Origin of the sequence: Nocardiopsis sp. NPDC058789 (assembly GCF_042745575.1) — a bacterium.
Lineage (GTDB): Bacteria > Actinomycetota > Actinomycetes > Streptosporangiales > Streptosporangiaceae > Nocardiopsis > Nocardiopsis eucommiae.
Genome location: NZ_JBHYOW010000006.1, coordinates 171439 through 284370, shown reverse-complemented (window position 1 = coordinate 284370; position 112932 = coordinate 171439). Strand labels below are relative to the sequence as shown.

Here is a 112932-nt window from a genome sequence, read left to right as displayed (position 1 = left end):
CCCGGTCGACTCCAGCTCCGAGGCGGTCACCGGCATGATCCCGGTGATCCGCCCCGAGTAGGACACGAGCAGGACCGGAGCGGGCACGAGCGGACCCGGTCCCCGGACCTGCGGGCCCCTCCCCGGCGGGAGGGGCCCTTTCGCTGTCCGGGGCCACCGGCGGCACCCGCCGGTGGCCCCGGGACGGCCGTCCGCGACTCAGGGGAACGTGTAGCGGGTCTGGCTGAACACCGGCGCCTTGCCGAAGGCGAGGGCCTTCACCGGGGCGACCCGGACGGTCAGGACCACGCCCCCGCGCACCGCGTCGGGGAGCCCGAACCAGGTGCCGCCCTCGGTGGTGACGGCAGTGCCGTACTTGTCCTCGTAGGCGCGGGCGACCCGGTCCAACCCGGCCGGGTCGTCCACCGGGACACCGGTGCCCTCGACGACCACGTCCGGGCCGCCCTCCAGCGCGTTGTCGCCCGTACTCAGGGCGCAGTGCGGGTTCGCGGCGAGGTTGCGGGCCTTGCGCTCCTCGCGCCCGGTGCAGAAGTACGGGGCTCCGTCCAGCCACACGCCCAGCAGGGGGGTCGCGTGGGGGCGGCCGTCGGGGCGCACGGTCGTCACCCAGTACAGGGGCGCGTCGGCCAGGACGGCGCGGGTCCGCTCCCAGGGGACCGCCGGTGAGCCGGGGCTGCCGAACTCCGGGCAGACCTCGGTCAGGGGTGTTCGTTCGTTCACGGAGACCACCTTCTTCCTTGCACCGGAACAGACTCCCGGAGGTGCGAGGACTCATCGGTGCGCCTCACCGTTGCGGGAAGGGCGGCCCGCCCGCCCGTGGAGGAGGGCCTGGGGAAAACGGTCCCGGGGTCGGTGGGGGCTCCTATTCTGGAGGAAGACATTCCATGTGCTCCGGGGGGCAAGCTTGACGGTCTTCGACGACCTCGTCGGCCAGGAGGCGGCGAGCGCACAGCTGGGCCGTGCCGTGGCGGGCGCGGCCGACCTCCTGGCCGGAGGACGCGGCGCCGGGATGACCCACGCCTGGCTGTTCACCGGTCCGCCCGGGTCCGGCAGGGAGGAGGCGGCGCGGGCCTTCGCCGCCGCCCTCCAGTGCCGGGACGGCGGGTGCGGGCACTGCGACTCCTGCCACCAGGTGCTCACCGGGACCCACCCCGACGTGCTGTACGTGCGGCCCAGCGGGTTGAGCTTCGGTGTGGCCGCCACCCGCGACCTCGTGCTCCGTGCCGGGTCCAAGCCCTCCGGCGGGAACTTCCGGATCGTGCTCTTCGAGGACGCCGACCGTGCCACGGAGGCCGCCTCCAACGCGCTCCTCAAGGCCGTGGAGGAGCCCTCCCCGCGCACGGTGTGGCTGCTGTGCACGCCCACCCCGGACGATCTCCTCATCACCATCCGCTCCCGGTGCCGCCTGGTCACGCTGGCCACCCCCGGCACCCGGCAGATCGTGGACGCCCTCGTCCAGCGCGACGGGGTGGACCGGGCCGCCGCCGAGGCCGCCGCCCGGGCCGCGGCGGGCCGGGTCGACCGGGCCCGGCAGCTGGCCACCGACCCGGAGGCGCGGCGCAGGCGGGAGGAGGTCCTGTCCATCCCGGCCGGGCTCGACGGGCTCGGGTCCTGTGTCACCGCCGCCGCCCGCCTGTTCGAGATCGCCGAGGAGGAGTCCAAGGCGCTCACCACGTCCCTCAACGAGAAGGAGAAGGACGAGCTCAAGGCGGCCTTCGGTGAGGGTTCCACGGGCAAGGGCGTGGCCAAGGCGGTCCGTGGCGCGGCGGGGGCGCTCAAGGACCTCGACGAGCGGCAGAAGCGCAGAGCCACCCGGATCAAGCGGGACTCCTACGACAGGGCCCTGCTCGACCTGGCCGCCTTCTACCGGGACGTGCTCACCCTCCAGTTGGGCGCGGCGGTGGAGCGGTCCACGGCCGAGCGTTCGGGGGACCTGGAGCGGATCGCCCGTTCCGGCACCCCCGAGTCCACCCTGCGGAGGATCGACGCGATCATGGCCTGCCGTGAGCGGATCGCGGCCAACGTGCACCCGCAGATCGCCATGGAGGCCATGACCTCCGCGCTCCTGGCCGGATAGGGCCGGGGGCCGGTGCCGCCACGGCGACCGGGAGAATGGTCCGGTCACGCGTCGGCACGAGCGTGCGCGGCGACGGCGCCGTCCGAGGGCGCGCGTGGCCACGGGACTTCGAGTGAAGGCGGTTACGGGTGGGCACGAGGTATCGGGGTCCGTTGGCGGCGCTGCTCGCCGGGACGGTGCTGGTCTCCGGTTGCACGAGTGACGGTGGCGGTGACGCGTCCGGTGACGGGGACGACACCCGGGTGGAGGTCACCGAGCAGGAACTGGCCTGGGACGAGTGCGAGAGCGGCCTGCCCGACAGCGAGTGCGCCGTCTTCGAGGTGCCGCTGGACTACGACGAGCCCGACGGCGAACGGATCGAGATCGCCGTCAAGCGCCTGCCCGCCACCGGTGACGACGTCACCGGCTCGCTGCTGGTCAACCCCGGTGGCCCCGGCGGCTCCGGACACGACTTCGTGGACCACGCGCCCTACACCGTCAGCGAGTCGGTGCGCGCGAGCTTCGACGTGGTCGGCTTCGACCCGCGCGGCGTCGGCCGCAGCACCCCGCTGACCTGTCTGGACGCCGAGGGGATCGACGACTTCCTGGGCACGGACTACGGCGACGGCGAGGGGGCGGACGACCTCGCGGACCTCGGCCCCGAGGGGCTGGCCGAGATCGAGGCCAACAGCCGGGCGTTCGTCGAGGCCTGCGAGGAGAACGACCCCGACCTGATGCGCAACATCGGCACCGCCGACGTGGCCCGCGACATGGACGTGCTCCGCGGCCTGCTCGGGGACGAGCGGCTCACCTACCTCGGCGCCTCCTACGGCACCCACATCGGCGCGCAGTACGCCGAGCAGTTCCCCGAGCGCGTGCGGGCCCTGGTGCTCGACGGCGCCGTCGACCCGAGCCAGGACCAGCTCAGCGTGAGCGTGCAGCAGGCCACCGGCTTCGAGACGGCACTGCGCTCCTTCGTCGAGGACTGCCTCACCCTGCCCGACTGCCCGCTCGGCGCCCGGGGCAGCACCGTGGACGAGGGCGTCGCCGCGCTGGACGCCTTTCTGGACGACGCCGCCGACGCCCCCCTGGCCAACGGCACCGGCGACGGCCGGGAGGTCAACCGGGCCCGCGCCGAACTGGGCGTGCTCGCCGCCCTGTACACGGAGAACTGGTGGCCGCGCGTGCGCGAGGCGCTCACCGACGCGATGGAGGACGGCGACGGCACCGGCCTGCTGCTGCTCGGCGACGACCTGTACGGGCGCGGGGACCTGGCCGAGTACGAGAACTCCACGGCCGCGCTCACCGCGGTGAACTGCTCGGACTCGGTCGCGCCCCGTGAGGTGGAGGCCTACGCCGAGGCGGCGGCCGAGGCCGCCGAGGAGTCCCCGATGTTCGGACCGATGCTGGCCTGGGGTGCGCTGACCTGCGCGTTCTGGCCGGAGGAGGCGGTGGCTCCGCTCGGGGAGCTCAACGCAGTCGGCGCCGACCCGATCATGGTGGTGGGCACCACGCGTGACTCCGCCACCCCCTACGCCTGGGCGGAGGCGCTCGCGGGCCAGTTGGACTCCGGCTTCCTGGTGACCCGCGACGGCGACGGCCACACCGGCTACCGGATGGGCGACACCTGCGTGGACACGGTCGTCGACGAGTACCTGTTGGACCTGGCCGTGCCCGAGGACGGGATGGCCTGCGCCAGCCATCTCGCGGACGACGCCGGATAGCGGCGGCCGGTTCGCGCCACTCGCCGGAGGCGCTAGACTGGTTTCTGCTTCGCCACGCGCACCGCGTGGCGGTGTGCCGCCTTAGCTCAGTCGGCAGAGCGATTCACTCGTAATGAATAGGTCATCGGTTCGATTCCGATAGGCGGCTCCAGCGAAAACGCCACCCCAGACCGGGGTGGCGTTTCGCGTTGGCGGGGTCCGACGGTGCGGGGCGTTACGGTACGTGTCAGCCACCCACCCCCCCACACCGGGAGCCCTCGGATGTACACCGCCCGGATCTCACCGTCCGACCCGCGTGCCTTCGCCTCGTTGCGGGCGGTCCTGCACGACCCCCGCCACGCCGGTACGGACCTCTACCTGCACCTGGAGCCCGGCCTCTACACGGAGCCCCACTGCCTGGAGATCACCACCAGGGTCATGGTCGTCCCGGTCGCCGGTCCCGGCAGCGTGGAGATCGCCGTCCAGGGGGACGACAGCGTGTTCGCCGTGGCCGGGGAGCGGGCCTCACTGGAGCTCTACGGCGTCCATGTCCGAGGCGCGGCGGGACATCCCGGGGTCCGGACCGCCCCCGGGACCCGGTTCAGGGCGATCGACACCGTGTTCTCGTCGGGTTCCCTGAAGATCCACGGGGACGGCACGGAGATCGTCAACTGCCGGTTCGAGGACGGGGGGCTCCACTGGCTGGGCGGGGCGGGCGGTGTCCTGCGGGACACGCACTTCCACAACGCGTTCCTCGCCTTCAAGGACGCCGTCGGCCCGACCGTCGCCTCCGTCGAGTTCAGCAACCTCGTCATGGGAGCCTTCGCCGTCGTCAGGTCCACGGTCACGGTCACCGACTGCGCCATGACCAACGGCGGGGTGGACGCGGACTTCTCCCTGGGGATCACGCAGGGGTCCGACGTCCGCGTCAGCGGCCTCTCGATCAGCGGGGGCGGCAGCGGCGGGGTCATGGTCACGGGCGAGGGCACCCGGGCCGTCCTCACCGACCTCCGCGTGAGCGACTGGGGGGAGGAGCGCTACGGGATCGCCGTCGGAACGGGAGCCGAGGCGCACCTCTCCTCGGGCCGGATCTCCGACGCCACGTCCACGGCCATGGCGGTGAAGGGCACGGCCACCGCCGACGGACTGAGCTTCGAGAACGTCCGGACCACCAACGTCCTCGTCGAGCGCGGACACCTCAGGGGCCGGAGGCTCCGTTTCCGGGGAATGGGGCAGTCAGCGATCCTCGCCTTCGACAGCCGGGTCGAGCTGTCCGACGTCGCGTTCGAGGACGCCCACCCGGACTCCTACCTGCCCCCCGCCGAGTCCGACCTGTACGGACGCGGGGTGAACGTGCGGGGAGGCCGACTGGAGGCGGACGGGCTCAGGGGCACGGACCTGGCAGGGCCGGTGGCCCTCGTGACCGGTTCCGAGGCGGCCCTGACCTCGGTGACCTCCGAACGCACGAGGGGCGCGGTCCTCGCTGAGGAGGGCAGCACGGTCACGGTGCGCGGGCTGGAGGCCACCGGGGACCACGGTGCCGCGGTCCGGGCGCGGACGGGCGCGACCGTGGAGGTCGTCGACGCCCGTGTCTCCGATGTCTCCGCCGTGGCATTGGCCGCGCACGAGGCGTCGCTCTCCCTGACCTCGGTGGAGGTGAGCGGCGCCAAGGGAGTAGGGGTGCTGGCCGACGAGGGCGGCACGGTCACGCTGGAGGACGTGGTGATCAGGGACGGCCGTCACGCCGGGGTGGGCGCCGCCGACGGCACGAGCCGGGTGGAGGCGGTGCGTTGCCGGATCGCCGGTAACGCGCGCGCGGGGGTGCGCGCCCATCCGCACGCCGTGGTCGAGACGCGGGACGTCACCTTCCGGGACAACGGCGGCGGGGACCGGGAGGACGTCCCCGGCCCCAAGGGGTGAACCCCGGGTGCGATGCGGTCGGGGAGGCCTCCGCCGACCTGCGGTCCGCGGGTTTCTGACCGACCCTGGCCACAGGTGTGTGCGTCGTCCCGGGTTCCCGGCGTCCCAGGTGGATACGGTACCTATCGCAGACCCTCCGGCGCGGCGCCGGGGCCGAAACCCCCATGGGAGTCGATGGATGATCACGGTCCGCGTCTCGAAGACAGATCCCGCCGCCACTTCCTCGCTCGGGAAGGCGGTCCGGGAACACCGGCACGCCGGGGAGGACCTGCACCTGCGCGTCGCACCGGGTGACTACGTGGAACCCCTGGTCATCGGGGTTCGGGGGCGGGTGGTCGTGACGCCCGACGAGGGCGCCGGGACGGTGACCGTGGCCGCGACCGGTGAGACCAACGTGTTCAACGTGCACGAGGGCGGGAGCCTGGAGCTGCACGGGATCTCCGTGCGGAGCGCCTCGGAGGAGTACCCGCCGCTGTACGTCCAGAAGGACGCCCGGCTCCGGGCCGTGGACTGCGTCTTCACCGCGCCCCGCAGGGTCAACGTGGTGGGCGCCCGCGCGGAGATCGTCGGCTGCCGCTTCGAGGAGAGCGGGCTGCTGTGGGACGCCAGCGAGGGCAGCGTGAGCGAGTGCTACTTCGCGGGGGCGGTGATCGCGGTCCAGGGCCGGTGCAGCCCGAAGATCAGCGGGACGGTCTTCACCGGGGCCCACGAGGACTGGCACACGCTGTACGTGGCCAACGCGTCCCCGGAGTTCACCGACTGCGCGCTGGTCGACGGCGGCGGGGTGTACGTGCGGGACCGGGCGCGGGCGGAGTTCACGGACCTGAGGGTCACCGGCTCCTACGACTGGCCCGTGCGGGTCTACGAGCGCTCCAAGGCCACCTTCACCCGCATGGTGGTCGAGGGCGCGCGCAAGGAGGACACCGACGCGTTCTTCGTGCACGGCGACTCCGAGGGAACGCTGAACGACTGCGAGATCACCGACGCCACCCGGACCGGCGTGGCGATCGAGGGCGGCAGGCTCACCGTCCGGGGGCTGACGGTGACCGGCACCGCTACGGACGCCGTGCTGGTCGACGGCGGCCAGGCCGACGTCACCGACCTGCGGTGCACGCGGATCGGCAAGGCCGCGCTGCTCATCGCGGACGGGGCCCGGGTCACCGTCGCGGGGATGTCCGTGGCCGAGAGCGGCGTGGAGGAGCGCGGCGCCATCGCCTCCGTACGCTCCCGGTTCGAGGTGAGTGACCTCAGGGTGAGCCGCTGGCACGGGCCGATGGCGATCGTGGTGGGCGGCCGGGGGTACTTCGAGGACATCGTCGGGCACGACGTGGGCTCGGGTATCCACAGCCGTGAGGACGCCACGCTCAAGGTGCGCGGCATGGTGCTGCGCGACGCCCGTGAGGACGGGCTCAACATCCTCGACGGCACCGAGGTCCAGCTCCACCAGGCCGACCTGTCCGACTGCGGCGAGGACGCCGTCTACGTCCAGGGCGGGCACGTCACGGTGCGCTCCTCGACCCTGTCCGGGAGCGGGGAACGCGGGATCAGGGTGGGGGAGGGCGGCGTGGCCGCCCTGGAGGACACCTCGATCCGGGACGGGCGCGGGGACGGGGTCATGGTGGAGGAGGGCGGCCGGGTGCGGTTGGTGCGGTGCACCGTGACCGGCAACGACGAGGAGGGTCTGTGGGCCGCCGACAGCGCCTCCGTGTACCTGGAGGAGAGCACCATCAGCGGCAACCGGGGCGGCGACCCGGACCAGGGCGGTAACGGCGACCGGGCCGCTGCGCGGGTGGCGGGGACGGGGGCGGCCCGGCCCGACGAGGGCGCGGCGGCGGCCCAGGAGTCCGGTGACGCGACCGTGCGGGACCGGGCGCGTCCGCTGGAGACCCTGCTCGCCGAACTGGAGGGCCTGGTGGGCCTGGAGCGGGTGAAGAAGGAGGTCCGTGCCCTCGTCAACATCCAGAGGGTGAGCGCCAAACGCCTGGAGGCGGGGTTCCCGCCGCTCAACGTGAGCCGCCACCTGGTGCTCTCGGGGCCCTCCGGGGCAGGTAAGGCGACCGTGGCCCGGTTGTACGGGGAGATCCTGCGAGCGCTGGGCCTGCTCAGCCAGGGACAGTTCGTGACGGTCGGACGCGACGACCTGGTGGGCGACGGCGCCCGGAGGACGGCGGAGCTGGTGGAGCGCGCCCGGGGCGGTGTGCTGTTCGTGGCCGGGGCGCACGCGCTGGGCCGGGGGCAGGAGGCGGTCGACACCCTGTCCGACCTCATGAAGGAGCTCCGCGACGAGGTGGTGGTGGTCCTCTCCGGCCCCACCGGCGCGATGCGCGCGCTGCTGGACACGAATCCGGCGCTGCGCTCGCGGGTGGCGCGCACGGTGGAGTTCGAGGGCTACTCCCCGGAGCAGCTGGGCGGGATCTTCGAGGGTATGGCCGGGACCCGCGGCTACACCCTGGGGGAGGGCACGCGTGACCTCCTGCTCCAGCACTTCCGGGGACGGCTCGCGGAGGGTTCCTTCGGCCACGGTCGGGAGGCGCGGGCGGTGTTCGAGGAGGCGCTGCGGGTCCAGGCCGAACGCGTCACGGGGGGCGGCTACCAGACCGTCGAGGACCTCACCCAGATCCGGACCGACGACCTGGAGAGCCTGGTGGCCGAGGGCCTCACGAGCGTGGACGGGCCGGTCGACGGCGTGCGGGTGAACGCCCTGCTGGCCGGGCTGGACGGCATGGTGGGGCTCGACGAGGCCAAACGCCAGGTGAGGGGGCTGACCGAGCTCCTGCGCCGGGCCCGTACGGAGGGGGGCCGGCCCCCCTCCGCGCGGCACCTGGTGTTCCTGGGGGACCCGGGAACCGGGAAGAGCACAGTGGCCCGGCTCTACGGCGAACTGCTGGCCGCTCTGGGGGTGCTGCCCCGGGGGCACGTGGTGGAGGCCTCGCCGGGGAGCCTGGTGGGCCCGCCGGGGCAGCGGGGGCCCGGGAGGGTCGCGCGGCGGACGCGCGCGCTGTTCGAGCGGGCGCGCGGCGGCCTGCTGTTCCTGTCCGACGCGGATGTGCTGAACAGGGATTTCTCCGGTGGGCGCGGGGTCGGTCAGGACGTGGTCGACACCCTGCTGAGGCTCATGGAGGAGCATCGGGACGAGGTCGTGGTGGTCGTGTCCGGCCGTGCGCGGGAGACGACCGGCTTCCTCGCGGACCACCCGGGACTGGCCGCCCGGCTCTCCCGGACGGTGGAGTTCCCCTCCCACGATCGGGAGGAGCTGGCCGCCGTCTTCGTGGGGATGGCCGAGCGGGCCGACCTCCTGGTGCCGGAGGCGACCCGGTGGGCGCTCGCGGAGGTGTTGGGGACCGTCGAGGGCAACGGGCACGGGGTGCGCGCGCTGTTCGAGGCGAGCCTCACCAGGCAGGCGGGACGGATCGAGGCGTCGGCGCTGGCGGGGGACAACCCCGACGTGTCCGAGCTCCGGACCCTGCTGCCCGAGGACCTTCCGGACGGGGACCGCGGCTTGGCGGAATGATTACTCCGCGTGAAGGGGTGTTGTGCCTGCTGTGTCCGAAGTATGGGTAGGTGGGCGTTATGAGTCTGATGTTCATGCTGTTCGCACTGTTGGGCGCCGTGGTCGTTCTCGGCGGTGGCTCCTACGCCCTGCGCAGCGTTCTCGCCCACATGGAGGCGCGCGTGGCGCTCGCGGAGCCCGAGCCGCCCCCGAGGCCCGAGCCCGACCCGCACGTGGGCGGGTACGTCCCGGTCCAGGGCGACCCCGGCGCACTGCCCGCCGAACTCCGCGACCGGGTGCGCAACCTGATCGCGCTGGGCCGCACCGAGGACGCGGTCCGCGTGGTGCGCGCCCGCCTCGGCGGTGACGAGGCGGGCGCGCTCAGGGTCGTGCGGCGTCTGGGCGGCGAGGAGCGGCCCGCGCTGGAGTCCTGAACCCTCAGATCCTCTGGCGGTTCTGGAACCAGCCCCACACGGCGGTCGCGACGAACAGCAGACCGCCGATCACGGCCAACCAGAACAGCCCCTTGATCACGACGCCGAGGATGGCGAGGATCAGCCAGACGGCGAGCAGGACGAGGACGAGGTAGATCATGGGACCCCCAGGTGGTCGGCGTTTTCGGTGACGACCTACCCCGACGTCCCGCCTCCGAAGCGGTTCCGCCCCCTCGGGGTCGAGTGCCGTCGACCACGGTCCGTCGGGCCCCTCCCGGCCCGGCGGCCCCTGCCGCCCGCGGGTGTTCCGGGGGCCACTCCACCCGGCACCGCCGCTGTTCGAGGCACAGGGGTGACGGGGCCCATGGGGCGAGTGTGTGCAGAAGGCCGATTCTGGGGAAGGGAAGGAGCATGAGTCTGGAAGAGGCGTCACGTCAGCTGGAAGCCACCATCCACGACGCGCGAGTCGCGTTCGACTGCATCCTGCTGGAGGAACTGGACCGGGCACACACCAACGCGATCACCGCCAGGGCCGCCGTGGACGCGGCCGAACAGGCCATCCGGGTGGAACTGGAGAAGCGCACGGCCGAGAAGGAAGAAGCCGACACCCCCGACTGATCGGAGGGCTCCGCGATCTCGGAGCCGTGGACATCGAACATACTTTCGAACAGCGGGTATGCTGTGTGGTATGCCCGATCAGTCCCTGACATCGGACTGGCCCGCGAGTGTGCACCCACCCGGGTCGGACTCCTTCGAGCAGACGGCCCTGGAGTGGCTGTTCGACCACGTGCCCGCCGACTACCGGCTGCACGGGGTTCTGCGACGTCATCCCGTGGCCCTCTCCCGCCTGGCCCGCCAGTACGTCTCCGCGACGCTGGACGCGGCCCGGGAGGGGTACCGCACGGCCCGCGTGGACCTACGCGGCCAGCTCCCGCCGCACGCGCTGGACCAGGTGATGAACGCCTACCTCGCGGAGGGGCGGCGCACCGCCGAGGTCCTGCGCGCGGTCGAGGCCGTGGACGGTGCCCTGCGCGCGGCGGCCCCGGATCGGGGCCGCGATGAGTGAGCCCTCGGGACACGGCCCCGTACCAGAGCCGTCCGGGCCGTCCCGGGACGATCCGCCGGTTCCGCGCCGGGCACGGTCGCACCGCCCCGCTCGCTCGGGGCCGGGGTGCTCAGGCGCTCACGCGGACCAGGACGGCGACCTCGTCACCGGTGTTCACCAGGTGGTGGTGGCCCCGGACGGAGCCGTCGGCGCCGCCGACCACGCGGGTCCGGCCGGGAGCCAGCTCCGCCGCCGAACGCATCTGGCCGTCGGGGCCGGAGGTGATCAGGTGGGCCCGCCCACTGACCAGGTGCAGGACCTCCATCCCGTGCGGACGGTCGGAGCGCTGGGCCGGGCCCGGGACGAAACTGTTCGGTTCGAGGGCCACCGTGGTCACCCGGAGGCGACCGCCCGCGTGACGGCGGGCGCTGCGCGGGGCGGGCTGCCAGTGGCCCCTGCGGGTCGGCCACAGGGTCGGTCGGCCCAGTGCGGCGGCGGCGCCGCGGGCCGCGGTGACCAGCTGGCCGACGGTGGGCAGACGGCGTTCCACCAGGTGGGCGTAGCCGGAGGTCCGTCCGGCGTCCACCACGTCACCGATCCCGTCGAGGGAGACGGACGCGGTGCGCGGGCGGGGAGTGTGCTCGGTCGTGGCCAGGACCTGCTGGGGCATCGTGGGAAGATCCTTCACGTGTACGCGACCGGGTCCGGTGACCGGGGCCGCGAGGGTGTCGTCAATGGGCCCCGGACGGCGCGGGGCGGCAGGGGCGCCCACACCGAACGCACGTTCGGAGAGGACAATCACCCTGGTGGAGTTCGTTCGCGGACCGGTCACGCCGGAAGGCGGAGGCCGCTCACGGACTGGTCGGGCGGGGTCGGTCGACTCGGACCCCTCGGCTTCGACTCAGCGACGACAACACGGACACGCCGCACGGGCCAGGTGGCAGGAGACCCAGGGGGTCGTACGAGCCGTGGCGTCGGTGCGGGTGCGCGGATACATGGACGTAAGGAGACCAGCAAAGACGGTGGCGCGTCAAGCGAACGCCGTGAATCGTGCGTGTCGGACCACGTACCGGTCCGCCCGGAACGTGTTGCGGGCGGCGTCCCGTGGTGGTGACATGTGGAACCCGAGAACACGGCGCGTCCGTCGAACCGGAGTCCATCCCCCAGTACAGCCGTAGTGACAGGAGTGGCCGTGCAGCCGTCCGTCCCCAGAGGGCAGCCTTGACCCCCGAGGCTCAGGGACTGTGGGCGCGTGTCCTGGTGCGTGCCCTCGTGGTGGTCGCCGCCGGTGTGATGGCGCTCGGTTTCCTGGGCCCCGGTGCGGCGCTGCTGGTCGCCTTCCTGACCGCGCTCACCCACGTGCTGCTGTGGGCACGATCCCGCTACGCGGGCTTCCTGTTCGTCGACCCGGGGGACGATCCCCCCGAGGACCGCGACGACCCGCGGGACGCCTCGGACTGAGGTCACACTCGCCCCGACGAAACACCTTCCGGGCAGGTCGGAGCTGTTCCGGGGCCGCGAGAGGGCGGCGGTCGTCCGGCGAGCCGTGGGACGGTGGGCCGGGCGCGGCGTAGATTCTAGGTCTATGACGGACCGGGACCTCCTGCACGCCCTGCGCTTCGACCGGGCCGACACCGCGGACGCCTACGCGAGGCTCCTCGACGCGTACGGAGACGAGCTGTACCGGCGCTGCATCCTGGTCCTGCGTGACCGGGACGCCGCGCACGTCGTCCTCAGGGACACCCTCATCGTCGCCCGCGCACACGCCGGGCGCCTGGCCGACACCGAGCGCCTGGGGGAGTGGCTGCACGCCCTGACGGAGGCCGAGTGCGCCCGCTACCTGGAGAGCAACCGCGCGCACCGGGCCTGGGACGCCCACCCCCTGGCCCTGCCCGCGAGGACCGACCTCGTCCCGGCACGGGTCCTGAACGGCATCGGCAGACCCGAGCTGGCCGGGTACCGCAGCCACGTCGCGGCCCGGGCGGACCGCCTCGGCCGCGACGGCTTCCCGCTGCCTCCGGGTTCCGGACCCCTCGCAGACGGCCCGCTGCCCCGGCTGTCCTTCGTCATCGCCCTGCTGTGCGCGCTGCTGGTGCTCGTCCTGGCCGGGTACGCGCTGACCCGCGACCCCGGCCGTGAACTGGGCACGGACGCGCCGCAGATCGCCAAGGCCACCTGACCCCTCCCGACCCCGGGCACGACGAAGGCCCGGCGGGAAACCCCGGCCGGGCCTGGCAGACACCGGAACTCCGGTTACGGGGCCTCGTTGGTGATGTGCGAGGAGTCGCCGTGCACACCGGCCTCCTCCGCGCGCTTCACCGACGCGATGATCTCCTGCTCGGCCTCGTGGCGGCCGACCCAGCTGGCGCCCTCGACGGACTTGCCGGGCTCCAGGTCCTTGTACACGGTGAAGAAGTGCTCGATCTCGAGGCGCTCGAACTCGTTCACGTGGTGAATGTCACGCAGGTGCTCCTGGCGCGGGTCCGTCGCCGGGACGCACAGCAGCTTGTCGTCGCCGCCGGCCTCGTCACGCATCCGGAACATGCCGATGGCGCGCGCCCGGATCAGGCAGCCCGGGAACGTCGGGGCCTTGAGCAGGACAAGCGCGTCCAGGGGGTCGCCGTCCTCACCGAGCGTCCCCTCGACGAAGCCGTAGTCGGCGGGGTAGGTGGTGGAGGTGAACAGCATGCGGTCGAGACGGATACGACCGGTCTCGTGGTCCACCTCGTACTTGTTGCGCTCCCCCTTGGGGATCTCGATCGTAACGTCGAATTCCATGCTGATCTCGGCTCCCAATGCGACTAATGTCGCCGTATAACTACAACGTCAGGCCGCGACACCGACGGAAGGCAGGTCCCCGGGTGCGACGGGTACGAGGCGAGGCGTTCCTCGCGCTGGCCCTGCTCAACATATTCGTGCTGATCACCGGGTTGGTCGCCCTGGACGTGATCGAGGCGCGACCGCTTGCGGCGGTGCCCAACCCCGTCACGCGCGCCGACGGCGTGGCGGCGGTTGCACCCACGACCCCGACCCCGGCGGACCCGGCTCGGATCGCGGACATTCTTGATGATCCCATGTCATCGTCCGGGCTCGATGAGGGCCTCTCCGGTTACGTCGTGGACGGCGTGACCGGAGAGACGCTCTTCGAACGCGACGCGGACACCCCCGTGACCCCGGCGTCGACGACGAAGATCGCCACGGCCGTCGCCGTCCTGGACACCGTCGGCCCCGACCACGTGCTGCGGACCGAGGCCTACCTCGACGCCGAGGAGAACCGTGTGGTGCTGCGTGGTGGGGGAGACGTGACACTGACCACGACCGCCGACTCCGCAGACTACCCGCAGGTAGCCACTCTGGAGGATCTGGCCGGGGACACCGCCGCCGCCCTCGACGACCTGGGCCTGGACACCGTGACCGTCGGCTACGACGACTCGTTCTTCACCGGCCCGGACACTGCCCCCGGGTGGAAGCCCAACTACGTCACCGAGGGCAGCACGGCCACCATCCACGCCCTGATGATCGACGGAGGCCGGGTGGACCCCGACACGTCCACCCGTTCCCCGAACCCGCCGCTGGCCGCCGCCGAGGCGTTCGCGGAGCAGCTGGAGGAGGCCGGACTGACCGTCGAGGGCACGCCAGCCGAGACCGGCGTCTCCGGAGACCCCGTCGCCTCCGTGGACTCCGTGCCGATGAGCGCCCTGGTCGAGTTCATGATGCTCGCCAGCGACAACAACATGGCCGAGTCGCTGGGACGGATCACCGCCCTGGAACTGGGCGAGGAGCCCGACCACGCAGGGGCCGCCGCCGCCACCCACCGGGTCATGGACAGCCTGGGCATCGAGGGGGTCCGCCTCTCCGACAACAGCGGCCTGAGCACCGAGAACCGCATCACGCCGCGAGCCCTGGTCCAGCTGGTCAAGACCGCCGCCGACGATCCGCGCCTCAACGCCACCATCACCGGGCTGCCCACCTCCCACTCCACCGGGACCCTCGCCGGGCGCTACTCCGAGCACAGCAGCTCCCACGCGGCGGCGGGCCTCGTCCGGGGCAAGACCGGAACCCTGGACGGCGTCAGCACCCTGGCCGGGACCATCCACGACCAGGAGGGCAACGTCTTCGTGTTCGCCCTGATGGCCAACAGCCCCGGCGCGACCGGCCCCCAGATGGACACGCTGGCCGCGGCACTCAGCCAGTGCGGGTGCGGTTAGAGGAAGTGTGCTTGGCGGGCTGAGCAGTGTTGTTTGGGGCCTCCGCTTCGCTTCGGCCCGTGTTCGGGCGCCCTGAAAGGCAGGAACCTTCGGCGCCCCCGGTGTGATGGCTCGTTCCTCGCGATCCCACCTGCGGCACCTCCAGAACCCTGCCGGCGCCCGAACGAAAGCACCCCCCGTGGCCTTGGGCCCTGAGCGGGTCACACGCTCGTGGCTGAACTGGGCGGTCGGCTCCTCGACCGTGGCTGAGGATCTCTGCAAAGGCGCCGAACCCGGGCCGAAGCGAAGCGGAGGCCCAAAACAAAATGGGTAGGCTGGCGGTGTGACTGTTATCGACTGGGACGTAGCCGTCAACACCGGTGTCCGCCTCGTGCGCCCTGGGCCGCAGGTGGACCTGTCCGACGCGCGGCAGGCCGTGGTGCAGTTGCGCGAGCTGTCCACCGTGGCGGCCGGGCACGTGCGTGACTTCACCGGAATGAACCCCCTCGAACCCTCAGGGCCCGCGGTCATCGTCGACCGTCCGGGATGGATTCGAGCCAACGTCGACGGGTTTCGGGTCGTACTCGAACCCGTACTCGAACAGATGGGCGCCGACCGGCTGAACAACAGCCCGGCCGGGAACCTGACCAGCGCGGTCGGTTCGCGGATCACCGGGGTGCAGCTCGGGGCGGTCCTGTCCTACCTGGCCGGGCGGGTCCTCGGCCAGTACGAACTCTTCCTGCCACCGGACCCCGACGGCCACGCGCCGACCGGGCGCCTGACCCTGGTGGCGCCCAACATCGTCAACACCGAGCGGGAGCTGGGTGTCGACCCGCGCGACTTCCGCCTGTGGGTCTGCCTGCACGAGGAGACGCACCGGATGCAGTTCACGGCCACGCCGTGGCTGCGCGGGCACGTCCAGGACCTCATGCGGGAACTCCTGCTGTCCACGGAGATGGACGCCTCGGACCTCATCGACCGGCTGCGCCAGGCGGGCGAGGCCGTGGCGGACGCCGTGCGGGGCGGCGAGAGCAACCTCCTCACCGCGTTCCAGACCCCGGAGCAGAGCGCTCTGATGGACCGCGTCACCGCCGTCATGAGCCTGGCCGAGGGCCACGGCGACTACGTGATGGACGCCGTGGGGCCGGACGTCGTCCCCTCGGTGGAGACCATCCGCACCCGCTTCCAGAAGCGGCGGGAGACCCTCAACCCCCTCGACCGGATCATGCGCCAGCTGCTGGGCATGGACCTCAAGATGAAGCAGTACGAGGAGGGGGCCGCCTTCGTCAGGCAGGTCGTCGCGCAGGTCGGGATGGCCGACTTCAACCGGGTGTGGACCTCGCCCGAGACGCTGCCCACCCTGGAGGAGATCCGCGCCCCCTCGCAGTGGATCGAACGGGTCGTGCGCCCCGCCGCCATCACCGAGTGAGCGGACCGCCCCCCGCCGTGGCCGCCGTCCGCTCGGCGGTCCGGCGGGCGCTGTCCGAGCTGCCCGAGGGGACGACCGCCCTGGTCGCGTGCAGCGGCGGCGCCGACTCCCTCGCCCTGGCCGGTGCGCTGGCCTTCGAGGCGCCCCGGATGGGGGTGCGCGCGGGCGGCGTCACCGTCGACCACGGGCTCCAGGAGGGTTCGGACGAACGGGCCGGGGCCGTGGCCGGGATCATGTCCCGGCTCGGGATGGACCCGGTGCGGGCGGTCACCGTGCGGGTCGACGGGGCGGGGGGACCCGAGGCGGCGGCTCGTCGGGCCCGCTACGACGCCCTGGACGGGGTGGTCGACGCATTCCGTCCGGCCGTGGTCCTGCTCGGCCACACCCTGGACGACCAGGCGGAGACGGTCCTGCTCGGGCTGGCCCGGGGGTCGGGGGCCCGGTCCCTCGCCGGGATGGCCCGGCGGACCGGCGCCTACCTGCGTCCCCTGCTGGACCTGGACCGCGCCACCGTCCGCGAGGCGTGCGCCCTGACGGGGCTGAGCCCGTGGGAGGACCCGCACAACCACGACCCGCGCTTCGCCCGCTCCCGGGTGCGCCACGAGGCCCTGCCCGCACTGGAGGCGGCCCTGGGGCCGGGGATCGCGGCCGCGCTGGCCAGGACCGCCACCCTGCTGCGCGCGGACGCCGACACCCTGGACGCGCTCGCGGACGCCCTGCACGAGCGCGCCCGGGAGGGCACGGGACTGGCCGTCGCACCCCTGGAGGGGGCCGAACCCTCGCTGCGCTCCCGTGTGCTCCGTCGTGCCGCCCTCGAATCGGGGTGCCCGGCCAGCGCACTGAACGCACGTCACGTACGTGAGCTGGATCGCCTCGTCACCGAATGGCGCGGACAGGCCCACATCGACCTCCCCGGCGGGGTTCGGGGACGTCGGAGCGCTGGTCGGATCGTCTTCGGGCGCTGAACCGGACACCGTGCCCCGGGTCCGGGGCGACCCTCCGGGCACCGTGACCTCGTTCGGCACGTTTATCCTGGTTGCCGCAAACGGGGAACCCAGCAGCGAGGACGTGAGCGTGGACGCTAAGGACATGGGCGAGGACCTGGAGAAGGTCCTGGTCACCGAGGAAGAGATCAGGGCGCGCCTGGCCGAGCTGGGGGCGCGGATCGACGCCGACTACGAGGGCCGGGACCTGCTGATCGTCGGCGTGCTCAAGGGCGCCGTCATGGTCATGGCCGACCTGGCGCGGGCGCTGCACAACCCCGTCTCCATGGACTGGATGGCGGTGTCCTCCTACGGGGCCGGGACCACCTCCTCGGGTGTCGTGCGCATCCTCAAGGACCTGGAGACCGACATCAAGGACCGCGACGTCCTGATCGTCGAGGACGTCATCGACTCCGGGCTGACCCTCTCCTGGCTGGTGGGCAACCTGAAGTCGCGCGGTCCCCGGTCCGTGGAGATCTGCACCATGGTCCGCAAGCCCCTGGCCTTCGACGTCGACCTCGACGTCAAGTACATCGGCTTCGACCTGCCCAACGAGTTCATCATCGGCTACGGGCTCGACTACGCGGAGAAGTACCGGAACCTGCCGTTCATCGGCACCCTCGCCCCGCACGTCTACGAGAAGTAGCGTTCGGCGCCGCCGCGCGGGCTCCGCGCGGCGGCGGTCGCGGGAACAACGGAGCGGGTCACCGTCGTTGCGTTCATGACGGACCCGTCACCGGCCCGAGCGGTGTGCCCGCTCCGCACGGCGAGGTGTACCGTCGAATATCCCGGCGTCATCGCAGGGAGCACGTGTCCGATAGGTCCTGCTTCGGAATCTCCTCTGGGGCGGGCGGCCTGGTCAGGAGGGACGGACCCGACAGGGTTCCGCTCACATGAATCTGAAGCGTTTTTTCCGCGGCCCGTGGATCTGGATCCTGGCTGTCGCCCTCATGCTCGTCATCGGCTTCCGCGTGTTCGACGTGGGCGCCGGTCCCCAGCCCGAGGAAGCGGACATCTCGACGGTCTACCAGCTCATCGAGCAGGACAAGGTGGACAACGCCGAGATCGTCGACCGCGACCAGCGCATCCGACTGACCACGGTCGACGAGGACATCCTCGAGGCGTACTGGGTCGAGGGGCAGGGCCTCCAGCTGGCCGACATGCTCCAGGAGTCCAGTGAGAACCCCGACGGGAACCTGAAGGCCTACGAGGTCTCGGTGGCGACCACACCGATCTGGACCACGGCCCTGTTCAGCCTCCTGCCGCTGATCATCATCATCGTCATCTTCTGGTTCATCTTCAGCCAGATGCAGGGCGGCGGCTCCCGGGTCATGCAGTTCGGCAAGTCCAAGGCCAAGCTCATCACCAAGGACACCCCGAAGAACACCTTCGAGGACGTGGCCGGTGCGGACGAGGCCATCGAGGAGCTCCACGAGATCAAGGAGTTCCTCCAGAGCCCGGAGAAGTTCCAGTCGATGGGGGCGAAGATCCCCAAGGGCGTCCTGCTCATGGGCCCGCCCGGAACCGGCAAGACCCTCCTGGCCCGCGCGGTCGCCGGTGAGGCCGGGGTGCCGTTCTACTCCATCTCCGGTTCGGACTTCGTCGAGATGTTCGTCGGTGTGGGCGCCTCGCGTGTGCGCGACCTCTTCGAGCAGGCCAAGGCCAACGCCCCCGCGATCATCTTCATCGACGAGATCGACGCCGTCGGCCGCCACCGCGGCGCCGGTATGGGCGGCGGGCACGACGAGCGCGAGCAGACCCTCAACCAGATGCTGGTCGAGATGGACGGCTTCGACGTCAAGGGCGGCGTCATCCTGATCGCCGCCACCAACCGCCCCGACATCCTCGACCCCGCGCTGCTGCGCCCGGGCCGCTTCGACCGCCAGGTCGTCGTGGACCGCCCGGACATGGACGGTCGCAAGGACATCCTCGCCGTGCACGCCAAGGGCAAGCCGATGAGCGAGGACGTCGACTTCACCGTCATCGCCCGCCAGACCTCCGGGATGACCGGCGCCGACCTGGCCAACGTCATCAACGAGGGCGCGCTGCTGTCGGCGCGCGCGGACAGCAAGGTCATCACCCACGCGGTCCTCGAGGAGGCCATCGAGCGCGTGATGGCCGGTCCGGAGCGCAAGACCCGCGTGATGTCGGACCGCGAGAAGAAGGTCATCGCCTACCACGAGGGCGGCCACGCCCTGGTGGGCCACGCGCTGCCCAACGCCGACCCGGTCCACAAGATCACGATCCTGCCGCGCGGCCGTGCCCTCGGCTACACGATGTCGGTGCCGACCGAGGACAAGTTCCTCACCTCCCGCTCGCAGATGATGGACCAGCTGGCCATGATGCTCGGCGGCCGTGCCGCCGAGGAACTGGTCTTCCACGAGCCCACCACGGGTGCCGGGAACGACATCGACAAGGCCACCAGCCTGGCCCGCAACATGGTCACCGAGTACGGCATGAGCGAGCGCCTGGGCGCCCGCAAGTTCGGCTCCGGTAACACCGAGCCGTTCCTGGGCCGCGAGATGTCCCACGCCCGCGAGTACTCCGAGGAGATCGCCTCCCTCATCGACGAGGAGGTGCGCCGCCTCATCGAGTCCGCGCACGACGAGGCCTACGAGGTCCTCGTCGAGTACCGCGACGTGCTCGACGAGCTGGTCGTGCAGCTCCTCGAGAAGGAGACGCTCACCAAGAGCCAGGTGCTGGAGGTCTTCGAGCCGGTCGTCAAGCGGCCCGCCCGCGGTTCCTACACGGGCTACGGCAAGCGCCAGCCCTCCAGCCGCCCCCCGGTCCGCTCCAAGAAGGAGCTGGCCGCGCTGAACGGCGCCGACGTCCAGAGTCCGTCCAGCAACGGTCAGCACCCGGGGCCGACCACCACAGAAGGAGACCAGGAGTGAGCTCGGACCTGCCCGCCAGACCCGTGGACCGCGAGCGCATCGAGCACGCGGTTCGGGAGATCCTCATCGCCATCGGGGAGGACCCCGACCGCGACGGCCTCGCCAAGACCCCCGAGCGGGTCGCCCGGGCCTACGAGGAGCAGTTCTCCGGTCTGGGTCAGAAGCCCGGTGACGTCCTCACCACGGTCTTCGAGGCCGACCACGAGGAAATGGTCCTGGTCAAGGACATCGAGCTGTACTCGACCTGCGAACACCACCTGGTGCCGTTCTTCGGCGTGGCGCACGTGGGCTACATCCCGGGCCCGCACGGCCGGATCACCGGGCTGAGCAAGTTCGCCCGCCTCGTGGACGTCTACGCCCGGCGCCCGCAGGTGCAGGAGCGCCTCACCGGGCAGGTCGCGGACGCCATCATGGAGCACCTCGACCCGCGCGGGGTGATAGTGGTGGTCGAGGCCGAACACCTGTGCATGACCATGCGCGGGGTGCGCAAGCCCGGCGCGAAGACGGTCACCTCCGCCGTGCGGGGCATCTTCCGCAGCAGCGACCGCACCCGTTCCGAGGTCATGAGCCTCATTCTCGACCAGCGCTGACGCCGTCCGCGGGCGGCGCCCGGTCCGGACCCCGACACCACCGGCCGAGGGGCCGGGGGCCGTGTGCCCCCGGCCCCTCGGCGTACGCGTAGGGTGATGCGCATGGCGCCGAAACACACACTTCCAGGGCTGCCCGACCGCGGGCGGTGCCTGGTCATGGGGGTCGTGAACGTCACCCCCGACTCCTTCTCCGACGGCGGGTCCTGGTTCGACCCCGAGCGCGCGATCGAACACGGTCTGCACCTCGTGGAGGAGGGCGCGGACATCGTCGACGTGGGCGGTGAGTCCACCCGCCCCGGAGCCCAACGGGTCTCGGCCCCCGAGGAGCTGCGCCGTGTGGAACCGGTGGTGCGCGAACTCGCCTCGCGCGGGATCGCGGTCAGTGTGGACACGATGCGGGCCGAGGTCGCCGCGAGCGCGGTCGACGCCGGTGCGGTACTGGTCAACGACGTCAGCGGCGGTCTCGCGGACCCCGAGATGGCGCGACTCGTCGCTTCTTCCGGTGTCGCCTACGTGTTGATGCACTGGCGTGGGCATAGTCATGACATGCAGAGCCGTGCCGTGTACACGGATGTCGTCCAGGAGGTCCTCGATGAGCTCCGCGACCGTATGGAGGCCATGATCAGTGCAGGTGTCGACCCCGGCCAGATCGTTCTGGACCCGGGTCTGGGATTCTCCAAGCGTCCCGAACAGGCGCACAACTGGGCGCTGCTCCAGAACCTCGACCGGTTCCACGAACTGGGCCGGCCCGTCCTCGTGGCGGGTTCACGCAAACGCTTCCTCAGCCGCCTGCTCGGAGACGCCAAGGGCGAGGACCGCCCCTTCGTCGGGTGCGACGCGGCCACCGCGGCCGTGACCACCCTGTCCGCCGACCGCGGCGCCTGGGCGGTCCGGGTGCACGACGTCCGTCCGAACGCCGACGCCGTGCGCGTGGCGGCGGCCTGGGCCGACGGCGGGGCCAGCCTCGCCGAGGGCCGGGACCGGACCGTGGACCGGGGTGACGCGTGAAGTCCCGCCAGGAGGTCATGGAGCGCGTGGGCGAGGCCAACGCGCAGTTCTACAGCGCCATCGAGAACGGCGACATCGACCTGATGCGCACCGTGTGGGCGGAGGAGCACGAGGCCCCCGACCTGGTGTGCGTCAACCCCGGGTGGCCGCTCCTGCGCGGCCGTACCGAGATCATGCGCGCGTGGTCACTGATCATGGCCAACGTCACCTACATCCAGTACGTGCTCACCGAGACGCACATCGGGGTGGGCGGGGACATCGCCATGGTGACGTGCGAGGAGAACGTGCTGACGGCGGAGGACGGCAGCCCCGGGTTCGTCGCGGGCGGTCAGGTGGTCACCACCAACCTGTTCGTGGACACCGAACAGGGGTGGCGGCTGTGGTCGCACCACGCCTCCCCGGTGCTGATGGAGGACGACGACGAGGCGGAGGCCGAGGACTGATGCGGGACCGCGTCGAGCTCCGCGGCCTGCGGGCCCGGGGCCACCACGGGGTGTTCGACTTCGAGCGTCGCGACGGGCAGGACTTCGTCGTGGACGCCGTGCTGTACCTGGACACCTCCCCCGCCGCGGCCAGCGACGACGTCCGCGACACGGTGCACTACGGCGAGCTGGCCGACCGGCTGGTCGCGGTGGTCACCGGCGAGCCGGTGAACCTGATCGAGACCCTGGCCGAGCGCCTGGCCGGGGTGTGCCTGGCCGAGTCCCTGGTGGAGGGGGTGGAACTGACGGTGCACAAGCCGTCGGCGCCCATCGAGCACGAGTTCGCGGACGTGGCGGTCACCGTCACCCGGGGGCGGAGGGGCCCGTGGTGAGCCCGGCGACGCGGGCCGTGCTCTCCCTGGGGTCCAACCTCGGGGACCGCAGGGCCACCCTCCAGGGCGCGGTGGACCTGCTCTCGGCGGGGGAGGGCGTCACCCCGGTGACGGTCTCCCCGGTCTACGAGACCGCTCCGGTGGGCGGGCCCGACCAGGGCGCGTTCCTCAACGCGGTCCTGGTCGTGGACGCCACCGTCGGCCCCAAGGACCTGCTGGAGCTGGCCCGTTCCGCCGAGCGCGCCTTCGAGCGGGTCCGCGAGGTCCGGTGGGGGCCACGCACCCTGGACGTGGACGTGATCGCCTTCGGGGACGTGACCGACGACGACCCGGAGCTGACCCTCCCGCATCCGCGCGCGCACCTGCGCGCGTTCGTGCTGCGGCCCTGGCTGGACACGGACCCCGGCGCGGTCCTGCCCGGCCGGGCCCCGGTCGCCACCCTGCTGGCCGGGGTGGAGGAGGCCGACACCGAGGGGGAACAGGAGCTGACCGTCCGGGAGGACCTGCGGCTCCGGCTGCCCGGGGAGGCCGGACGTGTCGGGTGAGGGCGGGGGCACGCTCGCCCCGACCGGGTGGCGCGTCCCCACCCTGCTGGCGCTCCTCGGGGCGCTGGCGGGGTTGCTCGTCGCCAACTCGGTGAGCGGTCTGCCCCTGATGCCGTGGTCGGCGATCCCGACCCTGGTGCTGCTCGCCCTTGCGGAGGGGTTCACCGCCGGGCGGACCGCGCGCCGGGTCCGCCGGGCGCCCGGGACCGAGCCGATGGAGCCGCTGAGCGCGGCCCGTCTGCTGGCACTGGCCAAGGCCAGCGCGCTGTTCGCCTCGCTGGCCGCCGGGTACTTCGCCGGGACGGCGCTGTCCGTCACGGGGCGGCTGGAGCTGCCCAGCCACCGCGAGGTGTTCCTGATCGCCCTGGGCACGGCGTTCGCCGCCGGTCTGCTGCTCGCCGCCGCGCTCTACCTGGAGCACGCCTGCCGGGTGCCCGAGGACGAGGACGAGGACCGGAACGACCCACCGGGGCTCGCCTAGGACGTGCCGTCCCGCCCGGAACGGGGTGGAACGCGGTCGACTCCGGGTTACGGCCGAGCCGTTTCGGGCGGGCACGGCCCGCTGATGATTGACTGAGCCCGTGGACACCAGTGAACCGACACCGCCGACGCCGGAGGGGGCCGCACCGCCCCCTCGCCCCGTGGACGACGCCTTCGCGGCGCCCGGGGGCAACGACTGGTCCCGGGTTCCGGTCGCGCTGGCCTGGTACCGCCGCCTGGTGACGGCCGCGGGCTGTCTGGCCGTAGGCGCGGTCGGGTCCCTGCTCCTGTTCCTGTGGCGTGGACCGTGGGCGGCCGTGGTCTGGGCGGCGCTGGTCCTGGTGGCCGCCGTCGTGCTGTGGCTGCTGGCCGGGCGCTTCCAGCGCTCCTGGGGCTACGTCGAGGGGTCCGCCGAGCTGTACCTCACCTACGGAGTGCTGGTCCGTCAGCTGGTGGTCGTCCCCTACGGCCGGATGCAGGTCGTGGACGTCACGACGGACCTGCTCGAACAGGCGCTGGGGATCGCGACCGTGCGGGTGCGCACCGCCGCGAGCACGGCGGACACACGGGTGGTGGGGCTTCCGCTGGCCGACGCAGTCCAGATGCGCGACCGCCTCGCGGCGCGCAGCGAGACCTTCTCCACGGGGTTGTAAGTGCACGGACGACCGCAGCCGGGCCCGTGGTCGCGGGGGCCGCACCGACCCGGACCGCCCCCGCCGCCCTCCTGGGGCCCGGCGGTGCTGCCGCCGCGCCCGGCCTGGGGTCCCCCGGCACCGCCCCGGCGGCGTGATCCGGCCGACGACGTCACCAGGGGGGTGTTCCGGTCACACTGGCTGATCATCCCGCTCCAGGTCATCGGGGTCACCCTGGTCTTCGTGGCGCTGGTCGGCCCGATCCTCAGCCAGTTCGGGCTCGCGTGGGTGTTCATGCTGACCGTGGCCGTGGTGTTCGGCTCCCTCGCCTACGCGCTGCCCGCGTGGTGGTACGGCTCCTTCGGACTGAGGGAGGACCATCTGGTGGTACACAGCGGGCTGCTCCTGCGCAGCTCGCGGGAGATCCCGCTGAGCCGCCTCCAGGCGGTGGACGTGGTGCGACCGCTGCTGATGCAGGTGTTCGGCCTCGCGGAGCTCAGGGTCGAGCTGGCCGGCGGTGACGGGAGCGCCATCCGGTTGCGCTGCCTGCCGTGGAAGGTGGCCGAGCGGATGCGCGTGGCGGTGCTGGCGCACGCCGCCGGACTCTCGGGCCGTGCCCCCGAGGCGCCCGAGTGGCCCTTCTACCGGCTCCCCTTCCTCCTGCTCCTGGGCGCGTTGACGTTCCGCGTGCCGGTGCTGCTCTCGTTCGTCCTGCTGCTCCTGCTGCTCACCGCGTTCGTGGTCTTCCTCGAACCCGGAGCGCTGGCCGGGGCCGTCCCGCTCGTCCTCGGGCTGCTGCGCTACTACTGGGGCCCGCTGGCGCGGTACACGGACTTCTACGCTTCGTCGTCCTCGGACGGGCTGAGGCTGCGTTACGGGATGTTCCAGCGGCGCATGCAGACGGTCCCGCCCGGCCGGGTGCAGGCCGTGCGCGTGGTGGAGCCGCTGCTGTGGCGGGCGCTCGGGGTGGCCCGGGTCGAGGCGACGGTGGCGGGCTACGCGGGCGCGCGCCAGGCAGACTCGACGGCACTGCTTCCGGTGGCGCCCCGGGGGAGGGCGTTCGCTCTGGTGAACGAGGTGTTCCCGGAGAGCGAGGCGGCGCTGGTGCCGTTGGTGGACAACCGTGTCCTGTTGCCGCAGGCGGTGGGGGTGGACGAGCGGTTGTTCGTGAGTGTGCGCGGGCTCCTGTGCCGGGTGACCGAGATCGTGCCGGTGGAGCGGATGCAGGCGCTGCGGCTCTCGGCCGGTCCGGTCGCGCAGCTGAGGGGCCGGGTCACCGTGGACGTGGACACGCCTCCGGGGCCGGTCACGGCGCGGGCCGCCGACCGCGAGGCGGGGGAGGGGCGCCGCTTCCTGGACGTCCTGGTGGAGAACGGAAGGCGCGCGAGAGTGCCCTCGGCGGGAACGGAACGGTGGGCCACCCGGGCGACCATGCACGGAGACTCGACCAACAGCGGGGACGAGGGTGAGAAATCGGCGGGTTCGGGCGGTGACACCCCCGGGGCGCCAGAGTGACGTGTGTCACATTCTGGGGCCGCAGAGGCTGTGGTTCGGGGTTGCATGTCCGACATGTCTTCTCACTCATGGTGATACTTCCAGGTCAGGACCGGAAAACTCTTTCGTGTTCTGGCCACGGAGCGCGACGGAGTATGGCTAAATAGTGGTGAACACGTTGAGTGTTCACTGTCATACACATCGTCAACGTTATCGACCGGTTGGCGCCCCCGCTCGCCGGTCTGACGGGAGAAAACACATGCTGAAGAAGGCTCTCGCCGCCACGGCCATCGCCGCTGCCGCTGGCAGCGTCCTGTTCGCCGGCACTCCTGCCATGGCCAACAGCAACGTCTTCACCTCCGGCAACGGCGGCATCCTGAGCGGCAACCAGCTCGTGGCGGATGTCGACGCGCCGATCAACGTCTGCGGCAACGCGATCTCCATCCTGGGCGTCTCCGGTGCCAACTGCACCGGCTCCGGCGCGGTCGTCAAGAACTAAGTGCCGGACTGACCTCCCGGCCCGTCCGGGCGGGGGTGTCCGGTCGGCGACGTCCCGACCGATCCGACCCGGCCCAGGGCCAGCGAGCTTTCCGCGCAGGGGCGCCACTCCGTGACGACGGAGTGGCGCCCTTTCGTGTGCCCGGAGTCCGCGCGGGGCCGTGGTGCGCGCCCGGAACCGGGGTTGGTGTCTGACTGCAACCCCGAACCCCCGTCACGCTGCGCGCACGCCGTGGAGGCCGAAGTCCCCTCCTTTGTCCCGATCGACGCCGGGACGTCCCGTCACCCAGTGTCAACGCCAGCCGATCCCCTGTGATCAATGCAGCTCAGGCCATGTTCACGAGAGCCGTGCGTCGATAACTTCTTTCTCGACGCCCCCGGGCGCCACCGAAGGGTCACTGCGAGTCCGGACGGCCCCCCGTCCGGACATTGAAGGAGACAAGAAGTGCTGAAGAAGACGCTCGCCACCGGTGCCGTGCTCCTCGCCTCCGCCGGAGTCCTCCTCTCCGCCGCCCCCGCCGCGGCGCACGGACCCTGGACCCCGCACCACTCCAACGCCAGCGGCAACATCTCCTACATCAAGGACCTGGAGGCCGAGAACGAGGGCTGCGGCAACTCCAACGCCGTCCTCGGCCAGTCCCTGGGCTCCTGCTTCAACTCCGGAGTCATCATCCAGAACTGATCCCGTGGGGCGGGTGCCCTCACCCGCCCCCTCTCCCCGCCGCTCCTCCGCCCCGTCCCCACCCCGGGGGCGGGGCGGCTGGTCAGCGGTCCCGGAGGGCTATCGTGTGCTCAGAGCACGGTGCGGATGAAGCGGACGCACCGGACCACGAGGGGACACGATTGATGGAGACGACCGAGGGGCGCCCCGCCCGCCTGCGCGTCGGCGTGATCGGGGCGGGCCGGGTCGGCTCCGTCCTGGGCGTCGCCCTGGCCCGGGCCGGGCACAGGGTCGTGGCCGCGTCGGCGGTCTCCGACGCCTCACGGACCCGCGTCGAGGAACGGCTGCCCGGCGCGCGCGTCCTCGAACCGGCCCGGGTGGCCGAGGCCAGCGACCTCGTCCTGCTCACCGTTCCCGACGACGCGCTCCCCGACCTCGTCGAGGGCCTGGCCGCGACCGGGACCGACCTGCGCGGCAAGATCCTCGTCCACGCGAGCGGCGCCCACGGCTACGGGATCCTCGCGCCCGCCACCGTCGTCGGCGCCCTCCCGCTCGCCCTGCACCCGGCCATGACCTTCACCGGTCGCGACGAGGACGTCGAACGGCTCGCCAACTGCGCCTTCGGCGTGACCGCGCCGGAACAGCTCCGGCCCATCGCGGAGGCCCTCGTGGTCGAGATGGGCGCCGAACCGGTGTGGATCGCGGAGGACAGGCGCACCCTCTACCACGCGGCCCTCGCGGGCGGGGCGAACCACCTGGTCACGCTGGTCGCTGACAGCGCCTCGCTGCTCTCCGCAGCCGGGGTGCCCGAACCCGCCCGGATGCTCGCCCCCATGCTCAGCGCGGCCCTGGACAACGCCCTGCGCCTGGGGATCCACGGCCTGAGCGGGCCGGTCCTGCGCGGCGACGCCGGGACCGTGGCCGGACACGTCGAGCAGCTGCGCGAGCACGCCCCCGAGAGCGTGGCCAGCTACGTCGAACTGGCCCGCCTCACCGCCGACCGCGCCATCAACGCCGGGATGCTCAAGCCCGAGGACGCCGCCCGACTGCTGGACGTCCTCCGGCGCTGACCGTCCCGGCGGCGGCCGTCAACCGGGCCCCGGATCCCGAGGCGCGGCCCTCCGGCCACGAGGGTTCCCCGCGCACATTGACGCGCCACCGCTTCCACGACGTCCACCGGCACACGCACGGACACCGGCACCGCCCCGGACCCGACGCGGCCCCGGCAGACCACGAAGGAGAACCATGACCGATCCCGTCCGGCGCGACCGCGCCACCGGTCCACTCGTCGTCCGTACCCCGGAGGAACTGCGCCGCGCCCTGACCGACGCGGGCCGGGTCGGATTGGTCCCCACCATGGGCGCCCTCCACGGGGGCCACCGCAGCCTCATGCGGCTGGCCCGCGAAAGCGCCGACACCGTCGTCGTCAGCATCTTCGTCAACCCGCTCCAGTTCGGCCCGAACGAGGACCTGGACCAGTACCCGCGTGACCTGCCCGGAGACACCCGGCTGTGCGCCGAGGAGGGTGTGGACGTGGTCTTCGCACCCGAGACCGCCACCATGTACCCGCGTCCGCAGATGGTCACCGTCGACGCCGGGACCATGGGGGAACGCCTGGAGGGCGCCTCCCGCCCCGGCCACTTCACCGGTGTCCTCACGGTGGTCACCAAGCTGTTCCAGCTGGTCCGCCCGGACCTGGCGGTCTTCGGGGCCAAGGACGCGCAGCAGATCGCCCTGGTCCGCCGCATGGTCGCGGACCTCGACCTCCCCGTGGAGATCGTCGGCGCCCCGACCCTCCGCGAGTCCGACGGCCTGGCCTCCTCCAGCCGCAACGTCTACCTCACCGAGCGGGACCGCGCCAGCGCCCTCCACCTCTCCCGCGCCCTCCGCGCGGGCGCCGACGCCGCGCCCGGGGGAGCCGACGCCGTCCGCGCGGCCGCCCGCGCCGTGCTGGACGAGGCGGCCCGGGCCGCCCCGCCGGTCGAACTCGACTACCTCGCCCTGGTCGACCCGGCGACCTTCGCTGACGCCGCCGACGACCACCGGGGCGACGCCGTCCTGGCCGTCGCCGCCTGGGTGGGCCGGACCCGGCTCATCGACAACGTGACGGTGGGCCTCCCGTCGTGACCGTCCCGCCGCACTGCTCCACCGCCCCAGGAGAGACCCCCAGATGACACCTGCCAGACAGACCCGTGTCGAGGCCCCCGAACCGGGGTGGACCGTCCACGCCGACGTCGCCGTGGTGGGCTCGGGCATCGCCGGTCTGAGCACCGCGCTGCGCTACGTCCGCCGAACCGACACGGGCCGGGTCGTCCTGGTCACCAAGGACCGGCTCTCCACCGGATCCACGGCCTACGCCCAGGGCGGCATCGCGGCGGCGATGGCCCCCGAGGACGGTCCGGTCGCCCACATGGTCGACACCCTCCTGGCCGGTGCCGGGATGTGCGACCCCCAGGCGGTGCACGTCCTGGCCACCGAGGGGCCCGACGCGCTGCGCTGGCTCATCTCCCTCGGCGCCGAGTTCGACCGGGACGACGACGGGAGCCTCTCCCTGACCCGTGAGGGCGGGCACCGCGCCGACCGGGTGGCCCACGCGGGCGGCGACGCCACCGGAGCCGAGATCCAGCGCGCCCTGGTCCATGCGGTCCTGTCCGAGGAACGGATCGAGGTCGTAGAACACGCCGTGGCCCTCGACGCCCTGCGCGATCCGGAGAACGGAGCGGTGCTCGGCGCCACCCTGCACGTCATGGGTGAGGGGGAACGCGACGGCGTCGGCGCCGTCCTGGCGCCCGCGTTGGTACTGGCCACCGGGGGGATGGGCCAGGTCTTCGCGGCCACCACCAACCCGACCGTGTCCACGGGCGACGGCCTCGCGCTGGCCGCCCGTGCCGGGGCCCGCCTGCGCGACCTGGAGTTCATCCAGTTCCACCCGACCGTGCTCTGGCTCGGACCGGACGCGCGCGGACGCCAGCCCCTGGTCTCCGAGGCCCTGCGCGGCGAGGGCGCCTACCTCGTGGACGCCGAGGGCCACCGCATCATGGAGGGGGTGCACGAGCTCGGTGACCTGGCCCCCCGCGACGTCGTGGCCCGCACCATCGCCCGGACCATGGCCGAACAGGACACCGACCACGTCTACCTGGAGACCCGCCACTTCGGCCGGGCCACCTGGGAGCGCCGCTTCCCGACCATCCTGGCCTCCTGCCGCTCCCACGGGATCGACCCGCTCACCCAGGTCGTCCCGGTGGCCCCGGCCGCGCACTACGCCTCGGGCGGGGTCGAGGTCGACATCGACGGCCGCACCGGAGTCCCCGGCCTGTGGGCGGTGGGGGAGGTCGCCCGCACCGGCGTGCACGGGGCCAACCGTCTGGCCTCCAACTCCCTCCTGGAGGGCCTGGTCTACGCCGATCGGATCGCCACCCGTCTGGCCCGGGAGGAGAGGCGGAGCACGGAGTCCGCGCGGACCACCGGAGCGACCGCGCCGCTGGCCGACCCGTCCACCGTCGCCACGGTCCGTGCCCTGATGTCCCGCGACGCCGGTGTCCTGCGCACCGGCGAGGGCCTGGCCGCACTGGTCGACCGGCTCGACGCCCTGGCCGCCCCCACCTCGCGTGTCGCCCCCGGCGTCGCCGCGTGGGAGGCCACCAACCTGCTCACCGTGGCGCGCCTCGTGGCCGCCGCCGCGCTGCACCGCACCGAGAGCCGGGGCGCGCACCAGCGCGCCGACACACCCGAACCCCGACCCGAGCTGCGCGTGCGGCCCGTGGTCGTCCGACTGGAAGGGGACACGATCGTGACCACCGACGAGATCCGGGAGCCCGAGCTGCCACCCGCCCTCGTGAGCGAGCTCGACGCCATCGCGTTCCCCCTGGCCCAGCCCGACCCCTCACCGGAGGCGCGCGCGGAGTTCACCCTCCCGTGGACCGCCCCGCACCAGTCCCACGTGGACACCGTCCGCCGCGCCCTGGCGGAGGACCTCACCGCCGGTCCCCGGATCGACGTCACCACCGTGGCGACCATCCCCGCCGACCAGGTCCGCACCGCCCACGTGGTGGCGCGAGCCCACGGCACGGTGAGCGGGCTCCCCCTTGCGGAGCTCGTCTTCTGGATGGTGGCCGAGGGCGCGGTGGACGTCACGCGGGTGGCGCGGGACGGCGACTCCGTCAAACGCGGCGACGTGCTCATGACCGTCACCGCCCGCACCCGCGACCTGCTCACCGCCGAGCGCACCGCGCTGAACCTGCTCACCCACATGTCCGGCGTCGCCACCGCCACCCGCACCTGGGTCGACGCCGTGGCCGGTACCGGGGCGCGGATCCGGGACAGTAGGAAGACCACGCCGGGGCTGCGCGCCCTCGACAAGTACGCGGTCCGCTGCGGCGGCGGGGTCAACCACCGCTACTGCCTCAGTGACGCCGGGCTGGTCAAGGACAACCACGTGGTCGCCGCCGGGGGAGTGGCCGAGGCGGTCCGCGCGATCCGCGCGCGCTTCCCGGACCTGCCCCTGGAGGTCGAGGTGGACCGGATCGACCAGATCGAGGACGCCCTGACCGCCGGGGCCGAGGAGATCCTGCTGGACAACTTCCCCGTGGAGCGGCTCACCGAGGCCGTGGCCCTCGTGGACGGTCGCGCCCGCCTGGAGTCCAGTGGCGGACTCACCCTGGACGTGGCCGCCGACGTCGCCCGCACCGGGGTCGACTACCTGGCGGTCGGGGCGCTCACCCACTCCAGCCCGGCTCTGGATATCGCGCTCGACCTGTTGTGAGGGGCCCTCTTGGTGGAGGATTCCTTGGGTACACACCAATTCGACCAGTGAGGCCCCCAGAATGCTGCTCTCGATCGACGTCGGCAACTCCGAGACGGTCTTCGGTCTCTTCGACTCCGACGACCTTCTCGAACACTGGAGAGTGGGAACCGACACCAGACGCACCGCCGACGAATGGGCGGTGGTCCTGCGCGGGCTCATCGACGGCAGCTCCCTGAACGACCCGAGCGAGGTCGACGGCATCGCCATGTGCTGCTCGGTCCCCTCCGTCCAGCACGAGATGCGGGACATGTTCCGCCGCCACTTCGGGGACCTGCCCGCGGTGATCGTCGAACCGGGGGTGAAGACGGGCGTGCCGATCCGGATGGACAACCCCAAGGAGGTGGGCAGCGACCGGATCATCAACGCGCTGGCCGCCAGCCACCTCTACGGGGGGCCCAGCGTGGTGGTGGACTTCGGGACCGCGACCACCTTCGACGCCGTCAGCTCCAAGGGCGAGTACGTGGGCGGTGCCATCGCCCCGGGCATCGACATCTCGGTGGACGCCCTGTCCCGGCGGGGGGCCCAACTGCACATGGTCGAGATCGTCAGGCCGCGCTCGGCCATCGCCAAGAACACCACGGAGGCGCTGCGCTCGGGGATCGTTTTCGGCTTCGCCGGGCAGGTCGACGGCATCGTGGACCGCATGGTCGCGGAACTGACCGACAACCCGGACGACGTGACGGTGGTCGCCACAGGAGGCCTGGCGGGCACGGTGGTCAGCGAGTGCGAGACCGTCGACGTCCACGAGCCCTGGCTCACCCTCACCGGGCTGCGCCTGGTCTTCGAACGCAACGCGGGCTGATCCCCCGGGTGGGCGGCCCCCGCGCCCACCCGCCGCCGGTACCGCGGCCCCCTCGCGCGGTGCACCCGGGGGCGCCGACGCCGGTAGGATCGGGCCCGTGAATGACACGCACGACGACTATGACGACCTGCCCGAACAGATGCGGGTCCGGCGGCAGAAGCTGGACCGTCTCCGGGAGGAGGGCACCGACCCCTTCCCCGTGAACTACCCGCGGACGACGTCGATCGGTCCCGTGCGTGAGAAACACCAGGGCCTGGAGCCCGACACCCACACCGGGGCGCGGGTCGCCATCGCCGGTCGCGTGATGCTCTACCGCTCCGGCGGCAAGCTGTGCTTCGCGACCCTGCGCGACGAGACCGGGGACGTGCAGATCATGCTGTCCCTGGACCAGGTCGGCAAGGAGGGCCTGGACGCCTGGAAGGCCGACGTGGACCTCGGTGACCACGTGGGTGTGGAGGGCGAGGTCATCACCTCCCGCCGTGGCGAGCTCTCCATCATGGTGAGCGACTGGACGCTGACGGCCAAGTGCCTGCGCCCGCTCCCGGAGAAGCACAAGGGTCTGACCGACCCCGAGGCCCGGGTGCGGCAGCGCTACGTGGACCTCATCGTCAACCCCGAGTCGCAGCAGATGGTGCGCAGCCGCTCGGCCGCCATCCGGGCGATCCGCGAGGGGCTGAGCTCCCGCGACTACATCGAGGTCGAGACCCCGATGCTGATGCGCGTGCACGGTGGCGCCACCGCGCGCCCGTTCGTCACGCACATCAACGCCTACGACATGGACCTGTACCTGCGCATCGCCCCCGAGCTGTCGCTGAAGCGGCTGGTCGTGGGCGGCCTGGAGAAGGTCTTCGAGGTGAACCGGAACTTCCGGAACGAGGGCGCGGACTCCACGCACAACCCCGAGTTCACGATGCTGGAGTTCTACCAGGCCTACGCCGACTACGACGACGTGGCGGAGGTGACCCGAGAGCTCATCCAGGAGGCGGCCCGCGCGGTCTTCGGCTCCACCACGATCGAGCGTGACGGCGAGACCTTCGACCTGGGCGGGGAGTGGCCGCGCGTCACGCTGTACGGCTCGGTCTCCGAGGCCCTGGGGGCCGAGGTCACGCCGAGGACACCGGTGGAGGAGGTCCGTCGCCTGGCCGAGGCCAAGGGCGTCGAGTTCAGCCACGAGTGGGGGCCGGGCAAGCTGGTGGAGCACGTCTTCGAGGAGCTGGTGGAGCACACGCTGATCCAGCCCACGTTCGTGTGCGACTTCCCGCTGGAGACCAGCCCGCTCACCCGTCAGCACCGCGAGGACCCGCTGCTCACCGAGAAGTGGGACCTGATCGGGTTCGGAATGGAGCTCGGCACGGGCTTCTCCGAACTGGTCGACCCGGTCGAGCAGCGCCGTCGCCTCACGGAGCAGTCGCTGATGGCCGCCGACGGCGACCCCGAGGCGATGCAGCTGGACGAGGACTTCCTGCGCGCCCTGGAGTACGGCATGCCGCCCACCGGAGGTGTGGGGATCGGTATCGACCGCCTGCTCATGGCCTTCACCGGCAGGAACATCCGGGAGACGGTGCTCTTCCCGATCGTGAAGCCCTCCGGGGACTGACGGCCGGGCCTCGTCGGGGCCGGACCGGAGCGGACTCTCTCGGGGCCGTCGCACCTCAGGTGCGGCGGCCCCGAGTCGTGGGCCCCGAGCCGGAGTGTGGCCGAGACCACGGGACCCGTCTCACCCGTGGGCCAGAAGGGGCGAACCCCCCGGCAGGGCGGGATGTCCCGGAGGGAAGAACCCGGTTTTTCCCTTGAAAGTTGAGTAATCGGAGCTCCGACAATGGCGGAGATTGTTTGCGCAGGTCAGTATGGGAAGGGCAATTCCCGACCCCTGATCATGTGACCCAGGGATTCCACGTCGTCACGCATGGTGATTTATCGGGCCTTGACGGTATCATCCGCTCCGCCTAGCGTGCTGAGGGCGGACTTCGGTCCGCGTGTTTGCCGAAGTGATCGAGAACAACGGTGAGCCGGGGCACGGGTCGAGACGCGATCCGTGGAACCCGCCGCACACGTACCCACGATGTGGTCTGTCCGTCCCAGACCCCAGCGTTCGGGGTCCGTGTGTCTCGTGCTCCCCTCCTACTCCCGCCCCTGTGCCAGAGGGGCTCCGGGAGCGGTCGGGGTGGTTCGGGGCTCACCCGCGCCGACAGCCAGTCGACGCGCTTGACTCCTCGGTGACGAGTTGATGTTCCGCACTCACATGGATGAGGGAGGACGGAGTGGAACAGGCCACACTCGTACGACGTACCGTTGAGGACCAGAACCCCCTCGCGCCGCGGGAGCACAGGGAGAACGTGGTTCCCCTGCAGGCCCGCTCGCGGGAGAACACGCTCAACGGCCCCTACGCGCCGGTCGAGCTGAGTCACGAGGAGCTCGAACTGCTCGCCGAGATCGCCACCGGTGTCACCACCGAGGTGGCCGCCCGGCACCTCGAACTCAGCGCCCGGACCCTGCGACGTCGCATCCGCAACATCTGCGACGTGCTGGGCGTGAACACACCCATCGAGGCGGTCGTGTGGGCCGCGAGGCGTCAGCTCATCTGATCTGACGCCACCCGGCGGACGCCGGGAGACACCGCGGGCATACCGGTTCAGCAGACCGAGTCACCCCCCACCGCATGAGGAGCGTTTCGGTGGGAGGTCGCTTGGGCGTAGTCTGGTCCGGCTATGCCCGTTCGTCATGTCCGGGTCCGTCGCGCCAGGACGCGCGACGTCACCCACATCCGCCGCCTCGTCGACACCTACTCCGTCGACCGCCGCGTGCTCTCCAAGAGCACGGTCAACCTCTACGAGGACATCCAGGAGTTCTGGGTGGCCGAGGCGGAGAGTGTTCCCGACCCGGCGACGGGCGAGGACGACGTGCCGGAGGGTGAACTCCGGGTGGTCGGCTGCGGGGCCCTCCACGTCCTCTGGGAGGACCTGGCGGAGGTGCGCACCGTCGCGGTGGACCCCTCCCTGCGCGGTTTCGGCGTCGGACACCGAATCGTGACCGAACTGCTGGACACGGCGCGTGAGTTGGGCGTGCGCCGTGTGTTCTGTCTGACATTCGAGACCGGTTTCTTCGCCAAACACGGCTTTGCCCCGATCCAGGGCACCCCGGTCCCGTTCCGTGTCTACGAGGAACTCCTGCGTTCCTATGACGAGGGCGTGGCGGAATTCCTTGACCTGGAGCGGGTCAAACCCAACACCCTGGGGAACACCCGGATGCTTGTGCACCTGGACGGCAGTCCGGCAAGGGTGTCCGGCTAAAGGTTTTGGGCCCCCGATAGGGCGGGCTTCCCCTTCGGAACGGTTCGCCGGATCCCCCGATGGACGTAGGTCCTTAACCGCACCGGGTGGTATGGGTGTGGAACAAGGCAGGTAATGTGTACCTGCGTCCGTCAGGATCGCCGGTTCCCCGGTTGAAGTGACGACGGGACGTTCGGCATCCCGGATTTGTGGGACACCGTCCGCGATCGCCCGTCGCCGTGGCCGAGGTCTTCCGCGTGACGGTGGAACAGACCACCGGACATTGGCCACCATCAGGCTTTGAAGGGCCATCTTCGGTACGTCCGGTGTCAAGTCGGGGGCAAACGATGTCTATGATGTCTGGTATGCGTTTGCCCGGCGGTGCCGGAGCGCCATCCCCCAGCGCGGACCCGACACTGAGTCGGGTATTTGCTGCAATAAGTAACAACCAGGAAGGGTAGGCCGCTTCGATGGGTGACTTTTTGTCATCGGTGCTCCCCCCTGGACTGATCGACGTATTGTCCGCGCTCATCCCGCCCGTGGTTGTCGCGACCGTGTTCTGTGCCTTCGTCATCAAGCTGCTGCGCAAGGAGATGGCGCCGCGCAGGATGGACGGGAGCCTGGTCAGCGACGAGGCGAAGGATGAGGAGGCCGCCGTCGACAACGGCGCGGCCGGGGTCGAGGAGACCCGGGCGACGAACGAGACGCCGATTGCCCAGGATGGGGAACGTACCGAATCCGAGGCTCGTTAGATACGGTGCCTGGCTGAACCGGTCCCCGGCGCGCCGAGCGCGTTGGGGGTCAGCGTGTGCGGGCCAACTCGCCAGCCCCGCGCTGCTCCGGCGACCCCGAATCCCGCCGATGCGGGTCCAGGTGATTTCTGGCACGCCGGGAATTGTCTTTCGCGTTCTCGCGAGATAGCTTTATATTCAGGTGTGGAGACACCGCTCTGCTGAAAGGTTTGATTCCATGGCACAGAAGGTCCAGGTTTTCCTGGTCGACGACCTCGACGGCGGCGAGGCCGAGGAGACGGTGACGTTCGGTCTCGATGGATCGACGTACGAAATCGACCTCAGCGCGGGTAATGCCGCCAAGCTCCGTGAGGCTCTTACTCCGTTCATTGAGGCCTCCCGCAAGGCTCCCGCGAAGCAGGCCCGCGGTACCGCTCGTCGCGGCACCCGGAATGCTCCCAGCCGTGAGCGCAGCGCCGAGATTCGCGCGTGGGCGAAGGCCGCCGGGAAGCCCGTCAATGAGCGCGGCCGCATCCCCGCTGCCATCGTCGCCGAATACGAGGCCGTCAAGGGTTAGGTTTGCCGCCGCCCAGGGCGGCGGAAATAGGGGTGGTCTGGTCGACATTTCGCCCCACGCTTCGGGGGGCCGAGCCCCGGACCCGTTCGTCGCGGAGCCTCGTTGGACAGGACCCGTGACACCGGGACGCGAGGCCTGAGCCCCCGACGGAGCTGCCCCCGGCCCGAGGCCGGGGAGGTGTCGGAACGGCGACCGCGGTCCCGTCGTCATCGACGGCGGAGGGCGCGCGGGCGGCAGACACGCGCGGGACCCCCGCCCACGAGGCGGCGCGGTTCGGCGGCGTGCGCGCGCGGCTCGGTTCCGCGCCACGGAGTGAGGAGCCCGCGAGCGCGAGGAGTTCGGCCCCGGCCCGCCGCCGGGGTGGGACGCACGCGGGTCGACCCAGGGTCACCGGGGTCACTCCGGGAGATGGTTCGGACCATTTCCGCTTGAAGAACAACACGGCTTCCGCTTGTTCGCTAAGAGCCGATAATCCGGCTTACGCACGTGCGGCCCGGGCACTCTCGTGATGGATGGGAGTCCCGGGCCGTTCGCCTTCGGCGTACAGGGAAATCTGACGCGCCAATTGGTAGTTGGATGTTGGGTGAACGCCCTATCGTCGGGGAAAGTCTCTGGCACGGACGGCTGCGGTCGGCCGTACGGAGACGTCCACCCTGTCGGCAGCAGCCGGAAGGGTGGGCGGGTGCGACAGTGCTCCCCGGGGCGGTTAATCCCTGTGGGGCCTATATGCGGAAGAGTCGGGTCGGTCATCGCCGTCCCTGCCTGACCGCTCTGTAGAGGAGCGACGAGACATGTTCGAGAGGTTTACCGACCGCGCGCGGCGAGTGGTGGTTCTGGCTCAGGAAGAAGCCAGGATGCTCAACCACAACTACATCGGTACGGAGCACATCCTGCTCGGCCTCATCCACGAGGGTGAGGGCGTCGCCGCCAAGGCTCTGGAAAGCCTTGGTATCAGCCTCGAAGCGGTTCGGCAGCAGGTCGAGGAGATCATCGGTCAGGGCCAGCAGGCGCCGTCGGGACACATTCCCTTCACCCCGCGCGCCAAGAAGGTCCTCGAGCTGTCGCTGCGCGAGGCGCTTCAGCTCGGCCACAACTACATCGGTACCGAGCACATACTGCTGGGCCTGATCCGCGAGGGCGAGGGCGTCGCCGCCCAGGTGCTCGTGAAGCTCGGCGCGGACCTCAACCGGGTCCGCCAGCAGGTCATCCAGCTGCTGCACGGGTACCAGGGCAAGGAGCCGCAGGCCACGGGCGCCTCCTCCGAGTCCACCCCCTCCACCTCGCTGGTGCTGGACCAGTTCGGTCGCAACCTGACGCAGGCCGCGCGCGAGTCCAAGCTCGACCCGGTCATCGGTCGGGACAAGGAGATCGAGCGGGTCATGCAGGTGCTCTCACGGCGCACCAAGAACAACCCGGTGCTCATCGGTGAGCCCGGTGTCGGCAAGACCGCCGTGGTCGAGGGCCTGGCCCAGAAGATCGTCAAGGGTGAGATCCCCGAGACGCTCAAGGACAAGCAGCTGTACACGCTGGACCTGGGCGCCCTGGTCGCGGGCAGCCGCTACCGAGGTGACTTCGAGGAGCGCCTCAAGAAGGTGCTGAAGGAGATCCGCACCCGCGGCGACATCATCCTCTTCATCGACGAGCTGCACACGCTGGTCGGAGCGGGCGCGGCGGAGGGTGCCATAGACGCCGCCTCCATCCTGAAGCCCATGCTGGCCCGGGGTGAGCTCCAGACCATCGGTGCGACCACGCTCGACGAGTACCGCAAGTACCTGGAGAAGGACGCCGCGCTGGAGCGCCGCTTCCAGCCGATCCAGGTGGACGAGCCGACGATCACGCACGCCATCGAGATCCTCAAGGGTCTGCGTGACCGCTACGAGGCCCACCACCGGGTCTCCATCACGGACAGCGCCCTCGTGGCCGCCGCGCAGCTGGCCGACCGCTACATCAGCGACCGCTTCCTGCCGGACAAGGCGATCGACCTCATCGACGAGGCCGGTTCGCGGATGCGCATCCGCCGGATGACCGCGCCGCCGGACCTGCGCGAGTTCGACGAGAAGATCGCCGGGGTGCGCCGCGACAAGGAGTCGGCCATCGACGAGCAGGACTTCGAGAAGGCCGCGTCCCTGCGCGACGACGAGAAGCAGCTGCTCAACAAGAAGGCGCAGCGGGAGAAGGAGTGGAAGGCCGGCGACATGGACGTCGTGGCCGAGGTCGACGAGGAGCTCATCGCCGAGGTCCTGGCCGCCTCCACCGGCATCCCGGTCTTCAAGCTGACCGAGGAGGAGAGCTCGCGCCTGCTGCGTATGGAGGACGAGCTGCACCGCCGGGTCATCGGCCAGGAGGACGCCATCAAGGCGCTCTCCCAGGCGATCCGCCGTACCCGCGCCGGTCTGAAGGACCCCAAGCGTCCCGGTGGTTCGTTCATCTTCGCCGGTCCGTCCGGTGTGGGTAAGACCGAGCTGTCCAAGACCCTGGCCGAGTTCCTGTTCGGGGACGAGGACTCGCTGATCCAGCTGGACATGTCCGAGTTCATGGAGAAGCACACGGTCTCGCGGCTGTTCGGTTCGCCCCCCGGCTACGTCGGGTACGAGGAGGGCGGCCAGCTCACCGAGAAGGTGCGCCGCAAGCCGTTCTCCGTGGTCCTGTTCGACGAGATCGAGAAGGCCCACAACGACATCTTCAACTCTCTGCTCCAGGTGCTGGAGGAGGGTCGTCTCACCGACGCCCAGGGTCGCAACGTCGACTTCAAGAACACGGTCATCATCATGACGACCAACCTGGGTACGCGGGACATCTCCAAGGGCCAGGCCATGGGCTTCGCCAAGGAGGACGACGCCAACACCAACTACGAGCGGATGAAGGCGAAGGTCAGCGAGGAGCTCAAGACCAACTTCCGGCCGGAGTTCCTCAACCGTGTGGACGACGTCATCGTCTTCCACCAGCTGACCGAGAAGGAGATCTTCCAGATCGTCGACCTGATGATCACGAGCCTGGACAACCGGCTCAAGGAGAAGGACATGGGCATCGAGCTCCGCCCCAAGGCGAAGCAGATCCTGTCCGAGCGCGGGTTCGACCCGGTCCTGGGCGCGCGGCCGCTGCGTCGCACGATCCAGCGGGAGATCGAGGACCAGCTCTCCGAGAAGATCCTCTTCGGCGACCTCAAGGCGGGTCAGATCGTCGTGATCGACGCCGAGGGCGAGGGCACGGACGCCAAGTTCACCTTCAAGGGTGTGCCGAAGCCCGACGCGGTGCCGGACACCCCCGAGGTGGAGTCCGCCGCCAAGGGCGAGTAGTGAGGCCCGCCGGTCCCGAACCGGCGGTGGTCTGAGGACGGGGGCGTCCCTTCGGGGGCGCCCCCGTCGTCGTCTTCGGGAGCGGGGGCGGGTGGCCGGACGCTAGGGTGCCGTCCGTGGCCAATCCAAACGAACCCCGTCCGGACGGCTCCCAGCCGCCGCAGTCGGCGCCCCTCGGTTCCCCCTTCCCGCAAGGCCCCTCGGGGCCGCACGACGCCTCCCAGGGGCCTCCGGCGGGTCAGGGCCCGCCCGGTCCCGTGCCGCAGGGGCCGCCGCCCCCGTACGCCCCGCAGGACCCGTACCAGCGGGGCCAGCACCCGCAGGGCCCGTACCAGCAGGGCCCCCACCAGCCCGGGCAGCCGCCGCAGGGCCCGCCGCCCGGCCCGCCGCCCGGCCCGTATCCGCCCCAGTACCAGGGGCCGCCCCCCGCGTACACGCCCTCCGGGCAGCCGCCGCAGGGCCCGCCGCCCGGCCAACCGCCGTACGGGTATCCGGGGGCGTCCGCGCCCCAGCCGGGCCGCCGGTCGGCGGCTCCGTGGCTCATCGTCGGCGGTGTCGCCCTGGCGTTGGTCCTGCTGGGCGGCGCGGCCCTCGGCGGCTTCTGGCTGTACGGCGGCGCCGGGGCGTCGGGCGGGGCGAGTGGCCCGGACGGCTCCGGAGGGGGCGGCGCCGCGCGCCCCGACGGGGTCGAGACCTTCGAGGGGTTGTCCAAGAACCACGTGGACACCGGCGAGACCGTCGACTACGCCCAGTTCCCGCCGGTGGGCGGGGAGCACTACAACTTCTGGCAGAACTGCGGGGTGTACGACGAGCCGGTCCTGACCGAGGCGGCCGTCCACTCCCTGGAGCACGGGGCGGTGTGGATCACCCACGACCCCGGCCTGTCCGACGACGCGCTGGCGACGCTGACCGCGCACCACACCCCGGGTTCCTACGTCCTGGTCAGCCCGATGGAGGGCCTCCCGTCACCGGTGGTGGCCTCGGCCTGGGGCGCTCAGCTCACGCTCGACGACCCCGCCGACCCGCGCCTGACGGACTTCCTGCTGGAGTACGAGCAGAGCCCGGACGCTCCCGAGCCGGGGGCGCCCTGCAGCGGCGCCTTCGACGGCACGCAGGCGGAGTTCGACGCGGAGGGGGCCGGGGCGGTCGACGCCCGGATGGACTGAGGACCCGCACCCGGCGGGCCCCGGAGACCGGGGCCCGCTCCGGTCAGCCGGGCAGGGCGTAGCGGCCGTCGTCCAGGGGATCGACCAGACCGTCGGAGACCAGGGCGTCCAGGGCCCTCTCACGCTGGACACCGTCGTCCCAGACCGCGTCCAGGGCGTCCTTGACCACCGGTTCGGGCGAGGCGCGCAGCACCGCGAGGAGCTTGCCGCGGACCTGGCGGTCGGTGCCCGCGTAGGTCTGCCCGCGCCGGGGAGGTCCGTCGTACGCGGGCTTCCCCGCGAGCTTCCAGGCGCACTGCCCGGCGATGGGGCAGTCCGCGCAGCGCGGCGAGCGGGCCGTGCAGACCAGGGCACCCAGCTCCATCACGGCCACGCCCCAGCGCGCCGCGACGGAGGCCGTCGGAGGCAGGAGCGCCTCGGCCAGAGCGGTCTCCGCCTTGGTCTGGGTTTTCGGCGGGTACTCGATCCCGGTTTCGGTCCTGGCCAGGACACGCCGCACGTTGGTGTCCAGAATGGCGTGCCGCTGCCCGTGGGCGAAGCTCGCGACCGCCGCCGCCGTGTACGCGCCGATCCCCGGAAGCGACAGCAGGGTCGCGTGGTCGTCGGGGACCTCGCCGTCGTGCTCCTCCGTGATGGCCACGGCGCAGGCGTGCAGGCGCAGGGCCCGGCGCGGATAGCCGAGCCGGTTCCACATGCGGACCGCCTCGCCGGAGGGCTCCTTGGCCAGGTGGGCGGGGGTGGGCCAGCGCTCCATCCAGGCCTCCCACGCGGGGAGCACCCGCACGACGGGGGTCTGTTGGAGCATGATCTCGCTGACCAGGATGGACCAGGCGGAGGCCTCGGGGCGGCGCCAGGGCAGGTCCCTGGCGTTGGTCTCGTACCACGCCAGAACGGCGGTGCTGTAAGGGTTATCGCTCATCTTTAACGGGAAATCGGCGGGTTGAGTAGGTGGGTGGCACGCAAAACCGCAATACTACGGCCCATGGCGTCAAGTACCGGACAACCAGCACCCGTCAGCCGTGAGACCTACTGGAAGCGACGCGCCTTCGTCCTGGCTGGCGTGATGCTGGTGTTCGCTCTGGTCGCCCTCGCGTTCCGGAACACCTCCGACGAGGGCGAGCCGACGGGCTCCCAGGCGGCGATCGAGGAGCCCGAGGCCTCCTCCAGTGTCCCAGCCGAGGAGCCCTCCGACGCCGAAACCGACGAAGAGGACGCGGATCCGTCCGCCTCACCCTCCCCGTCGCCCTCCGCCTCCCCGTCCGCGTCCCCGTCCGAGGGCGAGGAGGGGTCCGGGGGCGGTTCCGACGACGAGTCGGCCGAGGCCGCGGCCCCGGAGCGCCCCGAGGACCACTGCCGTCCGCAGGACGTGGTGGTCACCTTCGACTTCGCGGAGAAGGAGCGGGAGGTGTTCGGCGGCGGCGCCAAGCCCGAGTTCAAGGTGACCGTGGTCAACGTGGCCGAGCAGACCTGCACCGTGGACGTGGGGCCCGAGGCGATCGAGCTCCGGCTGGACTCCGGCGACGACCGGATCTACTCCTCCGCCGACTGCGTCGAGGGCAACAGCAAGGAGGAGCGCCAGCTCACCCAGGGCCGCCCGCACGAGTACACCCTCAGCTGGGACCTGGAGCGCTCCTTCACCGACTGCCGTGACGGCGGCGCCAAGGCGCAGCCCGGGTGGTACAAGGCCAACCTGCGCGGAGACCTCGTCGGCAGCGTCGACCAGCTCGTCTTCCAGCTCAAAGCCTGATTCCGCTCCCGGGTCGGGACGGGTTCACACAAAACACACAACTTATCGTCACCGTGTGGCTACTATTCGTGTCGAACCTAGTTCTCGTCCCGGGAGTTCCCAGTGAATCGCATCGCCACCGCCCTGACCTGTGCCGCCGCCGCTGTCGCCTTCGCCGTGACGGCGACGGCGCCCGCCCTCGCGGACGAGCGCGGCACCGTGTACACGCTGGAGGTCTTCGGCGCCGTCGAGAAGAGCGGCGACACCGCTACGAGCTGGGCCCGCCAGGCCAGCCTGGAGTGCGACCCGGCCGGTGGCGAGCACCCCCGCGCCGCCGAGGCCTGCGACCTCATCGCGGAGCACGGTGACATCGCCAGCGTGCGGGCCACGTCCGAGGGCGTCTGCACCATGGAGTACCGCCCGGTCACCGTGCGCGTCAGCGGCGCCGAGGACTACGAGGAGACCTTCGGCAACGCGTGCGCGCTGTCCAGTGCCAAGGGCGTGATCTTCGACTTCTAGGCTCCGGGCTGGCTAGTCCTCGGCGGAGCCACGGGGGGCGCCCCGGCGTCGGCCCCGCCGCTCCACCCAGGACAGGGCCTCGCTCAGCTCCTCCACCTCGTGCACGCGGATGCCCTGGACCGGGTCGCCGAAGTGCTTGGGCACCACCGCCTGTGTGAAGCCCAGGCGCTGTGCCTCGGCGACCCGGCGCCGCACGCCGTTCACGCTGCGCACGTCACCGGCCAGACCCACCTCGCCGATCGCGATGAAACCGCCCGGCAGGGCGACGTCGTTGTTCGAGCTCGCGGCGGCCAGGGCCAGGGCCAGGTCCACGGAGGGCTCGCCCAGCTTCACCCCGCCCACGGTCGAGGCGTACACGTCCATGTTGGCCAGCTTCATGCCGGTGCGCTTCTCCAGCACCGCGAGGATCATGTTCACCCTTGAGGTGTCCAGGCCCGAGGTCGCGCGCCTGGGCGCGGGCAGGGGGGTCGGCGCCACCAGCGCCTGCACCTCCGTGATGAGGGGGCGCCGCCCCTCCAGGGTGACGGTGACGCAGGTGCCCGGCACCGGGTCCGTCCGCTCGGTGAGGAAGAGCCCGCTGGGGTCGGGCAGGCCGTGGATGCCCTTCTCGGTGAGCTCGAAGACGCCGATCTCGTCGGTGGGCCCGTAGCGGTTCTTGACTGCGCGGAGCAGACGCAGCTGGGAGTGGCGCTCGCCCTCGAAGTGGAGGACGACGTCCACCAGGTGCTCCAGCAGACGGGGACCGGCGATCGAGCCGTCCTTGGTGACGTGGCCGACCAGCACGGTGGCGATGCCGCGCTCCTTGGCGATCTGGATGAGCGCGCCGGTGACCTGCCGGATCTGGGTCACGCCGCCGGGGACTCCGGCGGCCTCGGGAGAGACCATGGTCTGCACCGAGTCGACGATCAGCAGCTGCGGCGCCACCGCGTCGACGTGGCTGGCCAGGGTGGCCACGGAGGTCTCGGCGGCGAGGAAGAGCTGGTCGGACAGGGCCCCGAGGCGCTCGGCCCGGAGCCGGACCTGTCCGGCCGACTCCTCGCCGGTCACGTAGAGGACGGGGGCCTTGGCGGCGCGCATGGCCGCGACCTCCAGGAGGAGGGTCGACTTGCCCACGCCGGGCTCGCCCGCGAGCAGCACGACGCCGCCGGGAACCGCGCCGCCGCCCAGGACCCGGTCGAGCTCGTCCACCCCGGTGGGCACCGCCTCGGCGCTCTCCACACTGATCTCGGTGATGGGGCGGGCCCGGGAGGTCACCGGGGCGGACGCGACCGCCATGGGAGCGGGGGCTCCGGCCTCCTCGACGGTGCCCCAGGCCTGGCACTCGCCGCAGCGTCCCACCCACTTGAGGGTGGTCCATCCGCACTCGGCGCACCGGAACGTCGTCTTCGCTGCTTTTGCCATGGTCGCCACGCTAACGGCTGTGGGGGACAGGCCCGGGGGGAACCGGGGTCCGCGGACAACACAAGAAAGTTACCTACCGGTTAGGTCAAGGTTTTGGTAGGTCATGTTAGAGAATGTGTGGGGAGAGTCACCCTCGCCCCATGGCAGAACACTCCTGTGCCCCCGCTCCTTGGAGAGAGGAAACCCCTCGTGTTCCGTACGAACCGAACCCCCGCGATCCCCCGTTCCCCCGGAGGCGGTGGCCGCCCCGGCGGGCTGCGCCGCCTCGCCCGCCTCGCGGCCCCGCTGGCCATCGCGGCCATGGGGATCTCGCTGGCCACCGCCCCCGTCGCCGCGGAGGAGGCCGAGTCGGCCGCCTTCGGGCACTACGTGGCCATCGGTGACTCCTTCGTCGCCGGTCCCCTCGTCCAGGCCCAGGCCAACATGCCGCTCCTCGGCTGCATGCAGTCCTCGGTCAACTACCCCAAGCGCCTCGCGGAGGAGCTGGGCATCTCCGAGCTCACCGACGTCAGCTGCTCCGGCGCGGTCATGAGCCACCTCTACGAGGCCCAGTTCGACGACACCCCGCCGCAGCTGGACGCGCTGCGGCCCGAGACCGACCTCGTCACGGTGGGGATCGCGGGCAACGACTTCGGCTTCTCCCAGGTCCTCATGGAGTGCGCGAAGCGCAGTCTGACCAACCCTCTGGGCAGCCCGTGCGCCGACTACTACGGCGACGAGCTCGACCAGCGGATCGAGGGGCTGCGGGGCGAGGTCTCGGGGGTGTACGCGGACATCGCGGAGCGCAGCCCGAACGCCACGGTCCTCAGCGTCGGCTACCTCCAGATCCTTCCGGAGAGCGGAGGCTGCTGGCCGAGCACGCCGATCTCCCGGGGTGACGTCCCGTTCCTGGACGCCGCGCAGACCAAGCTCAACGCGATGCTCCAGGAGGAGGCCACGGCCCAGGGGGCGGTCTTCGTCGACACCTTCGAGCGCGGTCACGACGTCTGTCAGGGTTCGAGCACCCGCTGGGTCGAGGGCCTGATCCCCGAGGACGGCGCGCCGATCCACCCGAACAACCTCGGCATGGCGGCGACGACCGACTTCGTGCGGTCCGCCCTGAACGTCCCGCAGCCCTAGCGGACGGTGGCTGACCTCGGTGGGCGGGCGGTCGTTTGATGGTTCGATGACCGCTTTGCCTGCCGAGGTCACGTGGTCTTTACCGTTTTTGGATGCGGATTGGACCACGGAGCCTGATTTTCCCCGGTGTCTGTGTGACGAATGGTGGTGAGTTGGCGGCAGGGAGACCCGCGTCACAGTGGTGCGGGCTGCCCCGACGGAGCAGGAGCACCACGTCATGCGAGAACCTCGGCACCACGAGCCAACGCGGGCCTGTCGTTCCCTCACGAACACGGAGCGGCAGGCCGCTTCCGCCCGGACGTGCCGCCGATCTCGGCGCGCACTCCTCGTCGCCGCCCTCGCGGCCGCGACCCTCGCCGCCGGGGGAGCCCCGGCGCACTCCCAGACCCAGACCGCCCAGCCGGGAGACGACGCCACGACGGCCCCGTCACGGGGCCCCGCGAACTCCCAGGACCGTGAGCGCGTCCACCAGTCCCTGGCCTCCACCGACGTGGAGGAGGTCATCAGCGCCGCCGAGTCCCAGAAGGGCAAGCCCTACGCCTGGGGCGGGACCGGCCCGAACTCCTTCGACTGCTCCGGACTGGTGCAGCACTCCTTCGAACAGGCCGGTGTGAGCCTGCCCCGCGTGGCCCAGGACCAGGTCGGTTCCGGGACCCGGGTGAGCTACTCCGACGCGCGCCGCGGCGACGTCCTGTACTGGACCGACAGCGGCGGATACGCCTACCACGTCGCGATCTACCTCGGCGGCGGCCGCATGATCGACGCCCCGAGCTCCGGCGGGAAGATCGCCGAGCGGGACGTGACCCAGTACGACCTCGCCGGTGCCGTGCGGCTCTGACCCGCCGCCCGCGAGACCGCGCCACGTGCGCACCGATGATCTCCGACGGCCGTTCCCCGAGCACCGGGGGACGGCCGTTCCCTCCGGCCCCGCCCCCTCACGGCCGCCCGGCGGGGTCCCCGCCACGCCGTGTTCACGCGCCCGCCCGCCCCGGACCGCCGTGGAGCGCATACTCTGGAACGCGTGAGCCCTATCCAGGTCCCAGACGCGCCCGTGGTCCTCTCGTCGGCGTCGGTCTACCCGGAGAAGACCCCGGCCGCGTTCGAGATCGCCGCGAAGCTGGGGTACGACGGCGTGGAGGTCCTCGTGTCCTCCGATCCGGCGAGCCAGGACATCGAACTCCTCCGGCGCCTCTCGGACTACCACCAGATGCCCGTGACGGCGGTCCACTCCCCCTGCCTCGTGCTGACCCAGCGCGTGTGGGGGCGTGAGCCCTGGGGCAAGCTCGTGCGCTCCAAGGAGATGGCGGAGGCGCTGGGCGCCTCCACGATCGTGGTGCACCCGGCCTTCCGCTGGCAGCGCGAGTACGCCCGCGACTTCGAGAACGGCGTCGCCCGCATGCAGGAGGAGACCGACGTGGTCTTCGCCGTCGAGAACATGTACCCGGTCCGGGTGCGCGAGCGCGAGGTCGTCCCCTACGCGCCGAGCTGGAACCCGCTCGACCGGGACTACCCGGACGTCACCCTCGATCTCTCCCACACCGCCATGTCCGGGTCCGACGCGATGGACATGGCCAGGCGCCTGGGCGACCGGCTCTCCCACGTCCACGTGGCGGACGGTTTCGGCGGCCAGAACCTGGACGAGCACCTGATCCCCGGGCGCGGCAGCCAGCCCGTCGCGGAGCTGCTCGAACACCTCGCGGGCACGGGCTACGAGGGGCAGCTGGTCCTGGAGGTGAGCACCCGCAAGGCGGTGGACCGTGAGGCGCGCCTGCGTGAGCTGGCCGAGGCGCTGGCCTTCACCCGGCTGCACTTCGCGCAGGGCCCGCCCGAGCCGGAGCCCACACTGGGCCGTCGCGAGCGCATCGCGCTGCTGCGCGGACGCCCCCAGTCCCCGCCCCGGCGCTTCTCGGTCGACCCCGGGGGAGCGGTCGACGACGAGGGCACACCCGACCAGGGCTGACCGGCGGGGTCGGGCCCCGCGTCCACTCCGTGGGACGGGAGGTCCACGCGGGAGCCCCCGGGCCGCTAGCGTGGAGGGAACGCGCAGAGAGGACCCCTAATGATCGCGATCATCGGCGCAGGAAAGATGGGCGAGGCGCTGCTCGCCGGGCTGCTGGCCCAGGGCCACGCCCCGGAGGACGTGCTCGTCACGGAGCCGCGCGAGGAGCACGCGGCGGAGCTGCGCGCCCGCCACGGGGTCGAGACGGTGCCGGCGGCGGACGCCGCCAAGCGAGCGGACACCCTGCTGCTCGCCCTCAAGCCCCAGGACATGCTGGCCCTGCTGGACGACCTCGCCCCACACCTGTCGGGCGAGCAGCTGGTCATCTCGGTGGCGGCGGGGCTGACCACCGCCGTGATGGAGAGCCACCTGCACCCGGGCGTGCCGGTGGTCCGCGCGATGCCCAACACCCCCGCGCTCATGGGCCGGGGCATGACGGCCGTCGCCGGAGGGGCCCACGCGGGGGCCGGGCACCTGGACCGCGCCGAGGAGCTGTTGGGCGCGGTCGGCGAGGTGCTGCGCGTGGGTGAACAGCACATGGACACGGTCACCGCCATCTCCGGCAGCGGACCGGCCTACTTCTACTTCATCGCGGAGACCATGATCGAGGCCGGTGTGGCCATGGGTATGCCCCGGGTCACGGCGGAGCGCCTCGTGGGGCAGACCATCACCGGCGCCGCGGCCATGCTCGACGGTTCGGGGGAGCACCCCGTGGTCCTGCGGGAGGCCGTCACGTCACCCGGAGGGACCACGGCGGCAGCTCTCCGTGAGCTGGAGCGACACGGAGTGCGCACGGCCTTCACGGACGCGATCGAGGCGGCGCGGGACCGCAGCAGGGCGCTGTCGGAGAGCTAGTCGTTCTGTATGTGACCCAAATCACAGGTGGATTTCCTGGTCGCTCTGGTCGCCGGGCGTCGGACATTGCGTCCTACCTGACGAATAAAGTCGGGATAAGAGGGCTCGTCCCCTCTTCCCTCTTCGACTGCGTACGTCTTCCCCTCACTGATTCCGGGGCCCCATGACACACCCTCAACCCCCTTCGGACCCGTCCAACCTCCCGGGCCAGCCCGGATCCGCGACGCCTCCCCCCGCTCCGAGCGGCCCGCAGACCCCCGTCGGCGGTCCCGCCCCGGGAAGCGGCCCCGGCGCCCCGACCCCGTCCGGGGGTCAGCCCCCGCCCGTGGGGCCGCCACCCGGTGGCCCACCGCCCGGAGGCCCCCCGCCCATGGGTCAGGCGCCGAGTGGACCGCCCCCCGGTGGTCCCCACGGTCCCGGTGGCCCGCCGCCCGGGGGTCCCGGCGCCCCCGGTGGCCCCAACGGTCCGGGCGCCCCCTCTGGTCCCGGTGCTCCGCACGGCCCCGGCCGTCCGGGTGGCCCGCCGCCCGGCCAGTTCGGCGGCCCGCCGCCGGCCGGCGCCCCCTCCGGTGGCAACCCGCCCTTCGGCCCGCCGCCGGGAGGTCCGCCCCCCGGCGGCATGCCCCCGGGTGGGATACCGCCCGGCGGTATGCCTCCCGGCGGTATGCCCCCCAGCCCGCCCGCGGGTCACTTCGGCGGCCCGCCGCCGCCCCTGCCCCCGCTCGGCCTCCTCAAGTCCCGGACGGGCCTGCGCGTCGCGCTGCTCAACCTGTCCGGTGTCGGCGCGGGCTACTTCCACCTGCGCAGCTGGGTGTTCTTCGGGATCAACCTGGCCGTCACCGTGGGCCTGCTGGTCACGGCCGCCCTCATGGGCGCCGCTGACGACCTGCTCGTCTGGGTCCCGGTCCTCCTGGGCTGGATCCTGGTCACCGTCGTGCACGGTCTTTTCGCGGGACGCAGGCACGACCGCCGTCTCATGGCCCGGGGAGAGGAGCCCACGGCCACGGGCAAGCCGGTCGTCCTGGCCGCCTGCCTCGTCGTGGTCATGGCGCTCTCGCTGGTCGGTGTCTGGCAGACCGGTGAGTGGCGCCTCCGCGTCGCGGACGCCGAACACGCGAAGGGTGACTGCGACACCGCGATCGACACCTACGAACAGGTGGAGGGCGGCTTCCAGCTCTCCATGTCGCCGTCCCTGATGAACCGGGCCCGCGCGGGCGCCGAGGCCTGCGAGATCCTGAGCCGGGCGCAGTCCGACGTCGCCAACGAGGCCTACGACCACGCGCTGGAGTCCTACACCGACTACTTCGCGCACGCCGGAGCCCGTTGGGAGGACACCGACGGCAGCATCGCGGAGATCCACTTCGACTACGCGGCCCAGCTCGCCGCCGACGCGGACGAGTCCTACAGCGGAACCGTGACCGACGAGGTCAGCGAGGCCTTCCGGAAGGCGCAGGAGACCTACGCCTTCATCGCGGACGACTTCGCCGACACCCCGTCCGCCGCCCAGGTGCCCGACGCCCTGGTCGAGCTGTACGACCTGGCCACCGGCGACTACCAGGCGGAGAACTGGTGTTCGGCCTTCGACCAGATCGGGATGTTCGACGACCTCGCCTGGGACGCCGCTCCCGACATCGCGGAACGCATCGAGGAGGAGCGTCCCGACGCCGCCCTCAACTGCGGCTGGGCCCAGGTGGACTCCGGTGACCTCGACGACGCGGACGCGACCGTCGAGTTCCTGGAGGCCAGCTACCCCGACTACGAGGCCGACGACGTCGAGAAGCTCACCAAGCACATCGGTGCCGGGCGCATCGAGCAGCAGATGGACCTCAAGACCATCTTCGGCGAGTCCTCGATCGAGGACATGAGCCCCTACAGCACCGGCAACGGCGACAAGGTCGTCATCGAGTTCACCAACAACTCGCCGGAGGAGATGCACTTCATGTTCGTGGGCCCGGACGCGGTCCACGGCGAGGAGTTCACCGAGGCCTGCGAGGGCTGCGAGGTCTACTCCTCGCCCCCCACCGGCAACTCCTGCTTCGACGAGGGCGAGGTCATGAAGGTCGAGCTCGACCCGGGCGAGTACCGCCTCATGATCACCTCCACCGAGTCCGGCTTCGGCAAGCCCCTCCACGGCACCAAGAAGCTCAAGGCGGGCGAGACCTACAAGTCCTGCTACTACAAGATGGAGAACAGCTAGGCACGCGCGGCGGCGGGACCGCCGTCATGGGCCCCGCGGCCCCGGAGGGACCTCCCTCCGGGGCCGTTCCCGTCTCCCGTGGCGCGCTCCCCGCCCGGCACGCCCCGGAAACCGAACCGGACCCGGGGTTCTGCCCGGACCCGGCCTTGCGTACTGTGTGCTTCGGAGCACGCACACCTGAAACGGGGGTCACCACATGGGAGGGCGCACGTCCTGCTCGCTTCGGGTGGCATGGGACGACGGACTCACCACCTACGACTTCGGGCCACAGCACCCGATGGCGCCGATCCGGGTCGAGCTGACCATGGCGCTCAGCCGCGAGTTCGGCGTCTTCGACGGCGCCGGGGTCGACCTCCTGGACGTCGAACCGGCCTCCGACGAACTCCTCTCCCTGGTCCACGACCCCGCCTACATCGAGGCGGTCAAGCGGGCCGGGCGGACCCTGGAGCCCGACGACACCCACATGCTCGGCACCACCGACAACCCCGTGTTCCCGCACATGCACGAGGCCTCCGCTCTGATCGCGGGCGCCTCGGTGGCCGCGGCCAGGGCCGTGTGGACCGGTGAGAGCGCGCACGCCGCCAACATCGCGGGCGGACTCCACCACGCCATGCACGGCAACGCGTGGGGGTTCTGCGTCTACAACGACCCCGCGCTGGCCATCGCCTGGCTCCTGGAGCAGGGCGCCAAGCGCATCGCCTACGTCGACGTGGACGTCCACCACGGGGACGGCGTCCAGAACGCCTTCTACGACGACCCCCGGGTCCTCACGATCAGCCTCCACGAGTCGCCGGCGACCCTGTTCCCGGGCACCGGGCATGCCTCGGAGGCCGGCGGCCCGAACGCGGAGGGCTACGCCGTCAACGTGCCCCTGCCCGCCGGGACCGGCGACACCGGCTGGCACCGCGCCTTCGACGCCGTGGTGCCGCCCCTGCTGCACGAGTTCCAGCCCGAGATCCTGGTGACCCAGCAGGGCTGCGACACCCACGCGCTCGACCCCCTCGCCAACCTCACGCTCAGCGTGGACGGGCAGCGTCGGGCCTACGAGGAGCTCCACAAGCTGGCGCGCAAGACGGCGGGTGGCCGCTGGCTGCTGTTCGGGGGTGGCGGCTACGGCCTCGTGCACGTCGTGCCCCGGGCCTGGACCCACCTGCTGGCCGAGGCGGCGGGCGCACCCATCGACCCGGACAGCGAGACCCCGCAGGGGTGGCGCGACTTCGTGCGCCAGCGCACCGGCGAGCTGGCCCCGCTCTACATGACCGACGGCAGAGGGGTCTCCTTCACCCCCTTCGAGCACGGCTACGACCCGGGGGACCCCGTCGACCGGGCCATCCACGCCACCCGAACCGCCGTCTTCCCCAGCCACGGGATCGACCCCACCCTCTGAGCGGTTCCCTCCTCCCGCCCCCGCCGCCGGATCACACCCCGGTGAAATCTCCGCGATGGCGGCGTGGCGCGCGTTCAGCGGGTAGGAAGGGGATGAATACCGGGCGAACAGGAGCCGAAGCCGTGGTGGTCGCGCGGCGTGTCACCGGCTCGCCGCGCAGACGAGGAAGGGGAACGCAGGTGACGCCGCCGACACGCGCCGAACTCATCACCTATCTGGTTCGCACGGGGATCGCGGGGCACGTCGACACCCCACGGCAGAACAACCTGCGCCACTACCGGCGGCTCGTGCAGAAGGACCCGTACCACCAGTTCGGGCTGACCTTCTCCCACGACTGGACGTACGCCGAGGTCCTCGCCCTGATGAACAAGCGCTGCGGAGTGGTGGGCGACGCCGAGTACGTGTGGGGGATCGACACCATCGACCCCGACCTCACCATCGACGCGCTGGAGGCCCTGGCCGACCGGTTGGCGCTGGCGGCCACCCGCCAGGAGAGCGTCATGTTCGCCACCGGGCACCCGCGCAACCTGCGGGAGACCTACCAGGCGTGGAAGGACGCGCTCACCGCGCGCGGGTGCAAGGTTCTCACCGCGGCGGGCGGCTACTCCTACGAGGTGACCACCGAACGGCCTCCGAACCGCCGGATCGTGGTCTGGCGGGAGGACGTGGCGCTCGTGACGGACGGGAACCTGCCCCGGCACAGTCACCACCCCTTCGCGATGCGGGCGATCCTGGCGGAGCTGACGGACCGGGGGGAGCCATGGCCGCAGTTGGTCATCGCGGATCACGGATTCGCGGGTGCGGCGGGGGAGGCGGGGGTGCCCACGGTGGGCTTCGCGGACTGCAACGACCCCGCCCTGTTCCTCGCGGAGCACGAGGGGAAACTCCTGGTCACCGTGCCTCTGGACGACGGATACCTGCCCGAGGACTACGCTCCGCTGCGCGACTACGTGCTCGCCAGAGCGGGCCTTCTTTGAGCAGGGTCGGCCATTTATACCCACCGTTAAACCTCATCTGACCCGTGGTCACCGCGCAACCACGAAGACCGCACGAACGACCTTCCGTAGAGGGGAACTCGGCTCTACTCTGAAAACGGACGTGTCAGTAGTGACAGCATGACACGCTGGCGTGTCGGTGGGGCGGGGACTGTTTCGCCGGAGTCCCCCGAGCACCGTGAGGCACGCCAGGGCTGAACGGTAGACAAATGCTCACGTCCGGGAATGAGGGCGTCGGAAGATGAACGGGAGCAAACCGCCTCTCGAAGAGGTCAGGTTCCTGACCGTGGCGGAGGTCGCCACGATCATGCGTGTGTCCAAGATGACCGTTTACCGAATGGTGCACTCGGGAGTTCTCCCCGCGATTCGTGTGGGGCGTTCCTACCGGGTCCCCGAACGAGCCGTGCACGACTACCTCCGCGAGGCTTTCGTCGAGGCTGGCTGACGAACCAGGCCGGACCCGGGAGCGGGGCCCTCTGACCCAGCGCCCGATCCGCCGCCACTCAGGGGCGATGTTCCCCAGCATCGCCCCTGACGTGTGCCGTACCCCCCCAACCGGTGCCGCCTCCCGGCACCCGCGCCGTACCTCCCACCGGGCGCCCGAGCGGGCCGGACCAGGAGGACGCTCCCTTGTGTCGGGTCGGCCGAGCGGGCCCCAGGGTATCTACTACACTTTGTCGTTGTTGTAGTCCGCCCTGATCACACCCGGTTCGCGAGGTCCCCTCGATGCCCAGTACCAGCACAGGTACGCGACGCCGTCGTGCCGTGCCGTTCCTTTCGGCCGCCGCGGTGACGGCTGTCCTCGTCCTGTCCGGCTGCGCCGGTGGCACGGAGATCGAGACGGGGGGTGAGGAGGACCGGTTCATCTCGGGAGACGGCAGCGCGACGGAGTTCGAGCCCGGTGAGCGCGCCGCGGCCCCGGAGGTGACGGGGACGACGTTCGAGGGCGACGAGCTGTCGCTGTCGGAGTACGAGGGCCGGATCCTGGTCGTCAACGTGTGGGCGAGCTGGTGCGGGCCCTGCCGCGCCGAGCAGCCGGTCCTGGACGAGGTGCACGCCGAGTACGGGGACCTGGGCGTGGACTTCCTGGGTGTGAACATCAAGGACGACGAGACGGCCGCGGCGGCCTACACCGCGAACAAGGGTGTGGAGTACCCGAGCCTGTACGACCAGCCGGGGGAGATCCCGCAGGCCTTCCGTGAGACCGTGCCGCCCCGGGCGATCCCCAGCACCCTGGTGATCGACCCCGACGGGAACATCGCGGCGCGGGTGATCGGTCCGACCACCTACGGGCAGCTGACGGGGCTGCTGGATCCGGTCGTGGTGGAGTTCGACCTCGGTGACCCCGAGGAACGCGTCCGGATCTCGGAGCTGGAGGGCTACGGCGAGGGCGCCGAGAGCACCGACGACGCCGAGCCCGGCGACGAGGCGGAGGCCTCCGAGGAAGCGGCCGACGAGGACGCTCCGGGCGGGGACGGCGACTGATGGACGCGATCGGCACCACCGTCATGACCGGCTCCCTCCTCCTGGCCGCACCGCTGGCCCTGCTCGCCGGCCTCGTCTCCTTCCTCTCCCCGTGCGTGCTCCCCCTGGTTCCCGGCTACCTGTCGTACGTCTCCGGGATGAGCGGCTCCCACGTGCGGGAACGCCAGGCGACCACCTCCGACGCCGCGGGCGGTGACGGAGCGACCGCCACCAGCACGATCGCCGACGTGGACGCCGAGCTGGCTCAGCGCCGCTGGACGATGGTCACCGGAAGCGTGCTGTTCATCGCCGGGTTCAGCCTGGTGTTCGTCGCCGTGGGCGGGTTCATCGGCTGGCTCGGTGACCTCCTCATGGACTACACCGATCCGATCACCCGCGTGCTCGGCGCGCTCACGATCCTCCTCGGCCTGGCCTTCATGGGCGTGCTGCCCGGGCTGGGCCGCGAGTTCCGCTTCCACCGCCTGCCCCGCGCCGGGCTCGCGGGGGCGCCGCTGCTCGGCGTCCTGTTCGGCCTGGGCTGGACCCCCTGCATCGGCCCGACCCTGGCTGCCGTCCAGACGCTGGCCTTCATCGAGGGCGGCGCCGGTCGCGGCATGCTCCTCTCCCTGATCTACTGCGTCGGTCTGGGGCTCCCCTTCATCGTGGCGTCGCTGCTCTACCGACGTGCGCTGAACGCCTTCGGCTGGCTCAAGCGCCACACCCGCACGGTCACCGTGGTCGGCGGTGTCATGCTCGTCCTGGTCGGCCTGGCGATGGTGACGGGTCTGTGGACCCAGATGACCATCGCCATGCAGGGCTGGGCCGCCAACTTCCAGACGGTGATCTGACGTGAGTACGCGTACGACCGAGAACGCAGACGGCGCCGAACAGGCGAGGACGCCCGATCCGGCGGCCGGTCCGGGCCCGAAGGGTCTGGGCCCGGCCGGGTGGGGCCGGTGGGTGTGGCGCACGCTCACCTCGATGCGCACGGCCCTGATCCTGCTGTTCATGCTGGCGCTGGGGGCGATCCCGGGGTCGATCCTGCCGCAGAACGTGGTGAGCGTGGACGAGGTCGCCACCTACGTGCGGGAGAACCCCGAGCTGTCGGTGTGGCTGGACCGCTTCCACCTCTTCGACGTGTTCTCCTCACCCTGGTACGCGGCGATCTACCTGCTGCTGTTCGTGTCCCTGGCGGGGTGTGTGATCCCGCGTGCGCTGGTGCATGCCCGGGCGGTGCGGGCCCGGCCGGTGGCCACCCCGCGCAACCTGGGCCGGATGCCCTACGTGGCGCGGTTCGGCACCGGGGCCTCACCCGAGACGGTGCTGGAGCGGTCCCGCTCGGTTCTGAAGGGGTACCGGGTCGAGCGGTACGGCGACTCGGTCTCGGCAGAGACGGGGTACCTGCGGGAGGTGGGCAACGTCCTGTTCCACTTCTCCCTGCTGGCGCTGCTGCTGGCCCTGGCGGCGGGATCGTTCTTCGGTTACCGGGGCAACATGCTGCTGGTGGAGGGGGACGGGTTCGCGAACACGCTGCCCTCCTACGACGCCATCTACCCCGGGCACTGGACCGACACCGACGCCTTCGAGCCGTTCACGATCCACCTGGACAGCTTCGAGGCGTCCTTCATCGACGACGGGGACCTGCGTGGCCAGGCCGAGTCCTACGTGGCGGAGCTGAGCTACAAGGAGTCGCCCGAGTCGGAGGAGGAGCAGCACACCCTGGAGGTCAACCACCCGTTGAGCGTGGACGGGGTGCAGGTGTACCTGCTGGGCCACGGGTACGCGCCGCAGTTCGAGGTGCGCAACGCCGACGGCGACCTGGTCTTCGACCAGGCGGTGCCGTTCCTGCACCGCGAGACCATGACCTACACCTCGGACGGTGTGGTGAAGGTGCCCGACACCGGTGGCGAGGAGCTGGGCTTCGTCGGGGTGTTCCTGCCCACGGCGGCCGAGGACTCCGAGGGCGAGCTGGTCTCGACCTTCCCCGGGGCGGAGAACCCGATGGTGACCCTGGAGGCCTACCAGGGCGACATGGGGATGGTCGACCCGCAGTCGGTCTACCAGCTCCGGACCGAGGGGATGGAGTCGCTGGGTGAGTCACCCGTCATGGCGGTGGGCGACACCTGGGAGCTGCCCGACGAGGCCGGTTCGATCACCTTCACCGGCTACAAGGAGTACGCCACGCTCCAGAGCAACCGGGACGGTGCCCGCCTCCCGGCCCTGGGCGCGGCCACGGCGGCCGTGGCGGGCCTGCTGCTGACCCTGTTCGTGCGTCCCCGCCGAGTGTGGGTGCGCGCGACCAGGGGCGAGGACGGCACCACCCGCGTGGAGCTGGCCGGGCTCGGCAAGACCGAGGTCGCCGGTGACAACGCCGAGTTCCACGAGATCACCAAACGACTTGCCGGACGACTCAGGAGCGAGTCCGACGACAACCCCCACACGACATCCGACCCGCGAGAGTCGACGACAAGAGGGAGTGACCGGTGACGTACACACTCGCCGGACCGGTGGACGAGACGATGGCGTCGGCCAGTGACACGTTGATCATCGCGATGATCGTGACGTACGCGGCCGCGCTGTTCCTCTTCGCCATCGAGGCCGCCTACGGACGACGCACCAGGCTCAGGGCGGGACGCCTCATGCCCGTGGGCGCGGGCTCCGTCGAGGGCGCCGACGACGACATCGAGGTCAGCGTCCGCACGGACGAGGGCGAGGCGCAGGCCTCGCAGAGCGTGCTCGGCCGGATCGCGCTGGGCGTGACGGCGCTGGGCTTCGTGTTCGGCCTCGCCCAGATCATCACCCGGGGGCTGGCGGCGGGACGCTGGCCCTGGGGCAACATGTTCGAGTTCGTCGTGGCGATGTGCCTGGTGGCCGTCGGCGCGCTGCTCTACGCCTCCTGGCGGTACCAGGCCCGCTTCCTCGGCGCGTTCGTGCTGGTCCCCGTCCTGCTCCTGCTGGGCATCGGGGTGCGGTGGCTCTATGTGGACCCGGGCCCGCTCATCCCGGCACTCCAGTCCTACTGGGTGCCGATCCACGTCTCCGCCGTGATCATCGCGGGTGGCGCGTTCATGGTGTCCGGCGCCGCGGGCATCACCTACCTGGTCGCGCACCGGGCCGAGGCCAGGCGGGCCCTGGGGGAGAAGGTGGTCGGGATCGCCGGGCGCCTGCCCAGCCCGGAGCTGCTCGACCGTATCTCGCACCGGTTCATCCTCTTCGCGTTCCCGCTGTGGACGTTCGGTGTCATCGCCGGCTCGGTCTGGGCCGACGAGGCCTGGGGCCGGTTCTGGGGATGGGACCCCAAGGAGGTGTGGTCCTTCATCTCCTGGGTGATCTACGCGGCCTACCTGCACGCCCGGGCGACCGGTGGCTGGCGCGGACCCAAGGCGACCTGGATCAACGTGATCGGCTTCCTCACCGTCATGTTCAACTTCTTCGCCGTGAACTACATGTTCAGCGGGCTCCACTCCTACGCCTGACCCGGTCCGGGCGAGCCCCGGACGCGGACGAAGGCACGGAGACGACGGTGGGGCCGTACCCGTTCGGGTACGGCCCCTTCACGTGTTCCGGGTGTCGCGGCCGCCGCGCGCGGTGAAGCGTGTGCCAGCGCCTGCGGAGACTCAGTCCTCCGGGTCGATCCGACGGTTGAGGTCCCTGAGGAACTCCGGATCGTCGTCCGGGCCGAGTGGGTGCGGGCTGTCCGAGGGCTTGGCGAAGTCTGACGGGTCAAGGTCGTCCACGGACCTGGCGGCCTCCTTGGGGGAGGGCGCGTCGCCCAGGACGGAGACGGGCTTGGGCGGACGACCGAGGAAGAGCCACAGGATGGATCCCACGGGCATGAACAGCGCGATGACGACCAGCCACAGGACCTTCGGGAGGTTCCGGACCTCCTGCGCAGGGGTGGTCAACGCGTCGAAGAACGCGTACACCCATAGAACGATCGACACGAGCGTGATCAGGCCACCGAGCCACACCATGCTTCCAGCCTACTCATGCTGTCGACCCCTCCCGGCCGGGGACACCGGCCCGGGTTGGGGGAAGACCGCTCGGGTCGTCGGGTCCGGGACCGTCGGGGGCGTGCCGGACTTCTTCAGGTGGTGCTCTCGCTCGGTTCGCCGAGCAGGAGGGCGCGTACCTCTGACTCCCGGAAACGGCGGTGGCCGCCGGGGGTCCGAATGCTGCTGATGCGCCCGGAGGCGGCCCAGCGAGTCACGGTCTTGGGATCAACCCGGAAGAGTGAGGCCACTTCCCCGGGGGTCAACAGGCGTTCGCTTGCTCGTTCCACCTTCACATTCCCCCAATCGTGCCCGCCTGGACTGAGGGGGCGGCGGGCGTTTGATCCCCTAGTGTGCACGAGTTGGTCCGTTTCCTCCCTAGTTTTCGGAGAAATTGCGGCGTTCGGGGGAGAAGCGGGGGATATGTGATCGGAACGTGATGTTCAGACCCGGCTGTCGGGATTGGAAACATCCCATGACTATCTGAATCCGGCGCTGACCACCGCCCGGCCTGCGACGGGACACACCCCGCCCTGGTGCGCACCGGCGAAGGCACCCCCTTAACCTGGAGGTGAGGCTGCCTGATCCGGGACACCGCCCCTTCGACCACGGTCGCATGACTCGGCCGTCCACGCACGTGATCCGCGTGGATGGATGCGCTGCCCAATCTAGTCCAGGTAAACGTCTGTTGTGAGGCTTTTTGATGCGTAGCTGGCTGACCTATACCGCCGCCCGTCTGGCGCTGTTCGCGGGCGCCTTCGGCGTCGTCTACCTGTTCGGCGCGCGTTCCTGGATCGCGCTGGTTCTCGCGTGGGTGATCAGCGGTCTCGCCTCGTACGTCCTCCTTTCCAAGTGGCGCGACCAGATGTCCGCGTCGGTCGACCAGTGGTCGAGGAAGCGCCAGGAGCAGGACAAGGCCGTGGGGGACCGCCTCCAGGGCGGCGCGGCCCGGGAGGACGAGATCCAGGACGAGATCCTGCGCGCCCAGGAGGCCCAGGAGGCGGAGAACACCCCGAAGTGACCGACGGGGCGGTGCTCCGAACACTCGGACACCACCCCGTCGGTGCTTCTCGTCGGGCGCTCACCCGACGTCGGACCCTCACACGGTCGGGAACATCCCCAGCCGCGCGTGGTACTCGTCCGCGAGCCGGTCGGTGTCGCTGCCGACGTAGAGGCCGTCGGACGTCGCGTGCAGGGCCTCCACGCCGTAGCCCCGGGAGCGGCCCGGGTTCCAGGACAGCGCCCGGCCCGTCGTGGGGCTCACCGCGGCGATGCCCTCGCGGGCGACCGAACCCGGCCCCGGGTTCTGGGCGCCCTTCTCGTTGTCCATCCAGCGCTGGTGGCCGCCCACGTAGACGGCGGACGAGGTGACCTCGACCGAGTACAGGGTGTCCCCGCCGGTCATGTTGGACCAGGTGGCCTCGGAGCCCGCCGTGTCCGTGTTCTCGAACCGTGCCACGGTCTTGCACAGGCCGGGCTTCACCTCGGGGCCGCCGCCCGTCACCACGGCGAAGTAGGAGCCGTCCGGCGCGAAGTCCATCTGCCGCATGTAGGTGTGGAGGCCCTCGTAGTCGCACTCCGCCTCGTATTCCGAGGTCGACCAGGTGGTGGGTGAGCCGGTCGCGGTGTCGATCATGGCGATCTGGTACCGGTCCAGGCCGTCGACCTTGGTGAACGTCCCGTTCACCGCGAGCCTGCGGCCGTCCGGGCTCAGGGCCAGCTCCTGCACGCGCAGGACGCCCCGCCGCTGCTCGGAGATGGTCGGGGTGAAGTCCGCGTCCACCTCGCCGGTCGCGGCGTCGAGCCGCGCGAGCCCGGTGCGCTTCTCCCCGCTCACCCCGGTGAAGTTGCCGCCGACGTAGAGGTCGCGACCGTCCCCGGCGAGCCGGTACACGCTCCCGTCGTCCAGCGACGCGCGGAACCCGGAGACGTTGCGGCCGGTCGTGGCGTCGACGCGGGCGATCCCCCGGCTGGCCGAGCCGTTGACGCTCTGGAACTGGCCGCCGATGACCAGCGAACCGCCCGGGCCCTCGGTCACCGAGTTGACGGTGCCGTCCACCCGCGGCGCGAAGGCGGGCAGGAGCTCACCGGTGCCGTGCCGGAAGGCGAAGAGGTTGCGCCGGTTGTACGTCCTGCCCCCGTCGGCGTCGGACACGCGCTCGAACTGTCCGGCCACCACGACGGTGTCGCCGATCCGGAGGATGTCCTTGACCTTCCCGTCCAGGACGTGCGGCGTCCACTGGACGGGCTGTTCGCTGACCACGCCCTCATGGGGCGCGGCCAGGGCGGGCGCGGCGGTCGCGGCCCCGAGAGGGAACAGGAGCAGGGAACTCATCGTCAGGGCGACGAACGATCGGGCCGGATTCACGGGACTCCTCGGGCGCGCGAAGGATGGTTTCGGTCCCCACATCATTGCACAAAGTGGGGGTCTGATTACGGCAAGTAACTGGACCTTCGCCTGGTCAGGGCCGTGGGAGGCGCCCGCCCCACCCCGTCCGCTCCGCTGTCCGGCCACCCTTAGGCTGGTGCCATGACCCGCGCGAAGCTCGACAAGAAGCCCCAGGACGTCGCCGCGATGTTCGACGGCATCGCAGAGAACTACGACCTCGTCAACGACGTCATCTCGCTCGGCCAGGACCGCGTCTGGCGACGCGCCGTGGTCGACGCGGTCGACGCCCACAGCGGCGAACTGGTGCTGGACCTCGCCGCGGGCACCGGCACCTCCTCGGAATCCTTCATCAAGAAGGGCGCGCGCGTGATCGCCTGCGACTTCTCGCTGGGGATGCTCCAGAACGGTGCCCGGCGCAGGGGCGGGGCCTCGCGCGGCGGGGTGACCTTCGTGGCCGGCGACGCGCTCTCGCTGCCCTTCGCCGACGAGACCTTCGACGCGGTGACGATCTCCTTCGGCCTGCGCAACGTCGCGGACGTGGACCAGGCGCTGCGGGAGCTGCGCCGGGTGACCAGGGTCGGCGGGCGGCTGGTCATCTGCGAGTTCAGCCACATCCCGGTCGAGTTCGCGGACAAGCTGTACTCGACCTACCTGATGGCGGCGCTGCCGAGGATCGCCGGGGCGTTCTCCGGGCGCAGTGAGGCCTACGACTACCTCTCGGAGTCGATCATGGCCTGGCCGGACCAGGCCGAGCTCTCGACGTACCTCCAGGGCGCCGGGTGGTCGCGGGTCGCGTGGCGCAACCTGACGTTGGGCACGGTGGCCCTGCACCGTGGCTTCCGGGAGAAGTAAAAACAGACATAGCGCCCATGAGGCGAAAGTCTTCTCTTCTAACTAAAAAGCACGCAAACCCCAAGGAAAGTTCTGTGCCTTGGGGTTTTTTCTGTGACTCGTGGGTCACTTGTTGTTGATCGGGTATCACTAGCTGCGCATTTGACTGTTTGTGACTGCTTTGGTGGGTGTGTGGAGGCTTGTGGGTTCTATATCCGATTTTCTGAACAATGCCCCCCGGGGGTCGCCTCCTGGCGCGTGAGGGTCTAGACTGCGGAAAAGTGGCTTGTGAAGTGCTTCACAAGGCCACGAGGCTTATGACACAAGACCCATGTCGGACATGTCGGAAGTCCCCCAACGTCCCCAAGCACCCCCCGTGAGCGGGTCGAACCCGCACTGACCCGCCACGGTGTACCGCGCGAGTAGTCGAGGACACATCCGTGAGCGAGACAGCCACCTCCTCTCCCAGAGGCCGGGAACGGATCGAGTACGACGCCGACGTCATCGTCGTCGGCGCTGGCCCTTCTGGCTCCACCACCGCCTACTACCTGGCCCAGGCCGGGCTAGACGTCCTGCTCCTGGAGAAGACCGCCTTCCCCAGGGAGAAGGTCTGCGGCGACGGACTCACCCCGAGGGCGGTGAAACAGCTCACCGCCATGGGGATCACCTTCGAGGACGAGGGGTGGATCAGGAACCACGGCCTGCGCATCGTCGGCGCGGGCGTGCGCCTGGAACTGCCCTGGCCCGACCTCGCCGCGTACCCGGGTTTCGGCCTCGTGCGCACACGCTTCGACTTCGACCAGATCCTGGTCAACCGGGCGGTCTCCGCCGGGGCCAAGCTCCTGGAGCGCACGAACGTCACCGGCCCGCTGATGGACGAGCGCAGCAACCGCATCGTCGGAGTGCACGCGAAGAACGCCGACCGCGAACCCGTGACCTTCCGGGCACCGCTGGTCGTGGCCGCCGACGGCAACTCCTCCCGGCTCTCCGTCGCCATGGGCATCCGCAAGCGCGACGACCGGCCCCTGGGCGTGGCCGTGCGCACCTACTTCGAGAGCCCCCGCCACGAGGACGACTACCTGGAGTCGTGGCTGGAGCTGTGGGACCGCAGCGGCGACAAGGACGTCCTCCTGCCCGGCTACGGGTGGGTGTTCGGTGTCGGTGACGGCACCAGCAACGTGGGCCTCGGCATCCTCAACTCCACCACCGCCTTCCAGGACGTGGACTACCGCAAGCTCCTGCGCCGGTGGACCGAGTCCATGCCGGAGGAGTGGGGCTTCACCGAGGAGAACCAGAAGGGCAAGATCCTCGGCGCGGCGCTGCCGATGGGCTTCAACCGGGTCCCGCACTACGCGCGCGGCCTGCTGCTGGTCGGTGACGCGGGCGGCATGGTCAACCCGTTCAACGGCGAGGGCATCGCCTACGCCATGGAGGCCGGGCAGATCGCCGCCGACGTGATCGTGCAGGCGCACGGCCGTCCCACCCAGCAGACGCGCGAACGGGCCCTGCTGCGGTACCCGGAGGTCCTCGCGGACACCTACGGCGGCTACTACACGCTGGGCCGCTACTTCGTGAAGGTCATCGGCCAGCCCGAGTTCATGAAGTACGCGACCAAGTACGGACTGCGTCAGCGCACGCTCATGAAGTTCGTGCTGAAGATGCTCGCCAACCTCACCGAACCGAGCAAGGGCGACGCCATGGACCGGGTCATCAACGGCCTGTCCAAGATGGCGCCCGCCGCCTAGAGGGCGACGGCGCGATCGTACGGCCGGGCCGTCGGTGATCCGCGGTCCGGCCCCACCACCCAGACATTTCGGGAAGAGCCGAGAGAAGCACGTGAAAACGTTCACAAGTCAGCCGGTCGCGCGCTCCGACCAGCCATTCAGCGGAGGAGGGTGAGCCGTGGAGCTGTACACACCGATATTCGTGCTCGGTGGGATCGGCGCCGCGTTCGTCGTCCTGTCGATGGTCGCCGGTGCGGTCATGGGACCCAAGCGGTACAACCGGGCCAAGATGCAGGCGTACGAGTGCGGGATCGAACCCACCCCGCAGCCCGCGGGCGGTGGCCGTTTCACCGTCAAGTACTACATGACGGCGATGATGTTCATCGTCTTCGACATCGAGATCATCTTCCTCATCCCGTGGGCCGTGCACTTCGACGCCCTCGGCTGGTTCGGCGTCATCGCGATCATCCTCTTCCTGGTGAACGTCTCCATCGCCTACGCCTACGAGTGGCGTCGCGGAGGCCTCGAATGGGACTGATCCCCCTGATTCCACAGACCCCCGACCAGACCCAGCCGCCCACCCCCGAGGAGGTCCGCAGCTGATGGGTATCGAAGAGAAACTGCCGGCCGGAGTCGCGCTCACCACGGTCGAACAGGTCGTCGGCCTGGCCCGCAAGTCGTCCATGTGGCCCGCCACGTTCGGTCTGGCCTGTTGCGCCATCGAGATGATGGCGGTCGGCGGGCCCCACTACGACCTCGCCCGGTTCGGCATGGAGAAGTTCGGCGCCACCCCGCGTCAGGCCGACCTCATGGTCGTGGCCGGACGGGTCAGCCAGAAGATGGCCCCGGTCCTGCGCCAGATCTACGACCAGATGCCCGAACCCAAGTGGGTCATCGCGATGGGCGTCTGCGCCTCCAGTGGCGGCATGTTCAACAACTACGCGATCGTCCAGGGCGTGGACCACATCGTTCCCGTCGACATCTACCTGCCGGGCTGCCCGCCCAGGCCGGAGATGTTCCTGGACGCCGTGCTCAAGCTCCACGACAAGGTGCAGAACACCAAGCTCGGTGCCCACCGCGAGCAGGAGATCACCGAGACCGAGGAGCGCCTGCTCCGCCGTTCGCTGCCCCTGGTGACCAAGGACTGACATGAGCAACGAGAACGAGCGCGACGAGGCGGCGGAGAACCTCCCCGACCAGCTCGGGCGCGAGCGCTTGGCCGCACCGGTCAGGCGCACCGGCATGTTCGGCGCCCGGACCTCCGGTGACACCTCCGGCTTCGGCGGCCTCCTGGTGCGGGGGAGCGCTCCCGTCCGGAGCGAGCGTCCCTTCACCGACCCCGACGACCCGCGCACCGCGGACTTCGACCGGGTCGCGGACGACCTGGAGACGGCCCTCACGGCGATCGGCCGCGAGGCCGAGGTCGAGCGCGTGGAGGTCGACCGGGGCGAGATCACCTTCCACGTGCGCCGCGAGGCCCTGCTGGAACTGGTCCGCGTCCTGCGCGACGACCCCGCGCTCCGCTACGAGCTGTGCACGGGCGTGGTCGGGGTCCACTACCTGGAGGACATCGGCCGCGAACTGCACGCCGTCTACCACTTCAGGTCGATCACGCACAACAGCGAGATCCGCGTCGAGACCACCTGCCCCGACGCCGACCCCCGCATCCCCTCGATCGTGTCGGCCTACCCGACCAACGACTGGCACGAGCGCGAGGCCTGGGACTTCTTCGGGATCGTCTTCGACGGGCACCCGGCGCTGACCCGCATCCAGATGCCCGACGACTGGCACGGCCACCCCCAGCGCAAGGACTACCCGCTGGGCGGCATCCCGGTCGAGTACCGGGGCGCCACGGTGCCCCCGCCGGACGAGCGGCGGTCCTACACGTGATCCGCGCGGCCACCACACCAGCCACACGAAGGCCCCTCCGGAAGGGAGGCACGGCATGACCGTCACCGAGGACTACATCGACGCCTCCGGTGGGGACTGGGACGACGTCATCGAGAAGGCCCAGGGCACCAGCGCCGAACGCCTGGTCGTCAACATGGGACCCCAGCACCCGTCCACCCACGGCGTGCTCCGGCTGATCCTCACTCTCGACGGCGAGACCTGTACCGAGGCCCGCGTGGCCATCGGCTACCTGCACACCGGCATCGAGAAGAACATGGAGTACCGGACGTGGACGCAGGGCACCACGTTCGTGACCCGCATGGACTACCTCACGCCGCTCTTCAACGAGACGGCGTACTGCCTGGCGGTCGAGAAGCTGCTCGACATCACTGACCGGGTGCCCGAGCGCGCCAGCGTCATCCGCGTTCTGCTCATGGAGCTCAACCGGATGGCCTCGCACTTCGTGGCCATGGCGACGTTCGGCATGGAGCTGGGCGCCACCACGGTGATGACCAACGGCTTCCGCGAGCGCGAGATGATCCTGGACATCTTCGAGCTCGTCACGGGCCTGAGGATGAACCACGCCTACGTCCGGCCCGGCGGGGTGGCGCAGGACCTGCCGCCCGGCGCCGTGGGCAAGGTCCGGGAGCTGCTCAAGGAGATGCCCAAGCGCATCCAGACCATGCGCAAGCTCCTGGACGAGAACCCCGTCTACCTGGCCCGGACCAAGGACGTCGCGTACCTGAACCTGCCCGGGTGCATGGCGCTCGGCGTCACCGGCCCGCTGGTGCGCGCCTCGGGCCTGGCCTGGGACCTGCGCAAGGCCAAGCCGTACTGCGGCTACGAGGACTACGAGTTCGACGTCCCGGTCTCCGACGGCGGCGACGTGTACGCCCGCTACCGGGTGCGCATCGCCGAGATGGAGGAGAGCCTCAGGATTATCGAGCAGTGCCTGGACAAGCTCCAGCCCGGCCCGGTGATGATCGAGGACGCCAAGATCGGCTGGCCCGCCAAGCTGGCGCTCGGCCCGGACGGCATGGGCAACTCCCCGGACCACATCGCGCACATCATGAGCGGCTCGATGGAGGCGCTGATCCACCACTTCAAGCTGGTCACCGAGGGCTTCCGGGTCCCCGCGGGCCAGGCCTACGCGGCGGTGGAGAGCGCCAAGGGCGAGCTCGGCTGCTACGCGGTCAGCGACGGGGGCACCCGCCCCTACCGCGTGCACTTCCGCGACCCCTCGTTCACCCACCTCCAGGCCGTCGCCGCCATGTGCGAGGGCGGGACGGTGGCGGACGTCATCGCGGCCGTGGCCAGTATCGACCCGGTGATGGGAGGCGTGGACCGGTGAGCGAGTCCAACGAGAACAACCCCGTGGAGATCCCCGAGGTCTTCACCGACGAGGTCGTGGCGCGCCTGGAACAGGACGCCAAGGAGATCGTCAGCCGTTACCCGAAGCCGCGTTCGGCGCTGCTCCCTCTGCTGCACCTGGTGCAGTCGGAGGAGGGGCACGTCAGCGCGGAGGGCATGCGGTTCTGCGCCGACCAGCTCGGCATCACGCTGGCCGAGGTCAAGGCGGTCGCCACGTTCTACACGATGTACCGCCGCGACCCCGGCGGCGACTACCAGGTGGGCGTGTGCACCAACACCCTGTGCGCGGTGATGGGCGGAGACGAGATCTTCTCCGCCCTCAAGGAGCACCTGGACCTCGCCAACGGGGAGACCACCGGCGACGGGAAGGTCACGCTGGAGCACGTCGAGTGCAACGCGGCCTGTGACTTCGCGCCGGTCGTGATGGTCAACTGGGAGTTCTTCGACAACCAGACCCCGGCCACCGCCAAGCAGCTGGTGGACGACCTGCGTCTGGGCGCGGACGTCGCGCCCACGCGCGGCCCCGCCAGCCTGTGCACCTGGAAGCAGGCCTCGCGCGTGCTGGCCGGGTTCGACGACGGTCGCGCGGGCGAGGGCGTCCAGGCGGCCGGTCCCTCGCTGGCCGGGCTCCGGATCGCGGACCGCAACGGCTGGACCGCGCCGGACCCGAACAACCTCCCGACCCGTCCCGACCAGGGTGAGGAGGGCGCCAAGTGACCACCCTGACCCCGATCCTGTCCAGGAACTGGGACCGTCCCGACTCCTTCACGATCGACGGCTACCGGGCCACCGGCGGCTACGAGGCGCTGCGCAGGGCGCTGACCATGGACCCCGACTCCATCGTGGACCTGGTCAAGCAGTCCGGCCTGCGCGGCCGTGGCGGCGCGGGCTTCCCCACCGGGATGAAGTGGGGGTTCCTGCCCAAGGACAACCCCAACCCGCGCTACCTCGTCGTCAACGCCGACGAGTCCGAGCCGGGCACCTGCAAGGACATCCCGCTCATGCTCGCCAACCCCCACGTGCTGGTGGAGGGTGTGGCGATCGCCGCGTACGCGATCAGGTCCCAGCAGGCCTTCATCTACGTGCGCGGCGAGGTCGTCCACGTCGTCCGCCGCCTCCGCCAGGCGGTGGCCGACGCCTACGAGGCCGGGCTGCTCGGCAAGGACGTCCTCGGCAGCGGCTTCGACCTCGACGTCGTCGTGCACTCCGGGGCGGGCGCCTACATCTGCGGCGAGGAGACCGCCCTCCTGGACTCCCTGGAGGGCTACCGGGGCCAGCCCCGGCTCAAGCCGCCGTTCCCCGCCGTGGCCGGGCTCTACGCCTCGCCCACCGTGGTGAACAACGTCGAGTCCATCGCCAGCGTCCCCGGGATCGTCGCCAACGGCGCCGAGTGGTTCACGTCCATGGGCACCGAGAAGTCCGCCGGGTTCGGCTTCTTCTCCCTGTCCGGGCACGTCACCAACCCCGGCCAGTACGAGGCGCCGCTCGGGATCACCCTGCGCGAGCTCCTGGACATGGCGGGCGGGATCCGCGAGGGGCACCGGCTCAAGTTCTGGACCCCGGGCGGCTCCTCCACGCCCATCTTCACCGAGGAGCACCTGGACACCCCGCTCGACTTCGAGTCGGTGGGCGCCGCCGGGTCCATGCTCGGCACCCGCGCCCTCCAGATCTTCGACGAGACCACCTGCGTGGTCCGCGCCGTCGGCCGGTGGATCGCCTTCTACGCCCACGAGTCCTGCGGCAAGTGCACGCCCTGCCGCGAGGGCAACTTCTGGATGGTCCAGGTCCTGGACCGTCTGGAGCGCGGCGAGGGCACCGAGGCCGACATCGACAAGCTCCTCCAGATCTGCGACAACCTGCTCGGCCGCTCCTTCTGCGCGCTGGGCGACGGTGCCACCAGCCCCGTCATGTCGTCGATCAAGCACTTCCGCCAGGAGTACGTCGACCACTTCGAGAAGGGCGGCTGCCCCTTCGACCACTCCAGGTCCACCCTCTGGGCGGACCGGCCGACCACGGAAGAGGGAGGGAACCGGTGACCGTCACCTCCAACACCTCGGGCGGGTCCTCGCCCGCCCCGCCCCCGGAGGACCTGATCACCGTCACCATCGACGGTTTCCAGATCCGCGTCCCCAAGGGCACCCTGCTGATCCGGGCCGCCGAGCTGCTCGGCATCCAGATCCCCCGGTTCTGCGACCACCCGCTGCTCGACCCGGTGGGGGCCTGCCGCCAGTGCCTGGTGGAGATCCCCGACATGGGCAACGGGCGCGGGATGCCCAAGCCGCAGGCCTCCTGCACCATCACCGTCATGGAGGGGATGGTGGTCAACACCCACCTCACCTCCGAGGTGGCGGAGCGGGCGCAGCGCGGGATCATGGAGTTCCTCCTGATCAACCACCCGCTGGACTGCCCGGTCTGCGACAAGGGCGGCGAGTGCCCCCTCCAGAACCAGGCCATGTCCACGGGTCAGGGGGAGACCGAGTTCGTCGACGTCAAGCGGACCTTCCCCAAGCCGATCGCGCTCTCCACCGGGGTGCTGCTGGACCGTGAACGCTGTATCCAGTGCGCCCGCTGCACCCGCTTCGCGGCGCAGATCGCGGGCGACCCGCTCATCGAGCTGATGGAGCGGGGTGCCCAGGAGCAGGTCGGCGTCGCCGAGGGGGAGGCTTTCGACTCCTACTTCTCCGGCAACACCGTGCAGATCTGCCCGGTGGGCGCGCTCACCGGATCGGCCTACCGGTTCCGGTCGCGCCCCTTCGACCTGGTCTCCACCCCGAGCGTGTGCGAGCACTGCGCGGGCGGCTGCGCCCAGCGCACCGACCACCGCCGGGGCAAGGTCACCCGCCGTCTGGCCGGGGACGACCCGCAGGTCAACGAGGAGTGGAACTGCGACAAGGGCCGGTGGGCGTTCACCTACGCCACCCGGTCCGACCGCCTCTCCCGCCCCCTGGTCCGCGACGAGGAGTCCCGGGCCCTGGAGTTCGCCTCCTGGCCCGAGGCGATCAGCCTCGCCGCCCAGGGTCTGGGCGCGGCTCGGGGCAGGGTGGGCGTGCTGGTCGGCGGACGCCTGACCTACGAGGACGCCTACGCCTACGCCAAGTTCGCCCGCGTGGCACTGGGCACCAACGACGTGGACGCCCGCGCCCGCGAGCACTCCGCCGAGGAGGCCGACTTCCTGGCGGCCCACGTGGCGGGGACCCCGGTGGACGTCGACTTCACCGCGCTGGAGAAGGCGCCCGCCGTCCTGCTGGCCGGGTTCGAGCCCGAGGACGAGTCGCCCTCCACGTTCCTGCGTCTGCGCAAGGGATCGCGCAAGCGGGGCCTGAAGGTCTACTCGATCGCCTCGCACGCCAGCCTGGGCCTCACCAAGACCTCGGGCACCCTGGTCCGGACCGTCCCCGGCGACGAGGCCCGCGCCCTCAACGCCCTGGACTCCGAACACCCCGAGGTGGTCGAGGCGATCGGCCAGGAGGGCGCCGTCATCCTGGTCGGGGAACGGCTCGCCGCCGTCCCCGGAGCCCTCACCGCCGCCGCCGCGCTGGCCAGGCGCACGGGGGCCCGGCTTGCCTGGGTGCCGCGCCGTGCCGGTGAGCGGGGCGCGATCGACGCCGGGGCGCTGCCGGGTCTGCTGCCCGGCGGACGCCCGGTCTCCGACGACTCGGCCCGCGCCGAGGTGGCCCGCGCCTGGAACGTCGGGTCGCTGCCGGAGACCCCCGGCCGCGACACCGACGCGATCATCGCGGCGGCCGCCGCAGGTGAGCTGGACGCCCTGGTCGTCGCCGGGGTCGAGCTGGACGACCTGCCCGACCCGGACGCCGCACGCGAGGCCCTGGCGAGGGTGCCGTTCGTGCTCAGCCTCGAACTGCGCGCCAGCGACGTCACGGACCGCGCCGACGTGGTGCTGCCCGTGGCCGCCGTCGCGGAGAAGTCCGGCACCTTCGTCAACTGGGAGGGCCGCCACCGGCCCTTCGGTGACGCGCTCAAGGTGCCCGGGGCCCTCTCCGACCTGCGGGTGCTGTCCGCGATCGCCAACGCGATGGACGTCCACCTGGGTCTGCCGGACGCCGCCGGCGCCTACGACGAGCTCCTGGAGCTGGGCGTGTGGGTGGGGGACCGGCCCGCCGGACCCTCCGTCCGACCGGCCGAGCCCGTCTCACCCGCCCCGGGGCAGGCCCTGCTGTCCACGTGGCGGCAGCTCCTGGGGACCGGCCGGATGGAGGACGGCGAGCCCTACCTCGCCGGTACCGCCCGCCAGCCGCGCGCCTACCTGTCCAAGGCCACGGCCGACGAGGTCGGGGTCCCCGACGGCGGATCCCTCCGCGTCACGGGGGAGCGGGGTTCGGTGACCGTCCCCGTGGTCGTCACCGACATCGCGGACCGGGTCGTCTGGCTTCCGGCCAACGCCCACGGCTGCGACATCCGCCGTGACCTGGGCGGCACCGCCGGGCAGACGGTCATCCTGGCCGCGCCCACCACCAACGGGAGGCAGCAGTGACCCCCGCCGCTCTCGATCCGCGCGCGGCCGTACTGGCCTCGGAGAGCACCCTGAGCGCCTTCGGGAACGACCCGTGGTGGATCACCACCATCAAGGCGCTCGCGATCTTCGTCTTCCTGATGATCTGCGTGCTCATGATGATCATGGCCGACCGCAAGGTCATGGGCCGGATGCAGCAGCGCCACGGACCCAACCGGATGGGCCCCTTCGGCCTCCTCCAGTCCCTGTTCGACGGCATCAAGCTCTCCCTCAAGGAGGACCTGATCCCGCGAGGGGTGGACCGGTTCGTGTACATCGCGGCGCCGATGATCGCCGCGATCCCCGCGTTCCTCGCCTTCTCGGTCATCCCGATCGGGCCCGAGGTGAACCTGTTCGGGGTCATGACCCCGCTCCAGCTCACCGACCTGCCGATCGCCGCGCTGCTGGTCCTGGCCACCGCCGCGCTCGGCGTCTACGGGTTCGTGCTCGGCGGCTGGGCCTCCCAGTCGCCGTACGCCCTGCTCGGCGGCCTGCGCGCCTCCGCGCAGGTGATCAGCTACGAGATCGCGATGGGCCTGTCGTTCGTCGCGGTCTTCATCATGGCGGGCACGCTCACCACCTCCGGCATCGTCGCGGCCCAGGAGAACCTGTGGTTCGCGGTGCTGCTCCTGCCCTCCTTCCTCATCTACATCGTCACCATGGTCGGTGAGACCAACCGTCTCCCGTTCGACCTGGCGGAGGGCGAGGGCGAGATCGTCGGCGGCTTCATGACCGAGTACGGGTCCATGAAGTTCACGATGTTCTTCCTCGCGGAGTACGTGAACATGTGCACCGTCGCGGCCGTGTCCGTGACGCTCTTCCTCGGCGGCTGGTACGCCCCGCCCGGGGTCACCGCGATCCTGCCCGGCGCCAACGAGGGCTGGTGGCCCGCCCTGTGGTGGCTGCTCAAGTTCGTCGCCGTCATGTTCCTGTTCATCTGGGCCCGCGGCAGCCTCCCGCGCGTCCGGTACGACCAGCTCATGAAGCTCGGCTGGAAGGTCCTCATCCCGATCCAGCTCGTGTGGATCACCGGCGTGGCCGTCGTCCGCATGCTCGTCATCGACGACGCGCACCCGCTGGTGATCGCCGCCGTGGTCGCGGGCTTCACCGTCGCCACCGTCGCGGCCATCGCCGCCTGGGTCCGCTTCGTGCGCCGCGAGCGCGCGGAGGAGGCCCGCCAGCGCGCCGAGAACGCGCGCCGCGCCCACAAGGAACCCTCCTTCGGCGGGTTCCCGGTGCCCCCGAGCACCGCCGCCCACTACGGCAGCAGCGTGCTCGCCGAACCGTCGCGGACGGCCACGGCCGCCACCGCCGAACGCAACCAGAAGAAGGGGGAGGTTACCGGTGCTTGAGTGGCTCAACCCCGTCAAGGGTTTCGGTGTCACCTTCCACACGATGTTCAAGAAGGTGCCCACCGTCGAGTACCCGGAGGTCAAGCGCCCCACGGCGCCGCGCTTCCACGGACGGCACCAGCTGAACCGGTGGGCCGACGGCCTGGAGAAGTGCATCGGGTGCGAACTGTGCGCCTGGGCCTGCCCGGCCGACGCCATCTACGTGGAGGCGGGAGACAACACCGAGGACGACCGGTACTCGCCCGGTGAGCGGTACGGGCGCGTCTACCAGATCAACTACCTGCGGTGCATCCTGTGCGGTCTGTGCGTGGAGGCCTGCCCGACACGGGCCCTCACCATGACCAACGAGTACGAGCTGGCCGACGACAACAGGCAGAGCCTGATCTGGACCAAGGAGCAGCTGCTGGCCCCGCTGCGCGAGGGCATGGAGCAGCCGCCCCACCCGATGCGCCTCGGTGACACCGACCACGACTACTACGCCACCGGGCGCGGTGAGCACGGGACCCAGGACCGGCCGGAGAACACGGGGGCGGTCCGTTGAACCCGCTCACCCCCGACACCCCCGCGCAGCACCTCGCCGCGTCGGCGCCCATCGGCTCCGGTGAGGCCACGGTCTTCTGGGTCCTGGGCACGATCGTCGTGCTCGGGGCACTCGGCGTGGTCTTCTCCCGCAAGGCCGTGCACTCGGCCATGTCGATGGCGCTGGCCATGGTCGGCCTGGCGATCTTCTACGGCATCAACGAGGCCCCGTTCCTCATGGTCGTGCAGATCGTCGTCTACACCGGCGCCGTGCTGATGCTGTTCCTGTTCGTCCTGATGCTCGTGGGCGTCAGCTCCGCCGACTCCCTCGTGGAGACCCTGCGCGGACAGCGGCTCATGACCGCGATCGTGGCGATCTGCTTCGTCGGCGCCCTGACCACCGGGATCACCCGGATCGTCGTGGGCGACCCGGCCGGGATCGCGGCCGCCGCCACCCCGGTCGGCGGCACCATCCCGTGGATCGCCAGCGAACTCCTGCTGCGCTACGTGGTGGCCTTCGAGGCCACCGCCGCGCTGCTCGTCACCTCGGTGCTCGGCGCCATGGTGCTCGCGCACACCGCCCGCACGGGCAGGCGCCGCACCCAGCGGGAGATCTCCGAGGACCGCATCAGGGGCGACCACCCCACCCCGCTGCCCGGACCCGGCACCTACGCCCGGCACAACGCGATCGACATGCCCGCGCTGCTGCCCGACGGCACGGTCTCGAAGCTCTCGCTCAACCCGGTCCTGGCCGCGCGTGACCCCGAGTACCAGTCGGGTGTCCCGATGGACGTCCGGTCCGGGCGGGACGCGCTCCCCGGCGGGGGGTCCGACTCGGCCGACTCCAAGGAGGGCGGGATCACCGCCGACCAGGACGAGGACCCCGCCGACCACGGTGAGGACGGCTCGGCCGCCGCCACCGACGGCGAAGAGAACGGCAACGGCAACGGACAGGAGGTCGAGTCCTCGTGGACCCGATGAACTACATCGTCCTCGCGGCGCTTCTGTTCACCATCGGCGCGGTCGGCGTCCTCGTCCGACGCAACGCGATCATCGTCTTCATGTGCGTGGAGCTCATGCTCAACGCCTGCAACCTGGCGTTCGTCGCGTTCGCCCGGATGCACGGGGACATCGAGGGGCAGGTCGTCGCCTTCTTCGTGATGGTCGTGGCCGCCGCCGAGGTGGTCGTGGGCCTCGCGATCATCATGCAGATCTTCCGAACCCGCAGGTCGGCGTCGCTCGATGACGCGAACCTGCTCAAGCACTAGAAGGCGACGTGGCAGTGACACAACATCACGCGTACCTCGCCGCCGATCCCGTGGTGGCGACCACGGCCGACAGCGCGGTGCTGTCGAACGCCTGGCTGCTGATCGCCCTGCCACTCGTGGGCGCGGCGATCCTGCTGCTGGGCGGGCGGCGCACCAACGGGTGGGGGCCGCTGCTGGCCACCGCCCTGCCGATCGGCTCCTTCGTCTGGGCGGTCCTCGCCCTGTTCGACCTCCTCGGCCGGAACGCGGCCGAGCGCTCCGTCTCCGTACCGGTCTACGAGTGGTTCGCGGCGGGTGACTTCTCCGCCCGGATCAACCTCCTGGTGGACCCGCTCTCGATCAGCTTCGTCCTGCTGATCACCTTCGTGGGCTCGCTCATCCACGTCTACTCGCTCGGCTACATGGCCGACGACCCGGCCCGGCGGCGGTTCTTCGCCTACCTCAACCTGTTCGTCGCGGCCATGCTCGTGCTGGTCCTCGCGGACAACTTCGTGCTGCTCTTCCTCGGCTGGGAGGGTGTGGGCCTCGCGTCCTACCTGCTCATCGGGTTCTGGCAGTACAAGCCCACGGCGGCCACCGCGGCCAAGAAGGCGTTCCTGATCAACCGGGTCGGTGACGTCGGCCTGCTCGTGGCGATCATGGTGATGTTCACCGTGCTCGGCGCGGTCAGCTTCAGCGACGTCTTCGCCGCGGTCCCGGGCGCCAGCGACGGCGTCCTCCTCGCGATCGGCCTGCTCCTGCTCCTGGGCGCCTGCGGCAAGTCCGCGCAGCTCCCGCTCCAGGCGTGGTTGCTGGACGCCATGGAGGGCCCGACCCCGGTGTCGGCGCTCATCCACGCCGCCACCATGGTCACGGCGGGCGTGTACCTGATCGTGCGCGCCGGGCCGATCTTCGAGGGCGCCCCGGTGGCGCAGACGGTCGTCATGACGGTCGGCGCCGCCACCATGATCGCGGGCGGCCTGATCGCCTCGGCCAAGGACGACATCAAGAAGTCCCTGGCCGGTTCCACCATGAGCCAGATCGGCATGATGGTGCTGGCCGCCGGGCTCGGCCCGGTCGGCTACGTCGCCGCCATCGCCCACCTGATCACGCACGGCTTCTTCAAGGCCGGGCTGTTCCTGGGCGCCGGTTCGGTCATGCACGGCATGAACGACGGCGTCGACATGCGCCGGTACGGCGGCCTGGCGTCGAAGATGCCGATCACCTTCGCCACCTTCGGCCTGGGCTACCTCGCCATCATCGGGGTCCCGTTCCTGTCCGGCTGGTGGACCAAGGAGAGCATCATCTCCGCCGCCTTCGGTATCGGCGGGACCGCCGGGGCGGTCTTCGGCACCGCGATCATCGCGGGCGCCGCGCTCACCGCCTTCTACATGTCGCGGATGGTCTTCATGACCTTCCTCGGAGAGAAGCGCTGGGACGAGGGCGTGCACCCGCACGAGTCGCCGGTGAGCATGACCGCACCCATGGTGGTGCTGTCGATCGGGTCGGTCGCCCTCGGCGCCTTCCTGGTCTTCGGCGACCGGTTCGCGGGCTTCCTCGCCCCGGCCATCGGCGCCGAGCCGCACCACTTCACCGTGGGCCACGCCTTCACCGCGCCCTACGGCATCGCCGCCCTGGTCGTGCTGGTCCTGGGCGTCGCCCTGGCCTGGTTCATGTACCTGCGCAATCCCGTGGCGCGCACCGCGCCCCAGGGCAACCTCGTCACCGACGCGGCCCGCAACGAGCTGTACGGCAACGAGATCAACGAGGGCCTGTTCATGCGACCCGGCCAGGTGCTCACGAAGGCGCTGGTCGTCATCGAGGACAAGGTCATCGACGGCGCGGTCAACGGGCTCGGTGCCGGGGTCGGAGACTCCTCCACCGGACTCGGCCGGACACAGACCGGGTTCGCCCGCACCTACGCGCTCACCATGCTCCTCGGCGCCGTGATCGTCGCCGCGACGCTGGTTGTGAGGTTCTAAATGCTCCCCTGGCTCACTCTCGCGATCGCGCTCCCAGCGATCGGCGCGGCCGTCATCTGGGCGCTGCCGCGCGTCAAGGCCCCGGCGGCGTCGGGCGGTGCCACGGCCTCGGCCGGCGCCGGGTCGGCCTCCGGCACGGCCACCGCCACCAAGGTCCGTCCCGCGACGGGCGGGGCGGCCTCGGCCGAGCCCGCCAAGCGCCTGGCCCTGGGCTTCTCCGTCGCGACCCTGCTGCTGGTCGTGGCGATGGCCCTGAACTTCGACACCTCCGGGGCGGGGGGCCTCCAGTTCGAGGAGGTCTACCCCTGGATCCCCTACTTCGGGGTCCACTTCGCGGTCGGCGTCGACGGCATCGCCCTCGTGCTGATCCTGATGTCCGTGATCCTCGTACCGCTGGTGGTCCTGGCCGCCTGGCGGGAACACGACGACCGGGACGACGGCGGGCGCGGCTACTTCGCGCTCATCCTCGCGCTCGAGGCGATGATGATCGGTGTCTTCGCCGCCACCGACGTCTTCCTGTTCTACGTGTTCTTCGAGGCCATGCTCATCCCGGTCTACTTCATGATCGGGCGCTACGGACGCGGCGCCGACCGCGCCAAGGCGGCCATGAAGTTCCTGCTGTACAGCCTCGCCGGCGGCCTCATCATGCTGGTCGCGGTGATCGGCGTGTACGTCATCGGCGGCACCTTCCTGTGGACGGAGCTCACCGACCCGGGCGGCGCCCTCGCGGCCGTCGACCCGGCCACCGCGCGCTGGCTCTTCCTCGGGTTCTTCATCGCCTTCGCGATCAAGGCCCCGATGTGGCCCGTGCACACCTGGCTGCCCAGCGCCGCCGGGTCGTCCAGCCCCGGCACCGCCGTCCTGCTGGTCGGCGTACTGGACAAGGTCGGCACCTACGGGATGCTCCGGTACTGCCTGGAGATGTTCCCCGCCGCCGTCTCGTGGTTCGTGTGGCCCGTGGTCGCGCTCAGCCTGGTCAGCATCTTCTACGGTGCGATCCTCGCGATCGGCCAGAGCGACATGATGCGCCTGGTCGCCTACACCTCGGTGTCCCACTTCGGCTTCATCACCCTGGGCATCTTCGCCCTGACCGAACAGGCCCAGGCCGGGGCCGCCCTCTACATGGTCAACCACGGGTTCGCCACCGGCGCGCTCTTCCTGATCGTGGGCTTCCTCATCGCCCGCCGGGGCAGCGCGAGGATCGAGGACTACGGGGGCGTCCAGAAGGTCGCGCCCAAGCTGGCCGGGGTCTTCCTGATCGCGGGTCTGGCCGGTCTGGCTCTGCCGGGCCTGGCCCCCTTCGTCAGCGAGTTCCTGGTGTTCGTCGGCGTGTACGCCTTCAGTCCGGTCCCGGCGGTCATCGCCGCGCTCGGCGTGGTCCTCGCGGCGCTCTACATCCTGTGGATGTACCAGCGCACGATGACCGGCCCCACCCCGGAGAAGCTGTCGGCGCTGCCGGACCTGTCCGGTCGTGAGACCTGGGCGGTCGCCCCGCTGATCGCCCTGATCATCGCGTTCGGCGTCTACCCGCAGCCCCTGCTCAACGTGATCAACCCCGCCGTCGAACGCACCGTGGAGGCCCCGGCCGACGAGGTGGCGGTCGCGGACGGCGACGCGGAAGGAGACGAGGAGTGATCCCCCTCAACCTCGCGGACGGGGCGCCCCCGGCGCTCCACGGAGTCACCGAGGCTCCACCGGTCCTGGACTGGTGGCTGCTCGCACCGTTCCTGGTGCTGTTCGGCGCCGGTGTGCTGGGCGTGCTCCTGGAGGCCTTCTGGCCCAAGGGGTCCCGGCGCACCGCGCAGATCGCCCTGGCGGCGGCCGCGCTGCTGGGCACGTTCCTCCTGCTGGTCCTCCAGGTGGAGGCGGTCGGTGACGGCACCACCATCGCCAACGGCGTGCTGGCCGTGGACCGGACGGTGCTCTTCTTCCAGGGCACCATCACCGTGCTGGCCCTGATCAGCCTCATGCTGATCGCCGAGCGGCGGGACGGCCGGGACGCGTTCTCGGCCCAGGCCGCCACGGTCCCGGGCAGCGAGGAGGAGCGCACGCACATCCTCGCGGGCTCGCAGCACACCGAGGTGTACCCGCTGGTGCTGTTCGCGGTGCTGGGCATGCTGATGTTCCCGGCCTCGAACGACTTCCTGGTCATGTTCATCGCCCTGGAGGTCATGAGCCTCCCGCTGTACCTGCTCTGCGGGCTGGCCCGCAGGAGGCGCCTGTTCTCGCAGGAGGCCGCGGTCAAGTACTTCCTGCTCGGCGCGTTCTCCTCGGCGTTCTTCCTGTTCGGCATCGCCATGGTCTACGGCTACGCGGGCTCGGTGAACTTCGGCGTGATCCGTCAGGCGGTGGAGTCCGGCGGGGCCGAGATCTTCCAGGACGGCAACGGCGAGCCGCTGCTGCTCATGGGCGTGGGCCTGGTCGCGATCGGCCTGCTCTTCAAGGTCGGCGCCGTGCCCTTCCACAACTGGAAGCCGGACGTCTACCAGGGAGCGCCGACCCCGATCACCGCGCTGATGGCCTCCTGCACGCTGGTCGCCGCCTTCGGCGCCCTGCTGCGGGTGTTCTTCGTGCCGTTCGGCACCTCGGCGGCGATCTGGGAGCCGATGCTGTGGACGGTGGCCATCCTGACGATGGTCGTCGCCGCGATCGTGGCCGTCACCCAGCGGGACGTCAAGCGGCTGCTGGCCTACTCCTCGGTGGTGCACGCCGGGTTCATCCTCACCGCCGTGGTCGCGGGCAGCGTCGAGGGCCTCGCGGGCGCCATGTTCTACCTGGCCGCCTACGGGTTCACCACGCTGGGCGCGTTCGCCGTCGTCACCCTGGTGCGCACCAGGGACGGCGGACAGGAGCTCGGGGACCTCGACCGCTGGGCGGGGCTCGGGCGCCGTTCGCCGGGGCTGGCCCTGGCGCTGTCGCTGTTCCTGCTGGCCTTCGCGGGTATCCCGCTGACCAGCGGCTTCATCGGCAAGTTCGCGGTGTTCGAGGCGGCCGTCGCGGCCGGGGCGACGCCGCTGGTCGTCATCGGCGTGCTCAGCAGCGCCGTCACCGCGTACTTCTACGTGCGGATCATCGTTGTGATGTTCTTCCGGGAATCCGAGGGCGAGGGTCCGACGGTGGCCCGTGCCGGAGTGCTCACCGGAAGTGTGATCACCGTGGGTGTGGCGGCGACCCTCGCGCTCGGAATCCTCCCGGGTGCCTTCCTTGACACGCTCCTGCCGTCCGGTGAACCGGGTCAGGAACCGGCCGCGGTGATGGTCGACCAGGTCACGGAGGTATCCGCCGACGAGTGAGTGCCGACCCGGGTGTGGCTTTGGACCTTCATTCCGGGTCGGATACCGTGGCAAGTCGGATCATGTTCATGTGCTGAGCGTGTGGTGGCCTCCTCCCGAGGGGGCCACCAGCACGCCCGTTCAACAGGTGGAGCTTTACGGTGAGCGGTGCTGTCCCGAGCGGTTTTCTCGCTCTGCCGAGAGTCGACCCGTCCCTCGCCCGGGAGGTCCAGGACGACCTGGAGAAGGTCGAGGAGTTGCTGAGGGAGTCGGTGCGGTCCAGCGACCCCATGCTGACCGAGGCCGCCTCCCACCTGCTGGCCGCCGGAGGCAAGCGCTTCCGCGCCATGCTGGTGCTGCTCGCGGCGCACTTCGGTGACCCCCGGGTCCCCGACCTCATCCCGGCGGCGGCGGTGGTCGAGCTGACCCACGTGGCCACCCTCTACCACGACGACGTGATGGACGAGGCGGAGCTGCGGCGGGGCGAGCCCAGCGCCAACCAGCGCTGGGGCAACACCATCGCGATCCTCACCGGCGACTACGTGTTCGCCAAGGCCTCCACCATGCTCGCGGACCTGGGCACCGAGGCGGTCCGGCTCCAGGCCGAGACCTTCGCGCGCCTGGTCCAGGGGCAGATCCTGGAGACCTCGGGGCCGCGCGACGGCATCGACCCGCTCGACCACTACCTCAACGTCATCGACGACAAGACGGCGTCGCTGATCGCCTCGTCGGCCGAGTTCGGCGGCATGTTCGGCAAGGTCGACCCGGAGACGGTGGGCACCCTGACCCGCGCCTGCGACGCCCTGGGCATGGCGTTCCAGCTGGCCGACGACATCCTGGACGTGGCCAGCGAGAGCGCCGACTCGGGCAAGGTCCCCGGAACGGACCTGCGCGAGGGCGTGCTGACGCTGCCGATGTTCTACGCGATGCGCTCGCGGGACCCGGCCGACGAGCGGCTGAAGTCGCTGCTGGGCCGCCCGCTGGGCGACGCCGAGGCGGAGGAGGCCCTGGGCCTGCTGCGTCCGCACCCGGCGATGGCCGAGGCCGACGCGACACTGCGCGGCTGGGCCGAGAAGGCCCGCGCGGAACTGTCCACCCTGCCGGACATCCCGGCGCGGGACGCCTTCCTGTCCCTGTGCGACTACGTGGTGGAGCGCTCCGGCTGATCCGCTCCGGAACACGTCGCGGGCCCCGCCCGGAACCACGGTTCCCGGCGGGGCCCGCGTGCGTGTGTGTGGGCGGACCGGGCGCGGGGGCTCAGACGGCGGGCAGCGGGACGCCCAGCCTCCTCCGGGTGCGCGCGTACTCGGCCGCCGGGTTCCGGGCCATGTGGCCCCACAGGTTGCCCTGGCCGTGGGGGACGACGGTCCCGGCCCGTTCGAGGACGGCCGCCGCGCGCTCGTCCTCGAAGCACAGGGCGAGCGCGGAGCCGAAGGCGTGCGCGTCGCGGGCCACCAGGGGGTAGTCCGGATCGCCCTCCAGCCAGCGGTCGGCCGCCGCGACGATCTCCGCCGTCACGGCCGTCTCCGTGTAGTGGATCGTGAGCAGGTCGCGCGTCTCGCCGACGGTCTCGGCCTCCTGCTCCCTGATCCAGTAGAGGGCCTTCTCGTAGTGGGCCTGGGGGACCAGGACCAGGGAGCGGTCCCCGGCGGGGGCCTCCCGGACCACCTCCCGCGCGAAGGCGAACATCTGCTCCTCCGAGCCCGACCACTTCCGGCTCAGCACCTGGAGCCGGGACTCCAGGGAGGCGTGGTGGCGCGGGTCGAGCGCGACGATCCGCTCCCACAGGTGGTCCAGCTCCTCGCGTGCCATGCCGGACCCGAGCCCGTACCACTGGAGCTGGTCGAGCGCGGTGGGGGTCAGGCTCATCCGGGCCGCGTACGCGAGCGGCTCGAAGGCCGGGGCCAGCGTCTCCCGGAAGCGCTCGAAGCGGTCGTGCCCGACGTCCTTGGCCCACCGGCCCGAGCGGATCGCCCAGGCGGCCCTGATCCGTGTGACGCCCGCCCACATGAGCAGGTCCGGTTCCGGATCCGGCTGGTCCATCCCGGCCTCCAGGGTGCCGAGGAGCGCCGTCCCCTCCTTGGAGAGCAGGTGGAGGCGCAGGGCGCGCAGCTGGGGGTCGTCCACGGACAGGAGGGCCAGCCCAGAGGCGACGTCGCCGTCGAGGACGACGGGGAGTGCCGCGGCGAGTTCCGGGTCGTGCCAGGCGTCGCCGTGGGTGAGGCCGTGTCTGCGCACGACCTGATCATCGCTCCGGCCGAGGAGCTTGCTGAGAACCATGTCCTGATTCTTGTGCGCCCGGAAGGGGACGAACGCGGCCTACGGGATCGAAACGGCAACGTTTGGGGGCCGGAGGGGTCCGCGACCGACGCCACCCGTCGGACGGCCCACTCTCCGTGACGTGACCCCCGGCCCGAAGGTCGGGACCGTGCCGTGCCCTCGGAGGAGACGTTGACAGTGATTTGAACGTACGTACAATCAAACCACCGAACTCGTCCTCAGGAGGCCGACATGACCCCAGTACGCGTCCTCGTCTCCGGCGGAGGCATCGCCGGCCCCGCGCTGGCGTACTGGCTGCGCCGACACGGCATGCGTCCGACCGTCGTGGAACGGGCACCGGCGGTGCGGGACGGCGGTCACCGCCTCCAGATCGAGGGGCCCGGAGTCGGGGCCCTGTGCCGCATGGGCCTCCTGGACGAGCTCCGGGGACTGGGCGTCCCCTCGCCCGAAGGGATCCGCCTCGACTACGGGGGAGGCCGGGGAGCGGTGATCCCCGGAGTGTCCACCCTCGTCTCCGGGGAGCCCGGGCTCGTGCTCCGCAGGGGGGACCTGTGCACGGCGCTCCACCGGCACGTCCGCGATGACGCCGAGTACCTGTTCGACGACTCCGTGACCGCCCTCCACGAGTCCGACGACGGCGTCACCGTGAGCTTCCTGAACCGGGAGCCGCGCGTCTTCGACCTCGTCGTGGGCGCGGACGGCACGCACTCCCACCTCCGCTCCCTGGTCTTCGGTCCGGAGGACCGCTTCCGGCGGTACCTGGGCACCAACCTGGTCCTCTTCGACGTCGACCGTCACCGGACCCCCTCCGACCACGTCGTCGGACACGTCCGATCCGGGCGGGGACTTCTGCTCGCACCCCTGCCCGACCCCGCGCGCGAGGAGTGCACGGTCCTCACCAGGGACCGCGCACCCGTGACCGACCCCGAGACGCACCGGAGGTCGCTGCGGGAGCGCTTCGCGGGCGACGGCGCGGCGACGGATCGTGCCCTGGCGGCCATGGACGAGGCCCCGGCGGTGCACGTGGCACCCAGCGCGCAGATCCGCATGGACACCTGGACCCGGGGCCGGGTGGCCCTGCTCGGGGACGCAGGCTACTGCCCCGACCCGATGACCGGCCAGGGAAGCACCCTCGCCCTGGTGGGGGCGTGCGCGTCCTCGGCGGCGCGATCGTCCGGGCGCGCGGCGACCACCGGGTCGCCCTCCCCGCCTACGAGCGGGCGATGCGCCCGTTCGTCGACGCCAACCTGGCCATGGGCGGCACGAACACCGGGCTGGTCGCACCGGACACCGGCCCGACCGGGCTGAGGGCGCGCTCATGGGTCCTGCGCGGCCTCACCCGGCTCTCCTCCCTCGTCGGGACCCCACCCGGGATGCGGCGGGCCTACGAGTTCCCGCTCGGGGAACACGTCCCGCACTGAGCGGACACGACGGCGGCGCCGCCCCGGTGCGTGGGGCGGCGCCGCGATGTCGGTACGGGAGGACTACCTCACCAGGGGGAGGGCCTCGGAGCCCGGCAGGTCCATGAAGGTGGGGTGCTGGACCATGCCCTCGGGGGTCTCCTGCTCGGCGGTGCCGCCGTCGATGGAGACGAGGTCACTGGTGTCCAGGTCGTTGAGCAGGTCCGTGCCCCGGCTCAGGCCGTTGACCAGGTCCTCGGCGGTGGTGGTGTCGATGCCCTCAGCCACCTGGGGCAGACCGGCGTCGGCCAGCGGGCCCTGGAGGGAGACCGGCTCCGCGGAGCCGAGGTCGGACGCACCGGCCGCCAGGGCGTTGGTCAGGTCGGTGACGCGGGGAGCGTCCGGGGCCTCCGCGAGGGTCATGGGGGCCGTGGGGGAGCTCTGCGGAACGGTGGTGAGGTCGCGGTCCTCCCAGGCGCGGTTCCCCACCATGCCCAGGACCTCCTCCTCCCCGAGGTTCACGTAGTTGTCGGCGGTCAGCTCGGTGGACTCGACCACGTCCTGGATCTGGCCCGGGGTCTCCAGGCCGAAGGCGGCGGCCAGGTCCCACACGTTGGGCGCGGTGAGGTCGGCGCCCTCCGGCGGGACGGCGGCGCTCGTGTGGACGGGCGTGGGCCGGGGCTCGGACAGGGCGGTGACCGGGTTGAGCTCTTCCAGCACCAGGGCGTTGTCACCGGTGAGCTCGGTGACGTTGCCCGTGACGTCGTCCAGGGAGGGCGCCTCGCTCAGCTCGGGCAGGCGGCGGTCCTCCAGGCTGGGGAGCTGGGTGGTGTCCAGCTCGGGCAGGACCAGCATCTCGTCGCGCAGGTCGGCGACTGCCTGGACCGTGTGGGGCAGCACCTCGGTGGCGGTGGACTCGGTGGTCGTGCCCGCCTGACGGGCGGTGCCCTCCACGGCGGTCCCGGCGTCCTGGGCGGTGGACTCCAGGTGCCGTCCCACGGTGTGACCGACGGTGTCGTGCGGGTCGCCGTCAAGGCCGGTGGCGTCCTGCGTCCTGGTGACGGTCTCGGAGAGCCGCGACTCGGGGAGGACGGCGCCCAGGTCGGGGGCGGGCTTCTCGGCGTTGGCGGTCTCCTGGAGCTCGGCCAGCGCGCGGTCGGCTATCGGGGTGACGCCCTCGGGGGCGAGCGTGTTCACGGTCGGGGCCACACCCTCGACGAGCGCGCGCTCGACGACGGGCGAGAGCGCCTCCGCCGGGGTGGCCAGCGCCTCGGCTCCGGCGACGCCGGCGCCGAGGGCCACGAAGCCCGCGGTGCCCGTGACGAGGAGTACGGCTCGGGCGGAGAAGCGCTTGGTGTGCGTCATGGTTTTCCTTCCCTGGTGAAGCTCTGGATGAACGGGACGGCCGGGCGGCCGTGGGGAGCCGGGGCGGACCACCGGCTGACGTGAATCACGTGAACGAGGGCACGGGACTCAGGTCAGCTCCCAGGAGAAACGTGCTGGGAACGGTCCGGGGGCGCCTCAGGGCGCCCGGGGCGGGACCGTTCGCTAGTCCGGCGAGACCGTGAGGTCGTCGGCCGGGTCGGCGGGCACGGTGTGCAGCCGGTGCGCGGCCAGGCGCACGGCGTCGGCGGTCGGCGCGGGAAGCGGCGCCGCCGTGAGGTAACCGGCGACGGAGGGCACGGGGGCAGGTCCGTTGGCGGTGGGCGCGGGCGACCCGGTGGCGGGCTGCACGCGCTGGTGCTCGGAGACGCCGTCGGCGTCCTCTCGCTCGGAGCCGGTCGGGTCGGAGCCCGGGGCCGTGGTGGCCTGGTGGGAGGCGGTCGTGGGCGGCACGGGTACGTCGCGGCCCTCGGACCGCTCGGCGCGCTCGGAGTCCGCGTCGTCCTCGGCGGCCCGGTCCCCCTTGGTCTCCTCCGGGGCGTCCGCTTCACGGGAGGCACGCGACTCGGAGAGCGGAGGTCCCTGAACGAGAGTGCGCTCGACCGTCTCCTCGCGGCGGTCGATCTCCGCGACGAACCCGCGCACCTCGGCCACGGCGGGCTCGGGCAGGCTGACGGCGGCCTCCGCGGTGTCCGCGGTGCCCTTCTCCAGGCGCTGGTGCACGGTGCCGAGGGTCGTGGCCACCGGCTCGGTGACCTCCTCGGGCACGATGCCCAGCCTCGGCGCCCCGCCCAGCCCGAGGGCCTCGCCCGTGGCGGAGGCGGTCTCGGAGACGGGGGTCCCGAGGGCGCCCGCGCCCAACGCGCTGGTGTCCGCCTGGGCCGGTGCGGCGCCGAAGAGCCACAGCACGGCGAGGAGGGCGCCCAACAACAGAGGCAGGCTGATCGCGGAGGGCACCACCGCGCACACGGCCGAGGCGGCACGGAGCGTGCCGGTTCGGCTGGTGCGAGGAATCAAGGGGGCCCTCCGGGACGTGTGACCAGGTCGGGGGCGGGACAGAGCCCGGCCCCACGACCTGACGTTAGCACAGTGTCACTGAGGGTAGTTTTGTTTGACCGAAACCGCCCGGGTCAGGGTCTGACGGCCTCACGACGGGCCGCGGCCCGGGCCCGCGAGCCGCGCACCTGGTCGAAGACGAAGACGCACACCGCCAGCCAGACGAAGACGAACCCGATCCACCGGCTCAGCGGCATCTCCTCGCCCTGGACCAGCCAGCCGATCAGGAAGATCATGGTCGGCGCGATGAACTGGAGCATGCCGATCACGCTGAGCGGCACCTTGCGGGCCGCCACCCCGAACAGCAGCAGCGGCAGCGCGGTGACGAACCCGCCGCCCACCAGCAGCGCGGTGTGCCCGGGCGAGACCGACAGGGCGGTGCCCGCCCCGGTGGCCTCCAGGTAGACGACGAACCCCAGCGCCGGCAGGAACATCACCAGCGTCTCGACCGTCAGGCTCTGCATGCCGTCGAGGCTCACGTACTTTTTCACCGCGCCGTAGGCGGCGAACGAGGTGGCCATCAGCAGTGAGAGCCACGGGGTGGAGCCGTAGGCCACGGTCATCACCCCGACCGCCACCACGCCGAGCCCCACCGCCACCCACTGGGCGGCGCGCAGGCGTTCGGAGAAGAGGACCACGCCGAGGCAGACCGTCATCAGGGGGTTGATGAAGTAGGCCAGCGAGGCCTGGAGCGTCTGGGCGGAGGAGACGGAGTAGATGAACCCCCACCAGTTCAGCGAGATGAGCACCGCGGCCGCCCCGACCGGCAGCAGCTGCCGGGGGTTGCGCAGCACCTGGGGCAGCCAGGACCAGCCGCGCCGGGCCAGCAGGAGGAACACGCACATGGCGAGGAGGGCCCACACCATGCGGTGGGCGAGGACCTCGGCGGGTTCCGAAGCGGAGAGAAAGGGCCAGTAGAGGGCGGCGAAGCCCCACATGAGGAAGGCGGTCGCCCCGAGGGCGACACCGCGGTTGGAGTCCGACACAACGGCAATGGTAGGACGAATCTCCCCACCTGTCTCCGTCCGTCCCAGCCTGTGGACAACCTTCGGGGAACCCCTGGACGCGCCGGATAGCCTGGAGACATGTTCGGCAGAAGAACCACCATGGTCGACCCCGCCCAGGCCCTTCCCGGCCGGGACACCGCGATGCCGGTGCCCTTCGGCCACACGGTGCTGGGCACCCGGCTCACCCCGCCCTACCCGGAGGGCAGCGAGATCGCGGACGTCGCGATGGGCTGCTTCTGGGGCGCGGAGCGCACCTTCTGGAGGCTCGGAGCGGAGCGCGGGATCATCACCACCGCTGTGGGCTACGCGGGCGGCTACACGCCCAATCCCACCTACGAGGAGGTGTGCTCGGGCATGACCGGTCACACCGAGATGGTCCGCGTGGTCTTCGACCCGTCGCGGATCACCTACACGGAGATCCTCAAGGTGTTCTGGGAGGGCCACGACCCCACCCAGGGGCTGCGCCAGGGCAACGACGTCGGCTCGCAGTACCGGTCGGCGATCTACTACCACTCGGAGGCCCAGCGCGAGGCGGCCGAGGCCACCCGCGACGCCTTCCAGCCGGTCCTGACCCGCTCGGGCTTCGGCCCGATCACCACCGAGATCGCCCCGCTGAAGGCCTTCTACTTCGCCGAGGACTACCACCAGCAGTACCTGTCCGACGCGAAGAACCCCAACGGCTACTGCGGTATCGGCGGCACGGGCGCCAGCTGCCCGATCGGCGTGGCCTCCAGCGACGACTGACCCGCGCCCTGGCCGCATGCGGCCAGGGCCCAGGTCAGGGCACTCCAGAAGCGTGATCGAAGGTCCTCAGGGCGCCGGAGTCCGGTCACGTACCGTCGCCCCCTGGTAGAGATGGGCAGTGCCTCCCCTTGCTCTTGGTGATGGTTGCCCATCCCCCGCGTGCCTCCTGGAGTCCCATGTCCGACGAAGCCGGTGTCAACCCCTTCGCATCCCTGTCCAAGGCCGAGCTCGCCGAGGAGATGTCCGAGGCGATGGTCTATCTCGGTGTCGACTTCGAGACCGCCGTCGATGACCTGCGCGGTGTGGTTTCCCGGCACGTCACGGCGGGGCTGGGTGACTTCGAGACGGACACCTGCCAGCACATTCGGTCCGTGGCGGACCATGGCATCGGGCTGGCCATGAACGTCCAGGGAGCCACGATCGAGATCGTCGACACCGACCACGAGAATGCTGAGGCCTACCAGGAGGGGCTGGAGGCGCTGGACCTCCAGATCAACTTCCCCTGACCAGCTCCCTCCGGTAGGAACGGATATCCCCCCATGTCTATCCCCGCCATGTCTCTGGGCCTTCCCCCGGACATCGACGCCGAGCCCTCGGCCATCGAGAGCGGCGCGGAAACCCTCGACGGAATCTGTCAGACGATGTACGGGCGAGCCGAAGGCCTGGATGGTCAGTTCACCAACACGGCCATCGAGTTCACTGACCTCGTCTCCTGGGACATCAGCTCAGCTGCGGCCAAGGAACTGGAGTCCTGGCGTGAGGCCGGGGTCGCTCTGACGAACGGTGCGGCCGTCCTTCGGCTGTGGGCCGAGGACATCAAGGCCTATCGTCTGGTCCGCTCCGAACTCCAGCAACGCTGGGAGACCGCCAAGATCATCGCCCAGACCAGGGTGGACAGCCCGGTGGTCTCCGCCAGCACGAGCGGCCGCAGTGGGGGCTTCGCTGAGGGGGTCGTCGACGCCGTCACCAGTACCAAGGCGAGTCGTGAGTCCGAGGAGAAGACGGCACTGATGGGTCTGGCCTGCGAACTCGCTCTTGAGCACGACGCCGCGTGGGAAATTCTGATGGACCAGGCCGACCAGGTGGAGAAGGACCTGAGGGAAGGGCCGAGCGAGAAGACCCTGGAGCGCCTGGTCGACTCCGGGCACCTTGGTTGGAGCTGGGCTGGGGTTCTTCCTGATGGTGAAGCGCCTATGGAAGAGTTCACCGAGAACGCGACCCCCGGTGCGGTCAACGTCTGGTGGAACTCTCTGAGTCAGTCGGACCAGCAAGCTGCGATGGAGGACTACCCCGAGATCCTGCGCGGGTTGGGCGGTATTCCTGTAGTCGTGCGCGACGAACTCAATCGGGATTATCTTGAGGAGTTGATTGAGGGAAATCTTGGGGCGGCGGCAGTTGACCCAAAGGTTGGTCTGGGTTCACTGAATCTTCTGGGTGATCTGGACCTTATGCGTGAGATCTTGAAGGACGATGATAAATTCCTGATCGATATTGATCCCATGGCGCCCGGAGGGGGAGCTGCTGTCATCTCTACCGGAAATCCTGATTTGGCAGATAACGTGTCTACCATGGTTCCCGGGATGCTCAACGACGCAGGCGGCATGGGGGTCCTGGTCGGGCGGGCCGACGATATCCATTCTTCCATGAATGGAAATGACCCGAGTTCCGAGAACGCCAGCACCACGTGGATGGGGTATAATACGCCTTTCTCGGGTGGCTGGAGTCCAGGCGAGGCTTCCAGTGACCTCAACGATTTCCAGGAGGGCCTGAGGGCGACGCATCAGGGTGGCTCCCCCTCACACAACACCGTCGTCGGACACAGCTTCGGCGGCTATGTGGCAGGGGTCGCAGCAAATCCAGATTTCCATGGAGTGCCCGGGGATCTGGACGCTGACGCGCTAGTGCTCATTGGCGCTCCCGGAGCAAGCGTCCAGAATGTGAACGACCTCAGTGTGGATGAGGAAAATGTTCACATCATCCAGGGCGATGACGACGCCATCGAGACTGCGCGGGAGCTGTCCGGTATGGCGAGCGATGGTTTCGGAACGGCGCTGCATGCGGAAGAGTTCTATGCAGACCCGGAGAACCCTGGTGAGACTCTGGGCAACCGGCTCGACCCAGAGGAAGACACTGGTCACAGCGGTTACTTCGAGGATGAGGAGAGCCTGGGTTACTTGGGAGATGTGCTCACCGGGGGGCGTCCCTGATGGCTGGATCCCCCTCCGGCGACCCATTGGAGACAGGGGCTGACCAAGACCCCGGATCATGCGAGCCCTCGGGCCGGGAAGCCCCACCTGAGGAGTGGCCTGGGATCCGTCATCGGTGGCTCCTCCTGACGCTCGCTCTGGGGGCGGGATTCGTCTGCGGATCGCTTGCGGCGTTCGTCAACGGGTTACATCCCGAGGACGGCGGGTTCCTGGAACTGTCAGTCGGCCTCTACGTCGTGCCTCCCGTCCTGCTCGGCTTGTTGGCGGCGAGGCCCGGGCTGGCGACGGTCACCGGCCTGTCCGTCTACTTGGCAGCGGTCCTGGGACATCTGATGGTCTCGGTGACGCTCGTGGACGACGTCAACGTGTTGGAGTACCGGGCGTGGGTCCTGGTGGGCCTCGTTGTAGGGCCCCTTCTGGGATTTCTCGGGGACCGGTTCCGCTCAGGGTCCACGTTCGCCCGGGGGTTCGCGGGCGGTCTCCCCCTGGGGTTGGTGGCGGTTTTCGCATGCCTGTCCTTCCAGGTCTCCTCGGTGTCCGGGAGGGTCGGCGTTCACCCGGTCCCCGTGCTTGTGGAGGCGCTCCTGACCCTGCTGCTGCTTGCGCTCTGCCGAGGTTGGAAGACCCGGGGCACGGCAGTACTGTGCGCGGCGGCGCTCGTCCTGCCGCTGGCCTTCGGAGTGGCCGCCCTTTTCATGCTCGTGTGGGTCGCGAGCGGGGACTACTGACCACATCGACTCCCGATTCCACTGGGCCACCGCGCCATCGGCTCCGGCTGTTGGGTTCGAAGGGTGAGGGCCTCACCGACGTGCCCCCGGAATACGCCCAGAACGATCTCGAGTACTGCGGGTGGCTGGTCATCGGCCTCGTCTTCGGGGCGCTACTGGGCCATTTCGGCTTCCGCCTCCGTTCCGAGCGGACCATGCGGCGGGTGATGGGCGCCGCAGTGATCGTCGGCCTGTTGCTCGCTCCCGTGTACGTCTGGCAGGATTCTCCGACCCCCCGCTGAGGTCGGTCGATCCACGCCTGTACCTCTTCGACCTCTGCGCGGCGGTCCTGGTCCTCTTGGCGTTTCGGGGACGGCACCCAGGGTGATCGCTCTGGTCGTCAGTGAGCCCTTCGCGGTGCTCTTCGGCGTCCTGTCGGTGTTCCCCTCCATTTTCCTGTGGGCCTCCGGAGGGGTCGCTGACCACGGAAGAGACCCGATCGCTGACCCCGGGTAACGAAAACCTGACTTGCGTTTCAGGTAACGAACAGATATCGGTGAAGGTGTGCGAGTCGATGAAGCCCCCCAAAACGCCGTAGCCCCGCCTCCCGTAGCCCCAGCGGTCTCCAGGACCGCGTGGATGGGTTTCGCGCGGGTGGCCGCCATGGCCGCCGTCGTGCTGGTGCACGCCTATTCGCCGTTCGTGAGCACGACCTACACCGACCTGGGCGGTCCCACCTGGTGGGGGGCGCACGTGGTGGACGCCGCGCTGCGCTGGTGCGTGCCGGTGTTCGTCATGATCAGCGGAGCGCTCCTGCTGCGCCCGCGTGACGAGGACGTCGGGGGGTTCTACCGGAAGCGGTGGGCCCGGATCGGCGTCCCCCTGCTCGTGTGGACCGCCGCCTACCTGCTGTGGCAGTTCTGGCGTGACGGCCTCGGCTTCCCCGACTCCGTGGCCCAGGCGGCCTCGGGTTCACCCTCGATCCACCTGTACTTCCTGTACGTCATCGCCGGTCTCTACGTGTTCACGCCCTTCCTCCGCACGGTGGTGGCGCACACCTCGCGCACGGGCCTGTGGTGGTTCGCCGGCGCGGCCCTGTCCGTGGGCATGGTCGACCAGCTGTCCGCCCTGGTCGACGGAGTCGGCGGCGTCACCGCCGCCACGAGGTTCCTGCCGTTCCTCGGCTACTACCTGCTGGGATGGCTGGTGGCGGAGCGGGAGCAGGGACCGCGCGACGCCCTCCACGGTTCGGTGGCCCTGGTCCTGGGCACCACCGGGACCGTCCTGGGCGCCTGGGGCGCCGCCGCCACAGCGGGCGAGTGGGGGACCGGAGCCGCGTACGTCTACGACTTCCTGTCCCCGACCGTGATCGTCGCCTCGGTCGGCGCCTTCCTCCTGCTGCGCGCCTGGGGCACCCAGGTGGCGGGGCTGGGCCCGGAGAGCCGGGTGAACCGGGCGATCGCGGTCCTGTCCGGGCTGAGCTTCGGGGTCTACCTCGTGCACGTCATGGTCTTGTACACGCTGCGGGACCTCGGCGGGACCCCCGACGGACTGGTGGGCCTGACCCTCGCCGCCGGGTACGCCGTCGCCACGACGCTGATCAGCCTCGCCCTGGTGGCCGTCGCCCAGCGGATCCCCCTCCTGCGCGCCACCGTCTAGGGTCGGGGCCATGGACTGGCTGGAGCGTGTCGGATCGATCAGGCGCTGGAGCCGCGACGGCTACCGCGCCCCGCACAAACCCCTCCTCCTTCTGTACGCGCTCGGGCGGCACCAGCGGGGGAGCGGCCCGGAGTTGGTGTACAGCGAGGTCGAGGCCGAACTCGACCGGTTGCTGCGGGAGTTCGGGCCGAACCGGCGGACCACCTCCGCCTACCCGTTCCACCACCTGGTCAGCGACGGGTTGTGGAGGGTCACCACGCCGGGAGGCGGCGGGTCTCCCGGGGCGAGCCCGCCGAAGCTGCGTGACGGAGCCAGGGGCGCACTGGTCCCGGAACTGTCCGCAGAGCTCGACCGGGACCCGGCGCTACGCGGCAGGATGGCGCGCCTCCTGCTCGACGGCAACTTCGAGCCCTCCCTGCACGCGGACATCCTCGCGCTGGTGGGCCTGAGCCTCGGACCCGGGCCCGGTGCCACGGTGCAGGATCGCGATCCGGGATTCCGCGCCCTGGTGCTGAGTGCCTACGAGTACCGGTGTGCCTTCTGCGGCTACGAGGGTCTGATCGACGGGACCCCGGTGGGCCTGGAGGCCGCGCACGTCCGCTGGTGGGCCTTCGACGGGCCGGACGATCTCGCCAACGGCCTGTGCCTGTGCTCCATGCACCACCTGCTCTTCGACAAGGGCGTGCTCGGGGCGTCCCCGGACCGCACGGTGACCGTCTCCAGCCGGTTCGCCGCACGTTCCCCGGCCGCCGAGAGGGCGGTGTTCTCCCTGGAGGGCGCGCCGGTCCTCCGCCCGCGACGCGGCTGTCCCACCGTGGCCGACGACCACCTGGAGTGGCACACGCGGCAGGTCTTCCGAGGGCCCGCGCGGGAGGTGGGCGGCGGAGACCGGGCCACCGGGACACCCGGTTCGGAGCGGTCTCCGGAGGAACTCTGGTAACCCCTTGCGCCACACCCGTAACGGCCTCCGCCGCGTGACCAGCGCTTCGTCGCCCCGGGCTCTCCCCTCACCCCTGAGGGCTCCTTTCCCGGGGGAGGGGCGCTGCGTAGTCTCGGGACACCCGTGGCGCCTTCGGCCCGCGGACCACCACCTCCAGGGGGAGAGTCCATGACGGCCCTGCACGGGTTGACGGTCGACCACGTCAGAATCCACACGGCGGACGCGGAGAAGGCCGCCCTGCGTATGCGCGACGGGTACGGGATGGACACCCTGGCCGAGAGCGTCCAGAACGGCACCGAGCGGTCCACCATGGTCGGCGCCGGGGGGATCAGGATGGTGTTCACCCAGGCGCTCACCGGCGACCACCCGGTGGCCGACTACGTCCGCGCGCACGGGGACGGGGTCGCGGACATCGCCCTCACGGCCGGGGACGCCCGGGCCGCCCACGACCTCGCGGTCTCCCGGGGCGCGGAGTCGGTGGCCGCGCCCACCGAACGCGACGGCGTGGTCACCGCCACCGTCGGCGGGTTCGGGGACGTCACGCACACCTTCGTCGAACGCGCTCCCGGCACCGACGCGCGCCGCCTGCCCGGCCTGTCCCCGGTGGCCGGAGGCGGGGCGGCGGACCTCGGGCTGCTCACCGTCGACCACCTCGCGGTCTGTCTGGCACCGGGCGGGCTCGACCCCACGGTCGAGTACTACCGGACCGTCCTGGGCTTCGAGCTGATCTTCGAGGAGCGCGTCGTCGTCGGTTCGCAGGCGATGGTCTCGCGCATCGTCCGCTCCGCCGGGGGAGACGTCACCCTCACCCTCATCGAACCGGACCAGGACCTCGACCCCGGCCACATCGACGACTTCGTGCGCGACCACGGTGGTCCCGGGGTCCAGCACATCGCCCTGAGCACCGCCGACGCGGTGAGCACGGTCGGGGCGCTGCGGAGGCGCGGGGTCGCCTTCCTGGCCACCCCCGACGCCTACTACCGGCTGCTGGCTGAGCGACTCGACCTGCGTCGGCACTCGGTCGAGGAGCTCCGGGAGCTGGACATCCTCGTGGACGAGGACCACGACGGCCAGCTCTTCCAGATCTTCGCGCGCTCCACCCACCCGAGGAACACCGTGTTCTTCGAGGTGATCGAACGCCTGGGCGCCACCACCTTCGGCAGCGGCAACATCCGGGCCCTGTACGAGGCGGTGGAGCAGGGGCGCGAGGACTGACCCCGGACACGGGAGCGGCCCCCGGGGGACGGTACCCGGGGGCCGCTGGAGGACACGGGAGGGTCAGACCCGCTCGGTGGTCCTCTCGGCCCTGCGGGCCGCGCTACGGCGGCGCACCAGGGAGATCACCGGGATCAGCGCCGCCACCAGGACCAGGGCGTACAGCCCGATCGAGATGCCGCTGCCCACCAGGATCGCCGGGTCGCCGGAGGAGGCGGCCAGCGCGCGGCGGAACTCGGTCTCCGCGATCGGGCCCAGCACCACGCCGATCAACGCGGGTGCGACCGGGACCCCGAAGGTCCGCATCGCCAGACCCAGCAGGGCGACGGCCAGCAGCATCACCAGGTGCGTCACCGAGGTGTTGATGGCGTACACCGCCAGCACCGAGAACAACGTGATGCCCGCGTACAGGTACGGCTTGGGCAACTTCAGCAGCTTGGCCCACAGCGGCGCGAACGGCAGGTTGATCACCAGCAGTAGGACGCTGCCGATCAGGAGCGAGGCCAGCAGGGTCCACACCAGGTCGGCGTTGCGCTCGAACAGCACCGGGCCCGGCTGGAGCCCGTACTGCTGGAAGGCGGCGAGCATGATCGCGGCCGTGGCGGAGGTCGGCAGACCCAGGCCCAGCAGCGGGACCATCGTCCCGGCCGCGCTGGAGTTGTTGGCCGACTCCGGACCGGCCACGCCCTCGATCGCGCCCTGGCCGAACTCGCTCTTCTCCCCGGTCCTGCGCTCGCGGCGCTCGGCGAGCTTGCGCTCCAGGCCCAGGGACAGGAAGGTCGGGATCTCGGCGCCGCTGCCGGGGATCGGCCCGAAGGCGCTGCCCAGCGCGGTGCCGCGCAGCCACGGCTTCCAGGAGCGGCGCAGGTCCTTGCGGCCCAGCCACGGACGGCCGGTGCGGATCGCCGCGAAGTTCGGCGCGGACTTTCCGCGCGCCGCGATGTAGAGCACCTCACCGAGGGCGAGCAGGCCCACGGTGACGATCACGATGTCGATCCCGTCCAGCATGCTGGACGAACCGAAGTCGAACCGGGCGGCCCCGCTCTGCCCGTCGATCCCCACGAACCCGATGGCCAGACCGATGAGCAGCGAGGCGATGCCGCGCACCACCGAGCCGGACACGACCGCGGCCACGGCGACGAACGAGAAGACCGTCAGCGCGAAGTACTCGCCGGGTCCGAAGTTGAGCGCGAACGCCACCATCACCGGGGCGAACAGCGCCACCACGAGCGTGCCGATGATGCTCGCCACGAACGAGCCGATCACGGCCGTGCCGAGGGCCTGGGCGGCCCTCCCCTTGAGCGCCATCTTGTGGCCCTCGTAGGTGGTGGCGATCGATGACGCCTGGCCCGGGGTGTTGAGCAGGATCGAGGTGGTGGCGCCGCCGAACATGCCGCCGTAGTACACACCGGCGAAGAGGATGAACGCGCTGGTGGGGTCGAGGCGGAAGGTGACGGGCAGCAGCAGGGCCACCGCCATGGCCGAACCCATGCCGGGCAGGACGCCCACGGCGGTGCCGAGCAGCACGCCGAGGAAGGCCCACATGAGGTTCTGGGGCGTCAGCGCGGCGGTCAACCCGTCCGCGAGGTTGATCAGAGTGTCCATCAGAGCACCATCTCCAGGAAGCCGCCCGGCAGGCTGAGCCCGAGGCCGAGCGAGAAGCCGACCTGGACCGCCGCGGACATCGACAGCGCCACGATCGCGTCACGCAGGTAGGCGCGGGCACCGAAGGCGTAGGCCACGATCCAGAACAGCAGGGCCCCGGCGAGCAGCCAGCCCACGAACTCCAGCAGCGCGACGTGCACCACCAGGCCCGCCAGCACCAGCAGGACCGGGCGGCCCTCGAACCAGGCCAGCGTGGAGGTGCCGTCGCCGGTGTTCCGGTTGCGGAGGTTGACCACCGTCATGCACACGGCGGTGACGAGCAGCAGCACGCCCACGGTGCCGGGGAAGGCGCCCGGGCCGGGCCGCGTGGCGTTGGGCGGTGCCTCGATCGTGAGGCCGCCCCACAGGGCGACGGCGCCCAGGATCGCGACCAGCGCGGGGATGACCCACGCGGTCGGGCCGCGCCAGACCGAGGTCTCCGGGTCGAGTGCCTCGGCCTCGTCGGTCCCGGCCGTCTGGTCCGTCTCGGCCGGGGGCGCCTCGGCGGCCCCGACCCTCGGGGCCTCGTCGGTCCCGGTCGTGCCGGCGGTCTCGGCCGCCTCGGCGCTGACGCGGGTGTCGTCGGGCGTCACAGTCCCAGCTCCTTCACGGTCTCCTGGGTCAGGGCGACCTCCTCGTCGAGGAACTCCTCGAACTCGGCACGGCCCTGGTAGGTGTCGGTCCACCGGTTGCGCTCCAGCGTGTCCGCCCACGAGTCGGTGGCCAGCAGCTCCCGCACCAGTGCCTCCAGCTCGTCGGCCTCGTCCTCGGAGAGGCCGGGAGGGGCGATCACCCCGCGCCAGTTCGACATCTCCAGGTCGTAGCCGAGCTCGATCATGGTCGGGATGTCCACGCCGTCCAGGCGTTCGGGGGAGGACACCGCGAGCGCGCGCAGCGGTCCGTCGTCCTCGATCTGGTCGCTGAAGTCGCCCAGGGTGCCGAACCCGACCTTCGACGTGCCGGAGAGCAGCGAGGTCAGGGTCTCGCCGCCGCCCGAGTACGGGAGGTAGTTGATCTCGCCGGGCGAGATCCCCATGGACTGGGCGACCTGGGCGGCGAAGATCTGGTCGACGCCGCCCATGGAACCGCCAGCCACGGGCAGGGTCCCGGACTGCTCGTTCCAGTCCTCGGCGAGGTCGTCGATGGTCTCGTACGGCGAGTCCTTGGGGACGACGATCGCGAGGTACTCCGACGCCAGCTGCGCGATGGGGGTCGCGTCCTCCATCGTGTAGAGCGACCCGGTGGTCTCCACCGCGCCCACCATGCCCAGTCCGGTCATGGTCAGCACGTTGTCCTGGCCGTCGCGGCCCACGGTCTGGGCCAGCCCGATGGTGCCACCGGCACCCTCGGCGTTGCGGACCTCGACGTTGAAGCGCAGGTCCTCCTCGCGAAGGCCGTTCTGCATCTCGCGGGCCAGCGTGTCCCAGCCTCCGCCGGGGCCGGCCGGTGCGATGAGCAGCACCTTCTCCTGGGCCCCGTCGCCGGACGCGGCGCTCTGGCGTACGTCGTACAGTGCCGTCCCGACGAGGAGGAGGGCACAGAGCCCTCCCGCCACGCGGAGCGGCACGCCACGATCGCGCATCGTCCTCTCCTTCCTCAGTGTTCGTGCACGTCTCCCAGTGCGCGAACGCAGGGGGGAGATCCAGACCACAGTGTGACCGTGGGCACGCCCATGTGAGGTCTTTGTTAAACCTGGAGTCATATTGGTCGTATTGTTCGTGAAACGTGTCTGCGAAGCTGACCGTGCGACGCCGACCTGCGCGTTCACCGGCCGGGAGAACTCACCCCGGCCACTGGAGTGCTCATGAACCCACATCCCGCATCCGGCCGACTCACGCTCACCGGGTCCCTTTTCATCGGATATGTCTGTCTTCTGGCCGTGGCGCTCACCGTCATCGGCTCCCTCTGGGCGATCCACCTCAACCGCGAGACCGACCGCCAGTACGCCGAGCGCGTGCTCACTGTGGCCCGGTCGGTCGCGGTCCTGCCCGAGGTCGTCGAGGGCCTCCAGACACCCGACCCCTCCGAGGAGCTCGACCCCCTGGCCGACCGCATCTCCGCCGCCACCGGCGCCGACTACCTGGTCATCGCCTCACCCGACGGGACCCGGCACACCCACCCGGACAAGGACCGCATAGGCGAGACCGTGTCCACCCCGCCCGGCCCCGTCGTGGGCGGAACCGAGTGGACGGGCGTGCAGGACGGGACCCAGGGCCGCACGGTGCGCGCCAAGATCCCCGTGTTCTCCGACGGCGGGTCGGTGAACGGCGGCGACGCCCGGGGGGAGGTCGTGGGCTACGTGTCCCTGGGCATCCTCGACTCCAGCGCCGCCACCGACGCGCGCGCCTCGATCCCCGTGATCCTCGCCGCCACCGCGCTCGTCCTCGTCCTGGGCGTGGGCGGTTCCTGGGTGCTCTCCCGCCAGGTCCGCGCCAAGACCCACGGCCTGGAGCCGGCCGACATCACCACGCTCCTGGAGAGCCGGGAGGCCCTGCTGTACGCGGTGCGCGAGGGCGTGCTCGCGGTGGACCGCGACGACCGGGTCCTGCTGGTCAACCCGCCCGCCCGCGCCATGCTGGGCCTGTCCAAGGGGGTGGAGGGCCGCCGTCTGGACGACCTCGGCCTCTCCGAACGCGCCCGCGACATCGTGTCCGGCGCGGACCCCGGGGACGACCTCATCCTGCTCTCCGGGGACCGCGTGCTGGTCGCCAACCGCATGCCGGTGCGCATCCGGGGCGAGGCGTCCGGAGCCGTGGTCACCCTCCGCGACCGCACCGAGGTGGACCGGCTCACCGGTGAACTGGACGGGGCGCGGACCGTCACCCGGGGGCTGCGCGCCCAGACCCACGAGTTCGCCAACCGGGTGCACACGGTCGCCGGGATGCTCGAACTCGGCGCCCACGACGAGGCCCGCGCCTACCTGGCCGACCTCGCCGCCACCCACACCCGCACCTCCAGCGGTGTGGCCGAGCACGTCCGGGACCCCGCGCTCGCGGCGCTCACCCTGGCCAAGTCCGCCCAGGCCTCCGAGCTCGGCGTGGACCTGCGGCTCTCCCCGATGACCAGTGTGCCGGTGTCCCTCAAGGGTGACCTGCGCTCGGACGCGCTCCTGACCCTCGGCAACCTGGTGGACAATGCCCTGGACGCGGTCACCCCGAACGGGTGGGTGGAGCTGATGGTGCGCCTGCACACCGCGACCGACACGGGACTTCCGCACGACCTCCTGGAGATCCGGGTGACCGACTCCGGGCACGGGGTGTCCGACGAGTTGGCGGAGGAGATCTTCCGGTACGGGTTCACCACCAAGGCCTCCCGTGACGGAGGCACCCGTGGTCTGGGACTGGCGCTGGTCAAACAGGTCTGTGAGAGCAGAGGGGGAAGCATCGAGATGGAGGCACCCGACGCCGAGGAGGGCGCGGTGTTCACCGCCTGCCTGCCGGTCGTCACGGCGGCGGTGACCCGGTGATCCGCGTACTGGTCGTCGACGACGACGTCCGGGTGGCCCGCAACCACCAGGAGCTGGTGGAGTCGGTGCCCGAGTTCACCGTGGTCGGAGTGGCGCACACGGCGGCCGCGGCCCTGGCACAGGTGCGCGGCCACCGCCCCGACCTGGTGCTGCTCGACCTCCACCTGCCGGACGCCTCGGGAACCTCGGTGATGCACACCCTGCGCTCGGCCACCTCCCAGAACGCCCCGCAGCCGGACTTCCTGATGATCACCGCCGTCCGCGACATCGCCCAGGTCCGCGCCGCCCTGCACGGCGGCGCCGTCCACTACCTGCTCAAGCCGTTCCCGCTCAGCGCCCTGCGCGACCAGCTCGAACGCTACGCGGTGGCGCGTCGGCAGATGGAGGGGGAGCGGCAGGCCACCCAGCAGGACGTGGACCGCCTGTTCGGGCTGCTGCGCCCGCCCGCCGCCCGCTCCCTGCCCAAGGGACTGACCTCCGCCACCGTCGACCTGGTCGCGGGCGTGCTGCGCGAGGCCGAGGGCGAGGTCTCGGCCTCCGACGTCGCGGAACGGTCCGGGGTCTCCCGGGTGACCGCGCGCCGCTATCTGGAACACCTGTGCGCCGACGGCCGCGCGGAGCTCCGCATGCGCTACGGCTCGGCGGGCCGCCCCGAGCACCTCTACCGCTGGGTCGCCTGACCCGGGTCAGGTCCCCTCGGCCGGTCCGCCGCTGTTTGCCAGGGCGGCTTGTGCGACCGTCCCGGGGAACGTGCTGGTCGGCGCGGAGACCGTTCGCGGGGGTCTCGCCTCCGTGGACCCGTGGACCGGTCGGCGTCACGCCGGGACATCGACGGGTTCCCTCGGGACTCAGGTCAGGACCGGACACACGGGGGTTCGGAGCCGCGGGAATGTCAGTGGTGCGTGTCACACTCGGGTCATGCTCGATCATCTCGGTATCCAGGTCGCTGATCCCGCGTCCAGCGCCGCCTTCTACGACGCCGTCCTCGCCGCGCTGGGCCACCGGCGCGTGCTCCAGTTCGGGCCGGTGATCGGCTACGGCAGCGAGCACCCGCAGTTCTGGATCGCCCCCAGCGAGTCCGAGGGACCGGCGAGGGAGTCGCACATCGCCTTCCTCGCACCCGACCGGGCCACGGTCGACTCCTTCTTCGCGGCGGCGGTCGAGACCGGGGCCGAGGTGCTGCACGAACCCAGGGTCTGGCCGGAGTACCACGAGCACTACTACGGCGCCTTCGTGCGCGACCCCGACGGCAACAACGTGGAGGCCGTCAGCCACGTCCCGGCCTGACCGTTGGACCCTCCGGGGCCGGGGCGCGGCGCGGCCGCCCCGGAGGGTCAGGCAGCCCGCTCTGAGTGGTCCCCGCCCCGCACGGGCACCCGGGCCGTGGGGTCGGACCGTGCTCGCCCCGCGTGGACGCCCCGGCCCGGAGGGTCAGCCCCTGCCCGCCCCCGAACCCGCGCCGGTGCGGGACGTGCTCCGGCCGGTGGCCAGCTCGGCGGCGCGCACCGCGCTGGTGAGGGCCACCTCGCCCAGCAGCCCGGGTGCGGCCACCGCGTCCCCGGCCAGGTAGAGGCCATCGCCCCGGTCGATGGCGGGCCGGTCCCGCCACGTCGTGCCGGGCGGGTCCAGGGCGCCGGTGCGGCCCCGGGCCACCTGGTCGCGCCGCCAGGTCAGCCGGTCCCGCCAGCCGGCCAAGGCGGTGTCGAGCAACCCCTCCAGGCGCGCGGTGGTCGCCGCGCGCGACTCGCCGGGGCGCACCGGCAGCTGGGCCTGGACGAGGTCCTCGCCGGTCGGGGCGAGGGTCGGGTCGACGACGCTGTAGCGCTCCAGGAACCCGCACTCGTCCGAGTCGAACACCAGGAACGGGTCCCCGGAGCGGCGCCGGACACCCAGGTCGACCATGAGTGTGTGGCCGCTCTGCCAGGTCAGGGAGGGGTCACCGAGCAGAGCGCGCGCGGAGTCCAGGGACGTGGCCACGATCGCCGTCCCCTGCGGTCGACCGTCGACCCGGGACCCCGGCTCGATCCGCACCCCCGCCTCACGGGCCCGGTCGGCGAGGTGGTCCACCAGCGCGGACCAGCCGCCGACCACGTACCGGGCCGAGGGCCACGCCGGGCGGGTCACCCGCAGGAACCGTTCCCACACGAAGGCCGCGGACAGCGTCCCGGGTTCCGCGTGGAAGAGGGCCACGCCCATCATGGCGCCCACCGCCCGCGCGGACTCGGCGCCCAGCTCCTCCGACGCCCACGAGCCGAAGTCGCGGTCGTGCGGGGCGCGCAGCCCCCGGCGGGCGGCGGCGCGGAGCACGGCCGCCGGGGGCCCGCCGAGCGAGCCCCGGTACCGCCAGCGCACCCCCAGGGCGGCCCGCGCGGGCATCGCCCGCGCACGTGGCACGAGGTCGCGCTCGCGCAGCCAGGCGTAGGGCGCGGAGTCGGAGTACAGCACGTGCGGGCCGTCGTTGGCCACGTACGGCGGTTCGGTGGAGCGGGCCCGCCCGCCCAGCGTCCGGTGGGACTCCCACAAGGTGACGTTCGCGCCGAGTTCGGCGCTGGCGATGGCCGCGGTCAGTCCGGCGAGGCCACCGCCCACAACGGTGATGTCCATGCCCCTAGGACGGATCGGGGACCCGCAGACGTGACATCTTGTCCGGATTGGCCATCAGGTACACGTGCCGTACCCGGTCCTCGAAGACGTCCAGCGCCAGCAGGAGCACCGGGGCGCCCCCGGCGGCGACCAGCGCGGCGGGCCCGCCGTTCACCTCGGTGACCTCCGTGGACAACTCCTCCCTGGTGTCCACGCCCACCGACCTGAGGAAGCGCGACACGTTGCGCTCCTCTGAGACCGCGGTGAGGAACCGGCCCACCTTCCGGGCGCCGTGCAGCACCCGCAGCGGAGCCCGGGCCCTGCCGCCCCCGTCGCTCACCATCGTGGCGTCGTCGGCGAGCATCCCCGTGAGCCCGTCCAGGTCACCCTCCAGACACGCCCGGAGGAAGCGTTCGGTCATGAGGCGGCGCTGGGCCCGGTCGGCCTCGAACCTGGGGCGGCGCTCCCGTACGTGGTCCCGCGCGCGCCGGGCCAGCTGTCGGGTGGCGTCCTCGCTCCGGCCGATGACCTCGGCGATCTGCGCGTAGGGCAGTTGGAAGGCCTCGTGCAGGACGAAGACCGCCCGCTCCAGGGGGCTGAGGGTCTCCAGCACCACCATGAGGGCGAACTCCACCGAATCCGCGAGCTCGGCGCGTTCGGCGGCGTCGGGCAGGTCGCTGACCGGCTCGGGTAGCCACTCGCCCACGTAGGTCTCGCGCTGGGCGCTGGCCCTGCGCAGCCGGTCGATGGACAGCCGGGAGACCACTGTGACCAGGTAGGCGCGGGGGTTGTCCACCTCGTCCCCGGGCACGCCGGACCACCGCAGCCACGCCTCCTGGACCACGTCCTCGGCGTCGGCGGCCGTCCCCAGGATGCGGTAGGCGACCCCGGTCAGCAGGGACCGGTGGGCTTCGAAGACCTCTGTCGTCGTCATGTCGGGTAAGACGTACCACCCCCGCCCCCACGTGACACGTCGGGACCGCGCCGAGGGGACAAAAGGGCTTGCCTCGGCCGCGCGGCGGTTCTAGGTTGGCGCGATCTGGACCGTCGGGGAGAGGGGTTGTGCTTGTACCGCCTACGTGAGTGGAACCGGGGCGACGCCGACCGGTTGCTGGAGGCCTTCCGCTGGGACGAGCTGGCCTGGCAGGAGCCGGAGGTGCCGCGCACGCGTGACGATGCCCTGGAGTGGATCGCGCGCTGCGGGAGGTTGGCCGGGGAGGGCGACGTCCACGGGTTCGCGGTGGTCGACGGGACGGACCGGGTCCTGGGGCACGCACAGGTCTCGGTGACCAGCCGCAGGCACGGACTGGGCTGGCTGTCGTACTGGACGCACCCGGCCGAGCAGGGCCGGGGCGTGGCCTCGGGTGGGGCCCGCCTGGTCACGGAGTTCGCCTTCGACCGGCTCGACCTCTACCGGGTGGAGACGGGGCACCGGGTGAACAACCCCGGTTCCTGTCTGGTCGCCCAGCGGGCGGGCTTCCGGCCGGAGGGGATCGAGCGGGCCAAGCTCCGCTACGGGACCACGCGCTACGACACCGGGACGCACGCCCGGCTGGTCACGGACCCCGCCGAGGGCGCGGTCGTGGGCGTCTGCGGGGCTGAACACGCGAAACGCGGGGCACGGTGAGAGATCACCGTGCCCCGCGTCGTTCCCGTGCCCGGAGCCGGAACTACCAGTCGAAGGCGGCGATGCCGGAGGTGATGTTGTTGTGGACGACGTTGCAGCCCTCGGAGCTGAAGCCCGCGAAGGAGATCACGTCGGCGCAGATCGGCACGGTGATGTTCTGGATGTGGGCGTTGTTGTCGGCGGCGGCGGTGCCGGTCATGGCGCCCAGGGCGAGGCCGGTGGCGAGGATGAGACCGGAGACGGCGGTGATGCGCTTCATGGTTGATTCCCTTTCGATTGGTGTTTCTCAGGTGGATCTGGGTGGTCTTACGGGGGGTCGCGCGACGGCAGTGGCCTAGTCGTGGACGGCGATGCCCGAGGTGGAGTTCCAGTCGACGACGTTGCAGCCGCTCGCGCTGAACCCGGAGGCCTTGAGGACGTCGAGGCAGATCGGGATCGTGATGTTCTGGATCTGGGCGTTGTTGTCGGCCGCGGCGGTCCCGGTGAGGGCTCCGAAGGCGAGACCGGTGGCGAGGACGAATCCGGAAACCTTGGCGATACGGGACATGGTGGTTACCTTTCGGAAGTGCAAAACACGTTGGCTGCGGCCGCCGTAATTAACTTAGCGTAGCTGGGCACGTGCTCGAAGTGATTTTCGGGAAGAGTCCAGAGTTTCTCAGGAGTTTCTTCGGCTTCGCACCGGACATGGCGGACATGTCATTCCTTGGTCGCCACCTGCGTTACACAACCGAAAGAGAGGCGCGGTCGAACTTCCGGCAATTGCATCGGAACCCGCTTCTGTCCGACTTGGATCGCCGTAGGCGGGCGAACGCGGACACGAGAAAGGGGCCCACACGGTCACACCGTGTGGGCCCCTTCGTTCGGGAGGGGGTTCGGCTACCAGCCCTGCTGCTGTCCGTAACCCGGGTACTGCTGCCCATAGCCGGGCTGCTGGCCATAGCCCGGCTGCTGCTGACCGTAACCCGGGTACTGCTGCGGGTCGTAGCCGGGGTACTGCTGCGGCTGCTGGCCGTAGCCCTGTCCGTAACCCGCGTACGGGTCCTGCTGCTGAGCGCCCGTGGGGTGGTGCTGGTAGGGCTGCTGCTGACCGGACTGGTCCTGCGGCACCTGCTGTTGGGCCTGCGGGGCCTCGGCCTGCTCGGACTCCTTCTTCGCGGTGTCCGGGCGGAAGATGAACAGGCGCGCGGCGGCGGACTCACCGGTCTCGCTGGGGGTGATCAGCTCCAGCCGCCACCCGGCCTCCTCGATGCCCTCGAGGATGCGGGTCAGCCCCGGCCGCAGCTTGCTGGAGGCCTCGTCATAGGCGTTGACCTCGAGCTGGATGATGAACATCCGACGCTTCTGCTGCGCGGCGACCTTGGCGTGTTCGACGACAGTGCTGTCCCTCACGACCTGCGTGACGCTCATGAATAACCGTACCCATCTGCTCTGCGGAGCTGCTTCACCCGTCGGGGTCGTTCCCGGTCGTCCGCGTCCACCGTGGCGGGATTCCGCCGGGCTCCGCTTCCATCATGCCTCCTATGAGGGCATCTGGCCACAGAAGGCCGGAACCGCCACCGGCGACGGAAACCGCCGTGGAACCGCCGAGGCGGTACCGGGAACCGACGGCCCCGGGCACCGTCACCGGCGCCCGGGGCCGGGGTCAGCCGGCGACGGCGCGGACCGCCTCGACGACGGGTGTCTCACCGTTCACCAGGTTGAGAACCCGCTTGGCCGTGCCCGGTTCGTCCAGAAGGGCAACGATCACGGCGGCGACGTCGTCGCGGGTCACCGAGTCGCGCTCCACGGACTCGCCCAGGTCCACCCGGCCGGTTCCGGCCCCGTCGGTCAGCCGACCGGGGCGCAGGATGGTCCAGTCCAGGTCGAGGTCGTGCTCCCGCAGGTCGTCGTCGGCCGCCTTCTTGGCCGCCACGTACGCCGCCCACACCTCGTCGGTGCCCTCCGGCACCGGCTGGTCCACGTTGATCGCGGAGACCTGCACCAGGCGGCGTACCCCGGCCAGAGCGGCCGCGTTCGCTGTCAGGGAGGCCGCCTGGTGGTCCACCGTGGACTTGCGGGCCGCGCCGCTGCCCGGTCCGGCGCCGGCGGCGAACACCACCGCGTCGGCGCCCATGATCCTCTCGGTCAACTCGGTGACCGTGGCCTTCTCGAGGTCGATGACGACCGGTTCGGCTCCGGCGTCGACGACGTCCTGGGTGTGGTCGGGGTTGCGGATGAGGGCGACGGGCTGGTCACCGCGGGCGGCCAGAAGCCTGGCCAGCCGCAGTGCGATCTTCCCGTGTCCACCGGCGATGACGATACGCATGGGGGCAGCGTATTGCCTGGGACACGGACACACCGGGAGGAACCCCCGGGCGGCGGCGGTGAACTTCCCGACGCCGCCCGGGGGAACAGGTCACCCGGGAACGGTCAGTCCACGGTCCAGGTGTCCCCGCTGGCGAGCAGCGCCCCCAGATCACCCTCGCCGCGCTCGGCCCGGGCCTCGTCCACCTGCTGGTTCAGCAGCTCGTCGTAGACCGGCCGCCGCACGTCCCGGAACACCCCGACCGGTACGTGCTCGAAGGCGGGCTGGTCCAGTCTGGACAGCGCGAACGCGTACCCCGGGTCCGGGCGATGCGCGTCGTGCCGGATCAGCCGGTCCTCGTCCACCGACGCCACGTCCACGACCTCCAGGCCGCCGAACCCGTCCGCCACCACCCCGCGGTCCGGGCCCAGCCGCAGCGGCTCGCCGTGTTCCAGGCGCAGCAGCCGCAGGTCACGCGCGGCCGGGTCCTTCAACGGTTCGAACGCGTCGTCGTTGAAGATCGGGCAGTTCTGGTAGATCTCCACGAACGACGCTCCGGGGTGGTCGGCCGCCGCCCGCAGCACCGAGGTCAGGTGCTTGCGGTCGGAGTCGACGGTCCGCGCCACGAAGCTCGCCTCGGCGCCCAGCGCCAGCGACACCGGGTTGAAGGGGTGGTCCAGCGAGCCCACCGGGGAGGACTTGGTGATCTTCCCGGGCTCCGAGGTGGGGGAGTACTGGCCCTTGGTCAGCCCGTAGATGCGGTTGTTGAACAGCAGGACGTTGATGTTGACGTTGCGGCGCAGCGCGTGGATCAGGTGGTTGCCGCCGATGGACAGGCCGTCACCGTCCCCCGTGACCACCCACACCGACAGGTCCGGGCGGCTGGCCGCCAACCCCGTCGCGATCGCCGGGGCGCGCCCGTGGATCGAGTGCACGCCGTAGGTACTCAGGTAGTACGGGAAACGCGAGGAGCAGCCGATCCCGGACACCATCACGATGTTCTCGCGGGGCACGCCCAGCTGAGGCAGGAACGACTGGAAGGCGGCCAGGATCGCGTAGTCGCCGCACCCCGGGCACCAGCGCACCTCCTGGTCGGACTTGAAGTCCTTCATCCGGTACTCGGTGTCGGTCCTGGGCACCAGCCGCAGCCCGGCCGGGACCGTCCCGTTCGTCTCAGTCACGGTCGATGACCTCCCGCAGCACGTCCGCGAGCTCCTCCGCCTTGAACGGCAGGCCGCGGACCTTGTTGTATCCGATGACGTCCACCAGGAACCGGCCGCGCAGCAGCAGCGACAGCTGGCCCAGGTTGATCTCCGGGACCACGACCCGGTCGTAGCTCCGCAGCACCGCACCGAGGTTGGCCGGGAAGGGGTTGAGGTGGCGCAGGTGCGCCTGGGCGACCCGGCCCCCCGAACGCCGGATCCGGCGCACGGCCGCGGTGATCGACCCGTAGGTGCCGCCCCAGCCCAGCACGAGCACGTCCGCGTCGCCCGTGGGGTCGGACACCTCCAGTTCGGGGATGTCCCTGGCGATGGCGTCCACCTTCGCCTGCCGGGTGCGGACCATGAGGTCGTGGTTGTCCGGCGTGTACGAGATGTCGCCGGTCCGCGCGTGCTTCTCGATCCCCCCGATCCGGTGCTCCAGGCCCGCCGTGCCCGGCACCGCCCACGGGCGGGCCAGGGTGTCCTCGTCACGCAGGTACGGCAGGAACTCCCCGTCCGGTCCGTTGGGCTCCGTGGCGAAGCCGGGCTCGATCACCGGCAGTTCCGCCACCTCGGGCAGCCGCCAGGGCTCCGAGCCGTTGGCCAGGTAGCCGTCGGAGAGCACGATCACCGGGGTCCGGTACCGCACCGCCAGCCGGACCGCCTCCAGCGCCGCGTCGAAGCAGTCGGCGGGGGAGGAGGGGGCCACGACCGGCACGGGGGACTCGCCGTTGCGCCCGTACAGCGCCATCAGGAGGTCCGTCTGCTCGGTCTTGGTGGGCATGCCGGTGCTGGGCCCGGCGCGCTGCACGTCCACGACGACCAGCGGGAGCTCGGTCATGACCGCCAACCCGAGGGCCTCCTGCTTGAGCACCATGCCCGGGCCGGAGGTGGTCGTCACACCGAGGGAGCCGCCGAACGAGGCCCCGATGGCCGCGCCGACCCCCGCGATCTCGTCCTCCGCCTGGAACGTGCGCACGCCGAACCGCTTGTGCCGGGAGAGCTCGTGCAGGATGTCGGAGGCCGGGGTGATCGGGTACGACCCCAGGAACAGGGGCAGCCCCGACCGCCGCGACCCGGCGATCAGCCCGTAGGCGGTGGCCAGGTTCCCGGTGATGTTGCGGTAGGTGCCCGGGGGGAGCTTCGCGGGCTTGATCTCGTAGGAGACCGCGAAGTCCTCCGTGGTCTCCCCGAAGTTCCACCCGGCCCGGAACGCCGTCAGGTTGGCGGCGAGGATGTCCGGCTTGCTGGCGAACTTCGACCTCAGGAACGAGGTCGTGCCCTCCGTCGGCCGGTTGTACATCCAGGACAACAGCCCCAGCGCGAACATGTTCTTCGCGCGCTGTGCGTCCTTCTTGGACAGGCCGGACCCCTCCAGGGCGGCCACCGTCATCGAGGTGAGGCCCACCGCGCTCACGTGGAACCCGTCCAGGGTGCCGTCGGTGAGCGGGTCGACCGCGTAGCCGACCCTGGCCAGGCTGCGCTTGGTGAACTCGTCGGTGTTGACGATGACGGTCGCGCCCCGGGGCAGGTCACCGAGGTTGGCCTTCAACGCGGCGGGGTTCATCGCCACCAGCACGTCCGGGGCGTCGCCCGGAGTCATGATGTCGTGGTCGGCGAAGTGGAGCTGGAAGCTGGAGACGCCGGGGAGGGTCCCGGCGGGGGCACGGATCTCGGCGGGGAAGTTCGGCAGGGTCGAGAGGTCGTTGCCGAACGACGCTGTCTCCTGGGTGAAGCGGTCACCGGTCAACTGCATCCCGTCGCCGGAGTCCCCGGCGAACCGGATGATGACCCGGTCGAGCTGCTCGGTCTGTTTGGCCACTGAGATCGAAGACCTCCTTGGTCAGCCGCCGGTCGTGACGGGCGGCGGCGCTGTGGTGTCTACCCCCGGCCGAACCTCACCGTCACGGGCCGGGTGCCTGGATCGGGGGCAGGAGGACGGCGTGGCCCCCACACGCCCTGGGTGCGCCAACCCCGGGTGGTGTTTCGGCGGTCTCGGTCCGCGACCGTGCCGACCTCGGCTCGCGCCTCCGACGACTCGGCCCCCCGATCACCTCGAAGGGGACGCCCGCCCCGTCGGAGCGCCGTCCCGTCCCCGTGGTGTTCGGAGTGACAAGGGCCACGCTCGCACTATAGGTCGTCGTCCCGAGGCCGCGACGGGGTGGGTGGCCATTGTCACAACCCCTCCGAATCGGGGTTGGAAGCGGGATGTGACCGACAGCTGGTCACATGGGGAACGCAAGACGCGGACCCGCACGTTCGTCACATGTACGCATCCGGAGCCGGGCAGCGGCGAACAGCGGAAGGAGGGCGCGTGCACGTCAACGCGATCCGCGCGGTCGGCCTGTTCGCCGGGGTCTCGGCGCTCGCCGTCGTCGTCGGCTGGCTGTGCGGCGCGGAGAAGGGTCTCCAGGCGTCCGTGGCTCTGGTGGCCTGCGCGGGGATCCTCGTCTACCTGTTCGGGAACTCCCTGGCGCTCCGTGCGATGCGGGCCCGCCCGGTCAGCGAGATCGAACGCCCCGAGCTCTACCGGATGGTGCGGGAGCTGGCCACGGCCGCCCGGCAGCCCATGCCCCGGCTCTACCTGTCCCCGGTGCGCTCACCCAACGCCTTCGCGACCGGTAACAGCCCCCGCCGCGCCGCCCTGTGCTGCACGACCGGCCTGTTGCGCGCCCTCGACGAACGCGAGCTGCGCGGGGTCCTCGCCCACGAACTGGCGCACATCCGCGCGCACGACACCCTGATCAGTTCGGTGGCGGCGACGCTGACCGCGCTCATCACCGCCCTGACCGCGGTCTCGTTCCTGATCCCGCTCGGGGACTCCGAGGAGACGGACCTGCCCAACCTGCTGGGTGGTCTGATGATGGTGGTGCTCGCCCCGCTGGCGGCGATGGTCGTCTACTTCGGCGTGGGGAGGGCGCGCGAGTTCCGGGCCGACGAGCGGGCGGCGGAGATCACCGGTGACCCCCTGGGGCTGGCCGACGCGCTGCTCAAGCTGGAGGCCGGGAACCGCGACTACCCGCTGCCCCGCGAACGCGCCCTCCTGGCCGCCTCGCACCTGATGACGACCAACCCCTTCCCCGGGGGCGTGGGCCGCCTGTTCGCCGCCCACCCGCCGGTGGAGGAGCGGGTGCGGCGCCTCCGTGAGCTGCGCCGCAGGTGGGACCTGGGCTGAACGCGACGGCCGCCCGCCCCTGCCGGGGAGGCGGGGAGGACGGCCGTTCGACGGTGCCTAGCGGTAGTTCACGAACTGGAGCGCCAGGTCGAAGTCCTTGTCCTTGATCAGGTTCATGACGCCCTGGAGGTCGTCCTTCTTCTTGGAACTGACCCGCAGCTCCTCGCCCTGGATCTGGGCTTTGACGCCCTTGGGGCCCTCGTCCCGGATGAGCTTGGAGATCTTCTTGGCGTCCTCGGTGGAGATGCCCTCCTTGAGGCTGATCGGGAGGCGGTACTCCTTGCCGGAGGGCTTCGCCTCCTCGGCCGCGTCCAGGATCTTCAGGGAGAGCTTGCGCTTGACCAGCTTCTCCTTGAAGACCTCCAGGGCGGCCAGGGCGCGCTCCTCGGAGCCGCTCTTGATCTCGATGCCGTCCTCGCCCTGCCAGGCGATGGTGGTCCCCGTCCCCTTGAAGTCGAACCGCTGGGACAGTTCCTTGCCCGCCTGGTTCAGCGCGTTGTCGACCTCCTGACGGTCGAGCTTGGACACCACGTCGAAACTGGATTCGGCGGCCACGTACTCTCACACCCCGCTACGTCTCATGGGTCACGGACGCTCTGGGGCGCCCGTGTACGTCTCGTCCGGCCCGGTCCGGGCCGGTTCAGAGCTTAGCCGCGCCGTGCGGGCCCCCGCCTGACGAGCCCCGCGGGGGCGCGCCCGGCAAACGATTTCAGGTTCGGGCCCATCATCCGCTATTGTCGTTCCTGCGCGGCGACGCCACGGCGTCGCAGCAGCCCAGGCGGGTTGCCCGAGCGGCCAATGGGAGCGGACTGTAAATCCGTCGGCTTTGCCTTCGAAGGTTCGAATCCTTCACCCGCCACAGGGAGTACCGGAGCCCCCGGCACCAAACAGGTGCCGGGGGCTTCGTCGTGTCCGGGGTCGGGTCCGCCTGCTCGGGAGTGCCGGGCCGCTCGGGTGGGGTCTCCGGCGGCACGCTTCATGGCGACTCGGGTGATTCGGGCAGTTGCGAGACGGTCACGCTCCGGGTGCGCTTCGATCACTCTGTGTGATCTTTGATCGTTGCGGCAGGGTCGAAGCGTGGCGATAAATCACTGGATCGTCCCTTTTGTATTCAAGGGCAAAAAGAGCGCACCCGGCAATCTGGACAATTAGCTGACCGAGTTTCGGCGTTGACAAAAATCGGGGGGCGGATGATGATTGCCTCAGTCCACCGCGACACAGGTGCAAAAGCGCCTGCGTCTTTTTCTGTCAATGCCTCGCTTGAATTCTCGGGGGAAACATGATCAAGAAGCTGACCGCTGCTGGCCTGGTCGCTGGTGCCGCGATGGGCGCGCTCCTCATGGGTGCTCCGGCCTCCGCCTCCCACGGTGGTGACCAGCAGTTCAACCAGAACCTGCAGCTCGTTCCGATCCAGTCCTGCAACCTGACGGGCAGCGTCGGCCTGGTCGCCGTGACCATCCCGATCCTGTCGCCGCAGACCACGGGCGACTGCGTGAACGGGCCCATCGGCACCAACATCAGCTAGTTCCGGCAATCGGTTCGACCGAGAGCATATCTCAAACTTTTCTGAAGGGTAATTCAATGCTGCGTAAGCTCGGCGTTGCCGGCCTCGTCGCTGGTGCTGCTTTCTCTGCCGTTCTGGCCGCCACCCCGGCCTCCGCTTCCCACGGTTCCCACGGTGGCGACCAGCAGTACAACCAGAACCTCCAGGCCATCCCGGTCCAGCTGTGCAACACCAGCGCCGCCGTCGGTCTGGTCGCTGTGAACGTCCCGGTCCTGTCGCCGCAGACCACCGGCGACTGCGTCAACGGCCCGATCAGCACCAACATCGACTAGGAGAACCCCACAATGCGTAAGTTCACCGCTGCCACCGCCATCGCCGGTGTCGCTCTCGGCGCCATCCTCGCGGCCGCTCCCGCGTCCGCCTCCCACGGTGGCGACCAGCAGTACAACCAGAACCTGCAGCTGGTTCCGGTTCAGCTCTGCAACACCGAGCTGGCCGTCGGTCTCCTGGCCGGCGTCAACGTGCCGATCCTGTCGCCGCAGACCACGGGCGACTGCGTCAACGGCCCGATCAGCACCAACATCGACTAGGAGCCGTCCA

Annotated in this window: 111 protein-coding genes and 2 tRNA genes (2 of these 113 cut by a window edge); 88 read left to right on the top strand and 25 right to left on the bottom strand. The window is 70.9% G+C overall.

Annotated elements, in window-relative coordinates; translation table 11 throughout:
* Nucleotides 1-61 carry the final stretch of a dTMP kinase gene (gene tmk, locus ACFW3L_RS11005; protein ID WP_378738816.1) on the top strand. The gene continues 2048 nt to the left of window position 1, outside the view, so only the last 61 of its 2109 coding nucleotides appear in the window; the start codon falls outside the window, past its left edge; its stop codon occupies nt 59-61.
* A 137-nt stretch (nt 62-198) separates the two neighbouring features.
* Here tmk and ACFW3L_RS11000 read toward each other — a convergent pair whose 3' ends face one another.
* On the bottom strand, nt 199-720 hold the full coding sequence (locus tag ACFW3L_RS11000) for a pyridoxamine 5'-phosphate oxidase family protein (protein ID WP_378738814.1): 522 nt from the start codon (nt 718-720) through the stop codon (nt 199-201).
* Between the two features lie 184 nt (nt 721-904).
* Here ACFW3L_RS11000 and ACFW3L_RS10995 point away from each other — a divergent pair, with 184 nt between their 5' ends.
* The 6 genes from ACFW3L_RS10995 to ACFW3L_RS10970 all read left to right on the top strand — a co-directional run bounded on the left by ACFW3L_RS10995 (nt 905) and on the right by ACFW3L_RS10970 (nt 9603).
* Nucleotides 905-2077 carry a DNA polymerase III subunit delta' gene (locus ACFW3L_RS10995; RefSeq protein ID WP_378738812.1) on the top strand — a complete coding sequence of 391 codons (1173 nt, stop codon included), beginning with the start codon at nt 905-907 and terminating at the stop codon, nt 2075-2077.
* A 152-nt stretch (nt 2078-2229) separates the two neighbouring features.
* Nucleotides 2230-3780 (top strand): alpha/beta hydrolase, encoded by a 1551-nt coding sequence (locus ACFW3L_RS10990; RefSeq protein WP_378739064.1) that lies wholly within the window; start codon nt 2230-2232, stop codon nt 3778-3780.
* A gap of 75 nt (nt 3781-3855) precedes the next feature.
* Nucleotides 3856-3931 (top strand) — tRNA-Thr (locus tag ACFW3L_RS10985).
* Nucleotides 3932-4041: 110 nt separating this feature from the next.
* A complete protein-coding gene (locus tag ACFW3L_RS10980; protein ID WP_378738810.1) occupies nt 4042-5679 on the top strand; it encodes a right-handed parallel beta-helix repeat-containing protein in 1638 nt (545 codons plus the stop codon).
* Between the two features lie 178 nt (nt 5680-5857).
* On the top strand, nt 5858-9190 hold the full coding sequence (locus ACFW3L_RS10975; RefSeq protein ID WP_378738807.1) for a right-handed parallel beta-helix repeat-containing protein: 3333 nt from the start codon (nt 5858-5860) through the stop codon (nt 9188-9190).
* Nucleotides 9191-9249: 59 nt separating this feature from the next.
* Nucleotides 9250-9603 carry a hypothetical protein gene (locus ACFW3L_RS10970; protein ID WP_378738805.1) on the top strand — a complete coding sequence of 118 codons (354 nt, stop codon included), beginning with the start codon at nt 9250-9252 and terminating at the stop codon, nt 9601-9603.
* 4 nt (nt 9604-9607) lie between these two features.
* Here the strand turns inward: ACFW3L_RS10970 and ACFW3L_RS10965 are convergent, their stop codons facing one another.
* A complete protein-coding gene (locus ACFW3L_RS10965) occupies nt 9608-9763 on the bottom strand; it encodes a hypothetical protein (RefSeq protein ID WP_378738803.1) in 156 nt (51 codons plus the stop codon).
* A 251-nt stretch (nt 9764-10014) separates the two neighbouring features.
* Between ACFW3L_RS10965 and ACFW3L_RS10960 the strand changes: the two genes are divergently transcribed.
* Both ACFW3L_RS10960 and ACFW3L_RS10955 read left to right on the top strand, forming a co-directional pair.
* A complete protein-coding gene (locus ACFW3L_RS10960) occupies nt 10015-10221 on the top strand; it encodes a hypothetical protein (protein WP_378738801.1) in 207 nt (68 codons plus the stop codon).
* Nucleotides 10222-10279: 58 nt separating this feature from the next.
* On the top strand, nt 10280-10669 hold the full coding sequence (locus ACFW3L_RS10955; protein WP_026128957.1) for a hypothetical protein: 390 nt from the start codon (nt 10280-10282) through the stop codon (nt 10667-10669).
* A 109-nt stretch (nt 10670-10778) separates the two neighbouring features.
* Here ACFW3L_RS10955 and ACFW3L_RS10950 read toward each other — a convergent pair whose 3' ends face one another.
* Nucleotides 10779-11318: a hypothetical protein gene (locus tag ACFW3L_RS10950; protein ID WP_378738799.1), complete on the bottom strand. Its 540-nt coding sequence runs from the start codon at nt 11316-11318 to the stop codon at nt 10779-10781.
* Nucleotides 11319-11869: 551 nt separating this feature from the next.
* Between ACFW3L_RS10950 and ACFW3L_RS10945 the strand changes: the two genes are divergently transcribed.
* A complete protein-coding gene (locus tag ACFW3L_RS10945) occupies nt 11870-12109 on the top strand; it encodes a hypothetical protein (protein ID WP_378738797.1) in 240 nt (79 codons plus the stop codon).
* A 124-nt stretch (nt 12110-12233) separates the two neighbouring features.
* Nucleotides 12234-12827, top strand: a complete 594-nt coding sequence (locus tag ACFW3L_RS10940) for an RNA polymerase sigma factor (protein WP_378738794.1) — start codon at nt 12234-12236, stop codon at nt 12825-12827.
* A gap of 74 nt (nt 12828-12901) precedes the next feature.
* Here ACFW3L_RS10940 and ACFW3L_RS10935 read toward each other — a convergent pair whose 3' ends face one another.
* Nucleotides 12902-13426 (bottom strand): inorganic diphosphatase, encoded by a 525-nt coding sequence (locus tag ACFW3L_RS10935; protein WP_378738791.1) that lies wholly within the window; start codon nt 13424-13426, stop codon nt 12902-12904.
* Between the two features lie 83 nt (nt 13427-13509).
* On the opposite strand from ACFW3L_RS10935, the gene dacB reads away from it, so the two are divergent.
* From dacB to ACFW3L_RS10805, 26 genes are all read left to right on the top strand, one after another.
* The gene (gene dacB / locus ACFW3L_RS10930; RefSeq protein ID WP_378738788.1) at nt 13510-14856 is read left to right on the top strand and encodes a D-alanyl-D-alanine carboxypeptidase/D-alanyl-D-alanine-endopeptidase; all 1347 of its coding nucleotides are present in this window, start codon (nt 13510-13512) and stop codon (nt 14854-14856) included.
* 322 nt (nt 14857-15178) lie between these two features.
* Entirely contained in the window at nt 15179-16264 is a 1086-nt protein-coding gene (locus ACFW3L_RS10925) for a zinc-dependent metalloprotease (protein ID WP_378738785.1), read from the top strand.
* Nucleotides 16261-17229, top strand: a complete 969-nt coding sequence (tilS, locus tag ACFW3L_RS10920; protein WP_378738783.1) for a tRNA lysidine(34) synthetase TilS — start codon at nt 16261-16263, stop codon at nt 17227-17229. The genes ACFW3L_RS10925 and tilS overlap by 4 nt, the downstream gene beginning before the upstream one ends.
* 109 nt (nt 17230-17338) lie before the next feature.
* Nucleotides 17339-17893, top strand: a complete 555-nt coding sequence (hpt, locus tag ACFW3L_RS10915; RefSeq protein ID WP_378738781.1) for a hypoxanthine phosphoribosyltransferase — start codon at nt 17339-17341, stop codon at nt 17891-17893.
* Nucleotides 17894-18140: 247 nt separating this feature from the next.
* Nucleotides 18141-20141, top strand: coding sequence for an ATP-dependent zinc metalloprotease FtsH (gene ftsH / locus ACFW3L_RS10910; RefSeq protein ID WP_378738778.1), 2001 nt, complete (start codon nt 18141-18143; stop codon nt 20139-20141).
* Nucleotides 20138-20731 carry a GTP cyclohydrolase I FolE gene (gene folE / locus ACFW3L_RS10905; protein ID WP_378738775.1) on the top strand — a complete coding sequence of 198 codons (594 nt, stop codon included), beginning with the start codon at nt 20138-20140 and terminating at the stop codon, nt 20729-20731. Before ftsH ends, folE begins: the two co-directional genes overlap by 4 nt.
* Nucleotides 20732-20833: 102 nt before the next feature.
* Nucleotides 20834-21739 carry a dihydropteroate synthase gene (gene folP / locus ACFW3L_RS10900; protein WP_378738771.1) on the top strand — a complete coding sequence of 302 codons (906 nt, stop codon included), beginning with the start codon at nt 20834-20836 and terminating at the stop codon, nt 21737-21739.
* On the top strand, nt 21736-22182 hold the full coding sequence (locus ACFW3L_RS10895) for a nuclear transport factor 2 family protein (RefSeq protein ID WP_378738769.1): 447 nt from the start codon (nt 21736-21738) through the stop codon (nt 22180-22182). Before folP ends, ACFW3L_RS10895 begins: the two co-directional genes overlap by 4 nt.
* On the top strand, nt 22182-22553 hold the full coding sequence (gene folB / locus ACFW3L_RS10890; protein WP_378738766.1) for a dihydroneopterin aldolase: 372 nt from the start codon (nt 22182-22184) through the stop codon (nt 22551-22553). The genes ACFW3L_RS10895 and folB overlap by 1 nt, the downstream gene beginning before the upstream one ends.
* Nucleotides 22550-23098 carry a 2-amino-4-hydroxy-6-hydroxymethyldihydropteridine diphosphokinase gene (gene folK, locus ACFW3L_RS10885; RefSeq protein ID WP_378738764.1) on the top strand — a complete coding sequence of 183 codons (549 nt, stop codon included), beginning with the start codon at nt 22550-22552 and terminating at the stop codon, nt 23096-23098. Before folB ends, folK begins: the two co-directional genes overlap by 4 nt.
* A complete protein-coding gene (locus ACFW3L_RS10880; RefSeq protein ID WP_378738762.1) occupies nt 23088-23579 on the top strand; it encodes a DUF3180 domain-containing protein in 492 nt (163 codons plus the stop codon). Before folK ends, ACFW3L_RS10880 begins: the two co-directional genes overlap by 11 nt.
* Before the next feature lie 160 nt (nt 23580-23739).
* Nucleotides 23740-24231, top strand: a complete 492-nt coding sequence (locus tag ACFW3L_RS10875; protein ID WP_378738760.1) for a PH domain-containing protein — start codon at nt 23740-23742, stop codon at nt 24229-24231.
* 84 nt (nt 24232-24315) lie between these two features.
* Nucleotides 24316-25725, top strand: a complete 1410-nt coding sequence (locus ACFW3L_RS10870) for a PH domain-containing protein (RefSeq protein ID WP_378738758.1) — start codon at nt 24316-24318, stop codon at nt 25723-25725.
* A 238-nt stretch (nt 25726-25963) separates the two neighbouring features.
* On the top strand, nt 25964-26203 hold the full coding sequence (locus tag ACFW3L_RS10865) for a chaplin family protein (protein ID WP_352388334.1): 240 nt from the start codon (nt 25964-25966) through the stop codon (nt 26201-26203).
* Nucleotides 26204-26647: 444 nt separating this feature from the next.
* The gene (locus ACFW3L_RS10860) at nt 26648-26884 is read left to right on the top strand and encodes a hypothetical protein (protein WP_378738756.1); all 237 of its coding nucleotides are present in this window, start codon (nt 26648-26650) and stop codon (nt 26882-26884) included.
* Between the two features lie 164 nt (nt 26885-27048).
* Nucleotides 27049-27933, top strand: coding sequence for a Rossmann-like and DUF2520 domain-containing protein (locus ACFW3L_RS10855; protein ID WP_378738754.1), 885 nt, complete (start codon nt 27049-27051; stop codon nt 27931-27933).
* Nucleotides 27934-28108: 175 nt separating this feature from the next.
* Nucleotides 28109-28990: a pantoate--beta-alanine ligase gene (gene panC / locus ACFW3L_RS10850; protein WP_378738752.1), complete on the top strand. Its 882-nt coding sequence runs from the start codon at nt 28109-28111 to the stop codon at nt 28988-28990.
* 43 nt (nt 28991-29033) lie between these two features.
* Nucleotides 29034-31625 (top strand): L-aspartate oxidase, encoded by a 2592-nt coding sequence (locus ACFW3L_RS10845; RefSeq protein ID WP_378738750.1) that lies wholly within the window; start codon nt 29034-29036, stop codon nt 31623-31625.
* Nucleotides 31626-31686: 61 nt separating this feature from the next.
* Nucleotides 31687-32469 (top strand): type III pantothenate kinase, encoded by a 783-nt coding sequence (locus ACFW3L_RS10840; protein WP_378738748.1) that lies wholly within the window; start codon nt 31687-31689, stop codon nt 32467-32469.
* 97 nt (nt 32470-32566) lie between these two features.
* A complete protein-coding gene (gene lysX, locus ACFW3L_RS10835; protein ID WP_378738745.1) occupies nt 32567-34066 on the top strand; it encodes a bifunctional lysylphosphatidylglycerol synthetase/lysine--tRNA ligase LysX in 1500 nt (499 codons plus the stop codon).
* A 664-nt stretch (nt 34067-34730) separates the two neighbouring features.
* Nucleotides 34731-35054, top strand: a complete 324-nt coding sequence (locus ACFW3L_RS10830; RefSeq protein ID WP_378738742.1) for a LuxR C-terminal-related transcriptional regulator — start codon at nt 34731-34733, stop codon at nt 35052-35054.
* Between the two features lie 123 nt (nt 35055-35177).
* On the top strand, nt 35178-35759 hold the full coding sequence (locus ACFW3L_RS10825; protein ID WP_378738740.1) for an amino-acid N-acetyltransferase: 582 nt from the start codon (nt 35178-35180) through the stop codon (nt 35757-35759).
* 449 nt (nt 35760-36208) lie between these two features.
* Nucleotides 36209-36490 carry a hypothetical protein gene (locus ACFW3L_RS10820; RefSeq protein WP_378738738.1) on the top strand — a complete coding sequence of 94 codons (282 nt, stop codon included), beginning with the start codon at nt 36209-36211 and terminating at the stop codon, nt 36488-36490.
* A 217-nt stretch (nt 36491-36707) separates the two neighbouring features.
* Complete coding sequence (locus ACFW3L_RS10815; protein WP_017542917.1) at nt 36708-37046, top strand: Lsr2 family protein; 339 nt, start codon at nt 36708-36710, stop codon at nt 37044-37046.
* A gap of 791 nt (nt 37047-37837) precedes the next feature.
* A complete protein-coding gene (locus ACFW3L_RS10810; RefSeq protein WP_378738736.1) occupies nt 37838-40342 on the top strand; it encodes an ATP-dependent Clp protease ATP-binding subunit in 2505 nt (834 codons plus the stop codon).
* Nucleotides 40343-40458: 116 nt separating this feature from the next.
* Nucleotides 40459-41508, top strand: a complete 1050-nt coding sequence (locus ACFW3L_RS10805; RefSeq protein WP_378738734.1) for a DUF3105 domain-containing protein — start codon at nt 40459-40461, stop codon at nt 41506-41508.
* A gap of 43 nt (nt 41509-41551) precedes the next feature.
* Here the strand turns inward: ACFW3L_RS10805 and ACFW3L_RS10800 are convergent, their stop codons facing one another.
* Entirely contained in the window at nt 41552-42427 is an 876-nt protein-coding gene (locus ACFW3L_RS10800) for an A/G-specific adenine glycosylase (protein ID WP_378738731.1), read from the bottom strand.
* Between the two features lie 144 nt (nt 42428-42571).
* On the opposite strand from ACFW3L_RS10800, the gene ACFW3L_RS10795 reads away from it, so the two are divergent.
* Both ACFW3L_RS10795 and ACFW3L_RS10790 read left to right on the top strand, forming a co-directional pair.
* Nucleotides 42572-43255 (top strand): hypothetical protein, encoded by a 684-nt coding sequence (locus ACFW3L_RS10795; RefSeq protein WP_378739062.1) that lies wholly within the window; start codon nt 42572-42574, stop codon nt 43253-43255.
* Between the two features lie 102 nt (nt 43256-43357).
* Complete coding sequence (locus ACFW3L_RS10790) at nt 43358-43753, top strand: SSI family serine proteinase inhibitor (protein WP_378738729.1); 396 nt, start codon at nt 43358-43360, stop codon at nt 43751-43753.
* Between the two features lie 12 nt (nt 43754-43765).
* Here the strand turns inward: ACFW3L_RS10790 and radA are convergent, their stop codons facing one another.
* Nucleotides 43766-45154 carry a DNA repair protein RadA gene (radA, locus tag ACFW3L_RS10785; protein ID WP_378738726.1) on the bottom strand — a complete coding sequence of 463 codons (1389 nt, stop codon included), beginning with the start codon at nt 45152-45154 and terminating at the stop codon, nt 43766-43768.
* A 189-nt stretch (nt 45155-45343) separates the two neighbouring features.
* Between radA and ACFW3L_RS10780 the strand changes: the two genes are divergently transcribed.
* The 12 genes from ACFW3L_RS10780 (at nt 45344) to ccsB (ending at nt 58646) form a co-directional block, all read left to right on the top strand.
* Complete coding sequence (locus ACFW3L_RS10780) at nt 45344-46273, top strand: SGNH/GDSL hydrolase family protein (protein WP_378738724.1); 930 nt, start codon at nt 45344-45346, stop codon at nt 46271-46273.
* Nucleotides 46274-46490: 217 nt separating this feature from the next.
* Nucleotides 46491-47111, top strand: a complete 621-nt coding sequence (locus ACFW3L_RS10775; RefSeq protein ID WP_378738722.1) for a C40 family peptidase — start codon at nt 46491-46493, stop codon at nt 47109-47111.
* Between the two features lie 183 nt (nt 47112-47294).
* Nucleotides 47295-48233, top strand: a complete 939-nt coding sequence (locus ACFW3L_RS10770) for a sugar phosphate isomerase/epimerase family protein (protein WP_378738719.1) — start codon at nt 47295-47297, stop codon at nt 48231-48233.
* Nucleotides 48234-48332: 99 nt separating this feature from the next.
* Complete coding sequence (gene proC, locus ACFW3L_RS10765; RefSeq protein WP_378738717.1) at nt 48333-49127, top strand: pyrroline-5-carboxylate reductase; 795 nt, start codon at nt 48333-48335, stop codon at nt 49125-49127.
* 649 nt (nt 49128-49776) lie between these two features.
* Nucleotides 49777-51324: a DUF1109 domain-containing protein gene (locus ACFW3L_RS10760; protein WP_378738715.1), complete on the top strand. Its 1548-nt coding sequence runs from the start codon at nt 49777-49779 to the stop codon at nt 51322-51324.
* 226 nt (nt 51325-51550) lie between these two features.
* Nucleotides 51551-52711, top strand: a complete 1161-nt coding sequence (locus ACFW3L_RS10755; RefSeq protein ID WP_378738713.1) for an acetoin utilization protein AcuC — start codon at nt 51551-51553, stop codon at nt 52709-52711.
* A gap of 179 nt (nt 52712-52890) precedes the next feature.
* Entirely contained in the window at nt 52891-53688 is a 798-nt protein-coding gene (locus ACFW3L_RS10750) for a phosphatase (protein ID WP_378738712.1), read from the top strand.
* Nucleotides 53689-53947: 259 nt separating this feature from the next.
* On the top strand, nt 53948-54151 hold the full coding sequence (locus ACFW3L_RS10745; RefSeq protein WP_013155995.1) for a helix-turn-helix domain-containing protein: 204 nt from the start codon (nt 53948-53950) through the stop codon (nt 54149-54151).
* A 281-nt stretch (nt 54152-54432) separates the two neighbouring features.
* Complete coding sequence (locus ACFW3L_RS10740) at nt 54433-55191, top strand: TlpA family protein disulfide reductase (protein WP_378738710.1); 759 nt, start codon at nt 54433-54435, stop codon at nt 55189-55191.
* Nucleotides 55191-56018 (top strand): cytochrome c biogenesis CcdA family protein, encoded by an 828-nt coding sequence (locus ACFW3L_RS10735; RefSeq protein ID WP_378738708.1) that lies wholly within the window; start codon nt 55191-55193, stop codon nt 56016-56018. Before ACFW3L_RS10740 ends, ACFW3L_RS10735 begins: the two co-directional genes overlap by 1 nt.
* 1 nt (nt 56019) lies before the next feature.
* Nucleotides 56020-57657 carry a cytochrome c biogenesis protein ResB gene (locus ACFW3L_RS10730; protein ID WP_378738706.1) on the top strand — a complete coding sequence of 546 codons (1638 nt, stop codon included), beginning with the start codon at nt 56020-56022 and terminating at the stop codon, nt 57655-57657.
* On the top strand, nt 57654-58646 hold the full coding sequence (gene ccsB, locus ACFW3L_RS10725; RefSeq protein ID WP_378738703.1) for a c-type cytochrome biogenesis protein CcsB: 993 nt from the start codon (nt 57654-57656) through the stop codon (nt 58644-58646). Before ACFW3L_RS10730 ends, ccsB begins: the two co-directional genes overlap by 4 nt.
* A 141-nt stretch (nt 58647-58787) precedes the next feature.
* On the opposite strand, the gene ACFW3L_RS10720 is transcribed toward ccsB, so the two are convergent.
* Nucleotides 58788-59144, bottom strand: coding sequence for a PLD nuclease N-terminal domain-containing protein (locus ACFW3L_RS10720; RefSeq protein WP_378738701.1), 357 nt, complete (start codon nt 59142-59144; stop codon nt 58788-58790).
* A 113-nt stretch (nt 59145-59257) separates the two neighbouring features.
* Nucleotides 59258-59458: a BldC family transcriptional regulator gene (locus ACFW3L_RS10715; RefSeq protein ID WP_026116196.1), complete on the bottom strand. Its 201-nt coding sequence runs from the start codon at nt 59456-59458 to the stop codon at nt 59258-59260.
* A 407-nt stretch (nt 59459-59865) separates the two neighbouring features.
* Between ACFW3L_RS10715 and ACFW3L_RS10710 the strand changes: the two genes are divergently transcribed.
* Nucleotides 59866-60183 (top strand): DUF4229 domain-containing protein, encoded by a 318-nt coding sequence (locus ACFW3L_RS10710; RefSeq protein ID WP_378738697.1) that lies wholly within the window; start codon nt 59866-59868, stop codon nt 60181-60183.
* Between the two features lie 78 nt (nt 60184-60261).
* Here the strand turns inward: ACFW3L_RS10710 and ACFW3L_RS10705 are convergent, their stop codons facing one another.
* Nucleotides 60262-61530, bottom strand: a complete 1269-nt coding sequence (locus ACFW3L_RS10705; protein WP_378738695.1) for a hypothetical protein — start codon at nt 61528-61530, stop codon at nt 60262-60264.
* A gap of 162 nt (nt 61531-61692) precedes the next feature.
* On the opposite strand from ACFW3L_RS10705, the gene ACFW3L_RS10700 reads away from it, so the two are divergent.
* The 17 genes from ACFW3L_RS10700 (at nt 61693) to ACFW3L_RS10620 (ending at nt 81415) form a co-directional block, all read left to right on the top strand.
* Nucleotides 61693-62403: a demethylmenaquinone methyltransferase gene (locus ACFW3L_RS10700; RefSeq protein ID WP_378738693.1), complete on the top strand. Its 711-nt coding sequence runs from the start codon at nt 61693-61695 to the stop codon at nt 62401-62403.
* Nucleotides 62404-62822: 419 nt separating this feature from the next.
* The gene (locus tag ACFW3L_RS10695; RefSeq protein ID WP_378738690.1) at nt 62823-64127 is read left to right on the top strand and encodes a geranylgeranyl reductase family protein; all 1305 of its coding nucleotides are present in this window, start codon (nt 62823-62825) and stop codon (nt 64125-64127) included.
* Nucleotides 64128-64284: 157 nt separating this feature from the next.
* A complete protein-coding gene (locus tag ACFW3L_RS10690) occupies nt 64285-64644 on the top strand; it encodes an NADH-quinone oxidoreductase subunit A (RefSeq protein ID WP_017543079.1) in 360 nt (119 codons plus the stop codon).
* Nucleotides 64645-64708: 64 nt separating this feature from the next.
* Nucleotides 64709-65254 (top strand): NADH-quinone oxidoreductase subunit B family protein, encoded by a 546-nt coding sequence (locus ACFW3L_RS10685; RefSeq protein WP_017543078.1) that lies wholly within the window; start codon nt 64709-64711, stop codon nt 65252-65254.
* Nucleotide 65255: 1 nt separating this feature from the next.
* Nucleotides 65256-65996, top strand: coding sequence for an NADH-quinone oxidoreductase subunit C (locus ACFW3L_RS10680; protein ID WP_352388089.1), 741 nt, complete (start codon nt 65256-65258; stop codon nt 65994-65996).
* A 55-nt stretch (nt 65997-66051) separates the two neighbouring features.
* Complete coding sequence (locus ACFW3L_RS10675; protein WP_378738684.1) at nt 66052-67347, top strand: NADH-quinone oxidoreductase subunit D; 1296 nt, start codon at nt 66052-66054, stop codon at nt 67345-67347.
* Entirely contained in the window at nt 67344-68084 is a 741-nt protein-coding gene (nuoE, locus tag ACFW3L_RS10670; RefSeq protein WP_378738682.1) for an NADH-quinone oxidoreductase subunit NuoE, read from the top strand. The genes ACFW3L_RS10675 and nuoE overlap by 4 nt, the downstream gene beginning before the upstream one ends.
* The gene (nuoF, locus tag ACFW3L_RS10665; RefSeq protein ID WP_378738680.1) at nt 68081-69403 is read left to right on the top strand and encodes an NADH-quinone oxidoreductase subunit NuoF; all 1323 of its coding nucleotides are present in this window, start codon (nt 68081-68083) and stop codon (nt 69401-69403) included. The genes nuoE and nuoF overlap by 4 nt, the downstream gene beginning before the upstream one ends.
* The gene (locus ACFW3L_RS10660) at nt 69400-71859 is read left to right on the top strand and encodes an NADH-quinone oxidoreductase subunit G (RefSeq protein WP_378738677.1); all 2460 of its coding nucleotides are present in this window, start codon (nt 69400-69402) and stop codon (nt 71857-71859) included. The genes nuoF and ACFW3L_RS10660 overlap by 4 nt, the downstream gene beginning before the upstream one ends.
* Nucleotides 71856-73229: an NADH-quinone oxidoreductase subunit NuoH gene (gene nuoH, locus ACFW3L_RS10655; RefSeq protein WP_378738674.1), complete on the top strand. Its 1374-nt coding sequence runs from the start codon at nt 71856-71858 to the stop codon at nt 73227-73229. Before ACFW3L_RS10660 ends, nuoH begins: the two co-directional genes overlap by 4 nt.
* A complete protein-coding gene (gene nuoI / locus ACFW3L_RS10650) occupies nt 73222-73770 on the top strand; it encodes an NADH-quinone oxidoreductase subunit NuoI (protein WP_378738672.1) in 549 nt (182 codons plus the stop codon). Before nuoH ends, nuoI begins: the two co-directional genes overlap by 8 nt.
* A complete protein-coding gene (locus tag ACFW3L_RS10645) occupies nt 73767-74729 on the top strand; it encodes an NADH-quinone oxidoreductase subunit J (protein ID WP_378738669.1) in 963 nt (320 codons plus the stop codon). The genes nuoI and ACFW3L_RS10645 overlap by 4 nt, the downstream gene beginning before the upstream one ends.
* Nucleotides 74717-75016: an NADH-quinone oxidoreductase subunit NuoK gene (gene nuoK / locus ACFW3L_RS10640; protein ID WP_017543069.1), complete on the top strand. Its 300-nt coding sequence runs from the start codon at nt 74717-74719 to the stop codon at nt 75014-75016. Before ACFW3L_RS10645 ends, nuoK begins: the two co-directional genes overlap by 13 nt.
* A 14-nt stretch (nt 75017-75030) precedes the next feature.
* Nucleotides 75031-76977: an NADH-quinone oxidoreductase subunit L gene (gene nuoL, locus ACFW3L_RS10635; protein WP_378738666.1), complete on the top strand. Its 1947-nt coding sequence runs from the start codon at nt 75031-75033 to the stop codon at nt 76975-76977.
* Nucleotides 76978-78612 carry an NADH-quinone oxidoreductase subunit M gene (locus tag ACFW3L_RS10630; protein WP_378738664.1) on the top strand — a complete coding sequence of 545 codons (1635 nt, stop codon included), beginning with the start codon at nt 76978-76980 and terminating at the stop codon, nt 78610-78612.
* Entirely contained in the window at nt 78609-80270 is a 1662-nt protein-coding gene (gene nuoN / locus ACFW3L_RS10625) for an NADH-quinone oxidoreductase subunit NuoN (protein ID WP_378738662.1), read from the top strand. Before ACFW3L_RS10630 ends, nuoN begins: the two co-directional genes overlap by 4 nt.
* Nucleotides 80271-80410: 140 nt before the next feature.
* Nucleotides 80411-81415, top strand: coding sequence for a polyprenyl synthetase family protein (locus ACFW3L_RS10620; RefSeq protein WP_378738660.1), 1005 nt, complete (start codon nt 80411-80413; stop codon nt 81413-81415).
* A gap of 91 nt (nt 81416-81506) precedes the next feature.
* Here ACFW3L_RS10620 and ACFW3L_RS10615 read toward each other — a convergent pair whose 3' ends face one another.
* Nucleotides 81507-82529 carry a hypothetical protein gene (locus ACFW3L_RS10615; RefSeq protein WP_378738658.1) on the bottom strand — a complete coding sequence of 341 codons (1023 nt, stop codon included), beginning with the start codon at nt 82527-82529 and terminating at the stop codon, nt 81507-81509.
* 231 nt (nt 82530-82760) lie between these two features.
* Between ACFW3L_RS10615 and ACFW3L_RS10610 the strand changes: the two genes are divergently transcribed.
* Nucleotides 82761-83837 carry an FAD-dependent monooxygenase gene (locus ACFW3L_RS10610; RefSeq protein ID WP_378738656.1) on the top strand — a complete coding sequence of 359 codons (1077 nt, stop codon included), beginning with the start codon at nt 82761-82763 and terminating at the stop codon, nt 83835-83837.
* A gap of 176 nt (nt 83838-84013) precedes the next feature.
* On the opposite strand, the gene ACFW3L_RS10605 is transcribed toward ACFW3L_RS10610, so the two are convergent.
* The 3 genes from ACFW3L_RS10605 to rarD form a co-directional block, all read right to left on the bottom strand.
* Nucleotides 84014-85294 carry a hypothetical protein gene (locus tag ACFW3L_RS10605; RefSeq protein WP_378738654.1) on the bottom strand — a complete coding sequence of 427 codons (1281 nt, stop codon included), beginning with the start codon at nt 85292-85294 and terminating at the stop codon, nt 84014-84016.
* 183 nt (nt 85295-85477) lie between these two features.
* The gene (locus ACFW3L_RS10600; protein ID WP_378738652.1) at nt 85478-86329 is read right to left on the bottom strand and encodes a hypothetical protein; all 852 of its coding nucleotides are present in this window, start codon (nt 86327-86329) and stop codon (nt 85478-85480) included.
* A 113-nt stretch (nt 86330-86442) separates the two neighbouring features.
* The gene (gene rarD, locus ACFW3L_RS10595) at nt 86443-87354 is read right to left on the bottom strand and encodes an EamA family transporter RarD (RefSeq protein ID WP_378738649.1); all 912 of its coding nucleotides are present in this window, start codon (nt 87352-87354) and stop codon (nt 86443-86445) included.
* Nucleotides 87355-87453: 99 nt separating this feature from the next.
* Here rarD and msrA point away from each other — a divergent pair, with 99 nt between their 5' ends.
* The 8 genes from msrA (at nt 87454) to hppD (ending at nt 94847) form a co-directional block, all read left to right on the top strand.
* Complete coding sequence (gene msrA, locus ACFW3L_RS10590; RefSeq protein ID WP_378738646.1) at nt 87454-88119, top strand: peptide-methionine (S)-S-oxide reductase MsrA; 666 nt, start codon at nt 87454-87456, stop codon at nt 88117-88119.
* 176 nt (nt 88120-88295) lie between these two features.
* The gene (locus tag ACFW3L_RS10585; protein ID WP_378738644.1) at nt 88296-88625 is read left to right on the top strand and encodes a hypothetical protein; all 330 of its coding nucleotides are present in this window, start codon (nt 88296-88298) and stop codon (nt 88623-88625) included.
* 33 nt (nt 88626-88658) lie between these two features.
* Complete coding sequence (locus ACFW3L_RS10580; protein WP_378738641.1) at nt 88659-90326, top strand: alpha/beta hydrolase; 1668 nt, start codon at nt 88659-88661, stop codon at nt 90324-90326.
* Nucleotides 90326-91054, top strand: a complete 729-nt coding sequence (locus ACFW3L_RS10575) for a DUF6518 family protein (RefSeq protein WP_378738638.1) — start codon at nt 90326-90328, stop codon at nt 91052-91054. Before ACFW3L_RS10580 ends, ACFW3L_RS10575 begins: the two co-directional genes overlap by 1 nt.
* 50 nt (nt 91055-91104) lie before the next feature.
* The gene (locus ACFW3L_RS10570) at nt 91105-91335 is read left to right on the top strand and encodes a DUF6518 family protein (RefSeq protein ID WP_378738636.1); all 231 of its coding nucleotides are present in this window, start codon (nt 91105-91107) and stop codon (nt 91333-91335) included.
* A gap of 337 nt (nt 91336-91672) precedes the next feature.
* Nucleotides 91673-92692, top strand: a complete 1020-nt coding sequence (locus ACFW3L_RS10565) for an acyltransferase (protein WP_378738634.1) — start codon at nt 91673-91675, stop codon at nt 92690-92692.
* A gap of 10 nt (nt 92693-92702) precedes the next feature.
* A complete protein-coding gene (locus ACFW3L_RS10560; protein ID WP_378738632.1) occupies nt 92703-93632 on the top strand; it encodes a phosphorothioated DNA-binding restriction endonuclease in 930 nt (309 codons plus the stop codon).
* Nucleotides 93633-93800: 168 nt separating this feature from the next.
* A complete protein-coding gene (gene hppD, locus ACFW3L_RS10555) occupies nt 93801-94847 on the top strand; it encodes a 4-hydroxyphenylpyruvate dioxygenase (protein WP_378738630.1) in 1047 nt (348 codons plus the stop codon).
* Nucleotides 94848-94910: 63 nt separating this feature from the next.
* On the opposite strand, the gene ACFW3L_RS10550 is transcribed toward hppD, so the two are convergent.
* The 3 genes from ACFW3L_RS10550 to ACFW3L_RS10540 are packed head-to-tail and all read right to left on the bottom strand — an operon-like array spanning nt 94911 to nt 98073.
* Nucleotides 94911-96452: a tripartite tricarboxylate transporter permease gene (locus tag ACFW3L_RS10550; RefSeq protein WP_378738628.1), complete on the bottom strand. Its 1542-nt coding sequence runs from the start codon at nt 96450-96452 to the stop codon at nt 94911-94913.
* Nucleotides 96452-97084, bottom strand: a complete 633-nt coding sequence (locus tag ACFW3L_RS10545) for a tripartite tricarboxylate transporter TctB family protein (RefSeq protein WP_378738626.1) — start codon at nt 97082-97084, stop codon at nt 96452-96454. The genes ACFW3L_RS10550 and ACFW3L_RS10545 overlap by 1 nt, the downstream gene beginning before the upstream one ends.
* Entirely contained in the window at nt 97081-98073 is a 993-nt protein-coding gene (locus ACFW3L_RS10540; protein ID WP_378738623.1) for a Bug family tripartite tricarboxylate transporter substrate binding protein, read from the bottom strand. The genes ACFW3L_RS10545 and ACFW3L_RS10540 overlap by 4 nt, the downstream gene beginning before the upstream one ends.
* A 222-nt stretch (nt 98074-98295) precedes the next feature.
* On the opposite strand from ACFW3L_RS10540, the gene ACFW3L_RS10535 reads away from it, so the two are divergent.
* The 3 genes from ACFW3L_RS10535 to ACFW3L_RS10525 all read left to right on the top strand — a co-directional run bounded on the left by ACFW3L_RS10535 (nt 98296) and on the right by ACFW3L_RS10525 (nt 101244).
* Nucleotides 98296-99957 carry an ATP-binding protein gene (locus ACFW3L_RS10535; protein ID WP_378738621.1) on the top strand — a complete coding sequence of 554 codons (1662 nt, stop codon included), beginning with the start codon at nt 98296-98298 and terminating at the stop codon, nt 99955-99957.
* The gene (locus ACFW3L_RS10530; protein WP_378738619.1) at nt 99954-100637 is read left to right on the top strand and encodes a response regulator; all 684 of its coding nucleotides are present in this window, start codon (nt 99954-99956) and stop codon (nt 100635-100637) included. Before ACFW3L_RS10535 ends, ACFW3L_RS10530 begins: the two co-directional genes overlap by 4 nt.
* A 238-nt stretch (nt 100638-100875) precedes the next feature.
* Nucleotides 100876-101244 carry a VOC family protein gene (locus ACFW3L_RS10525; RefSeq protein ID WP_378738617.1) on the top strand — a complete coding sequence of 123 codons (369 nt, stop codon included), beginning with the start codon at nt 100876-100878 and terminating at the stop codon, nt 101242-101244.
* 144 nt (nt 101245-101388) lie between these two features.
* On the opposite strand, the gene ACFW3L_RS10520 is transcribed toward ACFW3L_RS10525, so the two are convergent.
* The gene (locus ACFW3L_RS10520; protein WP_378738615.1) at nt 101389-102561 is read right to left on the bottom strand and encodes an NAD(P)-binding protein; all 1173 of its coding nucleotides are present in this window, start codon (nt 102559-102561) and stop codon (nt 101389-101391) included.
* A gap of 4 nt (nt 102562-102565) precedes the next feature.
* On the bottom strand, nt 102566-103474 hold the full coding sequence (gene sigJ, locus ACFW3L_RS10515) for an RNA polymerase sigma factor SigJ (protein ID WP_378738613.1): 909 nt from the start codon (nt 103472-103474) through the stop codon (nt 102566-102568).
* A 132-nt stretch (nt 103475-103606) separates the two neighbouring features.
* On the opposite strand from sigJ, the gene ACFW3L_RS10510 reads away from it, so the two are divergent.
* Nucleotides 103607-104167 carry a GNAT family N-acetyltransferase gene (locus ACFW3L_RS10510; RefSeq protein WP_378738611.1) on the top strand — a complete coding sequence of 187 codons (561 nt, stop codon included), beginning with the start codon at nt 103607-103609 and terminating at the stop codon, nt 104165-104167.
* A 43-nt stretch (nt 104168-104210) separates the two neighbouring features.
* On the opposite strand, the gene ACFW3L_RS10505 is transcribed toward ACFW3L_RS10510, so the two are convergent.
* The 6 genes from ACFW3L_RS10505 to ACFW3L_RS10480 form a co-directional block, all read right to left on the bottom strand.
* Nucleotides 104211-104426, bottom strand: a complete 216-nt coding sequence (locus ACFW3L_RS10505) for a hypothetical protein (RefSeq protein ID WP_378738609.1) — start codon at nt 104424-104426, stop codon at nt 104211-104213.
* 75 nt (nt 104427-104501) lie between these two features.
* A complete protein-coding gene (locus tag ACFW3L_RS10500; protein WP_378738607.1) occupies nt 104502-104714 on the bottom strand; it encodes a hypothetical protein in 213 nt (70 codons plus the stop codon).
* A 329-nt stretch (nt 104715-105043) separates the two neighbouring features.
* On the bottom strand, nt 105044-105574 hold the full coding sequence (locus tag ACFW3L_RS10495) for a hypothetical protein (RefSeq protein ID WP_378738605.1): 531 nt from the start codon (nt 105572-105574) through the stop codon (nt 105044-105046).
* Nucleotides 105575-105809: 235 nt separating this feature from the next.
* The gene (locus ACFW3L_RS10490) at nt 105810-106472 is read right to left on the bottom strand and encodes an NAD(P)H-binding protein (protein ID WP_378738603.1); all 663 of its coding nucleotides are present in this window, start codon (nt 106470-106472) and stop codon (nt 105810-105812) included.
* A gap of 104 nt (nt 106473-106576) precedes the next feature.
* Nucleotides 106577-107563, bottom strand: coding sequence for a 2-oxoacid:ferredoxin oxidoreductase subunit beta (locus tag ACFW3L_RS10485; RefSeq protein ID WP_378739060.1), 987 nt, complete (start codon nt 107561-107563; stop codon nt 106577-106579).
* 61 nt (nt 107564-107624) lie between these two features.
* On the bottom strand, nt 107625-109475 hold the full coding sequence (locus ACFW3L_RS10480) for a 2-oxoacid:acceptor oxidoreductase subunit alpha (protein WP_378738601.1): 1851 nt from the start codon (nt 109473-109475) through the stop codon (nt 107625-107627).
* Nucleotides 109476-109967: 492 nt separating this feature from the next.
* Here ACFW3L_RS10480 and ACFW3L_RS10475 point away from each other — a divergent pair, with 492 nt between their 5' ends.
* A complete protein-coding gene (locus ACFW3L_RS10475) occupies nt 109968-110828 on the top strand; it encodes a M48 family metalloprotease (protein ID WP_378738600.1) in 861 nt (286 codons plus the stop codon).
* 57 nt (nt 110829-110885) lie between these two features.
* Here the strand turns inward: ACFW3L_RS10475 and ACFW3L_RS10470 are convergent, their stop codons facing one another.
* Entirely contained in the window at nt 110886-111383 is a 498-nt protein-coding gene (locus ACFW3L_RS10470; RefSeq protein ID WP_378738598.1) for a YajQ family cyclic di-GMP-binding protein, read from the bottom strand.
* A 222-nt stretch (nt 111384-111605) separates the two neighbouring features.
* Here ACFW3L_RS10470 and ACFW3L_RS10465 point away from each other — a divergent pair.
* The 5 genes from ACFW3L_RS10465 to ACFW3L_RS10445 all read left to right on the top strand — a co-directional run.
* A tRNA-Tyr gene (locus ACFW3L_RS10465) sits at nt 111606-111687 on the top strand.
* Between the two features lie 420 nt (nt 111688-112107).
* The gene (locus ACFW3L_RS10460) at nt 112108-112353 is read left to right on the top strand and encodes a hypothetical protein (RefSeq protein ID WP_378738596.1); all 246 of its coding nucleotides are present in this window, start codon (nt 112108-112110) and stop codon (nt 112351-112353) included.
* A gap of 56 nt (nt 112354-112409) precedes the next feature.
* Nucleotides 112410-112664: a hypothetical protein gene (locus ACFW3L_RS10455; RefSeq protein ID WP_378738594.1), complete on the top strand. Its 255-nt coding sequence runs from the start codon at nt 112410-112412 to the stop codon at nt 112662-112664.
* 12 nt (nt 112665-112676) lie between these two features.
* A complete protein-coding gene (locus tag ACFW3L_RS10450; RefSeq protein ID WP_378738592.1) occupies nt 112677-112922 on the top strand; it encodes a hypothetical protein in 246 nt (81 codons plus the stop codon).
* Between the two features lie 9 nt (nt 112923-112931).
* Nucleotide 112932, top strand: partial view of a hypothetical protein gene (locus ACFW3L_RS10445; protein ID WP_378738590.1) — a 1-nt sliver only. 308 nt of this gene lie beyond the right edge of the window; only 1 of the gene's 309 nt is visible here; its start codon straddles the right edge of the window (only 1 of its three bases is visible, at nt 112932); the stop codon falls past the right edge of the window.

What these genes read in the sequence shown, in the direction of transcription:
- ACFW3L_RS10460 (WP_378738596.1), top strand. Translation starts at nt 112,108, where the DNA reads ATGATCAAGAAGCTGACCGCTGCTGGCCTGGTCGCTGGTGCCGCGATG.
- ACFW3L_RS10550 (WP_378738628.1), bottom strand. Translation starts at nt 96,452, where the DNA reads ATGGACACTCTGATCAACCTCGCGGACGGGTTGACCGCCGCGCTGACG.
- ACFW3L_RS10840 (WP_378738748.1), top strand. Translation starts at nt 31,687, where the DNA reads ATGCTGCTCTCGATCGACGTCGGCAACTCCGAGACGGTCTTCGGTCTC.
- ACFW3L_RS10775 (WP_378738722.1), top strand. Translation starts at nt 46,491, where the DNA reads ATGCGAGAACCTCGGCACCACGAGCCAACGCGGGCCTGTCGTTCCCTC.
- ACFW3L_RS10810 (WP_378738736.1), top strand. Translation starts at nt 37,838, where the DNA reads ATGTTCGAGAGGTTTACCGACCGCGCGCGGCGAGTGGTGGTTCTGGCT.
- ACFW3L_RS10975 (WP_378738807.1), top strand. Translation starts at nt 5,858, where the DNA reads ATGATCACGGTCCGCGTCTCGAAGACAGATCCCGCCGCCACTTCCTCG.
- ACFW3L_RS10615 (WP_378738658.1), bottom strand. Translation starts at nt 82,529, where the DNA reads ATGGTTCTCAGCAAGCTCCTCGGCCGGAGCGATGATCAGGTCGTGCGC.
- hppD (WP_378738630.1), top strand. Translation starts at nt 93,801, where the DNA reads ATGACGGCCCTGCACGGGTTGACGGTCGACCACGTCAGAATCCACACG.
- ACFW3L_RS10980 (WP_378738810.1), top strand. Translation starts at nt 4,042, where the DNA reads ATGTACACCGCCCGGATCTCACCGTCCGACCCGCGTGCCTTCGCCTCG.
- ACFW3L_RS10490 (WP_378738603.1), bottom strand. Translation starts at nt 106,472, where the DNA reads ATGCGTATCGTCATCGCCGGTGGACACGGGAAGATCGCACTGCGGCTG.
- ACFW3L_RS10585 (WP_378738644.1), top strand. Translation starts at nt 88,296, where the DNA reads ATGTCCGACGAAGCCGGTGTCAACCCCTTCGCATCCCTGTCCAAGGCC.
- ACFW3L_RS10610 (WP_378738656.1), top strand. Translation starts at nt 82,761, where the DNA reads ATGACCCCAGTACGCGTCCTCGTCTCCGGCGGAGGCATCGCCGGCCCC.
- ACFW3L_RS10935 (WP_378738791.1), bottom strand. Translation starts at nt 13,426, where the DNA reads ATGGAATTCGACGTTACGATCGAGATCCCCAAGGGGGAGCGCAACAAG.
- ACFW3L_RS10485 (WP_378739060.1), bottom strand. Translation starts at nt 107,563, where the DNA reads ATGAAGGACTTCAAGTCCGACCAGGAGGTGCGCTGGTGCCCGGGGTGC.
- ACFW3L_RS10580 (WP_378738641.1), top strand. Translation starts at nt 88,659, where the DNA reads ATGTCTATCCCCGCCATGTCTCTGGGCCTTCCCCCGGACATCGACGCC.
- ACFW3L_RS10800 (WP_378738731.1), bottom strand. Translation starts at nt 42,427, where the DNA reads ATGAGCGATAACCCTTACAGCACCGCCGTTCTGGCGTGGTACGAGACC.
- ACFW3L_RS10760 (WP_378738715.1), top strand. Translation starts at nt 49,777, where the DNA reads ATGCCTCCCGGCGGTATGCCCCCCAGCCCGCCCGCGGGTCACTTCGGC.
- folB (WP_378738766.1), top strand. Translation starts at nt 22,182, where the DNA reads ATGCGGGACCGCGTCGAGCTCCGCGGCCTGCGGGCCCGGGGCCACCAC.
- ACFW3L_RS10700 (WP_378738693.1), top strand. Translation starts at nt 61,693, where the DNA reads ATGACCCGCGCGAAGCTCGACAAGAAGCCCCAGGACGTCGCCGCGATG.
- ACFW3L_RS10575 (WP_378738638.1), top strand. Translation starts at nt 90,326, where the DNA reads ATGGCTGGATCCCCCTCCGGCGACCCATTGGAGACAGGGGCTGACCAA.
- proC (WP_378738717.1), top strand. Translation starts at nt 48,333, where the DNA reads ATGATCGCGATCATCGGCGCAGGAAAGATGGGCGAGGCGCTGCTCGCC.
- ACFW3L_RS10955 (WP_026128957.1), top strand. Translation starts at nt 10,280, where the DNA reads ATGCTGTGTGGTATGCCCGATCAGTCCCTGACATCGGACTGGCCCGCG.
- ACFW3L_RS10535 (WP_378738621.1), top strand. Translation starts at nt 98,296, where the DNA reads ATGAACCCACATCCCGCATCCGGCCGACTCACGCTCACCGGGTCCCTT.
- ACFW3L_RS10745 (WP_013155995.1), top strand. Translation starts at nt 53,948, where the DNA reads ATGAACGGGAGCAAACCGCCTCTCGAAGAGGTCAGGTTCCTGACCGTG.
- ACFW3L_RS10970 (WP_378738805.1), top strand. Translation starts at nt 9,250, where the DNA reads ATGAGTCTGATGTTCATGCTGTTCGCACTGTTGGGCGCCGTGGTCGTT.
- ACFW3L_RS10940 (WP_378738794.1), top strand. Translation starts at nt 12,234, where the DNA reads ATGACGGACCGGGACCTCCTGCACGCCCTGCGCTTCGACCGGGCCGAC.
- sigJ (WP_378738613.1), bottom strand. Translation starts at nt 103,474, where the DNA reads ATGACGACGACAGAGGTCTTCGAAGCCCACCGGTCCCTGCTGACCGGG.
- ftsH (WP_378738778.1), top strand. Translation starts at nt 18,141, where the DNA reads ATGAATCTGAAGCGTTTTTTCCGCGGCCCGTGGATCTGGATCCTGGCT.
- ACFW3L_RS10825 (WP_378738740.1), top strand. Translation starts at nt 35,178, where the DNA reads ATGCCCGTTCGTCATGTCCGGGTCCGTCGCGCCAGGACGCGCGACGTC.
- ACFW3L_RS10740 (WP_378738710.1), top strand. Translation starts at nt 54,433, where the DNA reads ATGCCCAGTACCAGCACAGGTACGCGACGCCGTCGTGCCGTGCCGTTC.
- ACFW3L_RS10500 (WP_378738607.1), bottom strand. Translation starts at nt 104,714, where the DNA reads ATGTCCCGTATCGCCAAGGTTTCCGGATTCGTCCTCGCCACCGGTCTC.
- folP (WP_378738771.1), top strand. Translation starts at nt 20,834, where the DNA reads ATGGCGCCGAAACACACACTTCCAGGGCTGCCCGACCGCGGGCGGTGC.
- msrA (WP_378738646.1), top strand. Translation starts at nt 87,454, where the DNA reads ATGTTCGGCAGAAGAACCACCATGGTCGACCCCGCCCAGGCCCTTCCC.
- ACFW3L_RS10520 (WP_378738615.1), bottom strand. Translation starts at nt 102,561, where the DNA reads ATGGACATCACCGTTGTGGGCGGTGGCCTCGCCGGACTGACCGCGGCC.
- ACFW3L_RS10565 (WP_378738634.1), top strand. Translation starts at nt 91,673, where the DNA reads ATGGGTTTCGCGCGGGTGGCCGCCATGGCCGCCGTCGTGCTGGTGCAC.
- ACFW3L_RS10720 (WP_378738701.1), bottom strand. Translation starts at nt 59,144, where the DNA reads ATGGTGTGGCTCGGTGGCCTGATCACGCTCGTGTCGATCGTTCTATGG.
- ACFW3L_RS10675 (WP_378738684.1), top strand. Translation starts at nt 66,052, where the DNA reads ATGACCGTCACCGAGGACTACATCGACGCCTCCGGTGGGGACTGGGAC.
- ACFW3L_RS10630 (WP_378738664.1), top strand. Translation starts at nt 76,978, where the DNA reads ATGCTCCCCTGGCTCACTCTCGCGATCGCGCTCCCAGCGATCGGCGCG.
- ACFW3L_RS10795 (WP_378739062.1), top strand. Translation starts at nt 42,572, where the DNA reads ATGCTGGTGTTCGCTCTGGTCGCCCTCGCGTTCCGGAACACCTCCGAC.
- panC (WP_378738752.1), top strand. Translation starts at nt 28,109, where the DNA reads ATGACCGATCCCGTCCGGCGCGACCGCGCCACCGGTCCACTCGTCGTC.
- ACFW3L_RS10735 (WP_378738708.1), top strand. Translation starts at nt 55,191, where the DNA reads ATGGACGCGATCGGCACCACCGTCATGACCGGCTCCCTCCTCCTGGCC.
- ACFW3L_RS10855 (WP_378738754.1), top strand. Translation starts at nt 27,049, where the DNA reads ATGGAGACGACCGAGGGGCGCCCCGCCCGCCTGCGCGTCGGCGTGATC.
- ACFW3L_RS10455 (WP_378738594.1), top strand. Translation starts at nt 112,410, where the DNA reads ATGCTGCGTAAGCTCGGCGTTGCCGGCCTCGTCGCTGGTGCTGCTTTC.
- ACFW3L_RS10815 (WP_017542917.1), top strand. Translation starts at nt 36,708, where the DNA reads ATGGCACAGAAGGTCCAGGTTTTCCTGGTCGACGACCTCGACGGCGGC.
- ACFW3L_RS10950 (WP_378738799.1), bottom strand. Translation starts at nt 11,318, where the DNA reads ATGCCCCAGCAGGTCCTGGCCACGACCGAGCACACTCCCCGCCCGCGC.
- ACFW3L_RS10540 (WP_378738623.1), bottom strand. Translation starts at nt 98,073, where the DNA reads ATGCGCGATCGTGGCGTGCCGCTCCGCGTGGCGGGAGGGCTCTGTGCC.
- ACFW3L_RS10960 (WP_378738801.1), top strand. Translation starts at nt 10,015, where the DNA reads ATGAGTCTGGAAGAGGCGTCACGTCAGCTGGAAGCCACCATCCACGAC.
- ACFW3L_RS10845 (WP_378738750.1), top strand. Translation starts at nt 29,034, where the DNA reads ATGACACCTGCCAGACAGACCCGTGTCGAGGCCCCCGAACCGGGGTGG.
- ACFW3L_RS10685 (WP_017543078.1), top strand. Translation starts at nt 64,709, where the DNA reads ATGGGTATCGAAGAGAAACTGCCGGCCGGAGTCGCGCTCACCACGGTC.
- radA (WP_378738726.1), bottom strand. Translation starts at nt 45,154, where the DNA reads ATGGCAAAAGCAGCGAAGACGACGTTCCGGTGCGCCGAGTGCGGATGG.
- ACFW3L_RS10865 (WP_352388334.1), top strand. Translation starts at nt 25,964, where the DNA reads ATGCTGAAGAAGGCTCTCGCCGCCACGGCCATCGCCGCTGCCGCTGGC.
- ACFW3L_RS10680 (WP_352388089.1), top strand. Translation starts at nt 65,256, where the DNA reads ATGAGCAACGAGAACGAGCGCGACGAGGCGGCGGAGAACCTCCCCGAC.
- ACFW3L_RS10525 (WP_378738617.1), top strand. Translation starts at nt 100,876, where the DNA reads ATGCTCGATCATCTCGGTATCCAGGTCGCTGATCCCGCGTCCAGCGCC.
- ACFW3L_RS10495 (WP_378738605.1), bottom strand. Translation starts at nt 105,574, where the DNA reads ATGAGCGTCACGCAGGTCGTGAGGGACAGCACTGTCGTCGAACACGCC.
- ACFW3L_RS10965 (WP_378738803.1), bottom strand. Translation starts at nt 9,763, where the DNA reads ATGATCTACCTCGTCCTCGTCCTGCTCGCCGTCTGGCTGATCCTCGCC.
- ACFW3L_RS10560 (WP_378738632.1), top strand. Translation starts at nt 92,703, where the DNA reads ATGGACTGGCTGGAGCGTGTCGGATCGATCAGGCGCTGGAGCCGCGAC.
- ACFW3L_RS10450 (WP_378738592.1), top strand. Translation starts at nt 112,677, where the DNA reads ATGCGTAAGTTCACCGCTGCCACCGCCATCGCCGGTGTCGCTCTCGGC.
- ACFW3L_RS10605 (WP_378738654.1), bottom strand. Translation starts at nt 85,294, where the DNA reads ATGACGCACACCAAGCGCTTCTCCGCCCGAGCCGTACTCCTCGTCACG.
- ACFW3L_RS10505 (WP_378738609.1), bottom strand. Translation starts at nt 104,426, where the DNA reads ATGAAGCGCATCACCGCCGTCTCCGGTCTCATCCTCGCCACCGGCCTC.
- ACFW3L_RS10820 (WP_378738738.1), top strand. Translation starts at nt 36,209, where the DNA reads ATGGGTGACTTTTTGTCATCGGTGCTCCCCCCTGGACTGATCGACGTA.
- ACFW3L_RS10710 (WP_378738697.1), top strand. Translation starts at nt 59,866, where the DNA reads ATGCGTAGCTGGCTGACCTATACCGCCGCCCGTCTGGCGCTGTTCGCG.